We start from the raw sequence: 115,343 nt of genomic DNA, 5'->3' as shown, positions 1-115,343 counted from the left end.
GACAATCAGGCGTGGAAAGCGCGCGTGCAGCGTCTCGAACGATAAGCCCATGCGCGCCGCCGCGCCGGGGGCAAGGTTCTGCACCAGCACATCGGCATCGGCCAAAAGCGCATCCAGAATGGCGCCCGCCTCGTCCTGCTTGAGGTCCAGGGTCAGGCTTTCCTTGGAGCGGTTGGTCCAGACGAAATGCGACGCCAGGCCGCGCACCCGCTCGTCATAACCACGGGCGAAATCGCCGGTGCCGGGGCGCTCTACCTTGATGACCCGGGCACCGAGGTCGGCCAGTTGGCGGGTGCAAAATGGCGCGGCAATCGCGTGTTCCAGGCTGACGACGGTGATGCCGTCCAGCGGTCGTTGTTCAGTCATGACAATCCCCTCAAAGCCAATGGGCCATGGACGCGGTAGTGCGCAGGTTCCACACCTGCTCGATCAGGCCGTTGGCCTGGGCCGGGGTGCGGGCGCTGCTGAAGTGGGCCAGGCGCTGGAACTTATCCGCCAGTTCGGCGCGACTCAGGGTGTTGCCCGGGTCGCCTTTGGGCTCGTCAATGGCACCGTGCAGCGTGCGGCCGTCGGTGGTGGTGACCGTGACGCGGCCCAGCCAGCGTTGCGGGTAGGCGCCATCGACCTCGGGGTCCAGAGTCATGCTGACCTTGTCGCGAAACGCCGCGACCGCAGGATCGGTCAACGCCAGCTCATGGAATTCAGGCAAACCGGCTTTGCCATGCACAGCGATCAGCCCAAGCACGGTGCCCATGGAAAATTTGGCCTGGTGCACGGTGGTCGGCACCGTCACTCGGCCGAGTACGTCAATGGCGCCTTGGTGCACGTGGGTTTGCACCTGGGAGATCTGCGCAGCGCTCAAGCCTTCACGCTGCATCACGTCCAGCAGCGCATCAGCAGCAGGATGGGTGTGGCGACAGGAGGCGTGGAATTTGAACGAGGTTTCCACCAGCGCCCAACGGCTGCCCAGCTCGGCAGACAATTTGCCCGGTTGGGCATCACTGGACATACCTGCCGCCAAACCTTGGTCACCTTCAAGGATATTGCGCGCGCCGGTCAGCCCGTCGGCCGTAAGGTAAGCCGCCAGCAAGCCGTCCGCAGCAGCCTTGGCCGTGTGCAGTTGCTTGGAGTCGGCGGCATCGCGCAGAAACTCCCACAGCCCGGCAGCCTGGGTGCCGGCGCTGCCGAGCAGGTTGATGAATTGTTCTTCGTTGAAATCGAGCAACTTGCCCACCGCGACCGCCGCCGCCAGGGTGCCGACCGTGGCCGTGGTGTGGAAGATGCGGTAGTGGGAACGGCCCATGAACTCACCGATGCGAATCCCGGCCTCGTAGCCGGCCACCGAGGCCAGCAACAGTTCACGGCCGGACTTGCCGAGGTCCTGGGCAGCGGCCAACGCGGCGGGAAACACCACGGTGGCCGGGTGCAGCACGGAACTGTTGTGCAGGTCATCCTGCTCCACCAGATGTGAGGAAGCGGCGTTGACCAGTGCGGCGAAATACGCGCTGGTGCCGGTGCCGTTGACGATCACCTGGGCCGGGCCGCTGCTCGGGCCCATCTTCTGCGCGTAGCGTTCAAACAAGGGGATCGGGTGCGCGCCCTGGCTGGCCAATGCCGACGCGAGCCAATCCAGGTACAGCTCTTCGGTGCGCGCCAGCACGGGCTCGGGCAATTGTGAGTACGTCAGCTCGGCCAGGAACCGGCACAGGGCTTGGGTAGGGCTCATGCTCAGGCCCTCAAAAGCTGCGTGGCAATTCGAGCAAATGCTCGGCCACGTAGGACAGGATCAGGTTGGTGGAGATCGGCGCTACCTGGTACAGGCGGGTCTCGCGGAATTTGCGCTCCACGTCGTACTCGCAGGCAAACCCGAAGCCGCCGTGGGTTTGCAGGCAGGCGTTGGCCGCTTCCCAGGACGCCTTGGCCGCCAGGTACTTGGCCATGTTGGCACTGGCCCCGGCGTTCTTGCCGCTGTCGTATTCCTCACAGGCACGCCAGCGCATCAGGTCGGCTGCTTCGATTTCGATATGCGCCTCGGCAATCGGGAACTGCACGCCCTGGTTCTGCCCGATGGGCCGGCCAAACACCACGCGGTCGCGGGCATAGGCACTGGCCTTTTCGATAAACCAGCGGCCGTCACCGATGCACTCGGCGGCAATCAGGGTGCGCTCGGCATTCAGGCCATCGAGGATGTATTTGAAGCCCTTGCCCTCCTCGCCGATCAGGCTGTCCAGGGGCAGCTCCAGGTTGTCGAAGAACAGCTCGTTGGTCTCGTGGTTGACCATATTGGCGATGGGCTGCACGGTCAGGCCGTTGCCGATGGCCTGGCGCAGGTCCACCAGGAAGATCGACATCCCTTCGGACTTTTTCTTTACTTCGGCCAAGGGCGTGGTGCGTGCCAGCAGGATCATCAGGTCGGAATGCTGCACCCGTGAGATCCAGACTTTCTGGCCGTTGATCACGTACTTGTCGCAACGCTTGATCGCCGTGGTCTTGATCTTGGTGGTGTCGGTGCCGGTAGTGGGTTCGGTGACGGCCATCGACTGCAGGCGCAACTCACCGCTGGCCAGCTTGGGCAAGTAGAAGCGTTTTTGCGCCTCGCTGCCGTGACGCAGCAGGGTGAACATGTTGTACATCTGGCCGTGCACGGTGCCCGAGTTGCCGCCGCAGCGGTTGACTTCCTCAAGGATCACCGAGGCTTCGGCCAGGCCCAGGCCGGAACCGCCGTACTCCTCGGGGATCATTGCCGACAGCCAGCCAGCGTCGGTCAGGGCCTTGACGAAGGCTTGCGGGAAGCCCTTTTCTTCGTCGATCTTGCGCCAGTAAGCGGCATCGAACTCGGCGCACAAGGCGCGCACGCCTTCGCGGATGGCATTGAGTTCTTCGTTGTCATGGGCATTCATCAAGGGCTCTCCGCCTGTTGTTATTGGGTTATTCGAAATGCACTTGGGCGGTCTGCGCCAGGCCTTCAGTGTTGCCAGCCCAGAGTTCTGCGACGCCGGTCGCGGTGATGCGCCCGCCGACCTCAAAAGGTTGTGGCGCAATCAGTGGGCGCACACCGCGATAGGCAAAGCGGCGCAGGGTCGCCTCAGGGTGCGCCCGGCAGAATGCACGCAGGTTCAAGGTGGCGATCAGCGGGCCATGCACCACCAGGCCGGCATAGCCTTCGGTGCCGGTGACATAGGGGTAGTCGTAGTGGATGCGGTGGCCGTTGAACGTGACGGCGCTGTAGCGGAACAACAGGGTCGGCGTCGGCTCGACGGCCTCTGTCCATTCGCCCCGGGCCAGCGCGTCGCCGCTGCCAGGCTTGGGTGGCGTGGGTTCGCGGTAGACGATGTCCTGTTCCTCGCGGATCGCCAGGCGCCCTTCCTGGGAATAGTCATGGCGCACGGTGACAAATAGCAGTGAACCGGTACGCCCGGTCTTTTCTTCGACCTGGGTGATGGTCGACACGCGCGTAGCCGCCTCGCCAGCCCGCAGTGGCTGCAGAAATTCAAGACGCCCACCGGCCCACATGCGATTGCGGTTATCGGCCGGCGGCAGGAACCCGCCGCGTGCCGGGTGGCCGTCGCTGCCCAGGGCCGATTCCGGCAACGGGTCCTGGAAAAAGCACCATTGCCACAACGCAGGCACCGCGTCGCCGTCGGCGGGCACGGCTTCACCGAACGTGGCGGCGATGCGCTTGAGCAGGTTATGGCTCAGGTGGTCGTGGGCGGTCTCACTTCGGCCGATCCAATCAGTGGCGCTCATCGGGTGCAGGTCCTCAGGCAGTGGGTGTCTGCCGTGGATCATGCAAGGGCCTGCCCGTTCTGAGAATTTGCATTTCAATAAACCAGCGTTCGGCTATGCTGAACGCCATTAATTGAAAAACACCGCATATCCCTGTGGGAGCGGGCTTGCTCGCGAAAGCGGTGGATCAGCCAATGTATTCGGTGACTGACACTCCGCTTTCGCGAGCAAGCCCGCTCCCACATTTGGATCTTCATTGTGATGAGGTTTGGTGTTTGTACCGGGAGCCACCATGCACTTCGATCTCGCCGACCTGCGCCTGTTTATCCATATCGCCGAATCCCCCAGCCTCACCCAGGGTGCCAAGCGCGCCTTCCTGTCGCCGGCTGCCGCCAGTGCGCGGATCAAGGCCCTGGAAGGCCAGCTCGACACGCGCCTGTTGTACCGCGACAGCCGGGGCGTGGAGATCACCCCGGCAGGCGAGCGGCTGTTGCACCACGCACGGTTGATCATGCGCCAGGTGGATTACCTCAAGAGCGAGTTCACCCAATACGGCGTGGATTCGGCCGGGCATATCCGTATCTTCGCCAACACCACGGCGGTCACCGAATTTTTGCCGGAGGTCCTGGCAGGCTTTCTGTCACAGCGCCCTGGCGTCACCGTCGACCTGCAGGAGCGCCTGTCGCGGGACATCGTGCGCGGCGTGCTCGATGGCACCAGTGACATGGGCATCATCGCCGGCCCTGTGGAAGCCTCCGGCCTGCAGGTGTTGCATTTCAGCACCGACGAACTGGTGCTGATGGTGCCCGTCGGGCATCCCTTGGCCGACCAGCCTTCGGTCACCCTCGAGCAGACCCTGGCGTATCAGCATATCGGCCTGCATGAAGGCAGCACGCTGTTGAGTTTCCTGCGCGAACACGTCGAGCGCCTGGGCAAGCAGTTGTCGCTGCGTATCCAGGTCTCGAGCTTCGAGGCGATCTGCCGGATGGTCGAGGCCGGGGTGGGCATCGGCATCATTCCAGAGTCCGCCGCCCTGCGTCACAGCCGCACCATGCAGCTGGTGACGGTGAAACTGGACGAGCCCTGGGCGATTCGCGAGCGCAGCATCCTGGTACGCGAGCTGGAAGCGCTGCCGGGAACCATTCGCGCGCTGATCGCCACGTTGATGCCGTGATCGTGTAGGAGCGAGCTTGCTCGCGAAAAACGTCAACGATAACGCGTGTTTTCTGGATAAACGCGGCGCCTGCGAGTTTTTCGCGAGCAAGCTCGCTCCTACAGTGGGCCGTTAACAGTCTTTGACAGTTTCCCGACAAAGCACCCAAAGATTCTCAGCCCCCGCTGCCCTAGCATTCCAGCATCCAAATCATCATTCGGGTGCTCTTGATGTTTCGCAGATTGCGCGGTATTCCGCTATTGGGTTGTCTGTTGAGCAGTATCGGTTGCCACTCGCAACCGCCTGCCCCGCCGCCGATTCAAAAAGGCGATTACGGCGCAATCATTCGCTACCTGCAAACCCGCATTCCCCAAGAGATGGCTCGGGACAATGTGGCGGGATTGTCGATCGCCCTGGTCAATGGTCAGGAGCTGATCTGGGCCCGCGGCTTTGGTCTGGCTGACAAAGACCAGGGGGTGCCGGTCACGCCCAATACCGCGTTTCGCGCCGGAGGCATCTCCAAGCTGCTGACCGCCACGGCGGCGTTGAAACTGGTGGAACAACAACGCCTGGCGCTGGATGCGCCGATCCAGCAGACCCTGCGTGAGTTCTACGTACGCTCCCGCTTTCACAGCGATCAAGCCGAGGCGGATCGAGCGATCACCTTGCGGCGCTTGCTCAGCCATCAATCCGGCTTGCCCAGCGAGCACCTGCGCGACCTGCGCAGTACCTATGCCATGGGGCAAATGCCGATGCGAGTGTCGGGTGTGTGGCTGAGCAGCCTGCCGGGCTCCCAGGTGGCGTACTCCAACCTTGGCTACGCCTTGGTGGGCGCCGCCATTGAGCGCAGCAGCGGCAAAAGCTTCGAAGCCCAGTTACAAAGCAGCCTGCTCACACCTTTGCGAATGAACCAGTCCAGTTTCTTGGGCACCGGTGCGCAAATGAGCTATCGCGCCCACGGCTACGAGGACGGTAAGGCCAGCACCGACGCCCAGGTGCGTGACCTCGCCGCCGGTGGCCTGTGGACCAGCCCCAAAGACCTTAGCCGCTACGTACGCATGCTGTTTGCCAGGGGCACGTACAAGGGCAGCCAGATCCTCGGCAGCACTTCTATCGATGCCATGTTCACCCAGCAAAACACCGGCAACGCCTTGGACTTCGACTGCCAGATGGGCCTGGGCTGGTTCTTGGCGCCCTGCGGTGACGAGCCCATCGGCCCCGGTGTGCGCACCTACCAGCACAGCGGTGGCGGCGACGACTTCGTGGCCCAGTTGACCCTGCTGCCGGATCAGCAACTGGCCGTGATCATCATGGCCAACGACAGCAACGCCGAAGACATGGTGGTGTCACTGACCACCGACAGCCTGCGCCTGATGCTCCAGGCACAGACCGGCAACCCCGCATGCGCCGATGACTGCCAGGCCCCCAGCCACGGCCTCAAGCTACGCCATGTACCGGCGGCGGTGGATCGCAAGCGCCTGGCCGGCTTCTATGCGACCGCTTGGGGCGTGTTCCGCATCAGGGATGAGCATGCGCGCTTGACCGGTGAGCTGGCCGGCTACGACTTCGAGCTATTGCGTGATGAGCAAGGCTGGCTGCGGGCGCAGAAAAAGATACTGGGGTTCTGGCGCAAGGACCTGGGCGAGTTGGGCCGCGTGCAGCTGGATGTGGTCACGGTACAAGGCCGCCAGATGCTCACCGCCCGCAGCCACGGCCAACGCATTGCCATCGGCGAGCGCATCGAACCGCCGCCCTTGTCCGCCGCCTGGGCCAACACGGTCGGCACTTACCAGGTGCTCAGCAGCCATGAACCCGACGCGCCATTGAGTGGCATCAGCGTGCGCCAGGAGGACGGTTTCCTGGTGATTCGCGGCCAATTGCACGGCGAGCCGCTGACCGACTACATCCTGCTGCCCATCGACAACGCCCATGCGGTACTGGCCGGCAACGGCTACGGCCTGGGCGATACCGTCAGCCGCCAGGTCAACGGCCTGAGTGCTTCGGGTTACTCGTTCAAACGTACCCATTCACCCCACGCCCCCTTGAATCTTTAACCAGGAAAACACCCTGCTGCTACAGGATGGGATTGGCGCAAGCGCCCTTACTCGGCATATGCCCACGTCATTCGAAACGACGCCCCGCCCCACTCCGAATCCTGCACTTCCACCTGCCCGCCATGCCACTGGCTGACACGCTTGACCAGCGCCAGGCCCAGGCCAAACCCGCCTGTGCGGCGGTCGCGGCTGGCGTCAAGGCGCAGAAAGGGTTCGAATATCTTCGTGCGACCCTCCAGCGGTACCCCCGGGCCATCGTCGTTGACCCGCACTTCGTAACCGCTGCCAAACTTGACCAGCGACACTTCCACGCGGCGGTCGGCATAACGAATCGCGTTGCGCAGCAGGTTGATCACGGCTCGCGCCATAAAGCGTGGCTCGATATGGATAACGTCCACCTCGCAGGTGCGCAACGACAACTGTACCCCTTCCGCCTCGGCCTCCAGGGCCACACTGCCGATCACGCTGTCGAGCCAACTGTGGGCCTCGATACGCTCGCGGGTGACCTGGGTAGCGCCCGGCTCAAGGCTGGCATAGGTCAACAGCTCGGAAACCATTTCCTCCAGCTCACCGAGGTCGGCGTACATGTCGTTGATCAACGCTCGGCTTTGCCGTGGGTCGCTCTGTTGCCTGAGCTGGTCCAGCTCGAATGACAGCCGCGCAATCGGCGTGCGCAATTCGTGGGAGACCGCGTTGGTGAGTTCGCGCTGGTTGGCGATCAAACCTTCGATACGTTCGGCCATCTGGTTGAAGTGCCCGGCCAATGAACGCACGGTGGAGCGACTCGGCAGCAAGATGCGCGAGCCCAGGTCATTGTCACCGAAACGTTGCGCCGCCAGGCGGATGTGCTCCAGGTCGCGCCAGTGTGGACGCACCCAGAAATACAGGACGATGGCCAGGCTCCCGCCCAGGAAACCATAAGCCCAGAGGTACAACCACTTGGGTTCTTCCGGCAATTTGATTTCGAGCAGTTGCGGACCGTCGTCGATAGGCGCCAGAAACTTCATGAAATCTTCGCGCACCACCACCTGGTCAGCCGCCAGGAGTTTCTGTTCCCGTTCGCTCAAATCCTGGGTGTCGCGCTGTACCAGTTTGAGCCGCAAGCCGTAATGCGGTTGCAGTTCGTCCAGGCGTGCCTGGCGCGCCTCTGCCTGCACGGGGCGCAGTTGCTCCACCAGCGCCCAGGCCGGGCCGCGCAGGGCTTCACGGTTATAGGTTTCGTTGGACTCGGGCATGTAGGCGTCCAGGCCGTAGTTGACCAACCAGATCGCCCCGGCCAGACCGAGCGCGAGGATCAGATACAGGCGCAGATACAAGCGCAGCATCTAGACCTCCCACGCGAACGGATTGAACAGGTAGCCTTTGCCCCAGATGGTCTTGATGCACACCGGCTCGCGGGGGTTGTCATTGAGCTTGCCGCGCAGTTTGCTGATGTACACGTCTACGCTGCGGTTCAGCCCATCAAAGGCAATGCCGCGCATGCGGTTTAGAATGTCGTCGCGGGAGAGAATCTTGCCCGCGCTGCTGGCCAGCAACCACAGCAACTCGAACTCCATGGTGGTGAGGTCAATGGCCTCGCCGCCCAGGCGGACCACCCGGCAACTGCGATCAATCGACAAGCGGCCAAATTCCAGGGCGCCGCGCACGGTGGGCTCGGGCACTTGACGGCGCTGCAGCGCACGCAGGCGCGCCAGCAACACCGGCGGTTTGATCGGTTTGATCACGTAGTCGTCAGCACCGGACTCAAGGCCAAGAATATGGTCCAAGTCATCTTCCTTGGCGGTGAGGATCACGATGGGCGTGTCCGACACGTTGCGAATCTCGCGGCAGACATGCAGCCCGCTCTGGCCCGGCAACATCAGATCGAGCACGACGATCTTCGGCTTGAAATCCAGAAACGCCGCCAGGGCTTCATCACCCCGGTACACCACCCGCACCTCGAAACCATGTTGCGACAGGAAATGCGAGATCAGCCCTGCCAGCTTTTCATCGTCCTCAACGAGCAGGACCTTGCCCAGACCCAGGTTTTCCATAAGTTCTCAGTGTGGATGCGCGGATTGAAATAGGGCCATTATAGGTGGCAAGCTGGCCGACAGATGTGGCTGACCAGTCCCCAGCGAAGAAGCTTCATGCTTTTAAGAGTTTTTAACAAATAGCCTGCACTTTTTAACGCCATTGACAGGGAGTTCTATGCGCAAGGATTACCTGGCGTTCTTCATTTCGCTGTTCCTTTCACGGCTGGCCGACCAGGTTTTGCTGTTTATCGTGCCACTGATCGTATTCCAGACCACTCAAAGCGTGGCGTGGGCGGGGTTGGCGTTTTTTGTCGAGTCACTGCCGCGCTACCTGGCGTTTCCGGTGTGCGGGGCACTGTGCGACAGGTTTTCACCGGTGCGCATCCTGCATATCAGCCAGGTGTATCGGGCCTTGGCCTGCGTGGTGGCGATGGTGCTGTATGGGTTGTTCGACGGTACTCATTGGCTGGTGATGCTGTCCGCGTTGTGCGGCGTGTTGACTACCCAGGGCATCATGGCGCGGGAAGTGGTGATGCCACATATTTTCCAGCAGTACACCTACGCCAAGACCCTGTCCTATTCGCAGATCGCCGACCAGAGCGGGCTGGTGCTCGGGCCGCTGATAGCGGCGCTGGCGCTGGAAGTCTGGGCATGGCCTTGGGTGGTGCTGGGGGTCGCCGCCCTGTTTGTGCTGGCGGACCTGGCAATGCTGATCTGGCAGCGCAACACCACGGTGAACCTGGAAATACACCAACAGCACCCGGGTATCTGGCTGCAACCATTGCGCACCGCCTTCGGCCATATCTTCAGCCGGGTGGAGTTGAAGCGCATCATCGTCCTGGCGGTCGGCGTGAACCTGATAGTCGGCGTGACGCTGGCCACCTCGGCCGCCATGGTCACCGGCCACTACGCAGCGGGCAAAGACGCCTATGCCCTGCTGCAAGCCGCCGGGGCGCTGGTGACAATCGCTATTCTGTTCTACCTGGCGCGTTCATCACTGAAGCTGAAGGTACTGGGCGGGTTGTCGTACTCGATGATCACCGTCGGCGCGCTGATTACAGCGCTCAGCCCCGGCATGTGGGCCTACGCGGTGGGTTTCCTGCTGGTGACCGGTTTCGACAAGATGTTCAACGTGTACCTGCGCAGCACCCGCCAACGGGTGATACCAATGCAGGACTTCGGCAAGACGGTTGGCGTGATGACTTTGCTCAACAACCTCGCCCAGCCCTTGGCGGGCTTGATGATTGCGGGGCTGGCAGCGCCCTTGGGCACGCCAACGGTGATCCTGCTGCTGGCGGGGATCACCGCCTTGATCGGTGTGGCCGTGGCCTCAGGCTGGCACGCCACTGTGAAAGCGGAACTCGACGTCGGGTGATTCGATCAGGTCCTGCTCGGTGGCCCGCACCCGCTCGATCACCTGGGCGATGTCCTTGGCATCGCCATACTGGTAAGCCAGCTTCAAGTAACCCTGGAAGTGCCGCGCCTCGCTTTTGAGCAAGCCGAAATAGAACTTGCCGAGTTCTTCGTCCAAATGCGGCACCAGCGCTTCGAAACGCTCGCAACTGCGCGCTTCGATAAAGGCGCCCACCACCAGAGTGTCCACCAGCTTGACCGGCTCATGGCTGCGCACCACCTTGCGCAAACCCGAGGCATAACGGCCAGCGTGCAGTTGACGCAGTTCGACCTTGCGCTTTTTCATCAGGCGCATGACTTGCTCGTGATGCACCAACTCTTCGCGGGCCAGGCGCGACATCATGTTGATCAGGTCTACGTGGCCGTAGTACTTGGCCATCAGGCTCAAGGCAGTGCTGGCGGCTTTGAATTCGCAGTTCTTGTGGTCGATCAGCAGGGTTTCCTGATCGGCCAACGCGGCCTGGACCCAGGCATCGGGGGTGCGGCAGCCGAGGAATTCATGGATTTCGGGCAGGTTCATCGGGCTCACGGGCAAAGGATCACAAAAGGGCGCCGATTATACCGACCCCGCCGCAGACCACCAGCCACCGGCCTTGATGTGTATCAACATGACGGCTGCCGGCGAGCAACTATAGTTAACCAACGCCCACCCTTTCAGGAGATCCCGACCATGCAAGCCATCCGCAGCATCCTGGTGGTCATCGAGCCCGAGCATTCGGAAAGCCTGGCCCTCAAGCGTGCCAAGCTGATTGCCAAAGTGACCGACGCGCACCTGCACCTGCTGGTCTGTGACAAGAAGCACGAGCATTCGGCGCTGCTGAGCCTGCTCAAGGAAGGCTTGAAAGAAGACGGCTACAGCGTCACCACAGAGCAGGCCTGGAACGACAGTCTGCATGAAACCATCATCGATGTGCAGCAAGCCGAAGGCTGTGGCCTGGTGATCAAACAGCACTTCCCCGACAACCCTCTGAAAAAAGCCCTGCTGACCCCGGCAGACTGGAAGTTACTGCGCTATTGCCCAACGCCGGTGTTACTGGTCAAGACCGCCACCCCCTGGGCGGGCGGCGTGATCCTGGCGGCCATCGACGTGGGCAACGCCGACGGCGAACACCGCTCGCTGCACAATTCGATCATCGACCATGGCTTTGATATCGCCAGCCTCGCCAAAGCGCAGTTGCATGTGATCAGCGCTCACCCCTCGCCCATGCTGTCGGCGGCAGACCCGACCTTTCAGCTCAAGGAAACCATCGAGGCGCGCTACCGCGAGCAATGCAAGGCCTTCCAGGCCGAGTTCGACGTGGACGACAGGCACCTGCATATCGAGGAAGGCCCGGCCGATGTGCTGATCCCACATATTGCCCATCGATTGCAGGCGGCGGTGACCATTATCGGCACGGTGGCGCGCACGGGGATTTCCGGGGCGTTGATCGGCAACACCGCAGAAGTGGTGCTGGATGCGGTGCAAGGCGATGTGCTGGTGCTCAAGCCGCAAACGCTGATGGATCATCTGCAAGAGCTGGCGACCAAGCCCAGACACTGAAGATCAAATGTAGGAGCGAGCTTGCTCGCGAAAAACGTCAACGATAACGCGCGCTTCCTGAATAAACGCGGCGCCTTCAAGTTTTTCGCGAGCAAGCTCGCTCCTACATTGACCTCGCCAGTCAGTTACCCAGCGCATCTTTCAAGAAGCCCGGCGCGATATAGCGCTGGTAATGCGCCTCGGACAAGATAAAGAACTCGCGATCAATGGCATCGCGCAGTTCAGGCAGCGCCCAGTCGCGAAACTCCGGCAACAGCACCATGCCATAGGCCTCCAGGTTATTGATCACCCGGGCTCCACGGGCGATCAACTGGTAGGCCCAGCAATACTCGGACTGGTGTGGCACAAAGCGAATCTTGCGTTGCTCCAACTGCCCGCGCAGGGTCTTGGGGTCGAAAACCTCCACTTTACCGGCCATGACCTGCACCAACAGCTGCTCAAGCCTGAGCCAGACCGCGCGTTTTTCTTCTTCGTTATAGCCGTTCCACTGGATCACTTCATGGTGGAAGCGCTTGCATCCACGGCACACGAGATCGCCGTAGACCGTGGAACACAGGCCGACGCAGGGGGTCTTGATGGTTTGGTTGGGCATGGGCGGCAACACGCAGATCAGCGAAACAGTGCGCCATGTTAGCCCTTTGTCTAAGGTTGATCACCCAGCAAACTTGAGCAGGCAACTTACCTTTAGATTTTTTTTGCCGTAGAATCACCCGGCCTTGTAAGGCGCCAATAATCCGCTGGAAGCTGTTTTCAAAGCGTCACGAGCACAGTCGTTCCTTCAGAACGGTGTTGGCGCAGGTTCGACCCGGTAGGTCAGAGCCCGCGCCAACCCTCATCAGCTCCGTTCTGCAGGCGTAAAACTTTGAAAGCAGCTTCTGTAAGGAATGCCGGCAGCGCTGGCTTTGCGGCCCAAAAAGCCCCCGAGCGCATGCGTGCCGTTCATTTCTGGATGAGCGTCCCGTGGGACCACTGATGAGGGTAATAACTGTGCTTGAAGCCTACCGCAAACATATCGAAGAGCGTGCAGCACTGGGTATCGTTCCCCAGCCGCTTAACGCCGAACAAACCGCAGGCCTGGTCGAGCTGCTGAAAAATCCTCCGGCTGGCGAAGAAGAATTCCTCGTTGACCTGATCACCAACCGCATTCCACCAGGCGTTGACGAAGCCGCTTACGTCAAGGCCGGTTTCCTGTCTGCCCTGGCCAAGGGCGAAGCCACTTCCCCCCTGATCGACAAGAAACGCGCTGTTGAACTGCTCGGCACCATGCAGGGCGGCTACAACATCGTGACGTTGGTCGAGCTGCTGGACGACGCCGAACTGGCGCCCGTCGCGGCCGCCCAACTCAAGCACACCCTGCTGATGTTCGATGCGTTCCACGACGTCGCCGAAAAAGCCCGCAACGGCAACGAGCACGCCAAAGGCGTGATCCAGTCCTGGGCTGACGGCGAGTGGTTCAGCAACCGCCCTACCCTGGCCGACAAGATCAGCCTGCGCGTGTTCAAGGTAACCGGCGAAACCAACACCGACGACCTGTCGCCTGCGCCGGACGCCTGGTCCCGTCCTGACATCCCGCTGCACGCCCTGGCCATGCTGAAAATGGCCCGTGAAGGCATCGTGCCGGACGAGCAAGGCAAGACCGGCCCGATGAAGCAGATCGAAGAGATGCGTGGCCAAGGCTTCCCGATCGCCTACGTCGGCGACGTGGTCGGTACCGGTTCGTCGCGTAAGTCGGCGACCAACTCGGTATTGTGGTTCTTCGGCGACGACGTGCCTTACGTGCCGAACAAGCGTGCCGGCGGTTTCTGCTTCGGCAGCAAGATCGCCCCGATCTTCTACAACACCATGGAAGATGCTGGCGCACTGCCAATCGAATTCGACGTCACCAACATGAACATGGGCGACGTGATCGACCTGTACCCGCATGCTGGCAAAGTCTGCAAGCACGGCACCGACGAAGTCCTGACCACCTTCGAAATGAAGACCCCGGTGCTGTTGGACGAAGTCCGTGCTGGCGGCCGTATCCCGCTGATCATCGGCCGTGGCCTGACCGACAAGGCACGCGCCGAACTGGGCCTGGGCCCGACCGACCTGTTCAAGCTGCCTGAAGCGCCTGTCGACACCGGCAAAGGCTTCACCCTGGCGCAGAAAATGGTCGGCAAGGCCTGTGGTCTGCCAGAAGGCAAAGGCGTTCGTCCTGGCACTTACTGCGAGCCGAAGATGACCACCGTGGGGTCCCAGGACACCACCGGCCCAATGACCCGTGATGAACTCAAAGACCTGGCGTGCCTGGGCTTCTCGACCGACCTGGTGATGCAGTCCTTCTGCCACACCGCGGCTTACCCGAAGCCGATCGACGTGACCACCCACCACACCCTGCCTGACTTCATCATGACCCGTGGCGGTGTATCGCTGCGTCCAGGCGACGGCATCATCCACAGCTGGCTGAACCGCATGCTGCTGCCGGACACCGTCGGTACCGGTGGTGACTCCCACACCCGTTTCCCGATGGGCATCTCGTTCCCGGCCGGTTCTGGCCTGGTCGCGTTTGCTGCCGCCACCGGCGTAATGCCGCTGGACATGCCGGAATCGATCCTGGTGCGCTTCAAAGGCAAGATGAAACCTGGCATCACCCTGCGTGACCTGGTTCATGCCATTCCTTACTACGCGATCCAGGCTGGCCTGCTGACCGTAGAGAAGAAAGGCAAGAAGAACGCCTTCTCTGGCCGCATCCTGGAAATCGAAGGCCTGAACGACCTGACGCTGGAACAGGCTTTCGAGCTGTCCGATGCCTCGGCTGAACGTTCGGCTGCCGGTTGCACCATCAAGCTGTCCAAAGAGTCCGTCACCGAGTACCTGAACTCCAACATCACCCTGCTGCGCTGGATGATCGGCGAAGGCTACGGCGATGCACGCACCCTGGAACGTCGCGCCCAAGCGATGGAAGCCTGGGTTGCCAACCCGGAGTTGATGGAAGCCGATGCCGACGCCGAATACGCCGAAATCATCGAGATCGACCTGGCGGAAATCAACGAGCCGATCCTCTGCGCGCCAAACGACCCGGACGACGCCCGTCTGTTGTCCAGCGTCGCTGGCGAGAAGATCGATGAAGTGTTCATCGGTTCGTGCATGACCAACATCGGTCACTTCCGCGCTGCCGGCAAGCTGCTGGAGCAGGTCAAGGGCCAGCTGCCAACCCGTCTGTGGCTGTCGCCGCCGACCAAGATGGACGCTCACCAACTGACCGAAGAAGGCTACTACGGCATCTACGGCAAGGCTGGCGCACGCATGGAAATGCCAGGCTGCTCGCTGTGCATGGGTAACCAGGCACGCGTTGAGCCGAACTCCACCGTAGTGTCGACCTCGACCCGTAACTTCCCGAACCGCCTGGGTGATGGTGCCAACGTCTACCTGGCGTCGGCTGAGTTGGCGGCCGTGGCCTCTACCCTGGGTCGCCTGCCGACCGTCGAAGAGTACATGGGCTACGCGGCGAAACTGGACACCATGGCCAGTGACGTCTACCGCTACCTGAACTTCGACCAGATCGCCGAGTTCCGCAAGATCGCAGCAAGCGCCAACATCCCGGTGATTCAAGCTTAACGGTGTGTTGATGTGAAGAACGCCGCGTATCGCAAGGTACGCGGCGTTTTTTTACGCCTGGAACAAGGCATCTGCCGCACCACAAAACAAATGTGTGGCTTGCCCTAAACCAATGTAGGAGCGAGCTTGCTCGCGAAAAACTCACCGGCGCCGCGCTCATCCAGGAAGCACGCGTTATCGTTGACGTTCTTCGCGAGCAAGCTCGCTCCTACGCAACCAGCGAATACACCAACGCCGTAATGGCAACCAAGCCAACCGCAGTCACAAACACATTCGACGCCTGCCCACGGTACTTGGCCATGGCCGGCACCTTGCGGATGGCGTACATCGGCATCAGGAACAGAATCGACGCAATCACCGGCCCACCCAGGGTCTCGATCATGCCAAGGATGCTCGGGTTAAGCGTGGCAACGATCCAGCACACCACCAGCATGAAGGCAGCGGTCATGCGGTCCAGGGTCTTGGGTGCAGGACGGCGGCCAGTCTTGACCACCAGGCCCTTGAGGCCCTCGCTGGCGCCGATGTAGTGGCCCAGGAACGACTTGGCAATCGCCACGAACGCAATCAACGGTGCGGCAAAGGCAATCGTCGGGTTATCGAAGTGGTTGGCCAGGTACGACAGGATCGACAGGTTCTGCGCTTTGGCTTCAGCCAGTTGCGCCGGCGACAGGGTCAGTACGCAACTGAACACGAAGAACAGCACCATCGCCACCATCAGCAGGTGTGCGCGGGACAGGATCTGCGAACTGCGCTCCTCGGCGTGAGCGCCGTACTGGCGCTTCTGGTCTACAGCAAAGGCCGAGATGATCGGCGAATGGTTGAACGAGAACACCATCACCGGAATCGCCAGCCACAGCGTGTTGAGCAACGCCGACGGTGCCGGCACTTCGCTGGCGGTGCTGAGAATGCCGCCATTCCAGTGTGGCACCAGGTACACGGCCAGGAACAGCAAGGCGACGATAAACGGATATACCATCAGGCTCATGGCCTTGACGATTACCTGCTCACCGCAACGCACCACCGCCAGCAGGCCCAGAATCAACACAAACGCCAGGATCGCCCGGGGCGGCGGCAGGATATGCAGTTGATGCTCCATGAAGCTGCTGACGGTATTGGTCAGCGCCACGCTGTAGATCAGCAGGATCGGGAAGATCGCAAAGAAGTACAGCAAGGTGATCAGTGCACCGGCCTTGATACCGAAATGCTCTTCCACCACGTCGGTGATGTCTGAACCTTCGCGGCCGGACAGCACGAAACGGGTCAGCCCACGGTGGGCAAAGAACGTCATCGGGAAGGCCAGCAACGCGAGGATCACCAGCGGCCAGAAGCCCCCCAGGCCCGCGTTGATCGGCAAGAACAAAGTACCGGCGCCAATGGCGGTACCGAACAGCCCGAGCATCCAGGTGGTGTCCTGGCGGCTCCAGCTTGTGAGGGTTGCAGGTGTCGTTGCATAGCGTTCGTCGACGCTATTGGCCTGATCATTCATCCGGTCGGATCTCCGCATTCACACGGCCAGAACGAGTCAGAAAAACCTGACAGGCAGCGCCCTGGCCGAAACAAGGGCCGGATTGTCCGGGATTCTCTTGGAGAAGCAAAGACTTAGCTGAGGAATGGTTAGGCGGGGCCGCCCCAAAAAGCGCTTATGGCGGTTGACGCCTAGGGCATCAGGGTTACGTACGGATATCTAAGCATCCGCAAATCCAAACGAACAGGAGCCATCTGACAACAGAATCAGATACTGCCAGCTTTTTACACCATTGCTAAGGAGCCATCGTCAACGCCCCTTTAGTTGATAACAACCAAGGTTATTTCACGATGAAATTACGCTCCTCTCTCAACTCATTATTAATAACTGCACTGCTCGGCGCCGCATTGTTACCCAGCGCAGTCACGGCACAGCCCACCGCCCCTTCTGCTGCAAAAACCACGGATATCACACCCGATAACGCAGTCATGTTGACGGTATTCCTTAAACACGATCAGTCACCACCACTCAGCGAATTGAAAGCCCAACTGGCCAAGCAGGAATTTCACAAGGTCTTCCCGCCGGAAGGTGTCGAAGTCGTCAGCTGGAATATCACCATGGGCATAGGGCAAGTCATTGTGCTGCGCTTACCGGCGTCACGCCTGGCGCAAGTCAACCTGGCCATAGAGAACACCGCATGGGGTGTCTACAAGACAGAATTCTTCCCGACGTACGATTTCATGCCGATCGCACAAAGAGAGCGAACCCAAGCCCGGCAAACGGGGACTGTTCAGTAGCTGGCGCAACAACTAAGTAGCCGAGGTTCCCAGGTTTGGATTGCGCAGCTCGCCCTGTATGGCGTTCTGCGCAATAGCCAGTTTTTCTACCAATTCAGGTGTCTCGTGGGCAGTCAGCGCCATAAGTGGAAGGTCCCAGTCATAGTCCTTGATGACGTTTATCCGAAAACCACCCGCTGCATCAAATTCCGGGTACCAACCCACATCCAGTAACAATCCCCCGGCGAACTCCACCTGGAGCATATCTTCCTTCAGCAGATCGACCTGCTTGGCCACTGCAATATCCTGCAGGTGCGACAGGTCGTCATGGGTGACTGTACCGCCGGTAAAGTTAAGCGAGATCAATTTGTTAACCTCCTGAATTCCTGTTCAGAAATCGGGTGACCATGGATAGCACCGGCGCTGAGCTCTATTCGCACCCAGCGGCTGAGTTTGCCATGGCTGGCACCTATGCAGTGGGAGAGCTCCATCACTTTCCAGGGTTTTCCGTTGGTGGTGGGTATTCCGTTTTTATAAGCTTCCCTTTCAAGCTTTTCAATAGCGATGCCTGGCCTGTACTTGGCGGGGCCAATCAGCGTACTGGCAATCACTGTTCTCCAGGGAACCTGGGCTGAGGGACAGTGTTTGTAACCATACGGTGTCCATTCGATCTCTTCGGGTGCGGCAGGAACAGGCATCCATATCGTCTCTGCTGGTGGAAAAGTCATTGAAGTCTTGCGCAAAAAAGCGGGCGCGGATGGACAGTCTGTGAATTCAGACGGGCCTTACGAGCGAAGAAGTTTTCCCACCCCAATAAAACGCTGCGTCTTACAAATCCCGCATACTCATGCTCTCAAACCCTTCAGGAAGAGCCTTGCGATGCCCACCACTGTTCTGGTCCTGGTTGAAACCATCAACGAATACCTGCAAATCATCGAAAGCAGTGATTTCCATGTGATCCTGGCGCCGACGCCCGCTGAACGCGCCCAGGCGATCAAGACCCACGGTGGACAGATCCAGGCAGTGCTGACCCGTGGCCCGCTGGGGCTTTACGCCGAGGAAATCGCCGCGCTGCCCCTGCTGGAGATCATCTGCGTGATCGGTGCCGGCTACGAGCAGGTGGACCTGCAGGCGGCGAGCAACCGTGGGATTGTGGTCACCAACGGCGCTGGCGTGAACGCCCCGTCGGTGGCCGATCACGCCATGGCGTTGTTGCTGTCGCTGGTGCGTGGCATTCCCCAGACGGATGCGGCGGTGCGGCGCGGCGAATGGCCGAAGGTGATGCGCCCTTCCCTGAGCGGTAAACACCTGGGAATTCTCGGGCTGGGCGCGGTGGGCATGGAGATTGCCCGGCGCGCCGCCCTTGGGTTCGGCATGGAGGTGAGCTATCACAACCGCCAACCCCGCGATGACGTGGATTACACCTACTGTGCGACGGCTGTTGAGCTGGCGCGTACCTCGGATTTCCTGGTGCTGGCTACGCCCGGCGGTGCCAGCACCCGTCACCTGATCGACCGTCACGCCCTGGACGCCCTGGGGCCGCACGGCTTTCTGGTCAACATCGGGCGCGGCAGCGTAGTGGTGACCGACGACCTGGTCGCCGCGCTGGAGCAGCGCCGCATCGGCGGCGCCGCGCTGGACGTGTTTGACGATGAGCCTGCCGTGCCCGATGCCCTCAAGCGCCTTAGCAATACCGTGCTGACATCCCACGTGGCCGGTCTGTCCCCGGAAGCGGCCCATGATACGGTGCAGCGCGTCGCTGATAATCTGCTGGAATACTTTGCGGGCCGCCCTGTGCTTACACCGGTGGCCTTGCCAGCGCCCGCAAAATGACCAATCAGGCACGCTGATCACCCTTCAACACGCTAACCTATTAAACCGCCCCGACCTTGTCGCTGGGCGGCTGTGCGCATTAGATTAGGAAATAGTCCAAGGCCTTTAGAATAAGTAGAAGGGATAAGCATGGCGCTGAATGACCAATCGACCCAGATTCGCCCAGGCGAAGAACTTGATGCCAGCCTGATCGATCCCTACCTCAAGGCCCATATCCCGGGCTTGGAGGGCACGCCCACCGTCAGCCAGTTCCCCGGTGGTGCATCGAACCTGACCTACCTGCTCCAATACCCTGGCCAGGAACTTGTGCTGCGGCGCCCGCCGTTTGGCCACAAGGCCAAGTCTGCCCACGACATGGGCCGCGAATACCGCATTCTCAACCAACTCAAAGATGGCTTTCCGTACTGCCCCAAAGCCTATGTGCACTGCACCGATGAATCGGTGATCGGCGCCGAGTTCTATGTGATGGAGCGCGTCAACGGCATCATCCTGCGTTCCGATCTGCCGGCTGAACTGGGCCTGGACACCACCCGCACCGAAGCCTTGTGCAAGAGCTTTATCGACAAGTTCGTCGAGCTGCACCAGGTCGACTACCACGCCTGCGGCCTGGCCGACCTGGGCAAGCCCGAAGGCTACGTGGCGCGGCAGATTCGCGGCTGGGGCGAGCGCTATGAAAAAGCCCTGACGCCCGATGCGCCAAAATGGGAGGCGGTACGCGCCTGGCTCAACGACAAGATGCCTGCCGATCACCCCACCTCCAGCATCGTGCACAACGACTACCGCTTCGACAACGTGATCCTCGACCCGCACAACCCGATGCAGATCATCGGTGTGCTGGACTGGGAGCTGACCACCCTGGGCGACCCGCTGATGGACCTGGGCAACACCCTCGCCTACTGGATCGAGGCCGCAGACCCAGCGCCGGTGCAATTGATGCGCCGCCAGCCGAGCAACGCCCCCGGCATGCTCACCCGCCGCCAGTTTGTCGACTACTACGCCGAGCGCTCCGGCATCCAGATCGACAATTTCGATTTCTATTACACCTATGGCCTGTTCCGTCTGGCCGGGATTGTGCAGCAGATCTACTACCGCTTCTTCCATGGCCAGACCCAGGACAAACGCTTCGCGCAGTTCATCCACATGAACAAACTGCTGGAGCAGATGAGCCTGAATGTCATCGGCAAATCAGCGCTCTGAGTGCAACTACAAGGAACCCTCATGTCCAAGACCAACCTGTTTGACCTCGACGGCAAGATTGCTTTCGTTTCCGGCGCCAGCCGTGGCATCGGTGAGGCCATCGCCAAGTTACTGGCCCAGCAAGGCGCCCACGTGATTGTCTCCAGCCGCAAGCTGGACGGTTGCCAGCACGTGGCCGATGCAATCATCGCCGAGGGCGGCAAAGCCACGGCCATTGCCTGCCACATTGGTGAAATGGAGCAGATCACCCAAGTGTTTGCCGGCATCCGCGAACAGTTCGGCCGCCTGGATATCCTGGTCAACAACGCCGCCACCAACCCGCAGTTCTGCAACGTCCTGGACACAGATCTGGGTGCGTTCCAGAAGACCGTTGACGTGAATATTCGCGGCTACTTCTTCATGTCGGTGGAGGCCGGCAAGCTGATGCGCGAGAACGGCGGCGGCAGCATCATCAACGTGGCCTCGATCAACGGCATCTCGCCGGGCGTGTTCCAGGGCATCTACTCGGTGACCAAGGCCGCCGTGATCAACATGACCAAGGTATTTGCCAAGGAATGTGCAGCCTTTGGCATCCGCTGCAACGCCCTGTTGCCGGGCCTGACCGATACCAAGTTCGCCTCGGCACTGGTCAAGAACGACTCGATCCTGAAAATGGCCCTGGCGCAGATCCCGCTCAAGCGCGTGGCCGCCCCCAGCGAAATGGCCGGCGCGGTGCTGTACCTGGCCAGCGACGCGTCGAGCTATACCACCGGGGTTTCGCTGAATGTGGACGGCGGCTTCCTGTCCTGATCTCGCCTGGGTTTTTTCAGATCGATTTGCGCGTACCCTTGTCGCGGATCGATCTGCCCCAGGATGAAACATGGAACTGCACCTCGTCATTACCGGTCGCAAGGACCTCGCCGCCCAGCTGTATCAGCAGTTGCGCGAGGCCATCGCCGCCGGGCGGCTCGCAGCCGGCGCGCAACTGCCCCCCAGCCGACTGCTCGCCGAACAATTGGGCATCTCGCGCAAGACGGTGTCGGACACCTACGCCACCTTGACGTACGAGGGCCTGCTGGTTGGCAAGACCGGCCGCGGCACCTTCGTCAATGCGTGGGCACCACAGCCCCATCACGTACAGACTGCCACCGACCTGGCGTGCGCCGCCAACCTGGGCAAATGGGCGGCACTGCCCTCGCCCATGCACCACCCTGCCCGCGAAGAAATCCTGCGCTACGAATTTATCGGCGGCGCGACGACACGCCACCATTTCCCCCAGGACGAATGGCGGCGTTGCACCCAGGATGCGTTGCGTCGCATCGCCCAGAACAACGGCTTTTACAGCCAGCCCGAAGGGGTGCCGGCGCTGCGCGAGGCCATCGCCGGGCATATCGCGTTTTCCCGCGGGGTCAAATGCCGCGCCCGCGATATCGTGGTCACCAATGGGGCACAGCAGGCGCTGGACCTGCTCGCCCGCGTGGTGCTTGAGCCCGGCAGCCTGGTCGCGATGGAAGACCCTGGCTACAGCCCCGCACGCCAATTGTTCGTCGCGATGGGCGCTCGCGTCGCCAGTGTCGCCGTCGATGAACAGGGCCTGCAGGTCGACCAGATCCCGGATGGCACCCGTCTGATCTATGTGACGCCGTCCCACCAATTCCCCCTTGGCATGCCCATGAGCCAGACGCGGCGCGCGGCCCTGCTGGACCGCGCCATTGCGCTCGGCGCGATCATCATCGAAGACGATTACGACAGCGAATTCCGCTACGAAGGCCGCCCCACCGACTCCCTGCAAAGCATGGATACCCGCGGCGTGGTCACCTACGTCGGCACCTTTTCCAAAACCCTGTCGCCGGAGCTACGCCTGGGCTATGCGGTGCTGCCGCCGGCCATTTATGGTGCGGTGCTCAAGGCCAAGCAATTGACCGACCAGCACAGCGCTACCTTGCCGCAGTGGGCACTGGCCAAGTTCATCAGCGAAGGCTACCTGCTCAAGCATATTCGCCGCTGTCACGGCGTCTATGCGGGGCGTCGCGAACGCATCCTGCAGCGTCTGGCGGGCGATCTGTCGCCGTGGTTCGAGGCCGTACCGACGGTGGCGGGCTTTCACCTGGCGGCTCTGTGCAAGGTGCCGGTAAATATTCCATTGCTGATGGAACGGGCGCGCCAGGTCGAGGTGGGGCTATACCCTCTGGACGTGTTCTTCCACGACCGGCCGGTGCGCTCGGGGCTGATTATGGGGTTCGGCGCCATCGAGAGCCTGGACATCGACCCGGCGCTGGACAAGGTGCGGGATATTCTCCTGCAGATTGGCTAGGCGGTTTTCCGACGCATTGGTCATTGGTGGCAAGCCCCCGGCGGCGTAGGGTGAAGCGGTCTTTCACCCGATGGAACCCTCATCATGAAACGCTTATTCGCTGCCACATTGATGCTCGCCTCCCTCAGTGCATTTGCCCACGACCCGGTCTACAACAAGGAAACGCTCAAGGTGCTGCAAGAGCACGCCTTGACCAACGTGCCGGGCAAGAAAACCATCATGCTCACCGTGGACTACGCCCCCGGCCAGGCCACCGTGCCCCACAGCCACACCGGCACCGCCGTGGCTTATGTGCTCGAAGGCGAGATCACCTCGCGGGTCAATGATGAAAAGGCAATCACCTACAAAGCCGGGCAATCGTTCTACGAACCGGCCGGCTCGCGGCATTTTGAGTCAAGCAATGCCAGCCAGACCCAACCGGCCAAACTGCTGGTGGTGATGGTGCTGGATGACAAGGCTGAGGTACTCACCCCCCTTCCCCAATAATCAGCAACACCACAAAACCCATGTGGGAGCTGGCTTGCCTGCTCCCACAGTTTTAACCGTGTCTGGTCAGGGACGTCTGAAGAGGTTGCGCTGGTGTTCAATGCGCGGCCGGCACACGCACCCTTCCAGATGATCATTGACCATCCCCGTCGCCTGCATCAACGCATACATCGTGGTCGGGCCGACAAAGGTCCAACCGCGTTTCTTCAGGGCTTTGGACAAGCGCACCGAAGCCGCTGAGGTCGGATTGGCCGTCCAGTAAGCCATGTCCACCACTGCCGGCCGCTCTTGCACGCCGGGTTCGAACGCCCACAGCCAGCGCGCCAGCGAACCGGTCTCCTCCACCAGTTCACAGGCCCGGCGTGCGTTGTTGATGGCCGAGATGATCTTTGCCCGATTGCGCACGATGCCCGGCTCGCTCATCAACCGCTCAATGTCCGCCTCGCCGTACTGCGCCACCCGGCGAAAATCAAAACCCTCGAACGCCTGCCGAAAGTTTTCGCGCTTGCGCAGGATGGTGATCCACGCCATCCCCGCCTGAAACCCCTCCAGGCAGATCTTCTCGTACAGCGCGATGTCATCCGCTACCGGCACACCCCACTCGTGGTCGTGGTAATGCAGGTACGCGGGCGCTGCAGTGCGCCAGGCGCAATACATGCGCCCTGCTTCGTCGGTTGTCAGCCCTGATTGGTCCATCCATCACCTCGTATGCCGAGGGCGATGATACGCAAAAAAAATTGATCCCTGCCAACCGCTCAAGCATCGCACTTACCGACCAACTGGTCAGACCGGGACCTGCCAACCGCCAAATATTTGCTTGTGATTTAAAAAAAACCGAGCGTAGACTGGCCCCGCACTGGACTTACCGGTAAGACCACAACAATTAAGCCCTGGAACCACCAGGGCACCGAATAGAGATCCCTCCCATGCTCAGATGGTGCTCGCGTTCGATTTTCCTGCAAGTCGTGATTGGCCTGATACTCGGCATCGTCTGCGGCCTGGCCCTTCCTGAATTCTCCTCGCAACTCAAACCCTTGGGTGACGGCTTTATCAAGCTGATCAAAATGCTGATCGGCCTGATCGTGTTCTGCGTGGTGGTCAGCGGTATTTCCGGCGCGGGCGACTTGAAGAAGGTCGGACGCATCGGCCTCAAGTCGGTGATCTATTTTGAGATGCTGACCACCGTCGCCCTGGTGCTCGGCCTGATCATGGCCTTCAGCACCGGCATCGGCAGCGGCGCCAATATTCACCTGGAGCAACTCTCTTCTGCCGGCTTGAATGAGTTGGCCGACAAAGGCCAGCACATCCGCGGCACCAGCCAGTTCCTGATGGAGTTGATCCCCAACTCGGTGGTCGGCGCCTTTGCCGACAACAACGTGCTGCAAGTGCTGTTGTTCTCAGTGCTGTTCGGCAGCGCGCTGAACCTGGTGGGCGAAGCGGCCAGTGGCATTTCGCGGCTGATCAACGAATTGAGCCATGTGATCTTCCGCATCATGGGCATGATCGTGCGCCTGGCGCCGGTGGGCGTATTCGGTGCCATCGCCTTCACCACCAGCACCTATGGCCTCGACTCGCTGCAACACCTGGGCAGCCTGGTGGGGCTTTTCTACCTGACCTGCTTTGCCTTCGTGGCGGTGATCCTCGGGCTGGTGATGCGCCTGTCGGGCCTGCGCATGTTGCCGCTGCTCAAGTACCTGCGCGAAGAGCTGCTGATCGTGATGGGCACCGCGTCGTCCGACGCGGTGTTGCCGCAAATCATGCGCAAACTGGAGCACCTGGGCATCGGCAGCTCCACCGTGGGCCTGGTGATTCCCACCGGCTACTCGTTCAACCTCGACGGTTTTTCCATCTACCTGACCCTGGCCATCGTGTTTATCGCCAACGCCACCGGCACACCACTGTCGATGACCGACTTGCTGACCATCCTCCTGGTATCGTTGATCACCTCCAAGGGCGCCCATGGCATTCCAGGCTCAGCATTGGTGATCCTGGCGGCAACGCTCACAGCGATTCCGGCGATTCCGGTAGTCGGCCTGGTGTTGGTGCTGGCGGTGGACTGGTTCATGGGCATCGGCCGTGCGCTGACCAACCTGATCGGCAACTGCGTGGCCACCGTGGCGATTGCTCGCTGGGAAAAAGACATTGATATCCAGCGCGCCAACAAGGTGCTCGACGGCCAGCAAGGCTATGCCTTCCAGGCCAAGAAGCCGGTGCTGCCGGCGCATCAGGAGTTCTAACCCCTCTTATGAGCGGCACGGATCAAATGTGGGAGCGGGCTTGCTCGCGAAAGCGGTGGTTCAGCTTGCAAATCCAGTGACTGACACACCGTATTCGCGAGCAAGCCCGCTCCCACATTTTGACCACCGCCCGCTTGGCAATCGTATGAGCAACATCAAGGAGCCATCGACGTGATCAGCACCTCAACCGTCGTCAATTCAGTGGTAGAAAAACTGCGCGCCGCACTCAAGCGAGGCCAGTGGCGCCGCGGTGAAATGCTGCCCGGTCAACGCGAACTGGCCGAACAGTTGGGCATCAGCCGTCCGAGCCTGCGTGAAGCGGTGATCGTGCTGGAAACCCTTGGCCTGGTGCGCTCCATGCCGGGCAAAGGCGTGGTCGTGCTGGAAACCAGCGTCAGCGAGCCGCAGTCGAGCGACGCCGTGGCCGACGCCAGCCTCGAGGACATCCTGCAACTGCGCTACACCCTCGAACCCTTCATCGTCGGCCTGGTGGCGCAGTCCATCAGCAGCAAGGAAATCGGCCAACTGCGCCTGACCCTGATGGACATGCGCGAAGCCCTCGATGCCGGCGATGCCGAAGCCGGCATGAACGCCTATATCGACTTCCATGAAGAACTCTTCGCCCTGACCTCCAACCCGATCTTCCAGAACGTGGTGCAGCAAACCAGTACCGCGCTCAAACAAAGCGCCCAGGTACTGCGCAACTCCCCTGAACACCTGGCCGAACGCCTGCAAGAGAACGAAGCCGTGGTACGCGCCATCCGCAACAAGAACAGCGCCCTGGCCAGTGCCGAAATGCGCCGGCACATCCTTCAGGAAGGCCTGCGCATGGGCATTCGCTTGAATATCCCGGACGACCATCTGGGCAGTTGATTTTCGGAGACCGGCCATGAACGCTCACGCCCTGCAACGCGATTTCACCCTCACCTCCCTACGCTGGGTGCCGGAAAAAAAGCCCTCGGTGGACGATATCTACCCACGTTTGTTCGACGCCATCCTTGAGCAACGCATTGCGCCCGCCAGCCGATTCACCGAAGAAGGCCTGGGCGAACTCTTTGGCGTGAGCCGCAGCGTGATTCGCCGGGTGCTCGCCAAGCTGTCCCATCAGCAAGTGGTCATCCTGCGCCCCAACCAGCGCGCCCAGGTCGCCGCGCCGGATGCCCAGCACACACGGCAGATTCTCGAAGCACGGCGCCTCACCGAAATCACCGTGGTGCAACTGGCCTGCGCCCAGGCCACAGCGATGCAGATTCGCCAACTGCGCGAGCTGATTGCACAGGAGCGCGACGCCATTGAGCGTGACCAGCGTGGGCCGGCGATCCGGTTTTCGGGAGAGTTTCATCTGCAACTGGCGCACATGGCAGGCAATGCGCCGCTGGCACAGTTTCTCAACAGCTTGGTGCCGTTGACGTCGTTGATCATTGCGCAATTTGAAGCCAAGGCCTGCACCTATTGCGCGTGGCAGGAACATGTGGCGATTGTGGATGCCGTGGAACAGCGCGACGCCCACACGGCTGTCGCCTTGATGACCCAGCACCTGGATCACCTGGAAACCCGACTACTCAAACACCACTGACACCAAGTGAATGAAGTTAAAACTGTGGGAGCTGGCTTGCCTTAATGCCATTGTAGGAGCGAGCTTGCTCGCGAAAAACTCAAAGGCGCCGCGTTCATTCAGCAAGCACGCGTTATCGTTGACGTTTTTCGCGAGCAAGCTCGCTCCTACAGAAGGCGACGACCGCTTAACTGACTGGCAAGCCAGCTCCTACATTGATCGCATTTCAGATCAAATAAAAAAGCCCCCGCATCTCACGATGCGGGGGCTTCTGGTTTACCGAGGCATCAAGCCGGCTGCAACACCGACTGACCACTTAACGCCAGGTCCAGCAACTCACGGTTGGCCACCGCGTACATGGCGTAGTCCGTGCCCACTGCGGCACGAATTTCCACCATCATGGCGCGCCAACGATCAGCCATGTCCTGATGCTGCTCAAGCCACAGGGCCACGCGGGCTTCCATGTCTTGTGGCGCATCGGCCATTTGCAGGACCGAAATGGTGATCGCCCGTTGCTGCCAGTCCACGTCGTCGCGGAAAGCTTCGCGGGCCTGGGCCTGCCAGTTGTTGGCCACTGGCAGATCGCTGATCTGCTGCAGGTACCACGGCAGGTCCAGGGCGCTGCCGACGGCGAAGTAGGCCTTGGCCACTTCGGCGGCGTCATGCCCGGTCACGTCGGCGGCTTCGATGATCGGCAGCAAGGTGTACAGGTGGGTAGTACCCGCAACCATGCGCGCCAACAACTCCGGTACGCCGGCCTGAGTGTAGGCCTGGTAGCGGTTCTGCCAGCCTTCGCGGGTCGGGCCTTCCAGCAGTTCGTCGAGTTTGAGGCCCAGCGCGGCCAGGTGCGGACCGAAGTGCGCGGTGTCGCGCCCGGCGTCTTGCTCGTTGCGACGGCTGCGCAGGAACCAGCGCGTAGCGCGACGGCCCAGACGCATCAGTTCATCCATCAGCTCCAGTTGCACGTCAGCGCAAACCTGGTGGTCCAGGGCTTCGATCTGGCGGAACCAGTGCGGGAGATGGAAGATGTCCCGCACGATCACATAAGCGCCCGCCACGTTCGCCGGGCTCATGCCAGTCGACTCTTTGAGTCGCTGAACGAAGGTGATGCCCATGTGGTTGACCAGATCGTTGGCGATCTGGGTGCTGACGATCTCGCGCTTCAGGCGATGGCGACGCATGGCTTCGCCGAACTTGGCCACCAGGCTCGGTGGGAACGCGGTCTCCATGTCACGGGTCAGGTACTCGTCATCCGGTACCAGCGACTTGAGCAGTGCTTCCTTGAGGTCGATCTTGCTGTAGGAGATCAGCACCGACAGTTCCGGACGGGTCAGCCCCTTTCCAGCGGAAGCGCGCTCGATGAGCTGCTCTTCGGTCGGCAGGTACTCGATGGCACGGTCCAGCTTGCCACGGCCCTCCAGGTCGCTCATCAGGCGCTTGTACTCGGCAGCACGCTCGTAAGCCTTGCGCGCGGCCAGGGACAGGGCCTGGGTCTGCTTGTAGTTGTTGCCCAACACCAGGTTGCCGACTTCGTCGGTCATGCTCGCCAGCAACTGGTTGCGCTGCTTGTCGGTCATGTCACCGGCCTGCACCACTTCGTTGAGCAGGATCTTGATGTTCACTTCGTGGTCGGAGCAATCCACGCCACCGGCGTTGTCGATGAAGTCGGTGTTGGAACCGCCGCCATTGAGGCCGAATTCCACCCGGCCCAGCTGGGTCATGCCGAGGTTACCGCCCTCGCCCACTACCTTGCAGCGCAGCTCGTTGCCGTTGACGCGCAGTGCGTCGTTGGCCTTGTCGCCCACATCGGCATGGCTCTCGGTGCTGGCCTTGACGTAGGTACCGATACCGCCGTTCCACAACAGGTCCACCGGCGCCTTGAGCAAGGCGTTGAGCAGTTCGGTCGGGGTCAGCTTGTCGGCCTGGATGTCGAAGCGTTCTTTCATCTGTGGCGAGATGGCAATGCTTTTCGCGCTGCGCGAGAAGATACCGCCGCCTTCGGACATGATGCTGGTGTCGTAGTCGGTCCAGGCCGAACGCGGCAGTTCGAACAAACGCTTGCGCTCGACGAAGCTGGTGGCCGGGTTCGGGTTCGGGTCGATGAAGATATGCAGGTGGTTGAAGGCTGCGACCAGTTGCAGCGTGTCGGACATGAGCAAGCCGTTACCGAACACGTCACCGGCCATATCGCCGACGCCCACCACGGTGATGCTGTCTTCCTGCACGTTGATGCCGCGCTCACGGAAGTGACGCTGCACACCCACCCAGGCGCCCTTGGCGGTGATGCCCATTTTCTTGTGGTCGTAACCGGCCGAACCACCGGAAGCGAACGCATCGCCCAGCCAGAAGCCGTAGTCGATGGCAATGCCGTTGGCGATGTCGGAGAAGGTCGCAGTGCCCTTGTCCGCCGCCACCACCAGGTACGGGTCATCGTCGTCATGACGCACGACGTTGACCGGCGGCACCAGCGCGCCGTCTTTCAGGTTGTCGGTGATGTCCAACAGGCCGGAGATGAAGATGCGGTAGCAGGCGATGCCTTCGGCCGCGATCTCGTCCCGGCTGCCGCCCAATGGCAGGCGACGCGGCAGGAAGCCGCCCTTGGCGCCCACCGGTACGATCACCGAGTTCTTCACTTGCTGGGCTTTTACCAGGCCGAGCACTTCGGTGCGGAAGTCTTCTTCACGGTCGGACCAGCGCAGGCCGCCACGGGCGACGTTACCAAAGCGCAGGTGCACGCCTTCGACCCGTGGCGAGTACACGAAGATTTCAAACTTCGGCACTGGCTTGGGCAGCTCGGGGATAGCACGCGGGTCGAACTTGAAGCTGAAGTACGACTTGTTCTGGCCGTTGGCATCGGTCTGGTAGAAGTTGGTACGCAGGGTGGCCTTGATCAGGTCCAGGTAGCGACGCAGGATACGGTCTTCGTTGAGCACCTGAACGTCGTCCAGAGCGCTGAGGATCGCTTGCTCCAGTCGTTGCTGCTTGTCTTCCAGGTCGTCGGCAGTGAGCTTGCGCGCCAAGTAGAAGCGGGTCTTGAACAACCGGGTCAACTCGCGGGCGATGTCGGTGTGGTTGTTCAGGGTGCTGGCGATGTAACCCAGGTCGAAGCCCAGGCGAATCTGCTTCAGGTAACGGGCATAGGCACGCAGCAGCGCCACGTCGCGCCAAGGCAGGCCGGCGGTGAGGACCAGGCGGTTGAACGCATCGTTCTCGGCATCGCCATGCACGATGTGCACGAACGCATCCTGCAAGGTGTCGTTGAGCTGCTGGATATCCAGGTTCACGCCTTCGGCGGCGATGAACGCAAAGTCATGGATCCAGAACTCGCGGCCGTTGGCATGGCGCAGGCGATACGGGAACTCGCCCAGCACACGCAGGCCGAGGTTTTCCAGGATCGGCAGCACGTCGGACAGCGCCAGCGGCGTATCGGCGTGGTAGAGCTTGCAATGCAGCTCGCGTTGGCCGGAGACCTGGCCCAGCGGCTGATAGAAGCTCATCACCAGCGGGTTGGCTTCGGTCAGGCTGTTGAGGTGCTGCATGTCGACCACAGCCGAATGCGCGGCAAAACGCTCGCGGTAGCCGGCCGGGAAGCCTTTGGGGAAATCCGCCAGCACGTTGGTGCCCTGGGCTTCGCCGAAGCTTTCCACTACCAGGCTGGCGTAGTCGTCCTGCCAGCTGCGGCAGGCCTGCACCACTTCTTTTTCCAGTTGCAGCGGGTCGATGTCCAGGCGGTTCTTCGGGTCAACCCGCAGAATCAGTTGCACACGGGCCAGTACGGACTCGGAGAAGAAGGTCCAGAACTCGCAGTCCGAGGCCTTCAGACGGTCCATCAGCACTTGCTGGATCTTCTGGCGCACTTCGGTGGAATAAATGTCGCGTGGCACGTAGGCCAGGCAGTAGCAGAAACGACCGTAGGGGTCTTTGCGCAGGAACACGCGGATCTTGTTGCGCTCCTGGATCTGCACGATCGACATCACGGTGCTGAACAACTCGTCGACCGGAGTCTGGAACAGGTCGTCACGGGGCAGTACTTCAACCACCTGGGCAAGCTCTTTACCCAGGTGTGCCTTGGCCTGGAAGCCCGAACGGCGTTCGATTTCCGCGACCTTGCGACGGATGTAAGGGATCACCCGCACGCTTTCGCCGTACACCGAGGAGGTGTACAGGCCCATGAAACGGTGCTCCTTGATGACCTTGCCGTCGGCGCTGATCTCGCGGATCGACACGTAGTCCGGGTAGGCAGGACGGTGCACACGACTAGGGTGGGCGGCCTTGGCGAACGACAGTACGGTCGGCTCGCGCAGGTAGGCCACGGCGTAGTCTTCGATGCGCAGGTCTTCGGCGGTGAGGCCGGCGCGCAGCAGCTTGGTCAGACCGAGGAAGGAACTGGCGTCATATTCGATATGACCGCCGTCCGCCTCGTCACGTACCACGAACTCTTCGTAGCCCAGGAAAGTGAAGTGGTTGCCCACCAGCCATTCGAGGAAGTTCTTGATCTCGGCTTTTTCTTCGCCGTCGATGGCGAACGCGCTGGCGTCGATACCGGCCAGCAGGTCCTGGACCTTGGCTTTCATCGGTTCGAAATCGGCCACGGCCACGCGTACTTCGCCTAGCACCTGCTCAAGCTCTTTGCTCAGCACGTTCAGTTCGGCGGCGTTGGCGCAGCGGTCGATCTCCAGGTACATCAGCGATTCTTGCAGGATGCCTTCGCCCTGGGTGCCTTTAGGCAGGATTTCCAGCAACTCGCCCTTGCTGCCACGACGCACGCTGAGCACGGTGGTTTGCAGGGTATGGATGCTGTAGCCACGGCGGTTCAGCTCGGTGCGTACCGAGTCGACCAGAAAGGGCAGGTCATGGTGCAGCACTTCGACCGCGGTGTGGGTCGATTGCCAGCCATGACGTTCGTAATCGGGGTTGTAGACCCGCACTTGCGGTTGGGTGTGATCAAAGCGCTCAAGCAGGCGCCAGGCAGACAGGGTGCAACCGGCCAGGTCGGAAAGGCGACGCTGGGTCAGTTCGTCCAGGGAAATGATGCCGAAGAATTGTTCAGCGAACAGCGCCACTTGTGGCAGTGCCTGTTCACTGAGGTGCTGCGCCAGTGCCGCTTGCAGTTGATGCTGGAAGTCGGCCTTGCTGGCTGCGGTGAAGAACGCCATCTGTGGTACTCCGCTTGGGCTTGTTATTGATGAAAGCGTCGCGTGTTATCCCCTTGCGGGGAGACCGTCAGCTCTGTTCGCTGGTGTGCTGACAAGCACCATAAACGAATCAGGGTGACAGGTGGGTGAAGCTGGACAAGACAGTCAGGTCACATACAACTTCCATACGGCATGCCCTGGGCCAGGTGACGATACGACGGGCAGGTCAGGCGCCTGGCACAGGGCACATCCGTTGCGCAGCTTAACGAGTGTAGGAAGAACGCTGCTTGCGACGCTGCGACATATTCGGTCATCGGTAAGCAGGGTGCTGGTTGCAACTTGGGCAACCCCGGATTGTCGGTAGAAAATCTTGCTACTTTGCACACCATCTGTACCAGAAATGACCGATCCGGCCCCTCAGGTCATGCCTAACTTCCGACACAGGATGAAGCACAAAATTCGCCGTAGTGGCACAATTGCCCTCCCCTACACAGGATTGCCCCATGCTGCAGCTGAAAACCGACGCCCTGATGGCCACCCCGTGCGACGACGAAGAAGACAACATGGCCATGCTTTGCTGTCACGGCAAGAACGGCGAAATGTTCATGCTCACCCGCTACCCGGATGAAGACGAAGTGGAGCTGACCTGGGACTACGCGCCTTCGACCCTCGATGGGCTGAAAGTGACGCTGGGCGACACCACCTTATTGATCGAACTGGCGGCCGGCGATGCCGACGCCCTGGGCGGCAAGGACCAGCTGGAGATCACCCACGGCACCGCCGCGTCAGACATGGCCGAAGTGCAGCAAACCCTGCAGAACATCCTCACAGGCACCGGCACGTTCATTCGGACTTGAAACCGGTCACTTGAAACTTCGGCACGACGCTAAATCTGTGGCGAGGGAGCTTGCTCCCGTGACGGCCTGACAGCCGACGCTGATCTGGCTGAGGCACGGCGATCCAAATGTGGGAGCTGGCTTGCCTGCGAAGGTATCGACTCGGTGTGCCTGAATCACCGAGTTGACTGGATCGCAGGCAAGCCAGCTCCCACAGTGACCGTGCTCTACCTACCCAGCTGTTATACCGCTCACACCGCAATCCTGTAAGTTTCGCCAAAAATACCCATCAAGCCGTTAGTCGCCACACCCCGCGATGCATTAAAGTAAACGCCCCAGGCCTGGTGTTCTGTCACGACACCCAGGCTCATCTTTCCAGGAACCGTCATCGATGGAACATCGTGAAGCGCTGCTTGCGCTGCGAACCTTTCTTTCTACGCAGATTCTCGGCCAGGAAAAACTCATCGATCGCCTGTTGATCGCCCTGCTCGCTGACGGCCATATGCTGGTCGAAGGCGCGCCGGGGCTGGCCAAGACCAAGGCGATCAAGGAGTTGGCCGAAGGGATCGAAGCGCAGTTCCATCGTATCCAGTTCACCCCCGACCTGTTGCCTGCCGATATCACCGGCACCGAGATCTATCGCCCGGAAACCGGCAGCTTCGTATTCCAGCAAGGGCCGATCTTCCATAACCTCGTGCTCGCGGACGAAATCAACCGTGCCCCGGCCAAGGTGCAGTCAGCCTTGCTCGAGGCCATGGCCGAGCGCCAGGTCAGCGTGGGCCGCAGCACTTACGAGCTGTCGCCGCTGTTTCTGGTGATGGCCACGCAAAACCCCATCGAGCAGGAAGGCACCTACCCGCTGCCCGAAGCCCAACTCGACCGGTTCCTGATGCACGTCAAGATCGGTTTCCCGGACGCCGCCGTCGAGCGCCGTATCCTGCAGCAAGCTCGTGGCGAAGCACTGAATGGCGAAACCAAGCCCGAGCGCCGGGTCAGCCAGCAGGCCATCTTTGCCGCACGCAAGGAAATCCTCGGCCTGTACATGGCCGATGCCGTGGAGGAATACCTGGTGCAACTGGTGATGGCCACGCGCACCCCTGCCAAGTTCGACCCGGAAATGGCCGAGTGGATCGCCTATGGCGCCAGCCCCCGTGGTTCCATCGCCCTGGACCGCTGCGCCCGCGCCCATGCCTGGCTGGCCGGTCGCGACTTCGTCAGCCCCGAAGATATCCAGGCGGTGCTGTTCGACGTGCTGCGTCACCGCATCATCCTGTCGTTCGAGGCCGAAGCCGCCGGTGTCGACCAGGACCGCGTGGTGCAACGCATTCTCGACGTCGTTGCCGTCGCTTGAAGTCGATGAACGCAAGCGATGGCATCCGCGTAACCCTCAGTGAATTGATTGAGATGCGCCACCGCGTGCGTGAGGTGCAGTTGTTCTCCACGCCTGGCCAGCGTAGCCCGCTGGTTGGCCTGCATCACTCCAAGCTGCGCGGGCGTGGCGTCGATTTCGACCAGGTGCGCGTGTACCAGGCCGGCGACGACGTGCGCACCATCGACTGGCGCGTGACGGCGCGTACCCAGGAACCGCACACCAAGCTGTTCCACGAAGAACGCGAACGGCCGATTTTCATCATGGTCGAGCAAAGTTGCCGGCTGTTTTTCGGCTCGGGGCAAATGTTCAAGTCGGTGCTTGCCGCCCAGGCCGCCAGCCTGATCGGTTGGGCCGCCCTGGGCCATAACGACCGGGTGGGCGGGCTGGTATTCGGCGACAACGAGCACTACGAGATCAAGCCACGGCGCAGCAAGCAGAGCCTGTTGCAACTGCTCAATCGGCTGGTGCGGGTCAACCAGAGCCTGAACACCGAGCGTCAGCCGGAAGCGGATGCCCTGGGCATGGCCTTGCGCCGTGGCCGCGAGGTACTGCGCCCGGGCAGCCTGGTGGTGGTGATCTGTGATGAACGCGCCCTCACCGAAGGCGCCGAGCAACAGCTGAGCCTGTTGGCGCGCCATTGCGACCTGCTGTTATTACCAATCTCCGACCCGCTGGACCACGCCCTGCCCGCCGCCGGGCTGCTGCGTTTCGCACAAAGAGGTGCGCAACTGGAATTGGACACGCTGAATATCGACCTGCGCCAGGCCTACAAGGCCCAGGCCGAAGCGCGTATCGCCCGCTGGGAGCTGCTCGCGCAGAAACTGCGGCTGTTGTTGATGCCCTTGAGCACCCAGAGTGAAATGGTCGAGCAACTGCGCGAATACCTCAACCCGCAACGCCCGGTTAAAAAACCATGAGCAGCCTGGACCAACTGCAACCGCTGATCGCCCCGCCCGCCATTGGCTTCTGGCCACCTGCGCCGGGCTGGTGGCTGTTGCTGCTGGTGATCCCACTGCTCGGTTGGGGCTTGTGGTGGCTGCGCCGTTTCCTGCCGGCCCGCCGCCCTGTGGCTCGCGCCGAACAACCGCTGGACCCGTTGCGTATCGCCGCCCTGGCCGAGTTGGCTTTGATGCCCAAGCCCTACGACGGAGCGCCTGCGGGCGCCTGGTTGCAGCAACTCAACGGCCTGCTCAAGCGCCTGTGCCGTAACGACTACCCTTATAGCCAGAGCCACACCCTCAACGGGCGCAAATGGCTGGCCTTCCTGGACAACCGCTGCCCTGCCGCTGGCCTGACGCGCTGGATGGTGTTGGTGGAAGGCGCCTACAAGCCCGAATGCAAGCTCGACGACAAAGCCATCGCCGGCCTCACCCAAGCCGTCGACACCTGGATTCGCAAACATGTTTGAGTTCGCCTGGCCGTGGATCTTCGCCCTGTTGCCACTGCCCTGGGTCATGCGCCTGGTGCTGCCGGTGGCCGACAGCGGCGAACCGGCGCTCAAAGTCAGCTACCTCAGCGACCTCGAAGGCCTGGCCCGCCGCCGTGCCCGCGCCAACCTGCCCGGCTGGCGCCAGCAAGCCCCATTCGTGGTGCTGTGGTTGCTGCTGTTGACCGCCGCCGCCCGCCCGCAATGGCTGGGCGAACCCTTGCCGATTGCTGCCAGCGGCCGGGATTTGCTGGTGGCGGTGGACGTCTCGGGCTCGATGGATTTCCCCGACATGCATTGGCAGGACGAGAACGTGAGCCGCCTGGCCCTGGTCAAGCACCTGCTGGGAGACTTTCTGGAGGAGCGTGAAGGTGACCGCGTGGGCCTGATCCTGTTCGGCAGCCAGGCCTACCTGCAAGCGCCCCTGACCTTTGACCGCCGCACCGTGCGCACCTGGCTGGACGAAGCGCGCATCGGCATTGCCGGCAAGAACACCGCCATCGGCGACGCCATCGGCCTGGCCCTCAAGCGCCTGCGCCAGCGCCCGGCGCAAAGCCGCGTGCTGATCCTGGTCACCGACGGCGCCAACAACGCCGGGCAGATCGACCCGTTGACCGCCGCGCGCCTGGCGGCCGAGGAAGGCGTAAAAATCTACCCCATCGGCATCGGCGCCGACCCCGAGCAAACCGGCTCCCTGGGCATCCTTGGCGTGAACCCGAGCCTGGACCTTGACGAACCGGCGCTCAAGGCTCTGGCCGAGGCCACCGGCGGCCAGTATTTCCGCGCCCGAGACGGCGAGGAACTGCTGAAGATCAAGGACACCCTCGACACCCTTGAGCCCGTGGAGCAACAACCCACCCAGGCCCGCCCGGCCCAGGCGCTGTACAGCGGCCCGTTGGCCTTGGCGTTGGTGTTGAGCCTGTTGCTGGTGATCCAGGAGCGCTGGCCGAACAACGCTTTGCAGCGAGGCTTCAACAGACTGTCGAGCAAGGGCATGTTTTTGCAGCAACACCCTGAATGGCGCCAGCGTCTGCAGCGCCTGCGTTTGCGGAGGCGTCGATGATCGCGCTGTGGCCGCACTGGTTGCGCCCCTGGTGGCTGTTGTTGCTGCCCCTGCTTGGCTGGTTGCTGTGGCAGCTCTGGCATCGGCAAAAGCGCGCCGGGCGTTGGCAGATGATCCTGCCGCCGGCGTTCCATGCCGAGTTGCTCAGTGGTGGCAATGGCCGCGAGAGTAAATCGCCGTGGGTAGTGCTCGGCATCGCCTGGCTGTTGGCCGTGCTCGCGTTACTGGGCCCCAGTTGGCAACGGGTTGAACAAGCCAGCCAGAAACCTTCCGACCCCTTGGTGGTGCTGCTGGAACTGACCCCGCAAATGCTCGCCACCGACAGCCCGCCCAACCGCCTGGAACAGGCGCGGCGCAAGCTGTACGACTTGCTGCAAGCGCGCACCGATGCGCAAACGGCCATCATCGTCTACGCCGGCAGCGCCCATACCTTGGTGCCGCTGTCCGATGACCTGGCCACCAGTCGCAACCTGTTGGAAGCCCTGCGCCCGTCGATCATGCCCGAGCCCGGCCATCGTGCCGATCTGGCCGTGGAAAAAGCCCTGGGGCTGCTCAAGCAAGGCGGTCTCGGCCAGGGGCGCCTGCTGCTGATCGGTTCCTCACTGTCCAAACAAGAGCGCCAAGGCATCCGCCTGCAACTGCAAAGTACCCAGGCTCCAACGTTGTCGATCCTCGGCATCGGCAGTCGCGAGGGCACGCCGGTGACTCAGGAGAGCGGCGAATTTCTCAAGGACGACCAGGGCGCGATCCTGGTGCCGCGCCTCGACAGCCCGACCCTCAAGGCGTTCGCCAGCGAAATGGGCGGCCGCTACCGTGCGGCGCGCCTGGATGACAAGGACCTGCGCCAACTCGGCATGCTCGACAGCGCCCAAGCCCTGCGCGACGACGGCCAACGGCTGCGCCTGGACAGCTGGGCCGACCAGGGTTACTGGCTGCTCTTGCCGTTGTTGCTGCTGGCCGCGTGCGCCGGGCGTCGCGGCTGGCTGTTCTGCCTGCCCTTGCTGCTGATGGGCGCGCCGCAACCCAGCTACGCCTTCGGGCTGCAGGACCTGTGGCTGCGCCCCGACCAACAAGGCCAGTACCTGCTCAAGCACAAACGCCCGGCCGAAGCCGCCGAACACTTCCAGGACCCGCAATGGCAAGGCGTGGCGCTGTATGAAGCCGGCAATTACGCCGAGGCGATCAAGCGGTTTGCCCAAGGCAGCGACGCCTACTCTCACTACAACCGCGGCAATGCCCTGGCCAAGGCCGGTGAGCTTGAAGCGGCCCTTGATGCGTATGAACAAGCCCTGGAAGCTCAGCCCGATTTGCAGCCGGCGCTGAAAAACCAGGCCTTGGTTGAAGCGCTGATGCAGGAGCAAACGCAGCCCGAGCCGGACCCGCCTGCAAAAAACGAAGATGACGAAACCGCCCAACCCGGCCAAACTGCGCAACCGGGCACCAGCGCACAAACGGCCCAGGGTGGCGAGCAGTCGTCCCACGGCCAGGGCGAAGCCGGCACCGCCGAGACTCAGACAGGCGCCGCGCCACAGCCAGGCGGTAATGAAGTGCCTGGCAGCGAACTGGGCGACGAGCAGACCACCACGCCGCCACTGCGCCCTGCCGACACGCGCCTGGAAGGCGAGCGCCGCCAGGCGCTGGAGCAATGGTTGCAGGAGATCCCGGACAACCCCGGCGAGCTGTTGCGCCGCAAATTCTGGTACGAACAGCAACAACATCAGGACACCACTCGATGAGCCGCCGCACCACCCTTTTGCTCTTGCTCGCGTTGTCGGCAGGCCACGCCCAGGCGGCGGACCTGGTCGCCAGCGTAGACCGCAGCCGCCTCAACTCCGGGGAAACGGTGGAGCTGACGGTGCAATCGAGTGATGTGACCCAGTTTGGCAAACCGGACCTGTCGCCCCTGGACGCGCAGTTCGAAGTCAGCGGCACCCGCCAGATCAACCAACTCACCACGCTGGACGGCGACAACCACGCCACCACCCGCTGGATCATCACCCTGCTGCCCAAGGTGAACGGCAACGTGGTTATCCCGCCGCTGCAGGTGGGCGCACTCAAGACCCAGCCGATCACCCTGCAAGTGGTGGAAAGCGCCAGCCAGAACACCAGCGCCGAACTGGCCCCGGTGTTCATCGAAGCCAGCCTCGACCAGACCAGCGTGTACGTGCAGGCCCAGGCCCTGTTGACCGTGCGCGTGTACCACTCGGTGTCGCTGTATGACGACAGCAGTCTCACGCCCTTGCAGATACCGGATGCACGTGTCGAACAACTGGGCGAATCACGCACCTATGAAAAGGTCATCAACAGCATCCGCCATGGCGTGATCGAAACCCGCTACGCCCTCTACCCGCAACACAGTGGCGCCGTGGTAATTCCGGCGCAGACCTTCAGCGCCACCCTGGTGGAATCACGACCGCCCCAGGAAAACACCCTGCAGGGCACCAAGCCGGGCAAGATGATTCACGTCAGCTCCGCGCCCCTGCCCTTGACGGTCAAACCCAAACCGGACGCCTACCCCGCCGACACCCCCTGGTTGCCCGCGCGCAGCCTGACCTTGAGCGAAGGCTGGAACCCCACGCCGGACCACGTGCAAGTCGGCGATTCCCTGACCCGCAGCCTTACCGTGGAGGCCGAAGGCCTGTCCAGTGCACAACTGCCGGCGCTGCCCGGCGCCGAGGTTAACGGCCTGCGCCGCTACCCCGACCAACCAGTGATGGCTAACCGCACCAGCGACCGCGGCCTGACCGGCAGCCGTGAAGACCGCGAAGCCCTGGTGCCGACCCGTGCCGGCGAGCTGGAACTGCCCGCCGTGGAAGTGGTGTGGTGGAACACCCACGAAGATCATCTGGAACGCACCAGCCTGCCGGCGCGCACCGTGCACGTAGCGGTGAACCCCAGCCTGGTGGTGGACACCCCGGCGACACCGACCATCATCACCGCCCCCGACGATGACCGCCTGTGGCTATGGCAGCTGAGCACACTGATACTGGCCTGCACCACCCTGCTAGGCTTTGGCCTGTGGTGGCGCGCACGCCGGCAACCGGCGGTACAGCGCGCCGCCCAAACCGGCCCCAGCCCACGCACCCTGCTCGACGACCTCAAGCGCGCCACCCAGGCCAACGACCCTCATGCCACCCGCCAGGCCCTCGACGCCTGGGCGCGACAACAACCCGAAACCCTGGCCGACATGGCCGCACGGTTTGTGCCGCTGTCGGATGCCCTGGACGGGTTGAATGGCGCGCTGTACAGCGAAAGCGGCCAATACTGGTTGGGTGATGACCTGTGGCGCGCGATCAAGGCGATCCCCGTGGCCGAACGCGAACAAGACCCGGCCACCGACACCACCAGCTTGCCGCCGCTCTACCCCAAGTAACCCAGCCTCAACCAACACCACAAAACCCTGTGGGAGCGAGCTTGCCCGCGATGGCGGCGTAACAGTCGGCAGATGTGCTGGCTGATACTCCGCCATCGCAACATAGGTATCTACACAACTTCGAGGCGACGCTGGACCTGTGGCGAGGGAGCTTGCTCCCGTGGCGGCCTGACAGCCGACGCCCGCCTACCTGACACCCCACGATCCAACTGTGGGAGCTGGCTTGCCTGCGAAGACGGCCTGGCAGCCAATTGGGATGTTGGATCAGACCGCGTACATATCCGTTCCTGCGGTAATGGCTGCTATTGGTTCCGCTTTTACAGCGGGTCACTTTCGAAAAGCGCGAAAGTAACCAAAGCGCTCTTGCCCCACCACTCGGCACCTCGCCCAGGCTCGGTGTGCCCGTAATCCGCCAGTGATTTTGGGGGCCGCCAAAATCACTGTCGAATTCCTGCCAGCGTGGTTTAACGGGGCGCCTAAGATCAAAAGCAGATCAAGAGCGGCTCGCTTCGCATCGTGGTTACCGGCGGCTGCGGCGAACTGCACAGTTGTGTAGTTGCCTGCAACCCACCCCCACTAACACCCCGTAACCCCTGTAGGAGCGAGCTTGCTCGCGAAAAACGTCAACGATAACGCGCGTTTCCTGAGAAAACGCGGCGCCTGTTAGTTTTTCGCGAGCAAGCTCGCTCCTACATCGCCCACCGTTGATCGCGTCGGCCATGAGTCCACGCGCACTTTTACAGGTAAACTCCCCTCCTTTTCATCTTCTCCACGGAGTTCGCCTTGCGTCTGTTTCATACCTCCGACTGGCACTTGGGCCAAAACCTCCACGGCCAGGAACGCGACTTCGAACACGCCTGTTTCCTTGAATGGCTACTGGGCCAACTCAAGGCCCAGCGCCCGGATGTGCTGTTGATCGCCGGCGATATCTTCGACACGGTCAACCCGCCACTCAAGGCCCAGGAGCGCTTGTATGACTTCATCATCAGCGCCCACGAACAACAGCCGACACTGACCATTGTGATGATTGCCGGCAACCATGACTCCGGTTCGCGCATCGAACTGCCGGCCCCGCTGATGCGCCGCCTGCGCACCCATGCACTGGGCCGGGTGCTGTGGCTGGATGACGGCCAACTGGATGCCGACCGCCTGCTGATCCCGCTGCCTAATACCAAAGGCAAGATCGCCGCCTGGTGCCTGGCGCTGCCCTTCCTGCGCCCGGCGGAAGTCACCGGCGCACAGCTGGGCGATGATTACTTGCGCGGCATCGGCCAAGTGCATGAATGGTTGATCGCGGCCGCCAATGCCAAGCGCAACAAAGGCCAGGCGTTGATAGCCATCAGCCATGCGCACATGGCCGGTGGGTCGGTATCCGAAGACTCCGAACGCAGCCTGATCATCGGCAATGCCGAGGCACTGCCCGCCACACTGTTCGACCGAAGCGTGGCGTATGTGGCCCTCGGCCATTTGCACAAGCCGCAAAAGGTCAATGGCGAGGAGCGCATTCGCTACAGCGGCTCGCCAATCCCCCTGTCGTTCTCCGAAATCGGCTACAAGCATCAGATTCTCGACGTGACGTTCCAGGGCGAAAGGCTGGTGGGCTGCGAACCGATCCTGATTCCCCGCTCCGTCAACCTGCAACGCCTGGAAGCCGCGCCCCTGGCCGATATCCTCAAGCAGCTCGGTGAGCTGCCCGACATCGACCTGCTCGCCGAAACCCAGCGCCACCCCTGGCTGGAAGTGCGCGTGCGCCTCGACGAGCCGCAACCGGACCTGCGCCAACAGATCGAAACCGCGCTACAAGGCAAGGCCGTGCGCCTGGTGCGTATCGCCACCGAATACGCCGGCACGCGCGGCAGCACAGAGGCGGACGATGCGCAACTGGTCGAGCTCGACCAACTCACGCCCCAGGAACTGTTCAGCCGCGCCTGGCAGGACAGCTACGGCAGTGAGGTGGATGAACAGACCTTGAAGGACTTCGCCGTGCTACTCCAGGAAGTGCAACAGGAGGGCGAACAGCCATGAAGATCCTCGCCATCCGCTTGAAAAACCTCGCCTCCCTGGCCGGCCCGTTCGAAATCGACTTTACCGCCGAGCCGTTGGCCAGTGCGGGTCTGTTCGCCATCACCGGGCCGACTGGCGCGGGTAAAAGTACCCTGCTCGATGCGTTGTGCCTGGCGCTGTTTGGTGCGGTGCCGCGCCTGGGTGACACCGGCCAGGCCAAGATGCCGGACGCCGACACGGATATTTCCATCGGCGACCCGCGCACCCTGATTCGACGTGGCACCGGTGGCGGCTATGCCGAGGTGGATTTTGTCGGTGTCAGTGGCCGCCGCTACCGTGCGCGCTGGGAAGCCAACCGCGCCCGTGACAAGGCCAGCGGCAAGTTGCAGAACAGCCGGCAAAGCCTGATCGACCTAGACAGCGACCAACTGCTAGCCAGCCAGAAAACCGAATACAAGACCCAACTCGAATTGGCCCTGGGCCTTAACTTCGAGCAGTTCACCCGTGCGGTGCTGCTGGCGCAAAGCGAGTTCAGCGCCTTCCTCAAGGCCAATGACAATGAGCGCAGCGAACTGCTGGAAAAGCTCACCGACACCGCGCTCTACACCCAGCTGGGCCGCCGTGCGTTCGATAAGGCCAAAGAGGCCAAGGACGCCCACAAACAGCTGCAGGACCAAGCCACCGGCGTGGTGCCCCTGGCCCCCGAAGCCCGCGCCGAGCTGGATCAACAGTTGGCCCAAGCCCAGCAACAGCTCAAGACCCAGCAAGCCCAGCTCAAGCAGCTGGAGTTGCAGCACACCTGGCTCAAGGAGCTGCGTGAATGGCAGGAGCGCCATCAACACGCGGTGGAGCAACTGCAACGCGACGAAGCAACCTGGGCGAGCCAAGGCCAGCAACGCCAGGACCTCAGCCTGCTGGAGCAGTTGGCACCGCAACGCCATCACTTCCTGCGCCAGGCAGAACTCGGCACCTTGCTGACGCCGCTGGCGGCACAGATTGCGCAGCACCTCGAGCAACAAGCCGCCCTGCACACCCGCCAGGAACAGGCGCAACACCAGCAAGTGGCCGCCCAGGCAGCACTGGCCGAGGCCCTGAAACACCAGGCCGACGCCGCGCCCCTGCTGCGCCAGGCCATCGAAGAGCAAAACACCCTCGCCCATGTGAGCCGCGAACTGGCCAAGCGCAACGAGGAAAAGCACCAGCACGAAAGCGCCTGTACCGAAGGCCAGGCCCTGCTCGACGGCTTGCAACACACACAGGCCCAAGTCACCGAGCGCCTGCAGCGCCTGGCCACCGAACTTGAGCATAGCGCCGCCCTCACCCCGCTGAGCGATGCCTGGAACGCCTACCGTGACCGCCTGCAACAGCTGGTGTTGATCGGCAATCGCCTCAACCAAGGCCAGGCCGAGCTGGGGCAACTCGAACAGCGCGCCAGCGCCGCCGGCGAACAGTTCACCCAACAGCGCGAAGTCCTGGATTTGCTCTACCACGAGGCCGGTGCCGAACCGCACGCGGTGGCCGAACAAATCCAATTGCTGGCCAGCCTGCTGCAAGACAATCGCAAGCAACAGCGCGCCTTCGAAGACCTGGCCCGTTTGTGGGACAGCCAGCAACAGTTGGATCAACAGGCAGGTGCGCTGACGCAAAGGCTCGCCGAGGCCGCGCAAAAACGCGAACAACTGAACCAGACCGGCCTGCAAACCAAGGCCGAACTCACCGTCGCCGAACAAACCCTGGCGGTGACCAAGCAACTGCTTGAGCGCCAACGCCTGGCCCGCAGTGCCAGCGTCGAGGAATTACGCGAGCAGTTGCAGGATGACCAACCCTGCCCGGTGTGCGGTAGCCACGAACACCCCTATCATCAGCCTGAAGCCCTGCTGCAAAGCCTGGGCCGCCATGATGAAAGTGAAGAGGCGGCGGCGCAGAAAGCCGTCGACAGCCTCAAGGAAAAGCTTACCGAACTGCGCGGTGAAGTGGGCGGCCTGATCGCTCAGCAAAAAGAGTTCCTGCAACAGCAGGAACAGTTGGCCACGCAGCAGCAGGGTTTGGCACCGAGCCTGCAAGCCCACCCACTGTCTGCCTCGCTGTTCAATCAGGACGCCGCCAAGCGCAGCCCTTGGCTGGCCCAGCAACTGGCCCAATTGACCCAAAGCATCAGCCAGGACGAACAACGCCAAGGCGCCCTGCTCAACCTGCAACAGAACGCCGGGCGTTTGCAGCAACAATTACAAGCGGCCCAGGATGCCAGCCAGCAAGCCCGGCAATTGTTGGTGGACCAGCAAAGGCAACTGGCCGGCGACCGCGAACGCCTGGAGGCGGAACTCAGCGCCTTCGCCAGCCTGTTGCCCACCCAGACGCTGGAAGGCTTGCGCAGCGCGCCTGCGGCGACCTTCATGCAGCTCGACCAGCAGGTCAGCCAGCGCCTTGAGCAGTTGGGCCATCAACGCGACGAGCAGGCCGAGCAGCAGGAGCGCCAACAGGCCATCGAGAAACAACACACCCACCAACAGCATCGTCAGCAGCAACTTGACGCTGTGAATCTGCAAGTCGCCGAGCTGGCCGACCAGCAACACGCCGTCCAGGAAAAACTCCGCGCCTTGCTAGGGGACCATCCCAACGCCGAACACTGGCAACAGCAACTGGAGCAAGCCGTCACGCAGTCGCGCCAAAGCGAGACCGACGCCAACCAGGAACTGCACGCTGTGCACACGGCGCAAGTACAGCTGGCCGCCGACCTCAAGGCCCAGCAGCAACGCCAGCAGGCATTGGAGGCGGAGCAGCAAGCCCTTGCGACACGCATCGGCGAATGGCGCGCCCTGCACCCAGAACTGGATGATCAGGGCCTGGCACGCCTGTTGGCCCTTGATGACGCCCAGGTCGCGCAGTTGCGCCAGCACCTGCACAGCAGCGAAAAGGCCGTCGAGCAAGCCAGGGTTCTGCTGCACGAACGCGAACAGCGCCTGGCCGAACACCAGGCCCAGCACAACGGCAACCTGGATGCCGAGCAGTTGGACGCCACGCTGGCAACGCTTGACCAGCAACTGACCGAGGGTGAGAAACACTGCGCCGAACTGCGCGCACGCCAGTCCGAAGACCAGCGCCGCCAGAATGCCAACCTGGCCCTGGCCCTGACCACCGCCAAAGCCTATGAGGAATGGCAACGTTGGGCCCGCCTGGAAACGTTGATCGGGTCGGCAAGCGGTGACAAATTCCGCAAGATCGCCCAGGCCTACAACCTCGACTTGCTGGTGCACCATGCCAACGTGCAACTGCGCCAACTGGTGCGCCGCTACCGGCTTAAACGCGGCGGCAGCATGCTCGGGCTGTTGGTGATGGACACAGAGATGGGTGATGAACTGCGCTCGGTGCATTCATTGTCCGGTGGCGAAACCTTCCTGGTGTCGTTGGCGTTGGCCTTGGGCCTGGCGTCCATGGCGTCGAGCACCTTGAAGATCGAGTCGCTGTTTATCGACGAAGGCTTTGGCAGCCTCGATCCCGAGTCATTGCAACTGGCGATGGACGCCCTGGACGGCTTGCAGGCCCAGGGCCGCAAGGTGGCGGTGATCTCCCACGTACAGGAAATGCATGAACGCATCCCGGTGCAAATCCAGGTCCAGCGCCAAGGCAATGGCCTGAGTACCCTGGAGGTCAAGTGAACGAAGCGTTGCTGTACTCGTTCCGGCGCTGCCCGTATGCGATGCGGGCGCGGCTGGCCTTGCGTTACTCAGGCGCTCCTGTGCGAATCGTCGAGGTGAGCCTCAAGGCCAAACCAGCCGAGATGCTGGCGCTGTCGCCCAAGGGTACGGTGCCGGTGTTGAGTGTCGAAGGTCGAGTGATCGAGGAGAGCCTGGAGATCATGCAATGGGCGCTGGCGCAGCATGATCCCGAAAACTGGCGGCTACAGGGCGACCCGGCGGTGTATGCGCTCATTGAAGAAAATGACCAAGTGTTCAAGCATCATTTGAATCGATACAAGTATGCCGAGCGCTACCCGGAGCAACCGATGGAACACTATCGGGCGGAGGGTGAGATGTTCTTGCAGAAACTGGAAACGTTGCTGGCAGACCATGAGTATCTGCTCGCCGAGCACCTGAGCCTGGCAGATGCCGCGCTAATGCCTTTTGTGCGGCAGTTTGCCCATGTGGATCGGGAGTGGTTTGCGGGGACGCCGTATCGGCGTTTGCAGGCCTGGTTGCAACGGTTTCTGGATTCACCGTTGTTTATCGCAGTGATGGCAAAACCCTGAGGCCAATCCAATCAACTGTGGGAGCTGGCTTGCCTGCGATGCTGGCGACTCGGTGTAACTGAAGTACCGAGTTGATACCATCGCAGGCAAGCCAGCTCCCACAGTTGACCGCGGCTCAGTGCTGGCTCTTGTGATCCAGCGCGGCATAGAAATTGGCGCTCTGTTGCAGGTATTTCTGGGTGTAGGCCGTGACAGTGGATTTTTTGCCGGTGACTTCCACGCTAGCGGCGGCAGGCAGTGCCACAGTGGCGGAAACAGCAGAAGCGGCGATGATCGAGAAGAGATTGACGTTCATGGCGGTAACCCTTGTGTTCGTTTGTTGGGTGGCCTGGGAAGGCCTTGGAACTCAACTTACGCTCGAGGGTTGAACCTTAGAAATGCTTTGAAACAGTAGCCGTTATCACTGCGATTAATACAACGGCACAGGCCCCGCATTGCGGGGCCTGTGGCTTATTGACGCACCAGGAACTTGAGGTCACTGGGGGCATCGATCGACAATTTCTGCACGGTTTTACCCAGCAGGCCGGTCTTGGGGTCGCGTTCAACCACGACGATTTCATTGCTTTTCTGATTGGCGATCAGCAGGAACTTGCCGCTCGGGTCGAGGCTGAACTCACGCGGATGGTCGCCTTCGACAGAACGCCGCTGAATTTCCTTGAGGTGCGCGGTGGCCGGGTCGATGCTGAACACCAGCATCTGATTGGCCGTACCACGGTTGCTCACGTACAGGAATTTGCCGTCGTTTGAGGCATGCAACGCTGCACCGGCCTTGTCGGACACCGGTTGGCCGGCGGCATAGTCGAGCAACTGGGTTTGCGTCAGCTTGCCCTCGTTGTAGTCGAACACGGCGACCTGGGCGCTCATCTCAGTGGTCAGCCAGGCGTGTTTGCCGTCCGCGCTGAACAGCAAGTGACGCGGCCCGCTGCCCGGTGGCAACTGCACCGACGCCGGGTCGGCCGCTGTCAGTGGCAGCTCGTGATTGGCCTTGGGGTCGTAGCGGTAGGCAAACACCTTGTCCGCGCCCAGGTCCTGCACGAATACATACTTGCCGTCCGGCGACGACACCACCGAATGCACATGGTTGGACGCCTGGCGCTCCGGGTTCACACGGCTGGCCGGGTGCCCGCTCAATTGCACTGGCGCCGACAGCTTGCCGCTGGCATCCACCGGCAGAATCGCCAGGCTGCCACCCGGGTCTTCCACCACCGAATAGTTGGCGACGAACAGGTAACGCCCATCGGCGGCCACACTGGAATGGGTCGGCTCATTGCCCAGGCTCTGCACCTGGTTGATCAGGGTCAACTGGTGGTTCTGCGGGTCGATGCTGTAGCTGCTGACGCGGCCGACCGGGTCTTCCTGGCCCGGGCCGTTCTCATTGACCACGAACAGGTGCTTCTGGTCTTTGGAGATCGTCAGCCAGGAAGGGTTGGCGGTTTTCGCCGCCAGCACCGGCTTGCCGCTGAACTGCCCGGTGCTGCTGTCGAATTGCAGGCGGTAGATCCCTTCACTGGTGCCGGCCGTATAGCTGCCGACCAACAGTTCATGGATATCGGCCGGTGCGGCCTGCACCGACATCGCACCGACACTGCCTGCCATCAGCAGGGGCCAGAATTTACGCATCATCTGCTTCGTCCTCGTCGTTATTGTTGTCGCCCTGGATAGCGCTCAAGCAGACCAGACGGTGTTCACCGTCGTCGTTGATCAGCAACCAGCTTTGCAAGCTCTCGTCAAAGGTAGCCGCTTCCAATTGTTCTGGACTGAAGGTCCAACGCTTGAGTTCCCGGCCATCCATGATTTGGATCTGAAGCTGCTGATCAAGCTTGAAGTCAAAGGCGTGCAGCCCATTGATGATCAGCATATCGCTGGTGGCAAGGACGCAGGTCAGGGTGTCGGCAGTCATGGCAGTCAATCATTTTGGGGAAAGCCGCAATGATAGCCCAGGCTGTAACCTACAGGTTGAACAGCGCACCCATGTGAAAGCTTTGTGTGGGGGCCGGGCTTGCCCTAAATGTAGGAGCGAGCTTGCTCGCGAAAAACTTACAGGCGCCGCGTTCATTCAGCAAACACGCGTTATCGTTGACGTTTTTCGCGAGCAAGCTCGCTCCTACAGAAGGCGATGACCGCTTAACTGACTGGCATCAGGGCTTGCCCGCGATGCAGGCGCCGAGGTGTATCAGTGACACCGCGGTGATGCTATCGCAGGCCAGCCAGCTGCCACACAAGCCCGCTCCCGCCATTTGGGAGCAGGATCAGTGCGCGAACAACGAATTGCCCTTCTGCCCCGCCAGCTTCTCCGGCTTGATCAGGAACCGCGCCAGGGCCGGCAGCAGCCACAGTGCGCCAAACATGTTCCACAGCAACATGAACGTCAACATCAGGCCCATGTCGGCCTGGAACTTGATGGCCGAGAAGATCCAGGTACACACGCCGATGGCCAGGCACAGGCCGGTGAACAGCACGGCTTTACCGGTAGACTTGAGCGTCTGGTAATACGCCTCTTGCAACGGCAGGCCGGCGCGCAGGAAGCTTTCCAGGCGGCTGTAGATGTAGATGCCGTAGTCCACGCCAATCCCCACACCCAGGGCCACCACCGGCAAGGTCGCGACCTTGACGCCAATGCCCATGAACGCCATCAGTGCGTTGCCCAGTACCGAGGTCAACACCAGAGGCAGCACGATGCACAGGGTCGCAGCCCAAGAGCGGAAGGTGATCATGCACATGGTCGCTACACACAGGTACACCAGGATCAGGATGATCAGTTCCGACTCTTTGATCACCTCGTTGGTGGCCGCTTCGATCCCGGCATTACCAGCAGCGAGGATGAATTCCAGGCCGTCCTTGTTGTTTTCCTTGGCAAAGTCCTGCACCGCATGCACCGCGCGGTCGAGGGTTTCGGCCTTGTGGTCATTGAGGAACACCAGCACCGGCGCCAGGGAGCAATTGTTGTTGTACAAGCCATCGGCACGGGCGATGGAGTTGTTCAGCACATCCGGGTTGCGCGACAGGGTTTCCCATTTCAGGTTGCCCTCGTTCATGCCCTTGATCATTTGCTTGGACACGGTCACCAACGAGATCGCCGACTGCACGCCCTCGGTGTTCTGCATCTTCCACATCAACTGGTCGATGGGCGCCATGGCTTCATAGCGCGAGCAGCCTTCGGCCTTTGTCTTGACCATCACCACCAACACATCGGAACTGGTGGAGTAATTGCTGATGATGAAGTTGTTGTCCTTGTTGTAGCGCGAATCCGGGCGCAGTTCCGGTGCGCCTTGGTCCAGGTCGCCGATCTTCAGGTTCTGGCTGTACCAGAGGCCGCCACCAAAGGCGATCAAGGCCAGGAACACCGAAACCGGCGCGACTTTAGGGCTGGCGAATTTGGACAGCAGGCGCCAGAAGCTATGTTCGCGGTTCGCGTCTTTCTTGCTCTTGGCGATGGCACGCTTGCTGATGCCCACGTAGGAAATCGCGACCGGCAGCAGGATCAGGTTAGTGAACACGATCACCGCCACGCCGATGGACGCGCCGATAGCCAGTTCGCGGATCACACCGATGTCGATGATCAGCAGCGTGATGAAGCCCACTGCGTCGGCGAGGATCGCGATCATCCCCGGCAGGAACAGTTGCCGGAACGTGCGCCGCGCGGCGGTCAGCGCGTTGTCTGCCTCGCTGGATTGCAGGGCAATGCCGTTGATCTTCTGCACGCCATGGGAAATGCCGATGGCGAAGATCAGGAACGGCACCAGCATTGAATACGGGTCCAGTCCGAAACCGAAGAAGTGCATCAATCCCAGTTGCCAGACCACCGCTACCAATGTCGTGCTCAACACCGCAATGGTGCTGCGCAGGCAGTTGGTGAACCACAGCAGCAGAATCAGGGTGATGACGAACGCAACGCCGAAGAACAGCACCACCATCACCAGACCATCGATCAGGTCGCCGACCTTTTTGGCAAAGCCGACAATATGAATCTTGACGTTGGGGTTCTGGGTTTCGAACTTGTCGCGGATCTTGTCTTCCAGTTCATGGGAGAACTTGCGGTAGTCCAGGGCCAGCAACTTGCCCTGGTCCTGCGGGTCCGGGTAGGACTCCAACAGCGGGATATCAACGATGCTCGACTTGAAGTCATTGGCCACCAGACGCCCGACCTGGCCGGACTTGAGCACGTTATTGCGCAACTGGTCGAGGCTTTGCGGCGAGCCGTTGTAGCTCTGCGGGATCACCTCCCCGCCGGCAAACCCCTCTTCGGTCACTTCGGTCCAGCGCACGCTGGGGCTCCACAGGGACTTGAGTCCCGAGCGGTCCACCCCGGAGATGTAGAACACCTCGTCGTGGATCTGGCGCAGGGTCTCCATGTAGTCCTGGGTGAAGATGTCCCCGTCCTTGGCTTCCACCGAAATACGCACGGTGTTGCCCAGGTTGGCCAGGTCGTTGCGGTGCTCCATCATTTTTTCGATGAAGGGGTGCTTGAGCGGGATCATTTTTTCAAAGCTGGTGGACGGGCGAATCAAGGTCGCCTGCCAGAACAGGAAGAGGCTCACCAGCAGGCAGATGACGATCACCGCCGGGCGATTGTTGAAGATCAGACGCTCAAGAAAGGTCGCTTTATCGTTGTGATGACTGCTCATTGAATCCCCGCCTTCTTATTATTTTGAGAGCTCTGCGCCGGCCGACGTGGCAACCCGCACGCCACCCTGCCCCGCGAGGATCAAATTGCCATTGCCGGCCGCCGTGACCGCCGAGAGTGAAATACGGTCCGGGCGATTGAACACACTGAAGGTCTGGCCGTCGTCATGGCTGACCACTACGCTGCCGCCGTTGCCGACCACAACAATGGAACCGTCCTCCAGCAAGGTCGCCCCCGACAGGCCAAATTCCAGCGCACCACGCGCCGCGTTCAATTGGACCTGCTCCCAAGTGCTGCCGAAATCGGTGGAGCGGTAGAGGTTGCCGCGCAAACCATACGCCAGCAGGGTCTGCGCCTGTGCGGTGCTGATCACGCCAAACAGCGAACCCTCGTAGGGGCCCTCGAGTTTTTCCCAGGTCTGGCCGTCGTCGCTGGAGCGAAACATGCTGCCTTGCTCACCGACGATAAACAGGCCGGCGCCCTTGACGTGTGCAATGGCGTTGAGGTGGTACTGGTCTTCGTTGTCGAGGCGCTCGCTGACATCGTTCCAGGTTTTGCCGGCGTCGGTGGTCTCGATCAACGCACCGTAGGCGCCCACGGCCAGGCCGTGGTTAGCGTCGTTGAACCACACATCGAGCAACGGCGCTTCGCGTTTGAGGTCTTGATATTGCTGGGTCCACGTGGCGCCGCCATCGGTACAGGCAAGAATCTGCGCATCATGGCCGACGGCCCAACCGTGCTGATCATCAACGAAAAACACCGCCGTGAGCAGTTGCCGGGTGGGTACTTTGGCTTGGGCCCAGGTGTTGCCCTGGTCATCGGAATAAAGGATATGCCCCCGATCACCGACCGCCACCAGGCGCTTGCCCGCGTGAACCACGTCGATCATCAAGCCTTTGGCGGCCTTGGGGGATTCAATTGCAAAGACTGCGGCGGCGGAGGTATCGCTGGCGGCCAGAACCGGCAGCGACAATACGCTGCCCGCAAGCAGCGAGAGCGCTGTGGCCAGCAACGCAACCCTGCGTGCGGCGCGTGGGCGGCAAACAACCCAACCCATGACAGGCTCACTCATAGACCTTTCTCCCATTTATTATTGTTAGGTCGTCTTCTCTGCCAGGACCTTGAAACCTGCAATCTAGAGCGCCTGGAGGAAGCAGGAGCCATCCTATCGGGCTTTGGAATCGTCTGACAATCGGCGCTACGTTATCTTTTGTTAACTGGCGGCGTTTGGCCATGTGCTGAATATAGCTGCATCAGTTGAAATGATGGCCTCATTGCCGTCTGGCGCCGCCCGACAAAATGAATTTTTATTCCATCTATTGAATTTAGTGAATTTTTATTCCATTAATAGCCTTTCCTGAAAACAATAATCCAAAGGACCACGGCTATGCGTGAACTCGGAATCGGCTTGATCGGCACAGGCTTCATGGGCCGCGCCCACGCGCTGGCGTTCAATAACGCTCGGGCAGTATTTGAATTGCCGGTGCACCTCAAACTGGCCGCCCTGGCCGATGCCGACACCGAGCGCGCCCAACGTTGCGCCAGCAACTGGGGGTTTGCCCAAGCACATGGCGATTGGCAAGCGCTGGTCAACGACCCCAAGGTCGACGTCGTGGCCATCACCACCCCCAACCATTTGCATTACCCCATGGCCATGGCCGCGATTGCGGCGGGCAAAGCCGTGTATTGTGAAAAGCCCCTGGCCGTCAGCCTAGAACAAGCCGACGCCATGCGCCGCGCCGCCCATACCGCCGGGGTGGTGACACGGGTGGGCTACAACTATCAGCACAACCCGATGATCGTGCTGGCGCAGCAGATGATTGCCCAGGGCGAGCTGGGCCAGATCATCAGTTTTCAAGGTGAGTTCAGCGAAGACTTCATGGCCGACCCCGCCTCCCCTTGGTCGTGGCGCTGCGAAGTGGAGCATGCTGGCGGCGCCCTGGCTGACCTGGGCAGCCATTTGCTGTCGATGGCCCGCTACCTGGTGGGCGAGGTAACCCATGTCTGTGCCGATACCCAGACCGTGCACAGCCAGCGCCCTGCCACCGCCGGCAGCCCCACCTCAAAAGCCATTGCCGTGGATGACCAGGTGCATGCCCTGTTGCGTTTCGCCAACGGCGCCCGTGGCACGGTGAGCAGCAGTTGGCTCAAGCACGGCTACAAGAACCACCTGAGTTTCGAGATCAGCGGGACAAAAGGCACGCTGGCGTTTGACCAGGAACGCTTGAATGAACTGCGCCTGTACCGCATCGGCCAGGACGGCTTCCAGCGCCTGCTGGCAGGCCCAGCCCTGCCCGGCTATGCGGCATTCAGCCCGGCGGCGGGGCATCAGTTGGGTTACAACGAATTGAAGACATTGGAAGTGCACGAGTTGATCATGGCGCTGGCCGGCCAAGGGGCGCTGGGGACGGACTTTGAGGCCGCATGGGAGGTGGAGCGGTTGGCGACGGCGATTCGAGTGGCCGCCCTTGAGGAACGCTGGGTGAAAGTGGGCACGGTTTAAAAAGTGGGAGCGGGCTTGCTCGCGAATACGCTGTGTCAGTCGGCACCTTCAGTGCCTGAACCGCCGCTTTCGCGAGCAAGCCCGCTCCCACATTTGGTCATCTGAACCATTCAATCAGCGCAAGGCCCGACGCAGCACTTTGCCCACCGTGGTCTTGGGCAATTCCGTGGTGCGAAACTCCACATACTTGGGCAGCTTGTACCCCGTCAGGTACTCCCGGCAGTGCGCAAGAATCTGCTCCTGTGTCAGGGTCGGGTCCTTGCGCACGACGATGATCTTGACCTTCTCCCCGGTCACCGCATCTTCCACACCAATGGCCGCCACTTCGGCAACCCCAGGGTGCATGGCCACCACGTCCTCGATTTCATTGGGGTACACGTTGAAGCCCGAGACCAGGATCATGTCCTTCTTGCGGTCCACCAGGCGGATATACCCGCGGGCGTCCATCACGCCGATATCACCGGTAGACAGCCAGCCCTCGGCATCCAGCACCTCGGCGGTTTCCCTTGGGCGTTGCCAATAGCCCTGCATCACTTGCGGGCCGCGTACTTGCAACTCGCCCTGCTCGCCGATGTCCGCCAGTTCGCCGTCTTCGCGTACAAAGCGCACCCAGGTAGACGGCAACGGCACGCCAATGCTGCCGGTGAATTCCATCTCGCGCATGCGGGAAATATCAATGGGGCTGATGCTCACCACGGGCGAACATTCGGTCAGCCCGTAGCCTTCGATGATCGGCAGCCCGGTCACCTCCTTCCAGCGCTTGGCCACCGCGGTGTGGGTGGCCATGCCGCCAGCAATTACCAGGCGCAAATCGGAAAAGTCCCGTGCACAGAATTCCTTGTTCTCCAGCAACCCATTGAACAGCGTGTTCACCCCGGCAATGCCATTGAAACGTTCCTTGCGCAGGATCATCTGCACGCGCTTCACGTCCCGAGGGTTGGCGATGAGGATATTGCGCCCGCCCAGGCACATGAACATCAGGCAGTTCACCGTCAGTGAGAAGATGTGGTACAGCGGCAGCAAGGTCACGTTGGTTTCCTGCTTGTGCAGGTTTAACTGGTCACCGACCCAGGCCTTGGCTTGCAGCAGGTTGGCAATGATATTGCGATGGCTGAGCATCACGCCCTTGGCATCGCCGGTGGTGCCGCCGGTGTATTGCAAAAAGGCCAGTTCTTCGCGGCCCAGGCTGACCGGCAAAAGGTGCATGGCCCTGCCCTGTTTGAGCACCTGGTTGAAACGCAGCGAGCCGGGCAGCCTGAAGGCCGGTACCTGCTTCTGTACGCTGCGCAGGATGAAGTTCATCGCCGCGCCCTTGAAGGCGCCCAGCAAGTCGCCAATGGCCGCGACCACCACACGCTTGACGCTGCTGCCCACCATGGCTTTTTCCAGGGTATGCGCGAAATTTTCGAAGATCACCACGGTTTCGGCGCCACTGTCCTTGAGCAGGTGCTTGAGTTCATGGGCGGTGTACAACGGGTTGACGTTGACCACCACCGCCCCGGCCAGGATCGTGCCCAGCAGGCAGATCGGGTACTGCAAGCAGTTGGGCATCATCAGTGCCACCCGATCGCCCTTCTTCACACCCTGGCCCTGCAGCCAGGCGGCAAAGGCAATGCCCTGGGTACGCCAATCGGCATAGGTCATTTCCGTGCCGATGCTGACGTAGGCCACCCGTTCACGGAATTTTTCCAGGTGCTCCAGGAACACTTCGCGCAGCGACGGGTAGTCCTCGATCCCGGCGTCAATGTCCGCCGGCACGCCGGGCAGGTAAGTGTTCAACCAGATGCGTTCGGTGTGTTCCAGGCTGATAGCGTTCATCGCAGTGTCCTTATTGTTGTTTTTGATAGCGCTACTTTTCGACGATGGCGGTGATGCCCAACCCACCCGCCGCGCAGATCGAGATCAGGCCGCGACCGCCACCGCGTTCATGGATAGCCTTGGCCAGCGCCGCCAGTTGCCGGCCACCGGTGGCCGCAAAGGGATGGCCGCAGCCCAGTGAGCCGCCGTTGACGTTCATCTTGGCCCGGTCGATGGCGCCCAGGGGGGCGCTCAAGCCGAGTCGCTCGCGGCAATACTGCGGGTCTTCCCACGCCTTGAGCGTGCACAGCACCTGGGCGGCGAACGCTTCGTGGATCTCGAAGAAATCGAAGTCGGCAAAACTCAAGCCTTCACGCGCAAGCATGCGTGGCACGGCGTAAGCCGGCGCCATCAGCAGGCCCTCGGTGCCGTCGACAAAATTCACCGCAGCCGTTTCGCCGGTGCGCAAGTAGGCCAACACCGGCCAGCCATTGGCGGCGGCCCATTCTTCACTGGCCAGCAGCACCACCGAGGCGCCATCGGTCAGGGGCGTGGAGTTGCCGGCGGTGAGCGTGCCGTTCTGGCGGTCGAAGGCCGGCGACAAGCCTGCGAGCTTTTCCAGGCTGATATCGGCACGCAGGTTGTTGTCACGGGCCAAGCCGCGATGGGGGCTGATCAGGTCGTCGAAGAAGCCGCGTTTATAAGCCGCATCCAGGCGCTGGTGGCTGGTGAGGGTTAGCTCGTCCTGGGCCAGGCGCTTGATCTGCCAGCGCTTGGCCATTTCTTCGCAGTGCTCGCCCATGGACAGGCCGGTGCGCGGCTCGCCATTGCGCGGCAGCAACGGTTTGAACAGCATCGATGGGCGTACTTTCATCAAGGCCTTGAGCTTGTCGCCCAGGCTTTTGGCGCGATTGGCCGCAAGCAAGGTATGGCGCAAGGATTCGTTGATGCCAATGGGCGCGTCGGAGGTGGTGTCGGCACCACCGGCAACGCCCACTTCGATCTGGCCGAGGGCGATTTTATTCGCCACCAGCAGCGCAGCTTCCAGGCCGGTGCCACAGGCTTGTTGCACATCATAGGCAGGGGTTTGCGCAGACAACGTGGTGGACAACAGCGCCTCGCGGGCCAGGTTGAAATCCCGCGAGTGCTTGATCACCGCTCCGGCGGCAAACTCACCCAGGCGTTGGCCGTGCAGGTTGTAGCGCTCCACCAATCCTTGCAGGGCGGCGACCAGCAGGTCCTGGTTACTGTCGTGGGCATACACCGTGTTGGAGCGCGCAAATGGAATACGGTTGCCGCCGATAATCGCCACGCGGCGGGTCGGGGCTGGGGTAAAACTGTAGTCACTCATTGCTGGCTCTCTTTCCAAATGAATAGCCCGCGCATATGGGGCTTGTCCCCGGCGAAATTGCGCACTTCGAACTCGCGCCGTGGCCCGCTCGCCGGGTGGCGCCACAGGGCGACCTGGCCGGGCAGGAAGATCGGCAATTTGAAGTCGCAATGGGCCTCGGCCTCGTCCAGGCCACCGGGCGGCTGTTGCGCTGCCAATGCGCGGCCCAGGGTCCACATGCCATGGGCGATGGCGCGACGAAAGCCGAAGAGCCTGGCACCGATGACCGAGGTGTGAATGGGATTGAAATCCCCCGAGACCTTGGCAAAGCGTCGCCCCAGGTCGGCGGGCAGTACCCAGCGCTGGGTGCGTAACAGGCCGTCTTCCTGCAACGGCAAAGGGTCATTCCAGGGCTCACCCACCGGATTGCTGACGCCACGGCGCAAATACAGGCTGTCGCTCTCCCACACCAGGGTTTCCTGGCTGTAGGCACGGGTGGCGATGCTCAACGCCTGCCCCTTCGGATGGGCCACCCAGCGCTCGCAATACACCTCCAGGCGCAACGCCTGGCCCTCGTGCAAGCGCTGGTGCTGACGAATGCGATTGGCCAGGTGCACCATGCCACTGGCCGGGTACGGGAAGCTTGGCCGGGTCAGCAGCATGAGGTGCAGGGGGAACGCCAGCACATGGGGATAGGACAGTGGCACGCCCTGCTCGCGACGAAAGCCACACGCCCGTGCGTAAGCGGCGATACCGGCCGGCGAAAACTCCACCGCACTGCGCACCAGGCGCGCAGTGGGCAATGGTGGCGCACCGTCGAGCTTGGGTTTGCGCAAGGCGCGCAGGCCGTCGAGCACCAACTGCGTGCGCGACGGCGGTGGGTCGATAATCTGCGTCACGTAGTTCATCGGTCAGGCTCCCAACAGGCTTTGGCCGCACACCCGCACCACTTGGCCATTGACGCCGCCCGACGCCGGATGCGCCAGCCAGGCAATGGTCTCGGCCACGTCGATGGGTTGCCCGCCCTGGGACAACGAATTCATGCGCCGCCCCGCTTCGCGGATCATCAGCGGGATCTTCGCGGTCATCTGGGTTTCGATAAAACCAGGCGCCACCGCATTCACCGTGACCTGCCGGGCTGCCGCACGCGGTGCCAGGCCCTGTACCAGGCCAATCACACCGGCCTTGGACGTGGCGTAGTTGCTCTGCCCCAGATTGCCGGCGATACCGGAAATCGACGACACGCACACAATGCGCCCGCCGGGGTTCAAACCCTGACTGTCGAGCAAGGCCTCACTGAGCTGCCACGGCGCTTCGAGATTGACCGCCAGGACACTGCGCCAGGCGGCCTCGGTCATTTTGGCGATGGTCTTGTCGCGGGTGATCCCGGCGTTGTGCACCACCACATCAAAGGCGCCGTATTGGCTGACGTGGGTTTGCAACAGCGCGATGGTATCGGCGGCGGTGATATCCAGCGGCAATGCCGAACCGCCCACGCTGGTCGCCGCCTGCTGCAAGGCTTCCTGGGCCTGGGGCACGTCCACACACACCACATGGGCACCGTCGCGCGCCAGCACCTGGGCGATCGCCAGGCCGATGCCACGGGAGGCGCCGGTGACCAGGGCACGCCGGCCGGCAAAGGGTTTATCCCAGTTGATGGCGGCATGACCATCGACCGGCTTTTCCAGGCGCACCACCTGCCCCGAGACATAGGCGGAACGGCGTGACAGAAAGAACCCCAGGCTGCTGTCCAGCGCGTCTTCCGCGCCCGGCGCCACGTACAGCAGTTGCACGGTGATCGCGCGGCGCAGTTCCTTGGCCAGCGACCGCACCAAGCCTTCAAGGGCGCGTTGGGCGATGGCCTGGGGCAAGTCGTCGCAATGCTCGGGTGCCGTGCCGAGTACCACCACCCGGCCATGCTGGCCGAGGCGCTTGGCATTGCTGTGAAAGAACAGGTAGAGCTCATCCAACTGTTGCAGGCCGGTCACGCCGCTGGCGTCGAACACCGCGCCTTGCACCTTGACCGTGGACGGTGCCTTGAGCGTCGCCGGGGTCGCGGCGACGGTGTCGGTGGCGCTGAACACGCGCTGCACCGAGGCCACCAGGCGCCCTGCCCCGGCGATGATCACAGGATTAGCCAGGCCGGCCTGGCCGCTGCGATGCCTTTGCAGGGGCAAGGGTTGCGGCAAGCCGACGGCCTGGGCCAGGCGCCGGCCCCAGGGAGAATTGACGAACGAAAGGTAGCTGTCACTCATAGTGGGTTCCACTCACAACACAGTTCTTGCCTGGTAAACCCGATCAAATGCGGGGAACTGGATTGCCCTCTGTAGGAGCGAGCTTGCTCGCGAAAAACGTCAACGATAACGCGGGCTTCCTGAATGAACGCGGCGCCTGTGAGTTCTTCGCGAGCAAGCTCGCTCCTACAAAAAGCCTTCTGCCTGGCATTTAAGGCAAGCCAGTTCCCACCTGTGGACCGGGTTCTCTTAGTTGACCGGGACGCTGCGCCGTTTGGCCACCGGCTCGAGTGCCTGCTTACGCTGCTGCAGAGCCTCCAGCAAACCAAAGTCCTGGGGGAAGTCATCCACCTGGATACCGTGGTCGGCGTATTCCACATAGCGCGCCAGCAAGGCGTCTTCGTCGTCGCTGATCAAATCCAGCGCCCGCGCTTTCACGCGCCAGTCGGTGAAGGCCGTGGCAGAAATCGGCAGCGGGCCGAGCAGACCTTGCTTGATGGCGGGCTTGAGCCGCGCCTCGATCAGCTCCACTTGGGGCAGCAAACGGAAACCCAATTCGCCGTAGGCCAGCTTGTCGACTTCCGGACGGGGGATGTAGGAGTTGGCCAGCAAACGGTCGCGGGTCTCGCCAGGGGTCTGCACCACCTCCGCCACCTGCGCCAACAGGCGGTCCGACGGTTTGCGCAGCGGGATGCCAAACGGAAAGCTCAAGGTGCGCACCACTGCTGCTGCGGGTTTTGAAGGGTAGTTGTCGAGCACTTCGGCCAAGGCTTCATGGGCGCGCAACAAGGCGTCCTGGGCCGCCCAGTGCACCAGCGGCAAGTCCGCCTGGGGCCTGCCGTCATCCTCGAAGCGCTTGAGCACGCAAGACAGGATGTACAGCTGCGACAGCATATCCCCCAGGCGCCCGGTGATACTTTCCTTGCGCTTGAGGGCACCGCCCAACACGCCCATGGAAATATCCGAGATCAGCGCCAGCACCACCGACAGTCGATTGGCCTGGCGGTAGTAGGCAGCCAGCGCCGGGTCGGTCTTGGCCGGCGCCGAAATCAGGCGTCCGCCGGTCAGGGCATGCACCGCTGCGCGTACGGTGTTGGCCACGACAAAACTCACATGGCCGAACATCGCGCTGTCGAAGTCTTCCAGGGCCTTGCGTCGGTCAGGGTTGTGCGCCGCTTCCATTTCGCGGAACACGTAGGGATGGCAACGAATCAAGCCCTGGCCAAAGATGATCAGGCAGCGGGTCATGATGTTCGCGCCCTCCACCGTGATGGCGATGGGACTTTGCTGGTAGGCACGGGCGAGGAAGTTATTGGGGCCCATGCAGATGCCTTTGCCGGCGACGATGTCCATGCCGTCGTTGACGATGATGCGCGCCCGCTCTGTGACGTGGTACTTGGCGATGGCCGAGATCACCGACGGTTTCTCGCCAGCGTCCAGGGACGCCACCGACACCTTGCGCACCGCATCACAGGCATACAGATGCCCGGCCATACGCGCCAGGGGCGCCTGTACGCCTTCGAACTTGCCGATGGGCAGGCCGAATTGCTTGCGCATCGCCGCATAGGCTGTGGTACCGCGCACCGCCACTTTACCCAGGCCGACGTTGGCCGAAGGCAGGGAAATCGCCCGACCTGCGGCCAGGCATTCCATCAACATGCGCCAGCCGTTGCCGATTTGTTCGCGGCCACCGATGACCCACTCCAAGGGAATGAACACATCCTTGCCAGTGGTAGGACCGTTCTGGAATACCGCATTCAACGGCCAGTGACGCCGGCCGCTGTTTACCCCTGGATGGGAGGTGGGGATCAACGCACAGGTAATGCCCAGGGAACCCGGTGCGCCAAGCAAACCCTGCGGGTCTTCGGCGCGGAACGCCAGGCCCAGCACCGTGGCAATCGGGCCGAGAGTGATATAGCGCTTGTCCCAGGTCACTTTGAAACCCAGTACTTCCTCGCCCTCATGCATGCCCTTGCAGACAATGCCCAGGTCGGGGATCGCGCCTGCATCCGAGCCGGCATACGGGCTGGTCAGGGCGAAACACGGAATGTCCTCGCCCCGTGCCAGGCGCGGCAGGTAGTAGTTGCGCTGAGCGTCGGTGCCGTAATGCAGCAGCAGCTCGGCCGGGCCCAGGGAGTTGGGGACCATCACCGAAATGGCTGCCGCCGAGCAGCGTGTCGACAGCTTCATCACCACTTGGGAATGGGCGTAGTGGGAGAAGCCTTTGCCGCCGTACTGCCTGGGAATGATCATGCCGAGGAACCCGGCATCCTTGGTGTACTGCCAGCCCTCGGGGGACATGTCCTGCCAGACCTGCGTGGTTTCCCAGTCGTTGGCGATGTCACACAGGGTTTCGACTTCGTTGTCGAGGAAGGCTTGCTCCTCCGCGCTCAGGCTGGCCGGCGCGGCTTGCAGCAGACGCTGCCAGTCGGGCTTGCCGCTGAACAGCTCGGCATCCCACCACACGGTGCCGGACTCGATGGCCGCACGCTCGGTATCGGACATCGCCGGCATGATCGTGCGAAACAGGCCCAGAGCCTTGGTGGTCAACAGTTTGCGGCGCAGGGGTTTGATCGCCAGCACCAAGGCGGGCAGCACCACCAGCACCGCCGCCAGGATAACGCCCGGCACGGCCACCGCGTTGAACAGATAACCCGCCGCCAACCAGACCAGGCCAGCGCCCAGCCACAAGGTGGCGGCGGCTTGTCGATACGCCAGGGCAATCGCGGCGGCGAGACCCACCAATAACCAGATAAGCATGGGGATACCTCTACTTGATTCAGGGCGTGGCAAACGCGTCGGCAGCTCGAAATGAACTGCGGCTAAAAACCACACTACAAACTTCAAAGCGCAAATTCAAATTTTGTTTTGAAATTTTTATTTAATGTTCAGACGAAAAAAATAGCGGCTGAACTGGCCCGCCTCAGTCGTCATGAGTGGATAGGATCAATCAGGGTCGCCTATGCGACCCCGTTTCCAGCCTTCAACCCTTCTTGCGCTCGCACTGGATCAGAACGCGTAAGTCGCTGAAAGACTGACAACTTCGCCTTTGGCATCGGCTTTTCCATCGAGCGTGGCCCCACCCAGGCGATCCTGGTTGTGGGTTCTGAGCTTGGCTTTCTCAACGAATTGCCGCGAGTAGGCACCGTCGATACTCAAACCTGGAATAGCGCGAATGTTGTAGCCAAATCCCAGGGAGGCGAAAATCCGGTCACCGTCTGGGATACGTGGGTCACGGGTGGAATTGCGCGTGGGCGTCTGGTCGGTTGCGACACCAGCACGGAAGGTAAAGTCGTCGGTGAATTTGTAGTCACCGCCGAGCGACACCATCCAGGCGTCCTTGTAGTTATAGGGAATCGACACGATCTGCGTCCCCTCTGACTTCAATGTCAACGCCTTGAACGAGGACCATTGGGTCCAGGTGACGCTGGCGCCCAGCGTGAGGCGATCGTTGAACTGGTGGACCCAGTCGATGGAAGCGTTGGCTGGCACATCCAGTTGCGTTGACGCCTTGGCACCATTGACGTTGAGGTCCAGACCCGGGTATGCCAGGGCTGGCAGGCCACCTTCGATAAGTGACTTGTTCGCCTCGTCAGCATAAATGCTGTACTTGCCTTCCAGTTTGTTCTTGATCTTCGCGTGATAATTCAAGCCCAGGGTATCGAATTCGGTGGGTTTCCAGACCACGCCCGCAAACCAGCCGACCGAAGTGTTATCCACCTTGACCCGCATCAGCGATGAGCCCACACCGGAGGGGAACGGTATGCCGATTTCAGGTGACAACGCCGCTGCGGAGTACAAGTCCAGATTCTGGCTTACAAAGCCTTTGGTGTGCTGGACAATCGCGCCGGCCCCCACCGAAAACTCATCATTGACCTTGAACGACAAGGAGCCTGTAACCCCTACCGTTTCAATGCGCGTATCGACGGCGAAGTCGCGACCGATCCAGTCGTCATCCCAGGTCGTGCGCGCGCCCATTGGCACCACTTGACTGAGCCCGAACGCAAAACGGTCGTTGATCGGTATCACCATGAAGCCGGTGGGTAGCCAAGCGGTAAAGCCGCCTTGCCCGCCATCACCGGTGCGCGGCGTAGAGCTTAAATCCGTTGGGTCGACGGCCACAGGCGCGTTGCCTGCGTAATCCTTCGCCGTCCCCTTGTATTTGACATTGATACGAGCGTAATCGACGGTAAATTGGGAGATCGTGCGATCAATGAACGCCATGCCGGCCGGGTTGTTGTAAGCCGCGGAAGGATCATTCTGGAACAGTGAGCCACCGCCGAAGGCACGCCCCCATCCTGGAGCACCAAAGGTCGGCGTCGAAAAACCGCCGGCGTGTGCGTGTCCCGTTGCCGTGATCAGGCCGCCGAGAATCGCCAGGCTCAATAACGTGCGTGCCTGCTGTTTCTTATTATTCATGCTCCACTCCTTATTGTTTTTATCCTCCAGGATCGGTTTTCCCGACCTGGGTTCCCGCAGCCAGTGCCTCTTGCGAGGCACTGGTGTTTTCAACGTGTGATCATCACGTCAACCCTTCACGTCACTTACGGAGTGACAGTAAAAGCCGGGCTTGGGGTAGCGGTCAGAGCGGTAATTTTGCAGGAGCCAACCGTTTGGGCGCTGGGTACGGTCAGGGTATTGGTGGAGTTTTTGAAGCCGACATTGATGGTCACTGGCGAAGCTGAGCAGTTGTTGAGAATCTTGAAGTTCACACCTGAAACCGTACCGTTGAAGGCATCAGGACCGCCACTTGCCACGTTCAATGTCCATGGCAGGCCCAGCAACTGAGGGACACCACAGAGCGCGTTGGAACCGCTGACCTGCGCGCCGGTAATCGAGGCACTCGCCCCGTTGGCGGCGACCGAGCCGGTAAATACGATGTTGCACGTCACCGGCAGGTTCAACGAAGCGGGCGACGTTACCGTGATGGACCCCGCAGTGGTGAATCCCTGACCGGCAGGCGCAATAGTTGCCGCATTGGCCATTGAAGCCGCGCCAAAGCACAGAGCAAACGAAGTTGCACAAACGAGGGTTTTCAAGCTTTTCATTGTTTTTCCTCACATGTTATGGCGATTCATTTTCGCCAGGGGTAATGGCCATGATCGAGAGGTCACGGTGAAACTGCAGAACTTCCCTTTCCAGCCAAATTTCAATGCATTTACCGCTATATCCGTCGGAACGCGTTATTCGACAACTTTGAAGTTGGGCGGCATCTTGATCGACACCGTCTTGATCTTGCAGTCTTCGCCAATCGCAACATCGGCGGCTTCCAACTTGCCGGTGGCGTTATCCCAAGTTCCGTCGGCCGTCGACGGCCCACACTTGCCGCCCAGGCCAAAGGCATGCACGTCCACGCTGATCTTCGACATGGAGCCGCTTTTTGTATCTTTGGCGATTAATACCCAGGGCAAGTTGATGGCTTCGACACGGCTGCACTTGAGGCCACCGTCGAACTCGACTTTGTCGACATTCACCGATGAACCGTCGGCTGCAACCTTGCCAGCCACCTTGATAGTGCAGTCGGCACTGATGAGCTTGCCTTTGGAAAAGCTGATAGGCCCTTGGGCAGTGAAGGCACTGCCAGCGGGTTCGATACGCGCAGCCTGGGCCTGGTGGTAAGCAATCAGGCCCATGGCCGCCAACAGGATATGGGCGGTGAACTTGGCAGAACTTTGCATGGTGTACGTCCTTCCCTTGAAATTATTGTTGTAGGGTCAAACCAGGTTCTTGCATTTCATTACCGGGGGCGATCAGAACCTGCGCGATACACAGATCCCGAGTACGCCCTTACCGCTTGATACGTATCAAAATGGCTTGGCAGTGCCGCTGTACTTCTCCAGGTACTTCAAGCGCTTTGACGGCTGAAGATTGGTCAGGTTGATATCGCCGGCATAATGATTCAGTACCCGATGGTCCATGCGACGCCGCCACAAGTACGGCACATACGCCCAGACAATCATGCTGGCGTAGCCATACGGAAGTTGCGGTGATTCATCAAAGTGACGCAGCGACTGATAACTACGCGTGGGGTTGGCATGGTGATCGGAGTGGCGCTGCAACTGGAACAGAAAGATATTGGTGACAATTCGATTACTGTTCCACGAGTGACGCGGTGAGCAGCGTTCATAACGGCCATTGGGCAACTTCTGACGCTTGAGGCCGTAATGTTCGACGTAGTTCACCACTTCCAGCAACGAGAACCCGTAGATGCCCTGGATAATCAGGAACGGAATTACCGCCGCCCCCAGCCAGGCAATCATCGCGCCCCACAACACCACGCTGTACATCCAGGCGCTGAGTACGGCGTTCTTCCAGTGCAGGGTCGGCAGGCCGAGTTTGCGCAGGCGTTCGCGCTCCAGGTTCCAGGCCGACACAGCGCTGAACCACACCGAACGCGGCAGGAATGCCCAGAAACTTTCACCGAGGCGCGAGCTGGCGGGGTCTTCCGGGGTGGCGACCCGTACGTGATGGCCACGGTTGTGTTCGGTGTAAAAGTGGCCGTAGAAGGTCGGCGCCAGGGTGACCTTGGCCAGGAACACTTCCAGGGGTTTGGGCTTGTGCCCCAGTTCATGGGCGGTATTGATGGCAATGCCAGTGGCGGCACCGGTGGACATGGCCATGCCCACATACGTCAACCCACTGATCTCACCGTGCAACTGCGTGCGGTCGGTGATGAACGCGGCGGTCTTGGTCAGCCAATTCGAGGGTTCCAGGGTGGCCGTGGCGTGCAACAGGCCGCCGTTGAGGATCCAGTCGATACCGCCAGCAGCGAGCCAACCGGTGATGACCACCGAGGAAATCACAAACAGCACGCCGGTGTAGACGATCCAGCGGTAGTAGCGTTGGGATTCAAGGTGGCTGACCGCAGATTCGGGCGGGTTGCTGACGTCTTCGCCGAGCAGGCCGTCAATCAGCGGGATCAAGCCGAAGATCACCAGTACGCCCACCCACCACAGTTGTTGCACACCTGTGGTGATGGCAAGGGCGCCCGAGAGCAAGGGCGTCGCCAGCGGCATGATGCCCAGCCACCACAGGTGGCGTTTGCCGTCGGCCCAGACATGCGGGGCTGCCAGAGTCTGGTTCATGGCAGCCTCCGAACGCATTCGGTGGGCAACGAGGCAGACGACAGGTATACGGAGCGCTGACTGCTCCGAGAAATCAACCATGCGATAAAAGGCGTTTTTTTCATTATTTTATTCGCTCTTAGGCATTTCAAAAATAATTTCAAATTACACATTGAAATAATTTTTTTAAATAAATAGCGCGGAATCGTTAGGTCGTCAACTAGTTTCTCCAGCCCTTTTTACCGTGACCGAGCAGTCTCTTTTCAGCCGCCTGGTCAGGTGCTCAGAGGCAGGCGTCAACGCCAGCGCCGCAGTCAGGTGGCATTGTTACTGGCTCGCCAGGGCGACGGGTGGGTTTAGTGGCCGGACGTTCTCGCCGGGGCGAGCCCGCTTGGCCACCTGCTCCACCAGCGCCGCCACGCGCTCGGTGGCGGTGATCGGCAACATATGCCCCCGGCCTTCGATCACCTGCATTTTCAGCCCTGGCACCTTGCTGGCAAGGGCCTGGCCGTGTTTCTGGAAGTCGAGCACCTTGTCCTGCGCGCCGTAGATCAGGCCGATGGGCAGGGTCAGTCGGGGGTAGCGCTTGACCATCTCCGGCAAGTGGTCGTTGACCCGGTTGATCTCGGTGGACGCGGCGTAGAAATTGTCGGGTCGCATGCCCAGCAAACCGCCGCCACGGGTGGCGAAGTCCGGTGGCGCAGGGTCGGGGGCAAATACGCCCTTCACCACCGAGTCTCTGGTCAGCAGGCCGATGGGCAGGGTCAAGGTGTGGGCCACCCAGCGCCGCAGCCAGGCCGGGCGCACGGCCAGAGACAGGAACACCAGCGGCAGCATGCGTTGGGGGTGAGTCAAGGGCGCAACCAGCACCAGCCCGGATACGGCATGGGGATGGTCGAGGGCCAGCGCCAGGGCAATCGCGCCGCCCAGGGAGTGCCCCAGTACCAGCGGTTTGTCCAGATCCAGCGTCTTGATGAAAGCCGCGATTTGTCGCGCCTGGGCCGGCAAGTCTGCCGGCGTGCCGCTGTGCCGGGTGGAATAGCCTGAGCCCGGCCGGTCGAGGCTGATGACCCGAAAATGCTCACGCAACTGGCCGGACAAGGCATAGGTCAGGTTGCGACTACTGCCCATCAGCCCGTGGATCATCACCAGCGGCGGGCCCTTGCCCTCTTCGACATAATGAAAGCGCTCGCCGTCCACCTCGACGAAACGCCCGTTGATCGGCACGGTCGCTTCAATGCGCCGCGTCATCCAGGCACTCAAGCCCCACAACGCAGCACTGGCGCCCGCCAGCACACCTGCAGCGACAACCCACTCCACAGCCATAGCTCGGTCCTCTGCTTCCCTGCTGCTGGCGACCCGACCGGAATTGGCCTGGCCTCAGCCATCGTCCACACCCTGGACCTACACTTCATGCATACCACGTTCGTCCGTCGGACAAATCGCTCATGCGCAACAAGGCCCTAGCGTAGGCAAATTTTTCAGGTAGATTATTTAAAATCTTTTTTAAAATAATTAATTCAATTTTCCTTTGCAATGGTGTTCTATCTAAAAGACAAAACAAAAACAGGAGCACATCCGATGCCCAAGCGCTTTATTGACGAGGCAGCCCTATGAATGCCCCCAGTGACTCAATCGACATCGCCATCATTGGCTCCGGGTTCGCGGGCCTGTGCATGGCGATCAAACTCAAGGAAGCCGGGCTCACCGACTTCTTTATTGCCGAACAGGCCGAGACCCTCGGCGGTACATGGCGCGACAATCACTACCCAGGTTGCGCCTGCGACGTGCAGTCCCATGTGTATTCGTTTTCCTTTGCGCCCAACCCGAACTGGACGCGCCAGTTCGCGGCGCAACCGGAGATTCGCGCCTATCTGGAAGACTGCGCCAAGCGCTTCGAGCTGGCGCCCTACCTGCGCTTTGGCATGGGCCTGCAACGGGCGCTCTTTGATGAACAACAGCAGCGCTGGCAACTGACCTTCACTAACGGCCGCCACGTCAGCGCACGGGTGCTGGTGTCGGGCATGGGGGGTTTGTCACGCCCGGCAATGCCGGATATCCCAGGGTTGGACAGCTTCAGGGGCAAGCGCTTCCACTCCCAGCAGTGGGATCACGAGTATTCCTTGAAGGGCAAGCGCGTGGCGGTGATCGGCACCGGTGCCAGCGCTATCCAGTTCGTGCCACAGATCGCCCCGCAGGTAGCGCACCTGGACCTGTTCCAGCGCACACCGCCGTGGATCATGCCCAAGCCTGATCGGCCGATTTCAGCGTTCGAACGCTGGTTGTTCAAGCATGTACCGCTCACCCAAAGGCTGGTGCGCGCTGCGCTTTACTGGGCGCTGGAAGGCCGTGTGGTGGGCTTTGCCCTGCATCCACGCCTGATGAAAATGGTGCAGAAAATCGCCCTGCGTCATCTGCGCAAACAAGTGGCCCGCCCTTCCCTGCGCAAAACCCTGACGCCGGACTACACCATCGGCTGCAAGCGCGTGTTGATCTCCAACGATTACTACCCGGCACTCTCGCGTAGCAATGTCGAGGTGGTCACCGACAGCGTGCTGCGCATCGAAGCCGACGGTGTGATCACCGCCGACGGTATCAAGCACCCCGCCGATTGCCTGATCTTCGGCACGGGTTTCCAGGCCAGCGACCCGTTGCCCCGTGGCTGCATCATCGGCCGTGACGGCATCGACCTGATGGACGCCTGGCGCGATGGCGCCCATGCCTACAAAGGCACCACCGTGCCGGGCTACCCGAACCTGTTTCTGATCGTCGGCCCCAACACCGGCCTGGGGCATAACTCGATGATCCTGATGATCGAGGCCCAGGTCGCGTACATCCTCGACGCCCTGAAACACATGCAGCGCCAGCGCCTTACCACGGTAGAGGTCAAGCCTGCCGTGGAGCACACCTACAACCAGCAGTTGCAGGACAAGCTCAAGCGCACCATCTGGAATACCGGCGGCTGCCAGAGCTGGTACCTCGACCCGCGCACCGGCAAGAACACCACGCTGTGGCCCGGCTCGACCTGGCGCTTCAAGCAGGTCACCCGGCATTTTGCCCTCAAGGACTACAGCGTCAGCCAGGCGCCGGCGCCCGCCCTGCCGCGAGCGGTTGCAACGCCCCACCCCACCACAGAAGGCAGCCTGTCATGAAGTCATTCAACGGCCGCGTTGCGGCGATCACCGGCGCGGCTTCCGGCATGGGCCGCGCACTGGCCCTGGCGCTGGCGCGGGAAGGGTGTCACCTGGCGCTGGCAGACAAGAACAGCCAGGGCCTGGAACACACCCTGGCCCTGATCCGCGCCTCGACCTTGTCGCCCGTCACTGTTACCACCCAAGTGCTGGATGTGTCCGACCGCCAGGCCATGCACGATTGGGCGGCGCGTTGCGTGGCCGAGCACGGCGAGGTCAACCTGGTCTTCAATAATGCCGGGGTGGCACTGTCGAGCACCGTCGAAGGGGTGGATTACGCCGACCTGGAATGGATCGTCGGCATCAACTTCTGGGGGGTGGTGCATGGCACCAAGGCATTCCTGCCGTACCTCAAGGCCAGCGGCGCCGGGCATATCATCAATACGTCCAGCGTGTTCGGCTTGTTCGCCCAGCCCGGCATGAGCGGCTACAACGCCACCAAGTTCGCCGTGCGCGGTTTCACCGAAGCCTTGCGCCAGGAACTCGACCTGCAACGCTGCGGCGTGTCGGCCACCTGTGTACACCCCGGCGGCATTCGTACCGATATCTGCCGCAGCAGCCGCATCGACGCGAACATGACCGGCTTTCTCATCCACAGCGAGCAACAAGCCCGCGCCGATTTCGAAAAACTCTTCATCACCGACGCCGACCAGGCCGCCAAAGTGATCTTGCAGGGCGTACGCAAAAACAAGCGCCGCGTGCTGATTGGCCGCGATGCCTATTTTCTCGACCTGCTCGCCCGCTGCCTGCCGGCGGCCTATCAAGCGCTGGTGGTGTTTGCCAGCAAGCGCATGGCGCCCAAGCCGCGCACGCCGGTGTTTGAAACCAACGACGAGCCTCGACTCTGAACAGGAGGACGCACCATGTTGCCGATCCGTCGCGATATCCGTTTTGCCTTGCCTGCCGAACGCATCAAGAACTGGCACGAACAAGGGCCGGTGGTCAGCCATTTCTTCAATGCCTTGTCGCTGCTGTTTCCCCAGGGTGAGCTGTTCTTCATGGACAGCGTGCGCCACTACCGTGGGCAGATCGACGATGCCGAACTGAAAAAAGAGGTCCAGGGGTTTATCGGCCAGGAGGCCATGCACAGCCGGGAACACGTGGCCTACAACGACTTGCTGCAAGCGGCCGGCCTGCCGGCGCACAGCCTTGACCGACGCTTGAAGTTCTTCCTCGACCTGCAGAAAAAACACCTGCCGCCGTCGTTCAACCTGGCGGTGACCATCGCCCTGGAACACTACACCGCGATGCTCGCCGAAATCCTGCTGAGCGACCCTTCGCGCTTTGGCGACTCACTCAAGGGTTACCAGCAGATGTGGTACTGGCACGCCCTGGAAGAAACCGAACACAAAGCCGTGGCGTTCGATGTGTGGAACAGGGTGATCAAGCCGGGGCCGGCACGTTACCTGCTTCGCACCGGCACCATGCTGACCACCAGCGTGCTGTTCTGGGTGGTGGTGCTGGATTTTCACGTGCGCCTGTTGATTGCCGACCGCACTTCGGGCGGCACGCTGAAGGGGTTATGGCGCATGGTTAAATTCTTGTATGGGCCCAAGGGGGTGTTTCCACGGATGTGCCGGCCGTGGCTGCATTATTTCAAGCCGGGCTTTCATCCCTGGGATCATGACAACCGGGCGCGGTTGGCGGGCATTGACCGGTTGGTCGAAGAGATAGAGCGCACGCGCCGCAGTTACGACGCTTATCAAACTGACGCCTCCTGACCTAAATGTGGGAGCGGGCTTGCTCGCGAAGGCGGCGTGTCAGTCGACATCAATATGACTGACCCACCGCTTTCGCGAGCAAGCCCGCTCCCACAGGGGGATCGCGTTAAGGCAATGAGGGTTACGCCAGGCTCTTGCTGACCACCTCAAACACATCGCTGGACAGCTCACCCGCGCCCAGGATGCGCTCCAGCTCCGCTTTCATCAGCGCCTGCCGTGCGCTGTCGTATTTACGCCAGCGCGTCAGCGGCGCCAGTTGGCGCGAGGCGATCTGCGGGTTCAAGGTATTGAGCTGGATCACCAGGTCCGCCAGGAAGCGATAGCCCGAACCATCCGCCGCATGGAAGTTGATCAGGTTCTGCCCGGCAAATGCGCCCACCAGCGCGCGCACCTTGTTCGGGTTCTTGATGGTGAACGCCGGGTGCTCCATCAACGCCTTGACCCGCGCCAGCCCGCCCGGCAAGGTGCTGCCGGCCTGTACGCTGAACCATTGGTCCATGACCAGCGGGTTGTCCTTGAAGTTTTCGGCAAACACCGCCAAGGCCTGGGCTTTCTCTGCTTCAAACGGCGAGTTCACCAACACCGCCAACGCCGTCAGGCGTTCGGTCATGTTATCGCTGGTGTCGAACTGATCCAGGGTGGCCGCCAACACTTCTGGCTTGCCGCTGAGCATCAAGTACGACAGCGCGATGTTCTGCAGGGCACGCCGAGCGAAGTGCTCGGCTTCTGCCACGTAAGGCGTTTGCTTGGACAGCTCGCGGTTGGCCTGGTAGCGCAGCCACAACCCTTCGAACAGGTTGTCGGCCAGCTGCTTGCGGGCAAACTCGCGGGCAGCGTGGATCGCGTCCACATCCGCCACTTCGCTGATTTCGGTGAGGTAGGCTTCGCTTGGCAGCGAGAGCATTTCGGCGACCATGGCCTGGTCCAGGCTTTCATCGCTCAACACCGTGCGCAGCGCGTCGATCAAGCGCTGATCGAGCTTGAGCGGCTGGCCCGCCTGGTGCTGGCCGATCAGTTCCTGCAATACCTGCACTGCCAACTGCTGGCCAGCATCCCAGCGGTTGAAACCGTCGCTGTCGTGCTGCATCAGGAACATCAGTTGATCGCGGCTGTACGGGAAGCTGAGCTTCACCGGCGCCGAGAACCCACGCAACAGCGAAGGCAATGGTTTTTCGGCGATATCGATGAAGGTGAAGGTCTGCTCGGCTTCAGTCACCGAGATCACTCTTGAAGTGCCTACAGCCGTGGCTTCACCGGCCAGGCGCAAGTTGATCGCGGCGCCCTGCCCGTCCAGCAGGCCCAATGCCACTGGGATCACGAATGGTAGTTTCTCGACCTTGTCCGGCGTTGGCGGGCAGCTCTGGCGGAAAGTCAGGCTATAGGTCTTGGCCGCCGCATCGTAGGCCTCGCTTACCGCCAGACGCGGGGTACCGGCCTGGCTGTACCAGCGCTTGAACTGGCTGAGGTCGGCGCCATTGGCGTCTTCCATGGCCTTGATGAAGTCGTCGCAGGTCACGGCCTGGCCGTCATGGCGTTCGAAATACAGGTCGCTGCCTTTGCGAAAGCCCTCGGCACCGAGCAAGGTGTGGATCATACCGACCACTTCCGAGCCCTTTTCATACACGGTCAGGGTGTAGAAGTTGGAGATTTCGATAAAGCTGTCCGGGCGTACGGCGTGGGCCATGGGGCCAGCATCTTCAGCGAACTGGTGGGTACGCAGGTACGCCACGTCCTGGATGCGCTTGACCGTGGCCGAGTTCATGTCGGCAGAGAAGCCCGAGTCACGGAACACGGTGAAGCCTTCCTTGAGCGACAGCTGGAACCAGTCGCGGCAGGTCACGCGGTTGCCCGACCAGTTGTGGAAGTATTCGTGGGCGACGATGGCCTCGACGCGCTGGTGGGCGGCATCGGTGGCGGTTTCGGCGCGGGCCAGCACGGCGCTGGAGTTGAAGATATTGAGGCCCTTGTTCTCCATGGCGCCCATGTTGAAGTCGTTGACCGCCACGATCATGAAGATGTCGAGGTCGTACTCGCGGCCGTAGGTCTCTTCGTCCCAGCGCATGGATTTTTTCAGGCTGGTCATGGCGTGCTGGCACTTGTCGATGTTTTCCGGCTCGACGTAGATGCGCAGCGCGACTTCGCGGTTGGTCATGGTGGTGAAGCTGTCTTCGACACACCACAGGTCACCGGCCACCAGGGCAAACAGGTAGGCCGGTTTCTTGAACGGGTCTTCCCAGGTCGCCCAGTGCCGACCGTCTTCACCGGGGCCGCTGGCGATCGGGTTGCCGTTGGACAACAGCACCGGGTAGCTGTGCTGTTCGGCGATCACCGTGGTGGTGAACACGCTCATCACATCCGGGCGGTCGAGGTAATAGGTGATCTTGCGAAAACCCTCGGCCTCGCACTGGGTGCAGAACATACCGCTGGATTTGTACAAGCCTTCCAGGGCGGTGTTGGTTTCCGGGTGGATCTTGACCGTGGTGTCCAGGGTGAAGGTTTCACTCTGGGGCTGCAGGGTCAGGTGGCTGTCGGTCAATTGGTAATCGGCGGCGGTCAGCTCCTGATCCGCGAGGGTGACGCTCAGCAACTCAAGCTGCTGGCCATCCAGTACAAGCGGTGGCAGGCCAGTGCCACGCTCGGGGTTGCGGCGCATCACCAACTGCGCGTGGACCAGGCTGTGGTCCTCGAACAACTCGAAGGTCAGGTGCGTCTCGTCGATCAGGTAGTCCGGCGCCTGATAGTCCTTAAGGTAAATCATCTTCGGTTGTTCGGTGCGCATGCTGGGGATCCTTCTACTGATGCACGGCGAGCTGATAGGCCGTGTATTTACGAATGTTGATGACGCCGGTGTCGAAGATCAGGTATTGGCCCTTGATCCCCAGCAGCGTGCCTTCGGCAATCGGGTTCTTGTCCAGGTTGAAGCTGACGATCTTGGTCGGATACTGCTCGACCGGGTAGCGGATTTCAATCGGCTCGATGTCGGCAATGGTTTGGATGGCTTGCAGGCCAAAGCGTTCCTGCAAACCCAGCAAGCCCTCGGCGCAAGAGGCGAACAGCTCATCACGCACCTGCTTGAGGTCCACCGATTGCGCGTCGCCCTTGAGCAAGGCGCGCCAGTTGGTCTTGTCGGCCACCTGGCTGCGAAACAGGTCTTCGACGAAGCCCGATTGCTGGCGTGTCGCCACGCGCATGATCGGCAGCGCCTGGCTGGCGCCCTGGTCCAGCCAACGGGTGGGCAACTGCGTAGCACGCGTAATGCCGACCTTGATGCCCGACGAGTTGGCCAGGTACACCACGTGATCGGTCATGCAGAATGTCTCGCCCCAGCCCGGATCGCGGCAGGTGCCGGCGTCGTAATGGCAACGCTCGGGGCTCATGATGCACAGGTCACACTGGGCCAGCTTGGTCATGCACGGGTAGCAATAGCCCTGGCTGAAGCTGGTCTTGGTCTTGCGCCCGCAATGGCTGCAATGAATCGCGCCCAGGTATTCCAGGCGCACATGGGTGCCGATCAACGGATTGACCGGCACCTCGGTGTCGCCCAGGCGAAAGGCGTATTGAACGGTCGGCTCGCCGAGTTGCGCCGACATTTTGCTGACTGCACCGCGACCAATTTCAATCAATGGATCGCATCCGACTTGAACAGGATGTTCGCCACCGGTTCTGACTTGGACGCGCACTCCTGCGGGCCCATATAACCGGTGCGCTGCTCTTCGGGCAGGTTCTGGATCTCCCAGGCAATCATCGCTTGCAACGACAATTCGCGCTGCTCGGCGGTAAGCTTGCGGCCATCGGACCATTTGCCGATCTCTACCGCGAGCTTGAGGCTCTCATAGATGTCCGGGGTGATGTTTTCGATCATTTCAGCAAAAGAGGACATAAGGCTCTTCCTTATCAAAGAGACGCTTTGCGACGGTTGTACAAACCGCCGAGCAAACCCGTCAAGCAACCGATGACCAACCCGCCCACATGGGCCGCGTTGGCGATTTCGCCGAAACCGATCATCGAGACCAGCCCCGACAGGCAGAGCAGCAACCACACCAGCATCATTACCAGCACCCCACGGGGCAGGCGATAGGCCGGGTTGGGCGACAATAATTGAAAGATCCAGCAGTGCCCGAGCAGGCCGTACAACACGCCGGACAAGCCGCCAAACAAGCCGGGGCCACCGTAGGCGTATTGCGCGTAGTTGGAGACCAGGCTGAACAACAGGGTCAGGCCCAGCAGGTTGATACTGCCCTGGCGCGCTTCAATGCGCCGGCCCAGCTCCCAGTACCACATGCCGTTCATGGCCAAATGCAGGATGCCGAAGTGGATCAGCATCGGCGTGACCAGGCGCCACCACTGCCCCGAGGCCAGCGTGTCGGCCAGCGGCGTGAACTGGATGTACTCGCCCAGCACCCGGAAAGGCAGGAAGGTCAACCAGGCCATGGCTTGCAGGTTTTCACCCAGCAGGGTCACAGCGGCGACGATGAGGCTGGCCAGCAGCACCAGCGCGGTGACCGGGCTGTGGCGCACCTGCTGGACAAAACCTGGCCGCGCAACCGGCGCCTGTTCGGGAATATCCAGTTGCTGGTCCGGGTCGCCAGCGGGGAAGCGTTGATACAACACGCGCACGTCGTCGCTGATGGTTTCGGGCACCCACAGCACCTGTTCACCCGCCTCCTCACTGACGCGATGGGGCACTTGCATGCGTTGCAGCAACTTGACGAAGCCCCCCAGATCGACGTTCAGGGGCAAGCGCAATACAGCTACGGTACTCATGGAATGGCCTCTGGTCGCTCAACGTCGACCCATACGAATTTACGCGGATCCAGTTCGGTTTCCTGGTCCAGTCGATACGCCACCAGCTTGCCGTACAGCACGGCGCTGTAATCCAGGCAGGCCAGGTTCGGGCGGATCGGCGCCGGTTTGCCGCTGCGCCAGTAGTGGCCGACGAACAACAGCGGTTCATCGACGCCATAGCGCAGCAGGGAGTTCTTTTCGGTCGACGACAACGGCGTGCGCGCCACCGGTTCCGGCAAGGCGTCGGGCTGGAACACGATGTCGCCGTAGGTCTTGGGGTCGTCTTCCCAGAACTTGGTGCGAAAGAACGAACGCGTCAGGCCATCGCCACCGGTCAACGTCAGGCCGTCGGGCAGGCGCATATCGGTGCCGCGCAACAGGCGGTCGAACGCGTTGCAGGCGAAACTGCCCGGTACGGCGGCGGCTTGCAGGAAGTGCTGGTCGATGCAGCCGTCCGGGAAGGTCGCGCGCAGCGGCTGGATAAAACTGTCGTCCCAGCACGCGTGCACCACGCGAAAACGCCCAGCGTCGACAAACAACGGCATGTCGTAGAACCAGGCGAGGAAGTCGTGCCAATCAGCCGGGTGGTGTTCGAACTGGGCCAGGGTCTCATGGATCAGGCGGGCGTGACGCGGGTTGTGCTCACGCACAAACTGCTTGCCGCTGCCCGGCGGGGCCGGTGTGGTCCAGCCCAGCGCATTGAACTCGTGGTTACCCATGATGCACAGCGCCTGGCCGGCCTCGGTCATGTCGTGGACGATATGCAGCGCCTCACGGATGCGTGGACCGCGGTCGATGATATCGCCCAGGAACACAGCCATGCGTGACGGATGGCGCCAGGTGCCGCCCTGCTTGTGGTAACCCAGTTGGTCGAGCAAGTGCTCAAGGGTATGAGCGCAACCGTGCACGTCACCAATCAGGTCGTAGCTACGCGCGGGATCGAGCATCAGTCGCCTCCACCTCCCAAGCGGCTGCCCCAGCCCAACTTGGTGCGGCACACTTCGTAGTAGTTGTGATCCAGCGGGTGGATCAAGCGCAACTTCTGTGCCTTCTTGCTCACGGTGATGGTGTCACCGGGGGCGCAGGTGAAATGGTTCTGCCCGTCGCAGGAGACTTGCGGGTAGATTTGCATGTCTTTGGACACCACGATTTTCAGCTCACTGTTGCCATCGACCACAATTGGCCGACTGGACAACATATGGGGGTACATCGGCACGATCACAATGGCATCGAGCTTGGGGTGCATGATCGGGCCGCCGGCCGACAGCGCGTAGGCGGTAGAACCGGTGGGTGTGGCGACGATCAGGCCGTCGGCCTTCTGGCTGCAGACGAACTGGCCATCGATGTACAGCTCGAACTCGATCATGCGCGTGGATTTGCCGGGGTGCAGCACCACGTCGTTAAGGGCATCGCCCTGGCCGATCGCCTCGCCATGGCGGCGCACTTCGGCCTGCAGCAGGAAGCGGTTCTCCACCAGGTAATGGCCGTCGAGCACCTTGGCCACTTCGACTTCCAGCTCATCGGGGCGTATATCGGTCAGAAAGCCCAGGCTGCCACGGTTGATCCCCAGCACCGGCACATTATGCCGCGCCAGCGCCCGGGCGGCGCCGAGCAGGCTGCCATCGCCGCCGACCACGATGACCATGTCGCACACCTCGCCGAGCATCTTGCGCGACGAGGTTTGCAGGCCGTGGCCAGGGAGGATTTCAGCGATGGTGTCTTCGAGGATCACATGCAGGTGGCGCTCGAGCAGAAACTTCTTCAGCCGGCGGACGGTGTCCAACACCTGGGTACTGCCCAGGCGACCGATAATGCCGATATTGCGAAATTGCTCCATGGGGCTCCTGCGGAATCTGGGGTGAGGCAAAAAGAGCGATTATGGGCGAAAGGCCGCCTCAGGCAAAATCCTTTGTCGCCGCCACGCCTTGATGACAATGGTTCTCAGGCACCTTCTGCGCGCTGAAAAGGCTATGCTCGGACCATGACGCCATTCCCCGACTTGCACACCCTGCCCCGCCAACTGCGCCACCCCGAGGTGCGCGACCTGGCGTGGGTGATGCTCGCGCCGCCGATGCTGGCGCAGACGCCTTGGCCACAGCGCCATCCGCTGGCGGGCAGTGACTGGGTGCAAGCCCCTCACCAACTCGAAGCCTGGCTGCGCCAGCTGGACCAGGACAGCAGCGCGTTGCAGCAGTGGCTGAGCCTGTCACGTACTCGGCGCCTGGGCCTGTACTACGAACGCTTGTGGCAATTTGCCGTACAGCAGGCGCCGGGGGTGGAGTTGCTGGCCGCCAACCTGCCGATCCGCCGTGCCGGGCACACGCTGGGCGAGCTGGACATGCTGCTGCGCGACCGCGATGGGGTGCACCACCTGGAACTGGCGATCAAACTCTACCTGGGCCCTCAGGACGGCAACGGCCAGGATGCTACGCAATGGCTGGGGCCTGGCTGCCATGATCGGCTGGACCGCAAGCTGGCGCACCTGGCCGAGCATCAATTGCCAATGTCCGCGCGGGCAGAAAGCCGCGAGGCTTTGGGGGCGCTGGATATCCAAGCGTTCGATGCGCATTTGTGGCTCGGCGGCTATCTGCTCTACCCCTGGCCCGGCGCGGCGCTCTCCCCCCTCGGCGCTCACCCCCAGCATCTGCGTGGGCGCTGGTTGCATCAGCGCGACTGGACAGACTTTGTCAGCACCCGACCAGAAGGCCGCTGGCAACCCCTGCCCCGCCATGCCTGGCTGGCGCCCGCGCATTACCCTGCCGATGAAGTGTGGAGTGAAGTGCAGATGAAAGGCTGGCTGGCAGACCTGGACCCAATGGCCCCGGCGCAGTTGCTGGTGCGCATGGTGCCCAACGGTGAGGAGTGGGAAGAAGCCGAGCGGTTGTTTCTGGTGGCGGATCTTTGGCCGAATGTGCCGGGGACAGGCTGATAGGTGTGGTGTGTTTGAGGGCCTCATCGCAGGCAAGCCAGCTCCCACATTTTGACCGCGCTGCTGGCTTGCCTTTTGTAGGAGCGAGCTTGCTCGCGAAAAACTCACTGGCACCGCGTTCATTCAGCAAACACGGGTTATCGTTGACGTTTTTCGCGAGCAAGCTCGCTCCTACAGAATTGACCGCAGCGCCGATTCCATGTGGGAGCTGGCTTGCCTGCGATGGCCATAGGTATCTACACAACTTCGAGGCGACGCTGGACCTGTGGCGAGGGAGCTTGCTCCCGCGAAGACGGCCTGGCAGCCGACGCTGATCTAACTGATGCCCCGCGATCCAATGTGGGAGCTGGCTTGCCTGCGAAGGCGGCCTGGCAGTCAACACAGGTGGACCGTGTACATATCCATTTCTGCGGTAACGGCCACTTAGGGTTCCGCTTTTACAGCGGCTCACTTTTGAAAAGCGCAAAAGTAAGCAAAACGCTCTTGCCCCACCACTCGGCACCTCGCTCAGGCTCGGTGTGCCCGTAATCCGCCAGTGATTTGGGGGGCCGCCGCCACGCGCCATCCATGGCGCGGGGCGGCTAAACCGGCATCCCTGCCGGTTTACCCCCCAAATCCCTGTCGAATTCCGGCCAGCGTGGTTTAACGGGGCGCCTGAGATCAAGATCACAAGCAGATCAAGATCAAGAGCGGCTCGCTGCGCATCGTGGTTCCCGTCGACCGCTACAGAGTTGTGTAGATACCTATGCTGCGATGGCGATAGCCCAGGCGCTACAGCTTGTCGATGTGCCGATACTCCAACTGCAACCCCACCGCCAACTCCTCAGCCCGCCCCAACCTGATCGGCCCACGCTCGATGTCAATCAACATCCCAGGGCATTCCAATCGCGGCAGCGCGCCAATCGCCTTTAGCCGCCCATCGGTCACCACCAGCAACTTCTGTTGCTCGGCGGGATAGCGCTTGCGCCGTGCCGCCAACCAATGCCCCGACTCGGTCAGCGCAGCCAGCAACGGCGTCCCGCCGCCTGCTCCCAACTGCCCCAACCAATCGGCCAAGCCTTTCGCCGCCTTCAAGCCTTGCACCTGCCACTTCGGCGATTGCCCGCTGGCCGTCAATAACGCCATGCGCGCCCGTTGGCGATAAGCATCGTCAAACAGCTGGGCCAGCAGCCCCTTGGCATCGGTCAACGCCCGATGGCGCCGCGTGGATGCCGAGGCATCGACAATCACCAACCACAGTTCAGGAGCCGACCGGCTACGCAAGTGGAACAGCAGGTCCTCACGGCATTGCGGCCGCCCACCCAGCAACGTGCCCGGCCAATTGATCGCCCCGCGCTGTGCGCTGCGGGCCTTGCCCTGCCGGCCGGTGTTCAATCGCCCCGCCTGGGGCCGGGCATCCGCACCCGCGTCAGGTCGGGGGCGGATGCCTAGGGCTTTTTTGGCCAGGTGGGTACATCGCGGCGTGCGCCCGTGGGCAAGGCGGGTGCGGGCATATCGCCCCACTGGCCTTGGCCGGGCGAGGTGTCAGAGGGTGACGATAACGGCCCGCCATTCGGCTGGGGCGGCGCGCCTGGCGGGGTTGGCTGCTGGCGGCGATGGCGCAAGGCGAACTCCGCCACCGCGTCGATATCTTCCTGCTCGATAGCGGCGCCGCCACGCCACGCCGCATGGGCACGGGCGCCACGCAACCAGACCAGGTCGGCACGCAGGCCGTCGACCCCAGCGGCAAAGCAGCGCTCGGTGATGCGGGCCAACGCCTGGTCATCCAGGGCGATGCTGTCTAGCCGTGCCCGCGCCTGGGTGCAGCGTTCGCGCAAGGCAGCTTGCGCTGGCGCCCACTGCGCGCAGAACGCTGCCGGGTCAGTGTCGAAATCCAGGCGACGCCGGATGATCTGCCCGCGCTCGGCGGGCAAGGTCTGCCCGCTCAAGGCCACATTGAAGCCGAAGCGGTCGAGCAACTGCGGGCGCAGCTCGCCCTCCTCCGGGTTCATGGTGCCGATCAGTACAAAGCGCGCCGCATGGCGATGGGAAATCCCGTCGCGTTCGATCAGGTTGGTGCCGCTGGCGGCTACGTCCAGCAGCAGGTCCACCAAGTGGTCGGCCAGCAGGTTGACTTCATCCACGTACAACACCCCGCCGTCAGCCTTGGCCAACACACCGGGGGAGAATTGTACGCGGCCTTCGCCCAGTGCGGCATCCAGGTCCAGGGTGCCGACCAGGCGCTCTTCGGTCGCGCCCAGGGGCAAGGTCACAAACTGCCCGCTGGCCAGCAGGTCCGCCAGCCCACGGGCCAGAGTCGACTTGGCCATGCCCCGCGGCCCTTCGATCAGCACGCCGCCGATCTTCGGGTCGGTGGCGGCCAGGCACAGCGCGAGCTTCAAGTCATCAGCGCCGACCACCGCGGACAGTGGGAAATGCGGAGTATCAGTCATCAGCTGTCTTCTTCTATATCCAGCAACAGGTTTTCCAAGGCTTCGCGGTACGCCCCCGGTGCCTGCCACAAGCCACGTTGCTGGGCTTCGAGCATGCGCTCGGTCATGTCGCGCAGGGCATCGGGGTTGTGCTGTTGCACAAAGGCACGGGTGTCAGGGTCCAGCAGGTAGGCATCGGCGAGCAAGGCGTATTGGTGATCGTCAATCAGCGCAGTGGTAGCGTCGAAGGCGAACAGGTTGTCCACGGTTGCGGCCATCTCGAACGCGCCTTTATAGCCATGGCGCTTCACGCCCTCGATCCACTTGGGGTTGGCCGCGCGGGCACGGATTACCCGGTTGAGCTCTTCCTTCAAGGTGCGGATTTTCGGCACGTCCGGCTGGCTGTGGTCGCCATGGTAGCTGGCGGCCTTTTCGCCGCTCAGGGTTTCCACGGCGGCCAGCATGCCGCCCTGGAATTGGTAGTAGTCGTTGGAATCGAGCAGGTCGTGCTCGCGATTGTCCTGGTTCTGCAACACCGCCTGCACCTGGCTCAAACGCTGGGCAAATTGCTCGCGGGCTGCGGTGCCTTCATCGGAGCCACCGTAGGCGTAACCGCCCCAGTTCAGGTAGACCTCAGCCAAGTCCTCGCGGCTCTGCCACAAGCGCCCGTCAATCGCGCCCTGCACGCCTGCACCGTAGGCACCCGGCTTGGCGCCGAAAATGCGCCAGCCGGCCTGCTTGGCCGCAGCACCTTCATCCAGGCCCGCCTCAAGCAATGCTTGGCGTTCGCTGCGCACTTTGGCGGCCAGCGGGTTCATGTCGTCGGGTTCATCCAGGGCCGCCACCGCCTGTACCGCCGCGTCGAACAGGCGGATCAGGTTGGCAAACGCATCGCGGAAGAACCCGGACACGCGCAGGGTCACGTCCACGCGCGGGCGGTCCAATAAGCTGATCGGCAGGATCTCGAAATCGTCCACCCGCTGGCTGCCAGTGGCCCACACCGGGCGCACGCCCATCAGTGCCATGGCCTGGGCGATATCGTCACCGCCGGTGCGCATGGTGGCGGTGCCCCATACCGACAGGCCGAGCTGGCGCAGGTGGTCGCCGTGGTCTTGCAGGTGCCGCTCAAGAATCAGGTTGGCCGACTGGAAACCGAGACGCCAGGCCGTGGTGGTTGGCAGGTTGCGTACGTCCACGGTAAAGAAGTTACGCCCCGTAGGCAGCACATCCAGCCGACCGCGACTCGGCGCGCCACTGGGCCCTGCCGGGACAAAGCGCCCACTCAAGGCATCGAGCAAGCCGCGCATCTCCGCCGGCCCACAGGCATCCAGGCGTGGCGCGACGACGATGCGCAGGCCTTCGATCACCGACTTCACCTCCTGCCAGCCGGGCTCTTCCAACTGTTCGATGGGGCCTTCCAATGCCTGCTCGATCAAGCGCGCCGCGTACAACTCCAGGCGTTCACGGGTATCCCCGGCCGTACGCCACAGCTGATCGTCAATCTTCTGCAACACCAACGGGCGCCGCCCCGTCCAGGGCTCGGACAGTGCACAATCGAGCGGATCAAATCCCAGGTCGAATGCCTTGGCCAACACTCGCAGCAGGCTCGACTGCGGGCCCCGTCCATCGCCACGGGGAATGCGCAACAGCGCCAGCAAGGTATCGATACGCAAACGGCCCTCGGGCGACTCGCCAAAGATATGCAGGCCATCGCGGATCTGCGATTCCTTCAAGTCGCACAGGTAGGTATCCAGGCGCGGCAGCCACACCGCCGCGTCCGCCTCACTGCCCAGTTCAAGCTCCTGGTCGATACGGGTTTCGCGTACCAGCTTGAGGATGTCTTTTTGCAGCTCCAGCGCACGACGCGGGTCGAGCAATTGCGCCTCGTAATATTCGTCGGCCAATAACTCAAGGTCACGCAGCGGGCCGTAGGTTTCGGCGCGGGTCAGCGGTGGCATCAGGTGGTCGATGATCACCGCCTGGGTGCGTCGCTTGGCCTGGGCACCTTCGCCCGGGTCGTTGACGATAAACGGGTAGATATTCGGCAGCGGCCCCAGCAATGCATCCGGCCAGCAGTGCTCCGACAGGCCCACGCCTTTGCCGGGCAGCCATTCCAGGTTGCCGTGCTTGCCCACGTGGATCACGCCGTGGGCGCCGTAGGTATGGCGTAGCCAGAAATAGAACGCCAGGTAGCCATGGGGCGGTACCAGGTCCGGGTCGTGGTACACGGCGCTGGCATCTACCTGGTAACCCCGGGCCGGCTGGATGCCGACGAAGGTCAGGCCCAGGCGCAGGCCGGCGATCATCATGCGGCCATCGCGGCACATCGGATCGTTTTGCGGGGCGCCCCAACGCTCCAGCACGGCCTGGCGATTGGACGCAGGCAAGCGATCAAACATCGCCTGGTATTCCACAAGGCCCAGGCTTTGATGACAGGGGCGCAGGTCGAGGCTGTCGAGGTCGTTGGTGACGCCGCCGAGCAGTTCCTGGATCAGCGCGGTGCCGCTGTCGGGCAGCACATCCGCCACCGGGTAGCCCTCGGTTTGCAAGGCACGCAGGATATTCAGCGCTGCCGCCGGGGTGTCCAGGCCTACGCCGTTGCCGATGCGACCGTCGCGGGTCGGGTAGTTGGCGAGGATCAACGCAATCCGTTTCTCGGCATTCGGCACCCGCGCCAACTCGACCCAACGGCGTGCCAGCTCAGCGACAAAATCCATGCGTTCGGGCGCTGCGCGGTAGCACACCACGTCCGACTGGCTGCGCTCGCTGCGCCAGGCCAGGTCCTTGAAACTGATCGGCCGGCTGATGATGCGCCCGTCCAGCTCCGGCAAGGCGATATGCATCGCCAGGTCGCGGGGCCCCAGGCCTTGTTCGCTGGCCTGCCAGCCGGGTTGGTTGTCCTGGGCACAGATCGCCTGGATCACCGGGATATTGCGGCGAAACGGGCGCAAATGCGGCGCTTCCGGGCTCGATTGGGCAAAGCCGGTAGTGTTCAGAATGACCGCGGCTTGCACGTCATCCAGCAGGTCCTCGACCACCGAGAGGCAGCCGGGTTCTTTCAAACTGGCCACCGCGATAGGCAACGGGTTGAGGCCCGCCGCCTGTAAGCGCTGGCAGAACACATCGATAAAACCGGTATTGGCCGCCTGCAAATGGGAGCGGTAGAACAGCACCGCAGCCACGGGCCAGTCGGCGTGCCAATCGGCCTGCCAGTCATTGAGGCGGGCATTGGCGCAGTGCGGGTGATAGATCGCCGTGCGCGGCAGCGCTTGCGGTTCTGCCCAGGCATAGTCGCGGCCCAGGTGGGCACTGGCCAGGCAGTGGTAAAAATCCAGGGCATTGCCCAGGCCACCTTGGCGCAGGAAGTGCCACAGGCGCTCGCGGTGTTCGGCAGCAACGGTGCTCAGGCCGCTGAGTTCCGGGTCTGGGCGGTCGTCACCCGGCACCAGGATCAGGGTGACGCCGCGTTCGGCCAACTCCACCAGGCGCTCGATGCCGTAGCGCCAATACCCGATGCCGCCGTGCAATGACAACAGGATGACCTTGGCGTGGCGCAGTACCTCGTCGACGTACAGGTCGACCGAGGCATGGTTCTGCACCTGCATCGGGTTGGCCAGGCGCAGGCTGGGGTAATCCTCGGGCAATTGCTGGGCGGCTTCGGCGAGCAGCGCCAGGCTGGAATCGCCGCTGCACAGGATCACCAGCTCAGCGGGGGTCTGGCCAAGGTCGGCAATATTGTCGTCCGCGACGAAACCACCGGGTTGGGTCCTGAGCAGGTGCATGGTTAAACGCTGAGCGCCGCGCGCAATTGCGCTTCGAGGCCGGCTGCGTCCAGTTCCTGGCCGATCAGCACCAGGCGCGTGGTGCGTGCTTCGTCAGCGCCCCAGGCACGGTCGAAGTGCTTGTCAAAGCGCGTGCCCACGCCCTGGATCAGCAGGCGCATCGGTTTGTTGGGGATCGCGGCGAACCCTTTCACACGCAGGATGCCGTGCTGCACCACCAATTGGGTCAGGGCGTCGAGCAGCAGCGCCTCATCGGCTTGGGGCAAGTCGATGGAGATGGAGTCGAAGGCATCGTGATCGTGGTCGTCCTCACCCTCGTGGTGATGGTCGTGATGGCTGTGACGCCCGTCGATATGCGCTTCGGAACCGGCGCCCAGGCCGATCAGCACGTCCAGGGGCAGGCGACCGCTGCTGGCTTCGATGATCTTCACCGCGGGCGGCAGTTCCTCGGCGACTTCCAGGCGCACGCGGGCCAGGTCTTCGGCGCTGATCAGGTCGGCTTTGTTGAGGATCACCAGGTCGGCGCTGGCCAGTTGATCGGCGAACAGCTCATGCAACGGCGACTCGTGGTCCAGGTTCGGGTCAAGTTTGCGCTGGGCGTCGACCTGGTCCGGGAAGGCGGCAAAGGTACCGGCGGCCACGGCCGGGCTGTCGACCACGGTGATCACCGCATCCACCGTGCAGGCGTTGCGGATTTCTGGCCACTGGAACGCTTGTACCAGCGGTTTTGGCAGGGCCAGGCCCGAGGTTTCGATGAGGATATAGTCCAGGTCACCGCGACGGGCGACCAGTTCGCGCATCACCGGGAAGAACTCTTCCTGCACGGTGCAGCACAGGCAACCGTTGGCCAGCTCGTAGACGCGGCCATTGGCTTCTTCTTCGGTGCAACCGATAGAACACTGCTTGAGGATTTCACCGTCGATGCCCAGCTCGCCGAACTCGTTGACGATCACCGCAATGCGACGGCCCTGCGCGTTGTCGAGCATATGGCGCAACAGCGTGGTTTTGCCCGAGCCGAGGAAGCCGGTAACGATGGTGACGGGAAGTTTGGCCAGTGTTTTCATCGGATGCCCTTTGGGGCGGGCATACGGGACGACAGGCCCTGCGGCGACGCGCAGCAGCGGATTTCGTCACCGGATCACCCCGCCCGGTTGAAGTGGAAAATCAGTGGCGAGGCAGGTCTCCTGGCTTGGGGTGTGCAGGTCTTGCGACCGACGCTGACTGCGCCTTCCCGCCCTATCGGCAGTGGCGTGGCAGTCAACTGAACCCTTCACAGTTGCGGGGGCAGCCGCGGCTTGAACCGCGTTCCCTTCTTAGCTTCGGCCTGGGCCGAAGAACCTCGAGGGTGCAAGGCTACAGGGGCTTGCAGCATTTGACTACCGTCCCCGGCCCATGCTCTCCTACACCTCTTGTTTCGGGTGCCCTTCACAGGGTGAAACGGGAAACCGGTGCGTCATAGATCTATGACCAGTCCGGTGCTGCCCCCGCAACGGTAAGCGAGCGAAGCGTCACGGCCACTGTGCTTTTGCATGGGAAGGCGATGCTTTCAGGAGGACTCTTTCAAGAGCCGCCCCTCGCAAGCCCGGAGACCGGCCCGAAAAATCCAGATAACAAACCCGCGGTGGGCGGGCGCTGTTCGGAACCCTGCGTGCCTGGCGCGTGGGGTTTTCATGCGCTCGTTTCACCCTGACACCTGAAAGGGACGCGCCATGTCGATCATCAGCAGCACTTCGCACACCGTCACTAGCACCGCCACCCTCAGCCAACGCCTGACCGCCGCCATCGGTGCGTCGATCCTCGGCGCGTGCCTGGTGTATTTCGCCGGGTTCTCGCATATAGAGGCGGTGCACAACGCCGCCCACGATACCCGCCATAGCGCCGCGTTCCCGTGCCATTGAGAGCTGCCGACATGATCAAGCGTATTGCGCAAACCGCAGGGTTCACTGGGCTTTTGGCTGCCTTGCTGCTGACCCTGCTGCAAAGTTTCTGGGTGGCACCGCTGATTCTGCAGGCGGAAAGCTTTGAAAAAGCCCCGCCAGCCGCGCAAGTGGTGCACGAGCACACCGCTGGCGCTGCTGCCCACAGCCACGATGCCCAAGCCTGGGAGCCGGAAGATGGCTGGCAGCGTGTGTTGTCCACCACTGGAGGTAATCTGGTGGTGGCCGTAGGCTTTGCACTGATGCTCGCCGGCCTCTACACGCTTCGCGAGCCGACCCGCACAGCCCAAGGCCTGCTCTGGGGCCTCGCCGGCTACGTGACCTTTGTACTGGCACCCACCCTGGGACTGCCACCGGAACTGCCGGGCACTGCGGCGGCTGACCTGACGCTGCGCCAGACCTGGTGGATCGGCACCGCAGCCTCCACCGCCGCCGGCCTGGCGCTGATCGTGTTCGGCCGCAACTGGCTGCTCAAAGGCCTTGGGCTGGCGATCCTTGCCGTACCCCACTTCATCGGCGCGCCGCAACCTGAGGTACATTCGATGCTGGCCCCGGAGGCGCTCGAAGCGCAGTTCAAGATCGCCTCGCACTTGACCAACGTCGCCTTCTGGCTGGCCCTGGGCCTGATCAGCGCCTGGTTGTTCCGCCGCAGCCGCGACGACCAATACTCGGCATGATCCTGGTTGTCGGTTTAGGCTGCCAGCGCGGCTGTGAGGTTCACAGCCTGCTGGCGTTGCTGGACAGCGCCCTGGCCGAGGCAGGCATTGATCGCTCACGCGTGACCGCGTTGGCAAGCATTGACCGCAAACGCGATGAACCTGGGCTGCTGGTGCTGGCTCAGCGGTTGAACCTGCCCTTGCAGTGCTTCAGCGCCGAGCAACTGTCGGGCTATGAACATCGGCTGAGCCATCGCTCAGCGCTGGCTTTTGCCCACACCGGCTGTTACGGCGTGGCCGAAAGCGCCGCCCTGGCCCTGGCCGAACACCTGTCCAATGGCCCTGCACGCCTGCTGATCACCCGCCAGAAAAGCGTACAGGCCACCCTTGCATTGGCCTGCGCGAGCTAAAATCCCGATAATTGCTGCTCTTGAGCATGAGCCGTGTTCATGCTCGCCCGTTTTTGAACAGGACTTCTCCATGACCGTCTACTTTATCGGCGCCGGCCCCGGCGACCCGGAATTGATCACCGTCAAGGGCCAGCGGCTGATCCGCAGTTGCCCGGTGATCATCTACGCCGGCTCGCTGGTGCCCGCCGCCGTACTGGAGGGTCATCAGGCACTCCAGGTGGTCAACAGCGCCGAACTGCACCTGGAACAGATCATCGAGCTGATCAAGACGGCCCATGCCAAAGGCCAGGATGTGGCGCGGGTGCATTCCGGCGATCCCAGCCTGTATGGGGCGATTGGCGAACAAATCCGCCATTTGCGTGAGCTGGGCATCCCTTTCCAGATTATTCCCGGGGTCACGGCAGTGGCGGCGTGCGCGGCCTTGCTGGAGACCGAACTGACCCTGCCGGACATCGCCCAAAGCGTGATCCTGACCCGTTATGCCGATAAAACCAGCATGCCGACTGGTGAAGACTTCGACAGCCTGGCTCGTCACGGTACGACCATGGCGATTCACCTCGGGGTCAATCACTTGGAGAAGATCGTCGCCGAACTGCTGCCGCATTATGGCGCCGACTGCCCGATTGCCGTGGTGCACCGGGCGACCTGGCCGGATCAGGATTGGGTGGTTGGCACCCTGTCAGATATTGCCGCCAAAGTAGCGGCCAAGGGGTTCCGGCGCACGGCGCTGATTGTGGTAGGCCGAGTGCTGGCCAGCGACAGTTTCAGTGAGTCGTCGTTGTATCGGGCTGGGCATGCCCACCTTTACAGACCCTGATTATGTCGGGGGCTTACCCTAATCCCTGTAGGAGCGAGCTTGCTCGCGAAAACCCTAGGCGCCGAGTTTATTCAGGAAGCACGCGTTATCGTTGACGCTTTTCGCGAGCAAGCTCGCTCCTACAGAGGGCGTTAAGCAAGTAATGCAACTTGTTGAATTAAAAGCATAAAAAAACGGCGCTCACGGGGCGCCGTTTTTTATGCTCGCAGTGAACACCTTACTCAGTAGTAGGCGTTTTCTTTCTGCGTATGATCGGTCACGTCACGCACGCCCTTGAGTTCAGGAATACGCTCCAGCAGCGTGCGCTCGATACCTTCGCGCAAGGTCACGTCCGCCTGGCCACAGCCCTGGCAGCCACCGCCGAACTTCAACACGGCGATACCGTCATCCACCACGTCGATCAGGCTCACCTGGCCGCCGTGACTGGCCAGCCCCGGGTTGATCTCGGTTTGCAGGTAGTAGTTGATGCGCTCATTGACCGGGCTGTCGGCGTTGACGTTCGGCACCTTGGCGTTGGGGGCCTTGATGGTCAACTGGCCGCCCATGCGGTCGGTGGCGTAGTCGACCACGGCGTCGTCCAGGAAGGCTTCGCTGAAGGCGTCGATATACGCGGTGAAGCTTTTGAGCCCCAGGGCAGTGTCTTCAGGCTTCTCTTCACCGGGCTTGCAGTAGGCAATGCAGGTCTCGGCGTACTGGGTGCCGGGCTGGGTGATAAAGACGCGGATGCCGATACCCGGGGTGTTCTGCTTGGACAGCAGGTCAGCCAGGTAATCGTGGGCGGCGTCGGTAATGGTTATGGCAGTCATGGAAACTCCTCACAGGCTTGCCCGCAGTTTACGCCAAATCATTACAGAGGTACAAAGTCCTAGTATTTTTGTCGGGAAATAATTGCCGAATCCTCAACGCCCAGCCAACCCTTGAGCACACGATAGGTTGCCTTCTCCAGCCAGCGATAGCTTGCATAAGCGCCCAACGCTATCACCACGATGCACATCAGCAGCATCGCGTAAGGGTCTACGTCCATTCTCTGGGCAACAAAATACCCAACGGCGAGCACCGGCACGTGGATCAAGTACACCGAATAGGAACAATCCCCGAGCAACTTCAAAAAGCGCGAGCCTTGAAACCAGGGCTCCAACGCCACACAACTGATGACTATTATCGCGCTGGGCACTCCCCATTCCAGCGCACGCGGTATATCGGCCCCGTGATAAATCGCCATTAACGCAACGATGATACCCAGCACCGGCAGCCACGGCCTGGCCTTGCACAAACCACGGCGATACAACATGCCGAGCATAACTCCCATCAGAAACTCCAGCACGATGCCGTTGCTGTAGAACCCGCTGGCCAACCCCAGGGCGGGGCCGATATAGCACACCAGATACAGCAGCGTTGCCGCGACCCACAACCGATAGGATTCGCGAAACAACAGAGCGACCGAGAACAATACATAGAACACCATCTCGAAGTTCAGGGTCCATCCAACACCCAGCAGTGGATAGACCTCCACACCCGGTTCACTTGGCGCTGCGATGAACAGCAAGGACATAAGCACATAGCTCGGCTCAAGATGCTCCTGGGGAAACACCGAGGGCACAGTCGCAACCAGAACAATCATCAACAGGGTATAAAACCAATAGGCCGGGACGATCCTTGCCACGCGCATAAGCATGAAACGCCAAGGGGTCAGGGCTTTGTCCGCGGTAGCCAAGAAGATCACAAAGCCACTGATGACAAAGAATATATCCACCCCGATACCGCCTTTATCGGCCAGCAGATACTCCAGCGCGTTATGTGCCTCAAAGTCGAAAAACAACTGCATGAAGTGAACACCCACCACCATCCACGCCGCCAAGGCACGTAGCGCCTGCACTGAGATCAACATCGTCGGAGTACCTTTTCCAGTCTGTCGACAGATATCCGACTGCTTCAGCCCCCGAGTGGAGAAATGACCGGATCAATGCGCCTAGTTATAGGTTCTCATAGCGGTTCATGTCCAATACGCCCTCTTCTACCTTCGTGGTTTCGTGGATGTACTGCGACAAATCATGAAAGTACTGCCAGAACAGCGGGTGACTACGGCGCACACCCCAGCGGTCGACGATTTTCTCGAAGCTCTTGGCGTCCTTGGCCTGCTCCATCTGCGCGACAAACTCAGGCACTTGCCGGGCCGGGATATTGAACATGAAGTTGGGGTAGCTGCTGAGTACGCCTGGGTAGATCGTCACTGTGTCCAGACCCGGCTGATAGCGATATGCCTCACCCAGCAGGAACGCCACGTTACTGTGGGCACGGTTGCGCAGTAGGCTGTAAACCTCGCGCTTGCCGCTGGCGGTTTCGATGCGCAGCATCGTGGCTTCGGGCAATTGCTCGATCACCTTGAGCCCTGCCGCCGGGCGCGAGGTCAGGCGGCTCAGGGCTTGTTCGGCATCCTGCAAAGCCGGGTCGATGCCGTCGCGGGAGCAGAACGCGCCGCTGCAGCGGTTGATCGGGTCGGGGCTGGCGTTCAGATGGCCGTAGCGGGTCAGCAACTGGTTGGCGAAGTCACGCTTGGGGTCTTGCTCGCTCAGGTGCAAACCACTGGCCTTGTCATCGTCAATCGCCTCGTAGTCCAGCCACAGCTTGAGCTTGCCGCTGTTCTGGTACCAGTCGTCCATGAAGTCTTCGCGGGTGTCGGCGGGCATCAGGCGCAGGAAGTTCTGCTCGGCGCCATTGCGGATCAGGTCGAAATACAGCCGGGTCTGAGCCTGGTGCGAGACGTTGCCAAACACGTCGAAATTCACCGCCAACTGGTAATAGGTGCGTTCCAGCAGTGGGTAGTCGAACAGCCACATCGTCTGCGGGACCTCGCCAATCAGGCCCTTGGTCACCGAGGCGCTGTCGAAATGGCGGAAAATGCTCAACAAGGCGTTGTCATTGCCCGCCCACAATGTCGACCAGCTCGGTGCCGGCAGGTCTGCATAGTTGTCACGGCGCAAGGCTTCGTACTGGTTGCGCTTGTCGCGATAGGCCAGCCACAGGCTCAGCACACTGCCCACGTCGTCATTCTGCCCAGGCATGGCCAGCAACGGCGTGGCCTGGCCACGATAACGCGCATCGGTGATGTACAGGTCGTGGTCGGGGTCCTGGAACAGCGTCCAGAAGTTATCGCGGATCACGTCCGTAGCGATCTGCCCACGGCACACCGGCCCGCGAATGAAGGTACGCACGAAGTACTCGGCGTTATCGAGCATGAATTGGTAACGCGCTTTAGCCGGGATCGCCTCGAATGTCGCGAACGGGTTGGCGCGGCTTCCAGGGCCGTAGCCTGGCAAGGCCGTGACTTGCCAGTCGCCGGCGTAGAACAACGCCTTGATCCGCGCCATCTTCGCCGCGCTGAAGGGGTAAGTGATGTGGGTTTTATGCACGATCACGCCCTGCACCGGCCACAGGCGATAATACACCTGGGTGCCTGGGTCGTCGTTGGGGCGACGGGTGGCGATCAGGTCAATCGGCTGGCCACTGGGCGTACGCGAACGCACCCACTGGAAGTAATGCCCCGGCTCGCCGTTCTCGAAATAGATATGCGCCAGGAACAAATGCTCGAACAGCCAGCGCGCCACCAGGCTTTCCTGGGCGCCCGGCTGGTTGAACAGGTTTTCCCACTGTTGCACTTGCAACGCTTCCCTGGCGCTCGGCGCCAGGCCCTGCTCGTCAATCGGCGCGCCGGAGGCCAGCCAGCGTTGCAAAGTCTGGTACTGCTGATCGGTCAGGCCGGTGACCGCCAGCGGCATGCCTTCCTTGGGATGAGCGCCAGCATAGGCATTGAACTCGCCGGGCGTTGCGCACATATTTTCGCGGTTGAGCCCCAGCACAATGTTGTCGGGCAGCTTGGCATTGGGCGCCAGCGGCGCGTTGTGGCCCAGTTCCAGCATGCGCGCCATCAGCGCAGCCTGGCTGCCCTGGGCGTCCAGCACCGAATAGAAGCCCTTCTGCTGCCACGCCTGCTTACCGAATGCGTCATAAAACAAACGCGTCGTTGGCGTGGCGTGGCTGCGCTCGCCGTCATACACCGGCATCTTGCTTGCACCGCGCGCTGCGCCCTCGGCGCTGCCCAGGTTGAGCTGGCAAGCGGAGTCATAGCAGGCATGGCAGGCCACGCACTTTTCAGTAAAGATCGGTTGGATGTCGCGGGTGTAGGAAATCGCCGAAACGGGACCTTCCGCCTGAGCGCTGCTGGCTATCAAGGCCAGGACGGCGCTGACGATTAAACGAAGTGACATGTATCCGGTCCCGATTCAAGGCGTGCGGTATTTGAAGTGGCGTGATTCTACCGGGCCATGCACCCCAGCAACATGAGCGATATTCATGCAAAAGCTCAACATGCTCCAAAAGCCCGCAGGTTTGTTATGATTCACGCCCTCCGAAATGCCTGACCAGAGTAGTCCCATGTCCGACCGAAGCGTTCGTCTGCAAGCCCTTCACCACGCCCTCAAGGAACGTATCCTGATCCTGGACGGTGGCATGGGCACGATGATCCAGAGCTATAAGCTCGAGGAGCAGGACTACCGTGGCAAACGCTTCGCCGATTGGCCGAGCGACGTCAAGGGCAACAACGACCTGCTGGTACTCACCCGCCCCGACGTGATTGGTGGCATCGAGAAGGCGTACCTGGACGCTGGCGCCGATATTCTGGAAACCAACACCTTCAACGCCACGCGCATCTCCATGGCCGACTACGGCATGGAAGAGCTGGCCTATGAACTGAACGTGGAAGGCGCTCGCCTGGCGCGTAAAGTGGCCGACGCCAAGACCCACGAAAACCCGGCCAAGCCGCGCTTCGTCGCCGGCGTGCTGGGCCCGACCAGCCGCACCTGCTCGCTGTCGCCAGACGTGAACAACCCCGGCTACCGCAACGTGACCTTCGATGAGCTGGTGGAAAACTACACCGAGGCCACCCAGGGCCTGATCGAAGGCGGCGCCGACCTGATCCTGATCGAAACCATCTTCGACACCCTCAACGCCAAGGCCGCGATCTTCGCCGTACAAGGGGTGTTCGAGGAGCTGGGCGTGGAGCTGCCGATCATGATCTCCGGCACCATCACCGACGCTTCCGGCCGTACCCTGTCGGGCCAGACCACCGAAGCGTTCTGGAACTCCGTGGCCCACGCCAAGCCGATCTCGGTCGGTTTGAACTGCGCCCTCGGCGCCAGCGAACTGCGCCCCTACCTGGAAGAGTTGTCGAACAAGGCCAACACCCATGTGTCGGCGCACCCCAACGCCGGCCTGCCCAATGAGTTCGGCGAGTACGATGAACTGCCGTCAGAAACCGCCAAGGTCATCGAAGAGTTCGCCCAAAGCGGCTTCCTGAACATCGTCGGCGGTTGCTGCGGCACCACGCCGGGGCATATCGAAGCCATCGCCAAGGCTGTGGCCGGGTATGCCCCGCGCCCGATCCCGGACATTCCCAAGGCCTGCCGCCTGTCGGGCCTGGAGCCGTTCACCATCGACCGCAGCTCGTTGTTCGTCAACGTCGGCGAGCGCACCAATATCACCGGCTCGGCCAAGTTCGCCCGCCTGATCCGTGAAGACAACTACACCGAAGCCCTCGAAGTCGCCCTGCAGCAGGTGGAAGCCGGCGCCCAGGTGATCGACATCAACATGGACGAGGGCATGCTGGATTCGAAGAAGGCCATGGTGACCTTCCTCAATCTGATCGCCGGTGAGCCGGACATCTCCCGCGTGCCGATCATGATCGACTCCTCCAAGTGGGAGGTGATCGAAGCGGGCCTCAAATGCATCCAGGGCAAGGGCATCGTCAACTCCATCAGCATGAAGGAAGGCGTGGAGCAGTTCATTCACCACGCCAAGTTGTGCAAGCGCTACGGCGCGGCCGTGGTGGTGATGGCGTTCGACGAAGCCGGCCAGGCTGACACCGAAGCACGCAAGAAAGAAATCTGCAAACGCTCCTACGACATCCTGGTGAACGAAGTGGGCTTCCCGCCGGAAGACATCATCTTCGACCCGAACATCTTCGCGGTCGCCACCGGTATCGAAGAGCACAACAACTACGCCGTCGACTTCATCAATGCCTGTGCCTATATCCGTGACGAGCTGCCCTATGCGCTGACCTCCGGTGGCGTGTCCAACGTGTCGTTCTCGTTCCGTGGCAACAACCCGGTGCGTGAGGCGATCCACTCGGTGTTCCTGCTGTATGCGATCCGCAACGGCCTGACCATGGGTATCGTCAACGCCGGCCAGTTGGAGATCTACGACCAGATCCCGGCCGAACTGCGTGATGCCGTGGAAGACGTGGTGCTCAACCGCACGCCGGAAGGCACCGACGCCCTCCTCGCCATCGCCGACAAGTACAAGGGCGACGGCAGCGTCAAGGAAGCCGAGACCGAAGAGTGGCGCGGCTGGCCGGTGAACAAGCGCCTGGAACACGCGCTGGTCAAGGGCATCACCACCCATATCGTCGAGGACACTGAAGAGTCGCGCCTGTCGTTCGCGCGCCCGATCGAAGTGATCGAGGGCCCGCTGATGTCCGGCATGAACATCGTCGGCGACCTGTTCGGCGCCGGTAAGATGTTCCTGCCCCAGGTGGTCAAATCCGCCCGCGTGATGAAGCAGGCCGTGGCCCACTTGATCCCGTTCATCGAGCTGGAAAAAGGCGACAAGCCCGAAGCCAAGGGCAAGATCCTGATGGCCACGGTCAAGGGCGACGTGCATGACATCGGCAAGAACATTGTCGGCGTGGTGCTGGGGTGCAACGGCTATGACATCGTCGACCTGGGCGTGATGGTGCCGGCGGAAAAGATCCTGCAAGTGGCCAAGGAGCAGAAGTGCGACATCATTGGCCTGTCCGGCCTGATCACGCCGTCCCTGGACGAAATGGTGCACGTGGCCCGCGAGATGCAGCGCCAGGACTTCCACCTGCCGTTGATGATCGGCGGTGCGACCACCTCCAAAGCGCACACGGCGGTGAAGATCGAGCCCAAGTACAGCAATGACGCGGTGATCTACGTCACCGACGCCTCCCGTGCCGTGGGCGTGGCTACGCAGTTGCTGTCCAAGGAACTGAAGGCCGGTTTCGTCGAGAAGACCCGACTGGAATACATCGACGTGCGTGAACGCACCTCCAACCGCAGCGCGCGCACCGAGCGCCTGAGCTACCCGGCGGCCATTGCCAAGAAGCCGCAGTTCGACTGGAGCAGCTACACCCCGGTGGTGCCAACCTTTACCGGCGCCAGGGTGCTGGACAATATCGACCTCAACGTGCTGGCCGAGTACATCGACTGGACACCGTTCTTCATCTCCTGGGACCTGGCCGGCAAGTTCCCGCGCATCCTCACCGATGAAGTAGTGGGTGAAGCGGCTACCGCGCTGTATGCCGATGCCCAGGAAATGCTCAAGAAGCTGATCGACGAAAAACTCATCAGCGCCCGTGCGGTATTCGGCTTCTGGCCGACCAACCAGGTGCAGGATGACGACCTTGAAGTCTATGGCGACGATGGCCAACCGATTGCCAGGCTGCACCACCTGCGCCAGCAGATCATCAAGACCGACGGCAAGCCGAACTTCTCCCTGGCCGACTTCGTCGCGCCCAAGGACAGCGGCGTGACCGACTACATCGGGGGTTTCATCACCACCGCCGGCATCGGCGCCGAAGAAGTGGCCAAGGCTTACCAGGATGCGGGGGACGACTACAACTCGATCATGGTCAAGGCCCTGGCCGACCGCCTGGCCGAAGCCTGCGCGGAGTGGCTGCACCAGCAAGTGCGTAAAGACTATTGGGGTTATGCCAAGGACGAGCAACTGGATAACGAGGCCTTGATCAAGGAGCAATACAGCGGCATCCGCCCTGCTCCCGGTTACCCGGCGTGCCCGGATCACACCGAGAAAGCCCAGCTGTTCCAGCTGCTCGACCCCGAGGCCCGCGAGATGCAGGCCGGGCGCAGCGGTGTGTTCTTGACCGAACACTACGCGATGTTCCCGGCGGCAGCGGTCAGCGGCTGGTACTTCGCCCACCCGCAGGCGCAGTACTTTGCCGTGGGTAAGGTCGACAAGGACCAGGTCGCCAGCTACACCGCGCGCAAAGGCCAGGACCTGAGCGTAACGGAGCGCTGGCTGGCGCCGAACCTGGGTTACGACAACTAGGCTGGGCACCTGCTTATGGCGCTCATGAGCGCCATAAGACACGGGGGCGATATTCTCTTATCACCCCCGCAGGCACAAAATCCGATTTCCTATGCGTGACCGATTACCGGTCCATCAAGCCGGCTGCCAAACAGCACCGGATACCCATAGGAAAAGGATGTCGTCATGCCCACACCCACGCTCCCCGCACAACTGAGCCAACTGCCCGCCCAGGCGATCCATGCACGCTTCGCCACTCGTCCCGCCTTGTATTCAGTGGTCTTCAACGCACTGCGTAGCCGTATCCTGGAACGCTACCCCTCGCTGCAACTTGACCTGCTCGCCGTCAAGCTGGCGACCCCGCTCCCCTCGGGCGAATACACCTACCCATCGTTGATGGAAGTCGCGGTCGCGCATGTACTCGACCCGCAGTTGCTCGACCTGCACTCACCCCGTGAGCGGCCCTACTTTCTGACCCAACAGCCGCCTATCGCCCTTCAAAGCCCAGCGCTTATCGACATGCAGGTGATCGCGCAAATCATCGACGAATTGCCCTCCTCGCTCTACCTGCATTGGCAGCACGACCTGGTTGATTACTGGAGCGAGCAGGACAACCACGGCAACAGCCGCTGGCAATGGCTGGGCGGGCTGCTCAACGGCCAAATGATCGCTGCCGCAGCCGGCCGAGCTAGCCTGAGCGAGGCCCAGCGCGACATGCTGACGGCCGTGGCAGCCTGGCCGACGCTGGCCGAGCGTCTGCCCCATTCCTCGCCGCCGACGCATGTTTATTTCATCGAAAGCACGCTATTGAAAGCCGGCAATGAGGTTCGCTTGCTGACCCCGGACATGCTGCTGGTGCGCGACAAACAGGTGTTGCTGTACAGCGTCGCCGGCGTGGTCGAGGCATTTGACTCCATCGATGCGTTCGGCCAGGCCTGGGGCGCCAGAATGCAAGAGCAATTCCAGTTCGACAGCCTTACCTGGCGGCGTAACGAGCCGGAGAACAACGTGTTCGAACAGCAGGCCGGGCTGATCCTCAACCAGCAACTGGAAGACCTCGCGGCCTTCAGTTTTCAAGGTCAAGACGAACGAAGCCTGGGGCTACGCCTGGAACAACTTACCGATCCCGCCGTGTATTTCACCCCCGAACCAACGACCGTCCCGGCGAGTTTGCGTACCGTCAGCGAGCAACTGCCTGAATGGCTCATGCAAGCTGAGCCGACTGACCGCTTTGCCTACCACCGCCACCTGCAGGATATGGCGCAAGTGCTGCGACAAAGCCAGGGCCGCTCGTTCAATGAAGGCATTGAAGACATCCAGCGCTTCAGCCGCACCCTGCTGCGCACGCAAATGCAGGCCGACCATGAGGCCTTGGACCCCGATGATGTGCTGCTGGACTTCGCTGTAGCTGCCGGGTACCCGGGAGGTTCCGGCATCATCGAACATGTGCGCATGTCGCTGACGGAACTGGCCATCCGCAATCTGGCCGGCAAACCCAAAGGCACGCTGAAGCTGTCGCTGAAAAGTGGCGCGCCGTTGCCAGAGTGGATGAACGAGAACTACCTGTTGGGCAGCACAGGGTTGATCCAGCGCGTCGACATTGGCGCCCGCTATCCGCAAAACATCAAGGATTTGTTGTTGTCCGACAGCGTCGATGCGCGGCGCAGGGAGCAATTGTTCACCCGCGAACTCAAGGTGCACCTGCCGATGCAGGCACTGGAGTACAAGATCCGCCGGCTACACGGCGTGACCCTCAAGGGCTATCTCTATGTAAAGGCACTGATGGGGGAAATGCCCGCGGACAGAATCGTCGACGATCAGGAAATCGTCCTGCGCCCCTTGGCCCTGTGCCGTAAAACCGGAGCCACGCCCGACGAGGTCAACAACGTATTCATTATCGAGGCGCGTGACGCGAGCGTGGGCCCGCACCTGCTGTATCGGCCCTTATATGCACCCGCCCTGCTTGAATACCCGACACGCCAGGCGCTGCTCGCAGCCATTGCCCAGCCCGGCGCAGTGCAAGACAGCGTGTTGACCTGGTTGAGCGACAAGGCCCGGCCCATCTACGACCACGGCGGCATCCAGGAACCACACCTGATTCGCTTCCTGCCAGGGGATGAGTTCAACATTGCCGAAAAACCGGCGCCAGCCACGTTGGCCGTCGATGAAGGGGCCGGGGAATGGCTTCAGTCGCAAATCAACGGCCAACTGCTCAACCACTTGTTTGGCAGCACAGCGCGGGCGCTGGTCGACCTGGCGGACCGCGAGTCGGTGTCCAACCACGAAAGTCGCTGGGCGATCCTGATGGAAGGTGCCTGGCTGCTGTTCAACACCTTGCTGTTGCCACTGGCGCGAGGGCCGGCCATGTTGGCGGGCTGGTTGCTGGTGTTGGTCAGCAGTGTTGAGCAAGATCTGGCCGGCCTGGACAGCGCTGATCCAACCACCCGTGAGCTGGCGTTGATCGACCTGCTGCTCAATACCGCGATGGTTCTATTGCACGCCGCATCCTCACCCCGTCGGCCGAAGCCGGCCACCGAGTACAACACTCTGGAGTCCTGGCGCCGCCGAGCGGGTGCACCTCATCGCCAACACGCACCCGTGGTCCGCCACGGGGCGGTGGCGCTGCCCGGCGAGCCGCCAGCGGCAGGCCACACGGCCTTGGACTTCAGCCACTCCCTGGCCAGCCCGCAAGCCGGCGCCAAGCTGCTCAAGGCGTTGCTCGATGTGCATGTGCCCTGGCCCGAGCCGTTGCCCCTCGCGGAACAAACTGGCACGTTCAAAGGGCTCTATCGCATTGACGGGACCTGGCACGCCAGTGTGGGCGGGCTGCTGTTCCAGGTTAGCGTGGTGCCGGGTTTCGGTGAGGTTTATCTGGTACATCCACAGCATCCGGAACATCCAGGCTTCAAGTTGGTCGGCGACAGCCAGGGGCATTGGCGGCTGGATCGCCACGCCAGGCTGGAGGGCGGCATGCGTCGAGGCAGGCTCAATGAGTGGCGGCAACAGCACGCCGAGCGCGTAAGTCAATTGAAGGCACAATTGAACGCTCTCAACCTGCAAGCGAAGCCATTCGCGGAGCGCACTGGTGCGCTTGAGGTGACGATGGAAAATGCGCGTAAAGCCTTGGACGAGCACAAAAAAAACCTGCGGGCCGACTGGCTGATGCTCGACAACCCCGGTTTGCTTGCGGCACTGCGCCCTAGAATCATTGAGCGCCACGCGCAACGGCAGCGCTCGACGGCCAGCAACAGAGTGCAGTGGAACATTGCTGTCGACACCTTCCAACAAAACGCACGGCAGGTGATTACGGCGATGCAAAACATCCGAGCCAAGGCCGAGGAGCTGATCCAAGCCGACAGGAGCACTTCCGAGCACACAAAAGCCCGGAATGACGCGACCACAATAATTTACGTCAACTGGCTATCGATGCATGAATCCTTGAGTCAGAAGTTTTCAGACACACTTGAAACCCCGTTCGGCGAAAATGACGATGAGCTGGGTAACCGAATCAATCGAGAGCTGCCCGAAGGCAACACGAATGCCTATGAGCAATTCATCAGCGCCAGACGCCAACAGATCGAAACGCTGCAACACCTGATTGAGCCGACAGTGCAGATGGAGAAGCTGCTGGAGCACGCCGAGCCGAAACTGCGCGAGCATCTGTTGGAACAAACGCCCGGCGAAGTCAAACCCATGGCGTCAGTTGTCATCAAACAGCACCAGCTGCTACTGCTGATGGATCTGGTAGTTGATCGCACGCATGACTCGCGTCTGCCGGCAGAGTATCCATTTGTCATTGATCTCACCGACTCGCAAACCACCCTCAGCGTGCGTGCCCATACGGAAATGCGCACCACCCGCGGTTACTCAACGTTGGAACAGATCGACGTACTCAAGAATGTGCTGACGCGGTATGAGCGCCTGGAGAACGCCGTCAACTCGTTGACCGAGATGAACTCAGGCTTCATACGCGAGCAATACCGCATTCCCTTCATGGAAAACCTGAGTGAGGCACGCTCCAGCCTGGAAGCACAACTGTCCCAGTTGATCCTCGCTGAAGAAGGGTTTTCCCCTGCGCCCGCCCCCGCCTCCCGGCAAAAACCCGCTACCCGCAGGATCATCAGGACCCGCAACCGCGACACCCTGGTGGGCGACTTACGCCCGAGCGAGCCGGGTGTCGAAGGCGATTTCATCGACATCAAGGACCCGTTCACCGGGCAGACCGTCGCCACTTACCATGAACACGCCAATGAAGGCTTCTGGAACATCGTCGAGCAAGCGCCGCCGGCCCAGCAGCCCGCCGCGCCTGCGGTCCGTACGTTAAGGACGATCAAGGCCCACGCACAAATCGTCAGCGACGAGCGGGCAGGTATCGATGCCAGCATTCGCTTCCAGCAGCGCAAGCTTCAGGAACCCGGCCGCCGTGAAGGCCTCGATCCCCATGAATGGGATGTGATGCTCAACCAGCATGCCGAAAAGTTCGAAGCTCTGGCAGCGGAACTTAAACGCGACCACGGTACCGACGCGCAAGCCGACGCACTTCAGGCTACTTATCTGGATGAGGCGCAGTCCGCCAGGCAGGCAGCCCGCGAGCAGTGCAGCGAGGGATATAAATTGCAGCGCCCCAGAGCCGCCAATGTCGCCTATTTGTGGCGCCATGGCTTTATCGATATCAACCTGGTCCGCAGCCGCATCAAGTTGAAGGCCGGTGACTTTCTCACCGAATATGCAATCCGCGACAAAAACCAAATAAAAGCCGGCAAACAGGGCGAAGACAACGTGTTGTGGTACGCCCACTTCCACTACCCGACCGCCGACACACCCGCTTCCCAACCTGCCTTTGGCCATCTGAAAACCATCGCCGAGCGCCGGTTCACCCGCAAAGAGCTGATCGAACAGGCACGCGCCGACAACCGCGCCGTGGTCAACCTGGAGAAAGCCGAGATCAGACCACCGTTGGACCAGGAGCTGTTCCTGAGGCTGGAGGTGCTGTGACCTGAGTGGGGGCCGCCGGATTGTCTATGCTCTGTACGACCACCTTGCTGACGAGGGCTGTATGGACGACCCCAGCGATAACAAACCGCCGACCTTTTGGCAGATGCTGCACAGCGTGATGGCGGCGGCCTTTGGCGTACAGAGCGGCAAGAACCGCGCACGCGACTTCACCCATGGCAAGCCCAGCCACTTTGTGTTGCTGGGCATCCTGTTCACCGCAGTGTTTGCCTTGACCTTGTTCGGTATCGTCAAGCTGGTGCTGCACCTGGCCGGGGTTTAGCGCAGCAGCAGTTGCAGGCTGAAGGGGTAACGGTAGGACACAGGTTTGTCCACGGCCGACAACGCGCGAAAATCCACCACCGGCAGGGGGCCCAACAGACGCCGTGCCTGGGTGGCATCGATCAGTTGGAACAAGGCCTCCTGGCGGTTGCGACCGCCACGGGCGCCGATATCGACACCCTTGGCATCATCATGGATCAATACCATTGCCCAGCCGCCCAGGGTGAAATGCCCCGCGACCAGCGTGCTCAGGCGTCCGTCAAGGCGCGCCGCGAGAATCTGCGGCGAGCTATTGGCCGCACTGAACAACACGTCTTTACCGGGTACTCGGCCGCTGTCTTGCAGGGCCTGCATGGCCCCCAATGCCATCCCATCGTTGGCCGACCATACCAGTGCCGTTTGTGGATAGCGCTTGAACATCTGCGTGGCTTGTTCGAAGGCACGCTGGCGGCTCCATTCACCGTAGACCAACTGGCGCAAGCGCACTTGCGGATGTTCGGCCAGGGCGCGGCGCAGGCCCTGTTCACGCAGCTGCGCGGCCGGGGTGGTCTTGGCACCGGAAAATGCCAGCAGGTCCAGCGTTGCGCCGCAAGCGATCGGCCCGTGCTGGCGCAACAAGTCGGTCAACATCAGGTAGCCGGCCTGATCATCGTCAGCGACCATGCTGCCGATCAACCGGGTGTCGTGGTAGGCGTCCAAGAGCTGCGCCTGCCCGGGCGTCAGGGCGTTGTTGACGATCAGCAATTTCACCCCGCTGCCCTGGGCCATGCGCATGATTTGCGGGGCAACGTATTGCTCATTCACCAGCACCAGGTAGTCGGGCCGCTGATCGCCCATCAGTGCCTCGCGCGCCTGGGCCAAGGTGGCCTGATGGTCACGCTCTGAATAGCGCACACGCAAATCCAGGCCGAGGTCCTTGGCGCCGGCCTGCATGAACTGCGCATAACTGACCCAGAAGGTTTCCGAAGACAGGCCAGGGTTGAGAAACACCACCGAAGCAGCCTGGGCGATTGCCCCGCACGTCGACCCCAGCAACCACGTACACGCCATCAAAACCTTCAACATGGTTGTCTGAACCTTGAATATAGAGCGCCATGATAGTGGCAATTAGGCATTCAATCGAGGTTCAATCAACCCGCTGCTTTACTGGTGGCTAACCCAGAACACGGCGGTTCCCACCACCAGGATGATCAAAAATAAAATGGCCCAGGCATCCACGGTACTGTCGGGTTTACGGGCTTTGGTGGAATTGCTCATCGCATCGCCTCTTGTCGGTTTTATAGGTGACTGCACTAAGACTCGATCACAGTAAAGACCAGAGTTGTCCCTATGACAAATGTGGGTATCGCGATAACCGTTCTCATTAGTCAGTTTGGTTATTTACATATACCCAAACATCACTTTTGCGCATATACGCAAACTGGTATCGTGCGCCGGCTCCGTTGGGAGTGCGCGGCCGTGCGCGCAGATTTGCCGAGAACAGGACCTATATGTACGTATACGACGAATACGATCAGCGCATCATCGAGGACCGCGTCAAGCAGTTCCGTGATCAGACCCGACGCTACTTAGCAGGTGAACTGAGCGAAGAAGAGTTCCGCCCTCTGCGCCTGCAAAATGGCCTTTATGTTCAGCGCTTTGCGCCGATGCTGCGGGTGGCCGTGCCCTATGGCCAACTGACGTCGCGCCAGACGCGAATGATGGCCAAGATCGCCCGCGACTTCGACAAAGGCTACGCCCACATCAGTACCCGCCAGAACGTGCAGTTCAACTGGCCGGCCCTGGAAGATGTGCCGGACATCCTGGCTGAATTGGCTACCGTGCAGATGCACGCCATTCAGACCAGCGGTAACTGCCTGCGCAACGTGACCACCGACCAGTTTGCCGGCGTCGCTGCCGACGAGTTGATCGACCCACGGCCGTGGTGTGAAATCGTGCGCCAGTGGACCACCTTCCACCCCGAATTCGCCTACCTGCCGCGCAAGTTCAAGATCGCCATCAATGGCTCGACCTCCGACCGTGCGGCCATCGAAGTGCACGATATCGGCCTGGAGCCGGTGTACAACGCCGCCGGCGAGCTGGGCTTTCGCGTATTGGTCGGCGGTGGCCTGGGCCGTACCCCGGTGGTCGGAGCCTTTATCAACGAGTTCCTGCCGTGGCAGGACCTGTTGAGCTACCTCGATGCCATCCTGCGGGTCTACAACCGCTACGGCCGTCGCGACAACAAGTACAAGGCCCGGATCAAGATCCTGGTCAAGGCGCTGACGCCTGAGGTGTTCGCCCAGAAGGTCGATGCCGAAATGGAACACCTGCGCGGCGGCCAGACCACCCTGACCGAAGCCGAAGTGCACCGCGTCGCCAAGCATTTCGTCGACCCTGAGTACAAGGCCCTGAGCAACCAGGACGCCGAGCTGGCCGCACTCGACCAGCAACACCCAGGCTTCGCCCGCTGGCGCACCCGCAATACGCTGGCGCACAAGAAGCCCGGCTACGTGGCAGTGACCCTGTCGCTCAAGCCCACCGGCGTAGCGCCAGGCGACATCACCGACAAGCAGCTGGACGCGGTCGCCGACCTGGCCGAGCGCTACAGCTTCGGCCAACTGCGCACCTCCCACGAGCAGAACATCATTCTGGCGGACGTCGAGCAGAGCCAACTGTTCACCCTGTGGGGCGAACTGCGCGAAGGCGGGTTTGCCACGCCGAACATCGGCCTGCTGACCGACATCATCTGCTGCCCGGGCGGCGACTTCTGCTCGCTTGCCAACGCCAAGTCGATCCCGATTGCCGAGTCGATCCAGCGCCGTTTCGACGACCTGGACTACCTGTTCGACATCGGCGAGCTGGACCTGAACATCTCCGGTTGCATGAACGCCTGTGGTCACCACCACGTCGGCCACATCGGCATCCTGGGCGTGGACAAGAAAGGCGAAGAATTCTATCAAGTGTCCCTGGGCGGCAGCGCCAGCCGCGATGCGAGCCTGGGCAAGATCCTCGGCCCATCCTTCGCCCAGGAAGCCATGCCGGAGGTGATCGGCAAGCTGATCGACGTGTATATCGAACAGCGTACCGAAGATGAGCGTTTCATCGACACCTACCAGCGCATCGGCATCGACCTGTTCAAGGAGCGCGTCTATGCAGCGAATCATTAAGAACAACGAAGTCGTCGACGAAACCTGGCACCTGCTGCCCAAGGACACGAGCTTCGACGGCATTTCCAACTGCGACGACCTGATCGTGCCGCTGGCCCTGTGGCGCGAGCACGGCCACGCCCTCAAGGCCCGCGACGGCGGTTTGGGCGTGTGGCTGGACGCCGATGAAGAAGCCGAAGAAATCGGTGATGACGTGCAGCACTTCCAGGTCATCGCCCTGAACTTCCCGGCCTTCACCGACGGGCGCAACTACTCCAACGCCCGCCTGCTGCGTGACCGTTATGGTTACAAGGGTGAATTGCGTGCCATTGGCGACGTGCTGCGTGACCAGTTGTTCTACCTGCACCGCTGCGGGTTCGATGCCTTCGCCTTGCGCGCGGACAAAGACCCGTACGAAGCACTGGAAAGTCTCAAAGACTTTTCGGTGACGTACCAGGCTGCAACGGATGAGCCACTGCCGCTGTTCCGCCGCCGCTAGGCCCCTGTAGGAGCGAGCTTGCTCGCGAAAAACCTGAACGATAGCGCAGGTCGCCTGGATGTATGTGGCGCCCTTGCGTTCTTCGCGAGCAAGCTCGCTCCTACAGTTGCATCGCCCGTGATCGACTCCCGCTTGACATTAAAGTTAACTTTAAGCTTAGCCTGAGGCCTTCCCCGCTCAGGAGTTAACCCATGTCACCCTTCACCCCCCTGCAACTGCCTAACGGCCAAGTCATCGCCAACCGCATCGCCAAGGCCGCGATGGAGGAGAACATGGCGGACCTGCATCAGGCACCGTCCAAAGCATTGAAGCAGCTGTACAAGACCTGGGCCGACGGCGAGCCCGGCCTGCTGCTGACCGGTAACGTGATGATCGACCGCCGCGCCATGACGGGCCCAGGTGGTGTCGCGCTGGAAAACGAGCAGCACCTGGCCAGCTTCCGTGAATGGGCCGACGTAGCCCGGGCCAAGGGTGTGCACTTCTGGGTACAGCTCAGCCACCCCGGGCGCCAGACCATGGCCAACCTGGGCCAGCAAGCGTTGGCACCCTCGGCTATTGCGCTGGATGTGGGCAGTTTTTCCAAAATGTTCGCCAAACCCAAGGCCATGACCGAAGACGACATCCAGGACGTCATCAAGCGCTTCGCCACCAGCGCCCGCCTGGCCGAGCAAGCCGGATTCACCGGGGTGCAGATCCACGGCGCCCATGGCTATTTGTTGAGCCAGTTCCTCTCGCCCTTGAGCAACCACCGCACCGACCGCTGGGGCGGCCCCTTGGAAAACCGCGCACGCCTGCTGCTGGAGGTCATCCGCGCCGTGCGGGCCAGCGTCAGCCCTTCATTTTGTGTGTCGGTAAAGCTCAATTCCGCAGACTTCCAGCGCGGCGGTTTCGATGAGACCGATGCGCGCGCTGTAGTGGAGATGCTCAATACACTGCCGATCGATTTGCTTGAGTTGTCCGGCGGCAGCTATGAAGCGCCGGCCATGCAAGGCGAGGCGCGGGACGGCCGCACCTTGGCCCGTGAAGCCTACTTTTTGGATTTCGCCACACAAATGGCGAGCATCGCCACCATGCCACTGATGGTGACCGGAGGTATTCGCCGCTTGCCGGTGGTCCAGCAAGTATTGGACAGCGGCATCGCCATGGCCGGCATCGCCACCGCCCTGACCCTGGAGCCGCAACTGATCAAACAATGGCGTGAAGGTCGCGACCTCAACCCACAACTGCGGCCCATGGAATGGAAGCGCAAACCCCTGGCCGCCCTCGCCACCCTTGCCGTGGTGCGCGACCAGATGCGCCGCCTGAGCCGCGGGCGCAAGCCCAACCCCAACGTTGCGCCTTGGCTGGCATTGGTGTGTGACCAGTGGTTTATCGCTCGACGTACGCGGCAGTACCGGGCAAGCATGACGCAATCTTCACATTAAAGGCGGAGCATTCGCCGTGATTGGACTGTCCCCTACTGATCAGCAGTTTTTCAACCTCACTGACGATTGGAGTTCCTCATGGCGAAAATCAACCTGGCCCAGCAGTTGGCAACCACTCTGGAACAAGCGGGTATCAAGCGTATCTGGGGGCTCACCGGCGACAGCCTCAATGGCCTGACCGACGCCCTGCGCAGCATGGACAGCATCGAGTGGATGCATGTGCGCCACGAAGAGGTGGCCGCCTTCGCCGCCGGCGCCGAAGCGGCGGCCACCGGCGAATTGACGGTGTGCGCCGGCAGTTGCGGGCCGGGTAACCTGCATTTGATCAATGGTTTGTTCGATTGCCATCGCAACCATGTGCCGGTGCTGGCGATTGCCGCGCAAATTCCGTCATCGGAGGTTGGCCTGAATTACTTTCAGGAAACCCATCCCCAGGAACTGTTCAAGGAATGCAGCCACTTTATCGAGATGGTGAGCAACCCCGAGCAGATGCCCCATGTCCTGCACCGTGCCATGCGTTCGGCGATCCTCAACCGAGGCGTAGCGGTGGTAGTGATCCCGGGGGATGTGTCGCTGTTGGAAGTGGAAGATAAGCTCAAGCCGTGGCCAGCATTGCACGCCCCCCGTACCGTGCCGGTTGAGCAGGACGTGCAGCGCCTCACCGACATGCTCCAGAGCAGCGAGAAAGTCACCCTCCTGTGTGGCAGCGGCTGTGCCGGTGCCCACGGTCAGGTAGTGGCGTTGGCCGACGCCCTCGGCGCGCCGGTGGTGCATGCACTGCGGGGCAAGGAGCACGTGGAGTGGGATAACCCGTTCGACGTCGGCATGACCGGCCTGATCGGTTTCAGCTCCGGTTACCACGCGATGCTCGACTGCGACACCTTGGTCATGCTCGGCACCGACTTCCCTTATCGCCAGTTCTACCCGACCGACGCCAAGATCATCCAGGTGGACCGCAACCCCCAAGCCCTGGGGCGCCGTGCGACCTTGGACCTGGGCATCGCCGCCGACGTCAGTGAAACCATCGACGCGCTATTGCCGCGCCTGACCCGCAAGACCGATCGCAGCTTCCTCGAAACCTCCCTCAAGCACTACGAAAAAGCCCGCCAAGGCCTGGATGACCTGGCGCAACCGTCCAAGGCCGGCCGACCGATCCATCCCCAGTATGTGGCGCGCTTGCTCAGCGAACTGGCCGATGATGATGCGATCTTTACCGCCGATGTCGGCTCACCCACCGTGTGGGCGGCGCGTTATCTGAAGATGAACGGCAAGCGCCGGCTGATCGGCTCGTTCAACCATGGCTCGATGGCCAACGCCATGCCCCAGGCTATCGGTGCCCAGGCGGCATTCCCTGGGCGACAGGTGATCTCGATGTCTGGGGACGGCGGTTTCACCATGTTGATGGGGGACTTCATATCCCTGGCGCAGCTGCAATTGCCGGTCAAACTGGTGGTGTTCAACAATGCGTCCCTGGGCTTTGTCGCCATGGAGATGAAAGCTGCGGGCTACCTGGACACCGGCACCGAGCTGAAAAACCCGGACTTCGCGGCCATGTCCAATGCCATGGGGATTTTGGGCATACGCGTGGAGCAATCCGAAGACCTGGAGCCAGCCCTGCGCCGCGCGCTGGCCCATGATGGTCCAGTGTTGGTGGATGTGGTGACCGCCACTCAGGAACTGGTGATGCCGCCGAGCATCAAGCTGGAACAGGCCAAGGGGTTCAGCCTGTATATGCTCAAGGCGGTGATGAGCGGGCGCGGCGATGAAGTTATCGAGCTGGCACGCACCAACTGGTTGCGATAAACCCCCTACTGTAGGAGCGAGCTTGCTCGCGAAGATCGTCAACGATAACGCTGACATCCTGAATGAACGCGTTGTCCTCGAGTTTTTCGCGAGCAAGCTCGCTCCTACAGGTGCCGGGCTAATTTCAGCCCTGCTGTTTTTCCACCCACTTGCCGTAGGCATCGATGAATGCCTGCAGGAACGGCTTGGTCTTTTCCGACACGTTCCCCGCCTCATCGAACACACTGCCTGCCCCGCCCAGGTAGGCTTCCGGCTGCTGCATGCACCACACGTCCAGGAACACCAGGGACTGGCGCAAATGGTGGTTGGCGCCAAAACCGCCAATGGCACCCGGCGAGACGCTGATGATCGCCCCCGGCTTGCCACTCCAGGCGCTTTGCCCGTAAGGACGCGAGCCCACGTCGATGGCATTTTTCAATGCCGACGGCACGGAGCGGTTGTATTCGGGGGTAACGAACAACACCGCGTCGGATGAACTCACTTGTTTGCGGAAAGTACTGTAGGCTGCCGGCGGTGTTGCACCGTCGATGTCCTCGTTGTAGAGCGGCAAGTCGCCGATTTCAACAATGTCCAACGTGAGATTGGCAGGGGCCAGTTCGGCCAGGGCCAAGGCGACCTTGCGGTTGATCGACTCTTTTCTCAAGCTGCCCACCAGGACGGCAATCGTGTAGACCTTGCTCATTGAGGTTTCCCGACTTCTGAATAAAGGAGCTTGTAGTTATAGAGGCTTCGCGGCGCGTTCACCAGAGGGTTGTGCGGATTCCCTCGCCGTTTTCCTTGCCAGCGCTTGCGTAGGAACCGTCTGAAAATATCAGCGAATAGTATTTTTTTCTTATAGGTAAACTACCCCGCTCCCTGACGGTCTACAGAACCGCAAATCGAGTGTTTATCTCCAGAGGTTCTAAACAGATGGCTGCAGTACTTGTTGGACAGTTTCATGCCAGAGACGCGGAAGGCCGCGTGTATTCGGTGCATGAGTTCCAGGAATCCGACCCGGCGCAAGGCGCCCTGGCGGGATCGGCGCCCACCACGACCTACAAGCTGGCCATTGGCGACCGTGTAGAAAAGCTGGAAGGTGATGAATTCAAACTGATCCAGTCGGGCACCATTCTCGTGCGCGAATCGCAAACCACCCTCGTCTCCTGAGCGCCTGTCTTGTTCACCTGCTCAGTCCTGGCGACTGGGCTGGGGACGCTCATGGGCGGCGGATCTGCGTTACCTCTATGCCCTGCTCGCCTTGTTTAAGCGTCACCACCAACTCGCCGCGCTCCCCTTGCACGGTATACATCGAGCGTTTGTAGCCCGGCGCGTTGTAGGCGGGGTAAGCCTCGACTTCCCTGACCAGAGTAATTCCCACTACTGCGCCCACCTGCTCGCCTACCTGTTGCTGGGAACGGATAAAGGCTTCCAGTGCGAGCTTGTCCGGCGTCGGTTCATCCTGATGATTGAAGAAGTAAGCCGCCAGGCCTCCCACGGTCAACAGGACCAGGAGTTGCTTGGCCGTTACCCCGAAGAACGTCGAGGGTTGAGGCATATGAGACCAGACCTGTTTTTTATTTTAAGTACCGGGAAACCGGCAGGGGTCGTTGCTGATCAGACTCGCCATTCTAGTGGGGTCCTGGCTGAACGCCATAGGCCGGGACGACCCTGGCAGTCTTTTTTGCGCACGAAGGCCTGCGCCATTGAATCCCCTGCGCACTGCACATAGACTCCGGCCATGCGTTTACGTCATATCGAAGTGATCCAGGCCATCTTGCAGACCGGCCACCTCGGCACCGCCGCCGAGTGGTTGCAACTCCCCGTGGGCGAAGTAGACGCCACTCTCAAGGACGCTGAGCAGCAACTGGGCTTCATGCTCTTTGCCAGCGTGCGCGGGCGCTTGCAGGCCACCCGGGAAACCCTGGCGTTGCAGGCAGACATCACTGCGCTGTACGAAGCCCTGGAGCCGGTGCAACGCCTTGCCAGCCGTTTGAAACACCACCACGCGCCGCCCTTGCGCGCGCTCTGCACGCCGCCGCTGGCCAACCAACTGCTGCCCCAGAGCATTGCCGCGCTGCGTCGACGCTTCCAGGACATGCCGTGCAACCTGTCGAGCCACCCCACTCGCGAGATCATCAACAGCCTGCTATTGCATGAAGCCGATGTGGGCGTGAGCCTGCATGACCCTGAGCATCCACAGATCCAAAGCACGGTGCTGGCCCAAGGCAAATTGCAGTTGCTGGCCCCCCATGGCTGGCTCAAGCCCAAGCAAAAATACATTGCGTTGCAGGACTTGGCCGGCCAGTCGCTGATCGGCCTTGAAGGCCATGACCCGCTCAGTCGCTTGCTGGACGCCAAGCTGCAAGCCCTGCGGCCATTGCCCGTGGTGCAGACGCGGGTGCAAACCTACCCGATGATGCGTGGCCTGGTGGAGGCCGGAGAAGGCCTGGCGATTGTCGACCCGTTCACCGCCCTGGGTGCGCGAGAATCCGGGCTCGATGCGTGCCCGGTGTCACCACCGATAGTGGTCAGCCTGTATGCACTGACGTTGAAAGACGCGACGCCCTCACCGGCATTGAATGCGCTGCTGGAGATCATCATCCAGAAAGCCGAAAGCCTGCTTGGCAACGACACCAAGCCCCTGTAGGCGCGAGCTTGCTCGCGAATAACGTGAACGATCACACAGGGTCAGGCCGCTTCCACTTCCGTCTTGAACAACCGATACCAGAAAATCGCGACCTCGCGGGTTTGCGGGTCAATCCCGCGATAACGCAGTTGATCGATGCCGCCCATTACATAGCCACAACGCTCATACAGGCGACAGGCGCCGAGGTTGTTGTTCTGGGTCTCGAGCATCATGCCCGGCAGGTTCTTCTTGCGGGCCCAGAACTGCGCCACGTCCAACAACGACTTGGCCACGCCATGTCTGCGCGCCGGTAACGCCACGGCCAACTCGTCAACATGGGCAAAACCGTTCCAGTTGGTGCTGACCACGATATGCCCCACTGCGCGGTCATCCAGGTACGCCATGAAGATTGAGCTGTCGGCGGCATCACGGAAACTGGCGAACTCTTCCGGGTCGATGCCATAGCACTTGCGGTACGGCAGCACCCTCTCCACCGGCCATTGTTCGACGCGCTGGCCCATTTGCGGCACCCCATAGGCGCTGACTTCAAAGCTGAAATCGTTGCCCCACACATAGGCGTCAAAACCTTCGTCGGCGACTCGCACACTGAGCCCTGGATACTTCGGGTTCATCACAGCTTGCATAAACTTCCTTAACCCTTGATGCAATCGACGGTGTAACGACGGCCACTGCCGTCATCTTCGTGTTGCAGCCCGTGCACATCCGCGACAAAACCGGGGAAACTGCTATCGAACGTGCGGGCAAATGCCAGGTAATCGATGATTGAACGGGTTGACTCGGTGAAGCGTTCGCCGGGCATGATCAATGGAATGCCCGGCGGGTAAGGCACCAGCATCACGGCGGCGATACGTCCTGCCAACGCGTCGATGGAGACCGCCTCCACCTCGCCCCTGACCAACTGGTCGTAGGCATCGGCGGGTTTCATCGTGATTTGCGGCAATACCGTATACATACGCTTGAGATGCCTGGCCGTGGCATTGCTACGGTAACAGCTGTGCAACTGGTCGCAAAGGTCACGCAGCCCGAGGCCTTGATAGCGTGCCGGGCCTTGGGCATACACCGACGGCAAGCAACTGGCCAGGCTGACATTGGCATCGTAGCTGCGCTTGAACTCCAGCAACTCGGTGAGCAAGGTGCTCCATTTGCCTTTGGTAATGCCCATGGAAAACAGCACGAGGAACGAATAGAGCCCGGTCTTCTCCACCACCAGCCCGCGCTCCCAGAGGAATTTGCTGACCACTGCGGCGGGAATACCGCAATCGCTCAAGGCCCCGCCGGCGTTGAGGCCAGGCATCACCAGCGTGACTTTGATCGGGTCCAGCAATACGTAGTCTTCGACAACGTCGCCAAAGCCATGCCACTCATCCCCAGGGTGCAATAGCCAATCCGCTGTGGCGACCCGGTCGATGCCCGCGACCGAGGGTGGCTGCCAGATGGAAAACCACCAGTCCTCGGCAGCGATATGCTGGCGCAAGTTAGCCAGGGCGCGACGAAAACTTAAGGCTTCGTCGAACATTTCCTGCAGCAGCGAGCGCCCGGCCGGGCCTTCCATCATCGCCGAGGCCACGTCCAGCGACGCGATGATGCTGTATTGCGGCGAGGTGGAGATATGCATCATGAACGCTTCGTTGAAGCGGTCACGGTCCAGTTGCCGTGCGCCGCCGTCCTGCACGTGGATCATCGACGCCTGGCTGAAGGCCGCCAGCAATTTATGCGTACTGTGGGTAGTGAACACCAAAGGGCTGTCCGGCGTGCGCGAGGTGCCCATGCCATAGCGCCCGGCGAAGAACTCATGAAAGGCAGCGTAGGCATACCAGGCCTCATCAAAATGCAGCACCTCGACACTGTTGCCCAGTTGCTGCTTGATCAATTCGGCGTTGTAGCACAGGCCGTCGTAGGTAGAGTTGGTCACCACCGCCAGTTTCACTTTCGGTGGCCGCCCACGGGTCAATGGGCTGGCGTCGATCTTGGCACGGATCGACTCGGGGCTGAATTCGCTCAGGGGGATCGGGCCGATGATGCCCAGCTCGTTGCGCTCCGGGCACAGGTACAGCGGGATCGCGCCGGTCATGATGATCGAATGCAACACGGACTTGTGGCAATTGCGGTCCACCAGCACCAGGTCATCGCGCCCCACCATGGAATGCCAGACGATCTTGTTGGCGGTGGACGTGCCGTTGATCACGAAGAACGTATGGTCGGCGCCAAAGTTGCGCGCGGCGCGGGCCTCGGCTTCGGCCAAAGGCCCGGTGTGATCGAGCAGCGAGCCCAGCTCGGGCACCGACACCGACAAGTCAGAGCGCAGTGTGTTTTCCCCAAAGAACTGATGAAACGCCTGCCCCACCGGGCTTTTGCGATAGGCCACGCCACCGCCATGACCGGGGGTGTGCCAGGAATAATTGGAATCGGCGGTGTGTTGCACCAGCGCCTTGAAGAACGGCGGCAACAGGCCATCCAGGTACGTGCGTGCAGCACGTGCGACCTGGCGCGCCAGGAACGGCACGGTGTCCTCGAACAGATAAAGGATGCCGCGCAGTTGGTTGAGCTCGCTCATGGCATCAGCGGGCGCGTTTTCCAGGGTGACTTGCTCGCCCAGCGCAAAGATCGGCAGGTTGGGTGCGCGCAGCCGCGCCAGGCGAATCAGCTCCACCATGTTTTGCAACAGGTGGGTGTTTTCCCCGGCGCCTTCGGCGGCAATCAGCATGCAGGCCAGACCGTGATGGGTAGCGGCCACCAGCCGCCCCTCGGCGTAGTCCACCGCAGAAAAAATACTGAAGCCCTCTTGTTCCAACTCCCTGGCGATGCCTCGAACCCGGTCACCGGCAACGGTGTCGGCCTTGATGTCACGGTGCACGATCAGAACGGGGAACTTCAGGTCTTTGTACATGAGCACTCTTACTCCGGAGGCTTTGCACAAGGGTAGAAGCTGGAAGCAAAAGTGGCGAATGAAGATTTCACAGGCGGTGGAGATCGACTGTGGGACCTGGTGTGCCTCAATGCCCTCTGTAGGAGCGAGCTTGCTCGCGAAAAACTCACAGGCGCCGCGTTTATTCAGGAAGCAGGCGTTATCGTTGACGTTTTTCGCGAGCAAGCTCGCTCCTACAGAGAGCCCACATAGTGGCTACTGTTGGGTCAACTGAGTCCACAACGCCGGCGCACCCGCAGCCTTGGCAATCGCCTCCAGCCGCGCCGCATGCTCGGCCAGGTCCTGCTCGCTGGCACGGATGATCGGAGTCGGTTTGCGATCAGCTGGCAAGCGGCGGATTTCCGAAGGGCGGTTGCCCGAGCCCTCCGCCGAACCGCTGCCATCGGACGCATTACCGGCCAGGGACAGGCTGGTCTGCCCGCCGGTCATGGTCAGGTAAACGTCGGCCAGGATCTCGGAGTCAAGCAAGGCGCCGTGGAGTTCACGGCCGGAGTTGTCGACGCCATAACGTTTGCACAAGGCATCAAGGCTGTTGCGCTGGCCCGGATGACGCTCG

Annotated in this window: 89 protein-coding genes and 2 riboswitches (2 of these 91 only partly in view); of the genes, 42 read left to right on the top strand and 47 right to left on the bottom strand. The window is 61.5% G+C overall.

The window, feature by feature from the left end:
- The 4 genes in view from BUE92_RS04875 to BUE92_RS04860 are tightly spaced (at most 28 nt apart) and all read right to left on the bottom strand, a layout consistent with a single transcriptional unit that may run on beyond the window.
- Nucleotides 1-366, bottom strand: partial view of a CaiB/BaiF CoA transferase family protein gene (locus BUE92_RS04875; protein ID WP_073522235.1) — the 5' portion only. The gene continues 828 nt to the left of window position 1, outside the view; the window shows 366 of its 1,194 coding nt (coding positions 1-366); it begins with the start codon at nt 364-366; its stop codon lies beyond the left edge, outside the window.
- Between the two features lie 10 nt (nt 367-376).
- Entirely contained in the window at nt 377-1,726 is a 1,350-nt protein-coding gene (locus tag BUE92_RS04870; protein WP_073522233.1) for an MmgE/PrpD family protein, read from the bottom strand.
- A gap of 10 nt (nt 1,727-1,736) precedes the next feature.
- Entirely contained in the window at nt 1,737-2,900 is a 1,164-nt protein-coding gene (locus BUE92_RS04865) for an acyl-CoA dehydrogenase family protein (protein WP_073522232.1), read from the bottom strand.
- 28 nt (nt 2,901-2,928) lie between these two features.
- Nucleotides 2,929-3,747, bottom strand: a complete 819-nt coding sequence (locus tag BUE92_RS04860; RefSeq protein WP_073522296.1) for an FAS1-like dehydratase domain-containing protein — start codon at nt 3,745-3,747, stop codon at nt 2,929-2,931.
- A gap of 271 nt (nt 3,748-4,018) precedes the next feature.
- Here BUE92_RS04860 and BUE92_RS04855 point away from each other — a divergent pair, with 271 nt between their 5' ends.
- Nucleotides 4,019-4,900, top strand: a complete 882-nt coding sequence (locus BUE92_RS04855) for a LysR family transcriptional regulator (RefSeq protein WP_057012704.1) — start codon at nt 4,019-4,021, stop codon at nt 4,898-4,900.
- A 209-nt stretch (nt 4,901-5,109) separates the two neighbouring features.
- Nucleotides 5,110-6,933 (top strand): serine hydrolase domain-containing protein, encoded by a 1,824-nt coding sequence (locus BUE92_RS04850; protein ID WP_073522231.1) that lies wholly within the window; start codon nt 5,110-5,112, stop codon nt 6,931-6,933.
- A gap of 47 nt (nt 6,934-6,980) precedes the next feature.
- Here the strand turns inward: BUE92_RS04850 and BUE92_RS04845 are convergent, their stop codons facing one another.
- Both BUE92_RS04845 and BUE92_RS04840 read right to left on the bottom strand, forming a co-directional pair.
- Nucleotides 6,981-8,258, bottom strand: a complete 1,278-nt coding sequence (locus tag BUE92_RS04845) for an ATP-binding protein (RefSeq protein ID WP_073522230.1) — start codon at nt 8,256-8,258, stop codon at nt 6,981-6,983.
- Nucleotides 8,259-8,966 carry a response regulator gene (locus BUE92_RS04840; RefSeq protein WP_073522229.1) on the bottom strand — a complete coding sequence of 236 codons (708 nt, stop codon included), beginning with the start codon at nt 8,964-8,966 and terminating at the stop codon, nt 8,259-8,261. It lies immediately after the preceding gene.
- Between the two features lie 157 nt (nt 8,967-9,123).
- Between BUE92_RS04840 and BUE92_RS04835 the strand changes: the two genes are divergently transcribed.
- Nucleotides 9,124-10,323: an MFS transporter gene (locus BUE92_RS04835; RefSeq protein WP_073522227.1), complete on the top strand. Its 1,200-nt coding sequence runs from the start codon at nt 9,124-9,126 to the stop codon at nt 10,321-10,323.
- On the opposite strand, the gene BUE92_RS04830 is transcribed toward BUE92_RS04835, so the two are convergent.
- Nucleotides 10,279-10,881 carry a tRNA-(ms[2]io[6]A)-hydroxylase gene (locus BUE92_RS04830; RefSeq protein ID WP_032892116.1) on the bottom strand — a complete coding sequence of 201 codons (603 nt, stop codon included), beginning with the start codon at nt 10,879-10,881 and terminating at the stop codon, nt 10,279-10,281. The genes BUE92_RS04835 and BUE92_RS04830 overlap by 45 nt on opposite strands.
- A gap of 150 nt (nt 10,882-11,031) precedes the next feature.
- On the opposite strand from BUE92_RS04830, the gene BUE92_RS04825 reads away from it, so the two are divergent.
- A complete protein-coding gene (locus BUE92_RS04825) occupies nt 11,032-11,901 on the top strand; it encodes a universal stress protein (RefSeq protein WP_073522224.1) in 870 nt (289 codons plus the stop codon).
- Nucleotides 11,902-12,022: 121 nt separating this feature from the next.
- Here BUE92_RS04825 and BUE92_RS04820 read toward each other — a convergent pair whose 3' ends face one another.
- Entirely contained in the window at nt 12,023-12,493 is a 471-nt protein-coding gene (locus BUE92_RS04820; protein ID WP_032892118.1) for a DUF1289 domain-containing protein, read from the bottom strand.
- 395 nt (nt 12,494-12,888) lie between these two features.
- On the opposite strand from BUE92_RS04820, the gene acnB reads away from it, so the two are divergent.
- Nucleotides 12,889-15,498 (top strand): bifunctional aconitate hydratase 2/2-methylisocitrate dehydratase, encoded by a 2,610-nt coding sequence (acnB, locus tag BUE92_RS04815; RefSeq protein ID WP_073522222.1) that lies wholly within the window; start codon nt 12,889-12,891, stop codon nt 15,496-15,498.
- 208 nt (nt 15,499-15,706) lie between these two features.
- On the opposite strand, the gene BUE92_RS04810 is transcribed toward acnB, so the two are convergent.
- The gene (locus tag BUE92_RS04810; RefSeq protein WP_032892121.1) at nt 15,707-16,984 is read right to left on the bottom strand and encodes a serine/threonine transporter; all 1,278 of its coding nucleotides are present in this window, start codon (nt 16,982-16,984) and stop codon (nt 15,707-15,709) included.
- Between the two features lie 329 nt (nt 16,985-17,313).
- Between BUE92_RS04810 and BUE92_RS04805 the strand changes: the two genes are divergently transcribed.
- On the top strand, nt 17,314-17,760 hold the full coding sequence (locus tag BUE92_RS04805; RefSeq protein WP_073522220.1) for a hypothetical protein: 447 nt from the start codon (nt 17,314-17,316) through the stop codon (nt 17,758-17,760).
- Nucleotides 17,761-17,772: 12 nt separating this feature from the next.
- On the opposite strand, the gene BUE92_RS04800 is transcribed toward BUE92_RS04805, so the two are convergent.
- Nucleotides 17,773-18,105 (bottom strand): hypothetical protein, encoded by a 333-nt coding sequence (locus BUE92_RS04800; protein ID WP_073522218.1) that lies wholly within the window; start codon nt 18,103-18,105, stop codon nt 17,773-17,775.
- Nucleotides 18,102-18,437, bottom strand: a complete 336-nt coding sequence (locus tag BUE92_RS04795; protein WP_178380682.1) for a hypothetical protein — start codon at nt 18,435-18,437, stop codon at nt 18,102-18,104. Before BUE92_RS04795 ends, BUE92_RS04800 begins: the two co-directional genes overlap by 4 nt.
- A 181-nt stretch (nt 18,438-18,618) precedes the next feature.
- Between BUE92_RS04795 and BUE92_RS04790 the strand changes: the two genes are divergently transcribed.
- The 5 genes from BUE92_RS04790 to BUE92_RS04770 all read left to right on the top strand — a co-directional run bounded on the left by BUE92_RS04790 (nt 18,619) and on the right by BUE92_RS04770 (nt 23,548).
- Nucleotides 18,619-19,572 (top strand): 2-hydroxyacid dehydrogenase, encoded by a 954-nt coding sequence (locus BUE92_RS04790; protein ID WP_073522215.1) that lies wholly within the window; start codon nt 18,619-18,621, stop codon nt 19,570-19,572.
- Nucleotides 19,573-19,701: 129 nt separating this feature from the next.
- A complete protein-coding gene (locus BUE92_RS04785; RefSeq protein WP_073522212.1) occupies nt 19,702-20,769 on the top strand; it encodes a phosphotransferase family protein in 1,068 nt (355 codons plus the stop codon).
- A 21-nt stretch (nt 20,770-20,790) separates the two neighbouring features.
- On the top strand, nt 20,791-21,558 hold the full coding sequence (locus BUE92_RS04780) for an SDR family oxidoreductase (RefSeq protein ID WP_073522210.1): 768 nt from the start codon (nt 20,791-20,793) through the stop codon (nt 21,556-21,558).
- 70 nt (nt 21,559-21,628) lie between these two features.
- A complete protein-coding gene (pdxR, locus tag BUE92_RS04775; RefSeq protein ID WP_073522207.1) occupies nt 21,629-23,062 on the top strand; it encodes a MocR-like pyridoxine biosynthesis transcription factor PdxR in 1,434 nt (477 codons plus the stop codon).
- A gap of 84 nt (nt 23,063-23,146) precedes the next feature.
- On the top strand, nt 23,147-23,548 hold the full coding sequence (locus BUE92_RS04770) for a cupin domain-containing protein (RefSeq protein WP_073522204.1): 402 nt from the start codon (nt 23,147-23,149) through the stop codon (nt 23,546-23,548).
- Between the two features lie 66 nt (nt 23,549-23,614).
- Here the strand turns inward: BUE92_RS04770 and BUE92_RS04765 are convergent, their stop codons facing one another.
- Nucleotides 23,615-24,244, bottom strand: coding sequence for a DNA-3-methyladenine glycosylase I (locus tag BUE92_RS04765; RefSeq protein ID WP_073522203.1), 630 nt, complete (start codon nt 24,242-24,244; stop codon nt 23,615-23,617).
- 215 nt (nt 24,245-24,459) lie between these two features.
- Between BUE92_RS04765 and BUE92_RS04760 the strand changes: the two genes are divergently transcribed.
- The 3 genes from BUE92_RS04760 to BUE92_RS04750 all read left to right on the top strand — a co-directional run bounded on the left by BUE92_RS04760 (nt 24,460) and on the right by BUE92_RS04750 (nt 27,361).
- A complete protein-coding gene (locus tag BUE92_RS04760; protein WP_178380685.1) occupies nt 24,460-25,785 on the top strand; it encodes a C4-dicarboxylate transporter DctA in 1,326 nt (441 codons plus the stop codon).
- 171 nt (nt 25,786-25,956) lie between these two features.
- Complete coding sequence (locus BUE92_RS04755; RefSeq protein WP_073522201.1) at nt 25,957-26,658, top strand: FadR/GntR family transcriptional regulator; 702 nt, start codon at nt 25,957-25,959, stop codon at nt 26,656-26,658.
- Nucleotides 26,659-26,674: 16 nt separating this feature from the next.
- Nucleotides 26,675-27,361 (top strand): GntR family transcriptional regulator, encoded by a 687-nt coding sequence (locus tag BUE92_RS04750; protein WP_073522200.1) that lies wholly within the window; start codon nt 26,675-26,677, stop codon nt 27,359-27,361.
- 266 nt (nt 27,362-27,627) lie between these two features.
- On the opposite strand, the gene BUE92_RS04745 is transcribed toward BUE92_RS04750, so the two are convergent.
- A complete protein-coding gene (locus BUE92_RS04745) occupies nt 27,628-32,496 on the bottom strand; it encodes an NAD-glutamate dehydrogenase (RefSeq protein ID WP_073522199.1) in 4,869 nt (1,622 codons plus the stop codon).
- A 482-nt stretch (nt 32,497-32,978) separates the two neighbouring features.
- Between BUE92_RS04745 and BUE92_RS04740 the strand changes: the two genes are divergently transcribed.
- From BUE92_RS04740 to BUE92_RS04690, 10 genes are all read left to right on the top strand, one after another.
- Complete coding sequence (locus BUE92_RS04740) at nt 32,979-33,332, top strand: hypothetical protein (RefSeq protein ID WP_073522198.1); 354 nt, start codon at nt 32,979-32,981, stop codon at nt 33,330-33,332.
- Between the two features lie 370 nt (nt 33,333-33,702).
- The gene (locus tag BUE92_RS04735) at nt 33,703-34,662 is read left to right on the top strand and encodes an AAA family ATPase (RefSeq protein ID WP_020301524.1); all 960 of its coding nucleotides are present in this window, start codon (nt 33,703-33,705) and stop codon (nt 34,660-34,662) included.
- Nucleotides 34,663-34,667: 5 nt separating this feature from the next.
- Nucleotides 34,668-35,600, top strand: coding sequence for a DUF58 domain-containing protein (locus tag BUE92_RS04730; protein WP_034126021.1), 933 nt, complete (start codon nt 34,668-34,670; stop codon nt 35,598-35,600).
- Nucleotides 35,597-36,091, top strand: a complete 495-nt coding sequence (locus tag BUE92_RS04725) for a DUF4381 domain-containing protein (RefSeq protein ID WP_003190798.1) — start codon at nt 35,597-35,599, stop codon at nt 36,089-36,091. Before BUE92_RS04730 ends, BUE92_RS04725 begins: the two co-directional genes overlap by 4 nt.
- Nucleotides 36,084-37,172 carry a vWA domain-containing protein gene (locus tag BUE92_RS04720; RefSeq protein WP_073522195.1) on the top strand — a complete coding sequence of 363 codons (1,089 nt, stop codon included), beginning with the start codon at nt 36,084-36,086 and terminating at the stop codon, nt 37,170-37,172. The genes BUE92_RS04725 and BUE92_RS04720 overlap by 8 nt, the downstream gene beginning before the upstream one ends.
- A complete protein-coding gene (locus tag BUE92_RS04715) occupies nt 37,169-38,908 on the top strand; it encodes a tetratricopeptide repeat protein (RefSeq protein WP_073522193.1) in 1,740 nt (579 codons plus the stop codon). The genes BUE92_RS04720 and BUE92_RS04715 overlap by 4 nt, the downstream gene beginning before the upstream one ends.
- Nucleotides 38,905-40,545 carry a BatD family protein gene (locus tag BUE92_RS04710; RefSeq protein WP_073522190.1) on the top strand — a complete coding sequence of 547 codons (1,641 nt, stop codon included), beginning with the start codon at nt 38,905-38,907 and terminating at the stop codon, nt 40,543-40,545. The genes BUE92_RS04715 and BUE92_RS04710 overlap by 4 nt, the downstream gene beginning before the upstream one ends.
- A 783-nt stretch (nt 40,546-41,328) precedes the next feature.
- On the top strand, nt 41,329-42,570 hold the full coding sequence (locus BUE92_RS04700) for an exonuclease SbcCD subunit D C-terminal domain-containing protein (protein WP_073522186.1): 1,242 nt from the start codon (nt 41,329-41,331) through the stop codon (nt 42,568-42,570).
- Nucleotides 42,567-46,205, top strand: coding sequence for an AAA family ATPase (locus BUE92_RS04695; protein WP_073522184.1), 3,639 nt, complete (start codon nt 42,567-42,569; stop codon nt 46,203-46,205). Before BUE92_RS04700 ends, BUE92_RS04695 begins: the two co-directional genes overlap by 4 nt.
- Nucleotides 46,202-46,795 carry a glutathione S-transferase gene (locus tag BUE92_RS04690; RefSeq protein ID WP_073522182.1) on the top strand — a complete coding sequence of 198 codons (594 nt, stop codon included), beginning with the start codon at nt 46,202-46,204 and terminating at the stop codon, nt 46,793-46,795. Before BUE92_RS04695 ends, BUE92_RS04690 begins: the two co-directional genes overlap by 4 nt.
- Nucleotides 46,796-46,910: 115 nt before the next feature.
- Here BUE92_RS04690 and BUE92_RS04685 read toward each other — a convergent pair whose 3' ends face one another.
- The 5 genes from BUE92_RS04685 to BUE92_RS04665 form a co-directional block, all read right to left on the bottom strand.
- Entirely contained in the window at nt 46,911-47,090 is a 180-nt protein-coding gene (locus BUE92_RS04685) for a hypothetical protein (RefSeq protein ID WP_073522180.1), read from the bottom strand.
- 155 nt (nt 47,091-47,245) lie between these two features.
- Nucleotides 47,246-48,418 (bottom strand): lactonase family protein, encoded by a 1,173-nt coding sequence (locus BUE92_RS04680; protein ID WP_073522179.1) that lies wholly within the window; start codon nt 48,416-48,418, stop codon nt 47,246-47,248.
- Nucleotides 48,408-48,695, bottom strand: a complete 288-nt coding sequence (locus tag BUE92_RS04675; protein ID WP_073522178.1) for a DUF5629 family protein — start codon at nt 48,693-48,695, stop codon at nt 48,408-48,410. Before BUE92_RS04675 ends, BUE92_RS04680 begins: the two co-directional genes overlap by 11 nt.
- Before the next feature lie 349 nt (nt 48,696-49,044).
- Complete coding sequence (locus BUE92_RS04670; protein ID WP_073522177.1) at nt 49,045-51,420, bottom strand: efflux RND transporter permease subunit; 2,376 nt, start codon at nt 51,418-51,420, stop codon at nt 49,045-49,047.
- An 18-nt stretch (nt 51,421-51,438) separates the two neighbouring features.
- Nucleotides 51,439-52,476, bottom strand: a complete 1,038-nt coding sequence (locus BUE92_RS04665; RefSeq protein ID WP_178380684.1) for a WD40/YVTN/BNR-like repeat-containing protein — start codon at nt 52,474-52,476, stop codon at nt 51,439-51,441.
- Between the two features lie 330 nt (nt 52,477-52,806).
- On the opposite strand from BUE92_RS04665, the gene BUE92_RS04660 reads away from it, so the two are divergent.
- Nucleotides 52,807-53,922 carry a Gfo/Idh/MocA family protein gene (locus BUE92_RS04660; protein ID WP_073522175.1) on the top strand — a complete coding sequence of 372 codons (1,116 nt, stop codon included), beginning with the start codon at nt 52,807-52,809 and terminating at the stop codon, nt 53,920-53,922.
- A 114-nt stretch (nt 53,923-54,036) separates the two neighbouring features.
- Here BUE92_RS04660 and BUE92_RS04655 read toward each other — a convergent pair whose 3' ends face one another.
- From BUE92_RS04655 to BUE92_RS04610, 10 genes are all read right to left on the bottom strand, one after another.
- On the bottom strand, nt 54,037-55,740 hold the full coding sequence (locus BUE92_RS04655) for an AMP-binding protein (RefSeq protein WP_073522174.1): 1,704 nt from the start codon (nt 55,738-55,740) through the stop codon (nt 54,037-54,039).
- A gap of 31 nt (nt 55,741-55,771) precedes the next feature.
- Nucleotides 55,772-57,070, bottom strand: a complete 1,299-nt coding sequence (locus BUE92_RS04650; protein ID WP_073522173.1) for an acetyl-CoA C-acetyltransferase — start codon at nt 57,068-57,070, stop codon at nt 55,772-55,774.
- Nucleotides 57,067-57,957 carry a MaoC/PaaZ C-terminal domain-containing protein gene (locus BUE92_RS04645; protein ID WP_073522172.1) on the bottom strand — a complete coding sequence of 297 codons (891 nt, stop codon included), beginning with the start codon at nt 57,955-57,957 and terminating at the stop codon, nt 57,067-57,069. Before BUE92_RS04645 ends, BUE92_RS04650 begins: the two co-directional genes overlap by 4 nt.
- Before the next feature lie 3 nt (nt 57,958-57,960).
- Nucleotides 57,961-59,304, bottom strand: a complete 1,344-nt coding sequence (locus BUE92_RS04640) for a 3-oxoacyl-ACP reductase (RefSeq protein WP_073522171.1) — start codon at nt 59,302-59,304, stop codon at nt 57,961-57,963.
- Between the two features lie 228 nt (nt 59,305-59,532).
- Nucleotides 59,533-62,043 (bottom strand): acyl-CoA dehydrogenase, encoded by a 2,511-nt coding sequence (locus BUE92_RS04635; RefSeq protein ID WP_073522170.1) that lies wholly within the window; start codon nt 62,041-62,043, stop codon nt 59,533-59,535.
- A 249-nt stretch (nt 62,044-62,292) separates the two neighbouring features.
- Nucleotides 62,293-63,702, bottom strand: a complete 1,410-nt coding sequence (locus BUE92_RS04630; RefSeq protein ID WP_073522169.1) for an outer membrane protein transport protein — start codon at nt 63,700-63,702, stop codon at nt 62,293-62,295.
- Nucleotides 63,703-63,827: 125 nt separating this feature from the next.
- The gene (gene praB, locus BUE92_RS04625; protein WP_073522168.1) at nt 63,828-64,331 is read right to left on the bottom strand and encodes an alkane oxidation protein activator PraB; all 504 of its coding nucleotides are present in this window, start codon (nt 64,329-64,331) and stop codon (nt 63,828-63,830) included.
- A gap of 135 nt (nt 64,332-64,466) precedes the next feature.
- Entirely contained in the window at nt 64,467-64,961 is a 495-nt protein-coding gene (gene praA / locus BUE92_RS04620) for an alkane oxidation protein activator PraA (protein ID WP_014718292.1), read from the bottom strand.
- Between the two features lie 126 nt (nt 64,962-65,087).
- The gene (locus BUE92_RS04615; protein ID WP_073522167.1) at nt 65,088-66,368 is read right to left on the bottom strand and encodes an alkane 1-monooxygenase; all 1,281 of its coding nucleotides are present in this window, start codon (nt 66,366-66,368) and stop codon (nt 65,088-65,090) included.
- Nucleotides 66,369-66,674: 306 nt separating this feature from the next.
- Complete coding sequence (locus tag BUE92_RS04610) at nt 66,675-67,673, bottom strand: alpha/beta fold hydrolase (protein WP_073522166.1); 999 nt, start codon at nt 67,671-67,673, stop codon at nt 66,675-66,677.
- Nucleotides 67,674-67,960: 287 nt separating this feature from the next.
- Between BUE92_RS04610 and BUE92_RS04605 the strand changes: the two genes are divergently transcribed.
- The 3 genes from BUE92_RS04605 to BUE92_RS04595 are packed head-to-tail and all read left to right on the top strand — an operon-like array spanning nt 67,961 to nt 71,259.
- Nucleotides 67,961-69,499 carry a flavin-containing monooxygenase gene (locus BUE92_RS04605; RefSeq protein WP_073522165.1) on the top strand — a complete coding sequence of 513 codons (1,539 nt, stop codon included), beginning with the start codon at nt 67,961-67,963 and terminating at the stop codon, nt 69,497-69,499.
- Complete coding sequence (locus BUE92_RS04600) at nt 69,496-70,386, top strand: SDR family NAD(P)-dependent oxidoreductase (RefSeq protein ID WP_073522164.1); 891 nt, start codon at nt 69,496-69,498, stop codon at nt 70,384-70,386. Before BUE92_RS04605 ends, BUE92_RS04600 begins: the two co-directional genes overlap by 4 nt.
- Before the next feature lie 15 nt (nt 70,387-70,401).
- Nucleotides 70,402-71,259: a metal-dependent hydrolase gene (locus tag BUE92_RS04595; protein WP_073522163.1), complete on the top strand. Its 858-nt coding sequence runs from the start codon at nt 70,402-70,404 to the stop codon at nt 71,257-71,259.
- Nucleotides 71,260-71,380: 121 nt separating this feature from the next.
- On the opposite strand, the gene pepN is transcribed toward BUE92_RS04595, so the two are convergent.
- From pepN to BUE92_RS04565, 6 genes are read right to left on the bottom strand one after another with little or no spacing between them, the layout of a single operon-like run.
- A complete protein-coding gene (pepN, locus tag BUE92_RS04590) occupies nt 71,381-74,038 on the bottom strand; it encodes an aminopeptidase N (protein ID WP_073522162.1) in 2,658 nt (885 codons plus the stop codon).
- A gap of 13 nt (nt 74,039-74,051) precedes the next feature.
- The gene (locus tag BUE92_RS04585; protein WP_003190752.1) at nt 74,052-74,882 is read right to left on the bottom strand and encodes a DUF2797 domain-containing protein; all 831 of its coding nucleotides are present in this window, start codon (nt 74,880-74,882) and stop codon (nt 74,052-74,054) included.
- Complete coding sequence (locus BUE92_RS04580) at nt 74,879-75,139, bottom strand: YeaC family protein (protein ID WP_005788688.1); 261 nt, start codon at nt 75,137-75,139, stop codon at nt 74,879-74,881. The genes BUE92_RS04585 and BUE92_RS04580 overlap by 4 nt, the downstream gene beginning before the upstream one ends.
- Before the next feature lie 14 nt (nt 75,140-75,153).
- On the bottom strand, nt 75,154-76,023 hold the full coding sequence (locus BUE92_RS04575; protein ID WP_073522160.1) for a rhomboid family intramembrane serine protease: 870 nt from the start codon (nt 76,021-76,023) through the stop codon (nt 75,154-75,156).
- Nucleotides 76,020-76,994: a metallophosphoesterase gene (locus BUE92_RS04570; RefSeq protein WP_371915181.1), complete on the bottom strand. Its 975-nt coding sequence runs from the start codon at nt 76,992-76,994 to the stop codon at nt 76,020-76,022. The genes BUE92_RS04575 and BUE92_RS04570 overlap by 4 nt, the downstream gene beginning before the upstream one ends.
- Nucleotides 76,991-77,881 carry an NAD(+) kinase gene (locus BUE92_RS04565; protein WP_003217892.1) on the bottom strand — a complete coding sequence of 297 codons (891 nt, stop codon included), beginning with the start codon at nt 77,879-77,881 and terminating at the stop codon, nt 76,991-76,993. The genes BUE92_RS04570 and BUE92_RS04565 overlap by 4 nt, the downstream gene beginning before the upstream one ends.
- Nucleotides 77,882-78,025: 144 nt before the next feature.
- Between BUE92_RS04565 and BUE92_RS04560 the strand changes: the two genes are divergently transcribed.
- Nucleotides 78,026-78,973, top strand: a complete 948-nt coding sequence (locus BUE92_RS04560) for a DUF1853 family protein (RefSeq protein WP_073522157.1) — start codon at nt 78,026-78,028, stop codon at nt 78,971-78,973.
- Between the two features lie 771 nt (nt 78,974-79,744).
- Here the strand turns inward: BUE92_RS04560 and BUE92_RS04555 are convergent.
- Genes BUE92_RS04555 through cobW form a run of 4 tightly spaced genes read right to left on the bottom strand, consistent with a single transcriptional unit; the run spans nt 79,745 to nt 86,230 of the window.
- Nucleotides 79,745-80,347, bottom strand: coding sequence for a vWA domain-containing protein (locus BUE92_RS04555; protein ID WP_073522156.1), 603 nt, complete (start codon nt 80,345-80,347; stop codon nt 79,745-79,747).
- A 53-nt stretch (nt 80,348-80,400) separates the two neighbouring features.
- Nucleotides 80,401-81,405 carry an ATP-binding protein gene (locus tag BUE92_RS04550; protein WP_073522155.1) on the bottom strand — a complete coding sequence of 335 codons (1,005 nt, stop codon included), beginning with the start codon at nt 81,403-81,405 and terminating at the stop codon, nt 80,401-80,403.
- Nucleotides 81,405-85,166, bottom strand: coding sequence for a cobaltochelatase subunit CobN (gene cobN, locus BUE92_RS04545; RefSeq protein ID WP_073522154.1), 3,762 nt, complete (start codon nt 85,164-85,166; stop codon nt 81,405-81,407). The genes BUE92_RS04550 and cobN overlap by 1 nt, the downstream gene beginning before the upstream one ends.
- A 2-nt stretch (nt 85,167-85,168) precedes the next feature.
- Complete coding sequence (gene cobW, locus BUE92_RS04540) at nt 85,169-86,230, bottom strand: cobalamin biosynthesis protein CobW (protein WP_073522153.1); 1,062 nt, start codon at nt 86,228-86,230, stop codon at nt 85,169-85,171.
- A gap of 93 nt (nt 86,231-86,323) precedes the next feature.
- Nucleotides 86,324-86,523, bottom strand: a riboswitch (cobalamin riboswitch).
- A gap of 42 nt (nt 86,524-86,565) precedes the next feature.
- A riboswitch (cobalamin riboswitch) is annotated at nt 86,566-86,778 on the top strand.
- A gap of 97 nt (nt 86,779-86,875) precedes the next feature.
- Between cobW and BUE92_RS04535 the strand changes: the two genes are divergently transcribed.
- From BUE92_RS04535 to cobM, 4 genes are all read left to right on the top strand, one after another.
- Nucleotides 86,876-87,064 carry a CbtB domain-containing protein gene (locus BUE92_RS04535; protein ID WP_073522152.1) on the top strand — a complete coding sequence of 63 codons (189 nt, stop codon included), beginning with the start codon at nt 86,876-86,878 and terminating at the stop codon, nt 87,062-87,064.
- Nucleotides 87,065-87,075: 11 nt separating this feature from the next.
- Nucleotides 87,076-87,780 carry a CbtA family protein gene (locus tag BUE92_RS04530; protein ID WP_073522150.1) on the top strand — a complete coding sequence of 235 codons (705 nt, stop codon included), beginning with the start codon at nt 87,076-87,078 and terminating at the stop codon, nt 87,778-87,780.
- Nucleotides 87,777-88,169 (top strand): cobalamin biosynthesis protein, encoded by a 393-nt coding sequence (locus BUE92_RS04525; RefSeq protein WP_073522148.1) that lies wholly within the window; start codon nt 87,777-87,779, stop codon nt 88,167-88,169. Before BUE92_RS04530 ends, BUE92_RS04525 begins: the two co-directional genes overlap by 4 nt.
- A gap of 70 nt (nt 88,170-88,239) precedes the next feature.
- A complete protein-coding gene (gene cobM, locus BUE92_RS04520; protein ID WP_073522147.1) occupies nt 88,240-88,986 on the top strand; it encodes a precorrin-4 C(11)-methyltransferase in 747 nt (248 codons plus the stop codon).
- 221 nt (nt 88,987-89,207) lie between these two features.
- Here cobM and nfuA read toward each other — a convergent pair whose 3' ends face one another.
- From nfuA to BUE92_RS04505, 3 genes are all read right to left on the bottom strand, one after another.
- Nucleotides 89,208-89,792: a Fe-S biogenesis protein NfuA gene (nfuA, locus tag BUE92_RS04515; RefSeq protein ID WP_003190728.1), complete on the bottom strand. Its 585-nt coding sequence runs from the start codon at nt 89,790-89,792 to the stop codon at nt 89,208-89,210.
- A gap of 59 nt (nt 89,793-89,851) precedes the next feature.
- The gene (locus tag BUE92_RS04510; protein WP_073522146.1) at nt 89,852-90,874 is read right to left on the bottom strand and encodes an acyltransferase family protein; all 1,023 of its coding nucleotides are present in this window, start codon (nt 90,872-90,874) and stop codon (nt 89,852-89,854) included.
- Between the two features lie 85 nt (nt 90,875-90,959).
- Nucleotides 90,960-93,251: a fatty acid cis/trans isomerase gene (locus tag BUE92_RS04505; RefSeq protein ID WP_073522145.1), complete on the bottom strand. Its 2,292-nt coding sequence runs from the start codon at nt 93,249-93,251 to the stop codon at nt 90,960-90,962.
- Nucleotides 93,252-93,417: 166 nt separating this feature from the next.
- On the opposite strand from BUE92_RS04505, the gene metH reads away from it, so the two are divergent.
- From metH to BUE92_RS04490, 3 genes are all read left to right on the top strand, one after another.
- Nucleotides 93,418-97,128: a methionine synthase gene (metH, locus tag BUE92_RS04500; RefSeq protein ID WP_073522144.1), complete on the top strand. Its 3,711-nt coding sequence runs from the start codon at nt 93,418-93,420 to the stop codon at nt 97,126-97,128.
- A 165-nt stretch (nt 97,129-97,293) separates the two neighbouring features.
- Complete coding sequence (locus BUE92_RS04495; RefSeq protein WP_073522142.1) at nt 97,294-102,102, top strand: dermonecrotic toxin domain-containing protein; 4,809 nt, start codon at nt 97,294-97,296, stop codon at nt 102,100-102,102.
- A 61-nt stretch (nt 102,103-102,163) separates the two neighbouring features.
- The gene (locus BUE92_RS04490; RefSeq protein ID WP_073522139.1) at nt 102,164-102,382 is read left to right on the top strand and encodes a DUF2970 domain-containing protein; all 219 of its coding nucleotides are present in this window, start codon (nt 102,164-102,166) and stop codon (nt 102,380-102,382) included.
- Here the strand turns inward: BUE92_RS04490 and BUE92_RS04485 are convergent.
- Nucleotides 102,379-103,446 carry an ABC transporter substrate-binding protein gene (locus BUE92_RS04485; protein WP_073522137.1) on the bottom strand — a complete coding sequence of 356 codons (1,068 nt, stop codon included), beginning with the start codon at nt 103,444-103,446 and terminating at the stop codon, nt 102,379-102,381. The two genes, BUE92_RS04490 and BUE92_RS04485, sit on opposite strands and share 4 nt — an antisense overlap.
- A gap of 425 nt (nt 103,447-103,871) precedes the next feature.
- On the opposite strand from BUE92_RS04485, the gene BUE92_RS04480 reads away from it, so the two are divergent.
- From BUE92_RS04480 to poxB, 4 genes are all read left to right on the top strand, one after another.
- The gene (locus BUE92_RS04480; protein ID WP_003190712.1) at nt 103,872-105,530 is read left to right on the top strand and encodes a nitrite/sulfite reductase; all 1,659 of its coding nucleotides are present in this window, start codon (nt 103,872-103,874) and stop codon (nt 105,528-105,530) included.
- Nucleotides 105,514-106,008, top strand: a complete 495-nt coding sequence (locus BUE92_RS04475; RefSeq protein ID WP_073522135.1) for a DUF934 domain-containing protein — start codon at nt 105,514-105,516, stop codon at nt 106,006-106,008. Before BUE92_RS04480 ends, BUE92_RS04475 begins: the two co-directional genes overlap by 17 nt.
- 191 nt (nt 106,009-106,199) lie before the next feature.
- The gene (locus tag BUE92_RS04470; protein ID WP_073522134.1) at nt 106,200-107,432 is read left to right on the top strand and encodes an NADH:flavin oxidoreductase/NADH oxidase family protein; all 1,233 of its coding nucleotides are present in this window, start codon (nt 106,200-106,202) and stop codon (nt 107,430-107,432) included.
- A 78-nt stretch (nt 107,433-107,510) separates the two neighbouring features.
- Nucleotides 107,511-109,235: a ubiquinone-dependent pyruvate dehydrogenase gene (gene poxB / locus BUE92_RS04465; RefSeq protein WP_073522133.1), complete on the top strand. Its 1,725-nt coding sequence runs from the start codon at nt 107,511-107,513 to the stop codon at nt 109,233-109,235.
- Between the two features lie 124 nt (nt 109,236-109,359).
- Here poxB and BUE92_RS04460 read toward each other — a convergent pair whose 3' ends face one another.
- Nucleotides 109,360-109,917 (bottom strand): NADPH-dependent FMN reductase, encoded by a 558-nt coding sequence (locus BUE92_RS04460; protein ID WP_073522132.1) that lies wholly within the window; start codon nt 109,915-109,917, stop codon nt 109,360-109,362.
- A gap of 227 nt (nt 109,918-110,144) precedes the next feature.
- Between BUE92_RS04460 and BUE92_RS04455 the strand changes: the two genes are divergently transcribed.
- The gene (locus tag BUE92_RS04455; RefSeq protein ID WP_073522131.1) at nt 110,145-110,381 is read left to right on the top strand and encodes a hypothetical protein; all 237 of its coding nucleotides are present in this window, start codon (nt 110,145-110,147) and stop codon (nt 110,379-110,381) included.
- Nucleotides 110,382-110,430: 49 nt separating this feature from the next.
- Here BUE92_RS04455 and BUE92_RS04450 read toward each other — a convergent pair whose 3' ends face one another.
- Nucleotides 110,431-110,769, bottom strand: a complete 339-nt coding sequence (locus BUE92_RS04450; protein WP_073522130.1) for a hypothetical protein — start codon at nt 110,767-110,769, stop codon at nt 110,431-110,433.
- Between the two features lie 183 nt (nt 110,770-110,952).
- Here BUE92_RS04450 and BUE92_RS04445 point away from each other — a divergent pair, with 183 nt between their 5' ends.
- The gene (locus BUE92_RS04445; protein WP_073522129.1) at nt 110,953-111,861 is read left to right on the top strand and encodes a LysR substrate-binding domain-containing protein; all 909 of its coding nucleotides are present in this window, start codon (nt 110,953-110,955) and stop codon (nt 111,859-111,861) included.
- Between the two features lie 41 nt (nt 111,862-111,902).
- Here the strand turns inward: BUE92_RS04445 and BUE92_RS04440 are convergent, their stop codons facing one another.
- The 3 genes from BUE92_RS04440 to dnaQ form a co-directional block, all read right to left on the bottom strand.
- Entirely contained in the window at nt 111,903-112,472 is a 570-nt protein-coding gene (locus BUE92_RS04440; RefSeq protein WP_073522295.1) for a GNAT family N-acetyltransferase, read from the bottom strand.
- A gap of 20 nt (nt 112,473-112,492) precedes the next feature.
- Nucleotides 112,493-114,748, bottom strand: coding sequence for an Orn/Lys/Arg decarboxylase N-terminal domain-containing protein (locus BUE92_RS04435; RefSeq protein ID WP_073522127.1), 2,256 nt, complete (start codon nt 114,746-114,748; stop codon nt 112,493-112,495).
- Nucleotides 114,749-114,982: 234 nt separating this feature from the next.
- Nucleotides 114,983-115,343, bottom strand: the 3' portion of a protein-coding gene (gene dnaQ / locus BUE92_RS04430; protein WP_164692278.1) for a DNA polymerase III subunit epsilon. Its footprint extends 380 nt past the window's final position; only the last 361 of its 741 coding nucleotides appear in the window; its start codon lies beyond the right edge, outside the window — the gene reads right to left on this strand; the stop codon is at nt 114,983-114,985.

Source organism: Pseudomonas fluorescens (assembly GCF_001902145.1).
Taxonomy (GTDB): Bacteria; Pseudomonadota; Gammaproteobacteria; order Pseudomonadales; family Pseudomonadaceae; genus Aquipseudomonas; species Aquipseudomonas fluorescens_BV.
This window is presented reverse-complemented; position numbering and strand designations above follow the sequence as displayed.

Bases quoted from the DNA above. Each gene is read 5' to 3' on its own strand.
- BUE92_RS04715 (WP_073522193.1), top strand. From the start codon at position 37,169: ATGATCGCGCTGTGGCCGCACTGGTTGCGCCCCTGGTGGCTGTTGTTG.
- BUE92_RS04550 (WP_073522155.1), bottom strand. From the start codon at position 81,405: ATGACTGATACTCCGCATTTCCCACTGTCCGCGGTGGTCGGCGCTGAT.
- BUE92_RS04475 (WP_073522135.1), top strand. From the start codon at position 105,514: ATGCAGCGAATCATTAAGAACAACGAAGTCGTCGACGAAACCTGGCAC.
- BUE92_RS04785 (WP_073522212.1), top strand. From the start codon at position 19,702: ATGGCGCTGAATGACCAATCGACCCAGATTCGCCCAGGCGAAGAACTT.
- pdxR (WP_073522207.1), top strand. From the start codon at position 21,629: ATGGAACTGCACCTCGTCATTACCGGTCGCAAGGACCTCGCCGCCCAG.
- BUE92_RS04720 (WP_073522195.1), top strand. From the start codon at position 36,084: ATGTTTGAGTTCGCCTGGCCGTGGATCTTCGCCCTGTTGCCACTGCCC.
- BUE92_RS04605 (WP_073522165.1), top strand. From the start codon at position 67,961: ATGAATGCCCCCAGTGACTCAATCGACATCGCCATCATTGGCTCCGGG.
- BUE92_RS04745 (WP_073522199.1), bottom strand. From the start codon at position 32,496: ATGGCGTTCTTCACCGCAGCCAGCAAGGCCGACTTCCAGCATCAACTG.
- BUE92_RS04655 (WP_073522174.1), bottom strand. From the start codon at position 55,740: ATGAACGCTATCAGCCTGGAACACACCGAACGCATCTGGTTGAACACT.
- BUE92_RS04740 (WP_073522198.1), top strand. From the start codon at position 32,979: ATGCTGCAGCTGAAAACCGACGCCCTGATGGCCACCCCGTGCGACGAC.
- BUE92_RS04850 (WP_073522231.1), top strand. From the start codon at position 5,110: ATGTTTCGCAGATTGCGCGGTATTCCGCTATTGGGTTGTCTGTTGAGC.
- BUE92_RS04710 (WP_073522190.1), top strand. From the start codon at position 38,905: ATGAGCCGCCGCACCACCCTTTTGCTCTTGCTCGCGTTGTCGGCAGGC.
- BUE92_RS04470 (WP_073522134.1), top strand. From the start codon at position 106,200: ATGTCACCCTTCACCCCCCTGCAACTGCCTAACGGCCAAGTCATCGCC.
- BUE92_RS04855 (WP_057012704.1), top strand. From the start codon at position 4,019: ATGCACTTCGATCTCGCCGACCTGCGCCTGTTTATCCATATCGCCGAA.
- BUE92_RS04435 (WP_073522127.1), bottom strand. From the start codon at position 114,748: ATGTACAAAGACCTGAAGTTCCCCGTTCTGATCGTGCACCGTGACATC.
- BUE92_RS04765 (WP_073522203.1), bottom strand. From the start codon at position 24,244: ATGGACCAATCAGGGCTGACAACCGACGAAGCAGGGCGCATGTATTGC.
- metH (WP_073522144.1), top strand. From the start codon at position 93,418: ATGTCCGACCGAAGCGTTCGTCTGCAAGCCCTTCACCACGCCCTCAAG.
- BUE92_RS04830 (WP_032892116.1), bottom strand. From the start codon at position 10,881: ATGAACCTGCCCGAAATCCATGAATTCCTCGGCTGCCGCACCCCCGAT.
- BUE92_RS04525 (WP_073522148.1), top strand. From the start codon at position 87,777: ATGATCCTGGTTGTCGGTTTAGGCTGCCAGCGCGGCTGTGAGGTTCAC.
- BUE92_RS04495 (WP_073522142.1), top strand. From the start codon at position 97,294: ATGCCCACACCCACGCTCCCCGCACAACTGAGCCAACTGCCCGCCCAG.
- BUE92_RS04630 (WP_073522169.1), bottom strand. From the start codon at position 63,702: ATGAATAATAAGAAACAGCAGGCACGCACGTTATTGAGCCTGGCGATT.
- BUE92_RS04595 (WP_073522163.1), top strand. From the start codon at position 70,402: ATGTTGCCGATCCGTCGCGATATCCGTTTTGCCTTGCCTGCCGAACGC.
- BUE92_RS04750 (WP_073522200.1), top strand. From the start codon at position 26,675: ATGAACGCTCACGCCCTGCAACGCGATTTCACCCTCACCTCCCTACGC.
- cobN (WP_073522154.1), bottom strand. From the start codon at position 85,166: ATGCACCTGCTCAGGACCCAACCCGGTGGTTTCGTCGCGGACGACAAT.
- BUE92_RS04485 (WP_073522137.1), bottom strand. From the start codon at position 103,446: ATGTTGAAGGTTTTGATGGCGTGTACGTGGTTGCTGGGGTCGACGTGC.
- BUE92_RS04650 (WP_073522173.1), bottom strand. From the start codon at position 57,070: ATGAGTGACTACAGTTTTACCCCAGCCCCGACCCGCCGCGTGGCGATT.
- BUE92_RS04730 (WP_034126021.1), top strand. From the start codon at position 34,668: ATGAACGCAAGCGATGGCATCCGCGTAACCCTCAGTGAATTGATTGAG.
- BUE92_RS04580 (WP_005788688.1), bottom strand. From the start codon at position 75,139: ATGTCCTCTTTTGCTGAAATGATCGAAAACATCACCCCGGACATCTAT.
- praB (WP_073522168.1), bottom strand. From the start codon at position 64,331: ATGAAAAGCTTGAAAACCCTCGTTTGTGCAACTTCGTTTGCTCTGTGC.
- BUE92_RS04510 (WP_073522146.1), bottom strand. From the start codon at position 90,874: ATGTTGATCTCAGTGCAGGCGCTACGTGCCTTGGCGGCGTGGATGGTG.
- BUE92_RS04440 (WP_073522295.1), bottom strand. From the start codon at position 112,472: ATGAACCCGAAGTATCCAGGGCTCAGTGTGCGAGTCGCCGACGAAGGT.
- BUE92_RS04445 (WP_073522129.1), top strand. From the start codon at position 110,953: ATGCGTTTACGTCATATCGAAGTGATCCAGGCCATCTTGCAGACCGGC.
- cobW (WP_073522153.1), bottom strand. From the start codon at position 86,230: ATGAAAACACTGGCCAAACTTCCCGTCACCATCGTTACCGGCTTCCTC.
- BUE92_RS04790 (WP_073522215.1), top strand. From the start codon at position 18,619: ATGCCCACCACTGTTCTGGTCCTGGTTGAAACCATCAACGAATACCTG.
- poxB (WP_073522133.1), top strand. From the start codon at position 107,511: ATGGCGAAAATCAACCTGGCCCAGCAGTTGGCAACCACTCTGGAACAA.
- BUE92_RS04695 (WP_073522184.1), top strand. From the start codon at position 42,567: ATGAAGATCCTCGCCATCCGCTTGAAAAACCTCGCCTCCCTGGCCGGC.
- BUE92_RS04450 (WP_073522130.1), bottom strand. From the start codon at position 110,769: ATGCCTCAACCCTCGACGTTCTTCGGGGTAACGGCCAAGCAACTCCTG.
- BUE92_RS04505 (WP_073522145.1), bottom strand. From the start codon at position 93,251: ATGTCACTTCGTTTAATCGTCAGCGCCGTCCTGGCCTTGATAGCCAGC.
- BUE92_RS04770 (WP_073522204.1), top strand. From the start codon at position 23,147: ATGAAACGCTTATTCGCTGCCACATTGATGCTCGCCTCCCTCAGTGCA.
- BUE92_RS04805 (WP_073522220.1), top strand. From the start codon at position 17,314: ATGAAATTACGCTCCTCTCTCAACTCATTATTAATAACTGCACTGCTC.
- BUE92_RS04725 (WP_003190798.1), top strand. From the start codon at position 35,597: ATGAGCAGCCTGGACCAACTGCAACCGCTGATCGCCCCGCCCGCCATT.
- BUE92_RS04530 (WP_073522150.1), top strand. From the start codon at position 87,076: ATGATCAAGCGTATTGCGCAAACCGCAGGGTTCACTGGGCTTTTGGCT.
- BUE92_RS04835 (WP_073522227.1), top strand. From the start codon at position 9,124: ATGCGCAAGGATTACCTGGCGTTCTTCATTTCGCTGTTCCTTTCACGG.
- BUE92_RS04675 (WP_073522178.1), bottom strand. From the start codon at position 48,695: ATGACTGCCGACACCCTGACCTGCGTCCTTGCCACCAGCGATATGCTG.
- BUE92_RS04600 (WP_073522164.1), top strand. From the start codon at position 69,496: ATGAAGTCATTCAACGGCCGCGTTGCGGCGATCACCGGCGCGGCTTCC.
- BUE92_RS04640 (WP_073522171.1), bottom strand. From the start codon at position 59,304: ATGAGTGACAGCTACCTTTCGTTCGTCAATTCTCCCTGGGGCCGGCGC.
- BUE92_RS04610 (WP_073522166.1), bottom strand. From the start codon at position 67,673: ATGGCTGTGGAGTGGGTTGTCGCTGCAGGTGTGCTGGCGGGCGCCAGT.
- BUE92_RS04780 (WP_073522210.1), top strand. From the start codon at position 20,791: ATGTCCAAGACCAACCTGTTTGACCTCGACGGCAAGATTGCTTTCGTT.
- BUE92_RS04865 (WP_073522232.1), bottom strand. From the start codon at position 2,900: ATGAATGCCCATGACAACGAAGAACTCAATGCCATCCGCGAAGGCGTG.
- BUE92_RS04870 (WP_073522233.1), bottom strand. From the start codon at position 1,726: ATGAGCCCTACCCAAGCCCTGTGCCGGTTCCTGGCCGAGCTGACGTAC.
- BUE92_RS04615 (WP_073522167.1), bottom strand. From the start codon at position 66,368: ATGAACCAGACTCTGGCAGCCCCGCATGTCTGGGCCGACGGCAAACGC.
- BUE92_RS04455 (WP_073522131.1), top strand. From the start codon at position 110,145: ATGGCTGCAGTACTTGTTGGACAGTTTCATGCCAGAGACGCGGAAGGC.
- BUE92_RS04560 (WP_073522157.1), top strand. From the start codon at position 78,026: ATGACGCCATTCCCCGACTTGCACACCCTGCCCCGCCAACTGCGCCAC.
- BUE92_RS04460 (WP_073522132.1), bottom strand. From the start codon at position 109,917: ATGAGCAAGGTCTACACGATTGCCGTCCTGGTGGGCAGCTTGAGAAAA.
- BUE92_RS04735 (WP_020301524.1), top strand. From the start codon at position 33,703: ATGGAACATCGTGAAGCGCTGCTTGCGCTGCGAACCTTTCTTTCTACG.
- BUE92_RS04635 (WP_073522170.1), bottom strand. From the start codon at position 62,043: ATGCTTATCTGGTTATTGGTGGGTCTCGCCGCCGCGATTGCCCTGGCG.
- BUE92_RS04565 (WP_003217892.1), bottom strand. From the start codon at position 77,881: ATGGAGCAATTTCGCAATATCGGCATTATCGGTCGCCTGGGCAGTACC.
- praA (WP_014718292.1), bottom strand. From the start codon at position 64,961: ATGCAAAGTTCTGCCAAGTTCACCGCCCATATCCTGTTGGCGGCCATG.
- cobM (WP_073522147.1), top strand. From the start codon at position 88,240: ATGACCGTCTACTTTATCGGCGCCGGCCCCGGCGACCCGGAATTGATC.
- BUE92_RS04820 (WP_032892118.1), bottom strand. From the start codon at position 12,493: ATGCCCAACCAAACCATCAAGACCCCCTGCGTCGGCCTGTGTTCCACG.
- BUE92_RS04645 (WP_073522172.1), bottom strand. From the start codon at position 57,957: ATGAACTACGTGACGCAGATTATCGACCCACCGCCGTCGCGCACGCAG.
- BUE92_RS04795 (WP_178380682.1), bottom strand. From the start codon at position 18,437: ATGCCTGTTCCTGCCGCACCCGAAGAGATCGAATGGACACCGTATGGT.
- BUE92_RS04680 (WP_073522179.1), bottom strand. From the start codon at position 48,418: ATGATGCGTAAATTCTGGCCCCTGCTGATGGCAGGCAGTGTCGGTGCG.
- BUE92_RS04840 (WP_073522229.1), bottom strand. From the start codon at position 8,966: ATGGAAAACCTGGGTCTGGGCAAGGTCCTGCTCGTTGAGGACGATGAA.
- pepN (WP_073522162.1), bottom strand. From the start codon at position 74,038: ATGCGCACCGAACAACCGAAGATGATTTACCTTAAGGACTATCAGGCG.
- BUE92_RS04665 (WP_178380684.1), bottom strand. From the start codon at position 52,476: ATGGGTTGGGTTGTTTGCCGCCCACGCGCCGCACGCAGGGTTGCGTTG.
- BUE92_RS04810 (WP_032892121.1), bottom strand. From the start codon at position 16,984: ATGAATGATCAGGCCAATAGCGTCGACGAACGCTATGCAACGACACCT.
- BUE92_RS04685 (WP_073522180.1), bottom strand. From the start codon at position 47,090: ATGAACGTCAATCTCTTCTCGATCATCGCCGCTTCTGCTGTTTCCGCC.
- BUE92_RS04480 (WP_003190712.1), top strand. From the start codon at position 103,872: ATGTACGTATACGACGAATACGATCAGCGCATCATCGAGGACCGCGTC.
- BUE92_RS04860 (WP_073522296.1), bottom strand. From the start codon at position 3,747: ATGAGCGCCACTGATTGGATCGGCCGAAGTGAGACCGCCCACGACCAC.
- BUE92_RS04670 (WP_073522177.1), bottom strand. From the start codon at position 51,420: ATGAGCAGTCATCACAACGATAAAGCGACCTTTCTTGAGCGTCTGATC.
- BUE92_RS04660 (WP_073522175.1), top strand. From the start codon at position 52,807: ATGCGTGAACTCGGAATCGGCTTGATCGGCACAGGCTTCATGGGCCGC.
- BUE92_RS04845 (WP_073522230.1), bottom strand. From the start codon at position 8,258: ATGCTGCGCTTGTATCTGCGCCTGTATCTGATCCTCGCGCTCGGTCTG.
- BUE92_RS04825 (WP_073522224.1), top strand. From the start codon at position 11,032: ATGCAAGCCATCCGCAGCATCCTGGTGGTCATCGAGCCCGAGCATTCG.
- BUE92_RS04575 (WP_073522160.1), bottom strand. From the start codon at position 76,023: ATGAGTACCGTAGCTGTATTGCGCTTGCCCCTGAACGTCGATCTGGGG.
- BUE92_RS04490 (WP_073522139.1), top strand. From the start codon at position 102,164: ATGGACGACCCCAGCGATAACAAACCGCCGACCTTTTGGCAGATGCTG.
- nfuA (WP_003190728.1), bottom strand. From the start codon at position 89,792: ATGACTGCCATAACCATTACCGACGCCGCCCACGATTACCTGGCTGAC.
- BUE92_RS04535 (WP_073522152.1), top strand. From the start codon at position 86,876: ATGTCGATCATCAGCAGCACTTCGCACACCGTCACTAGCACCGCCACC.